Source organism: Rhodococcus sp. NPDC059968, from assembly GCF_042738615.1.
GTDB lineage: Bacteria > Actinomycetota > Actinomycetes > Mycobacteriales > Mycobacteriaceae > Rhodococcus_F.
In genome coordinates this window covers 398,889-511,303 of sequence record NZ_JBHWUE010000001.1, presented here as the reverse complement: position 1 = coordinate 511,303, position 112,415 = coordinate 398,889, and the positions used below count along the sequence as shown (strand labels likewise).

General features: G+C 67.5%; 107 protein-coding genes, 4 tRNA genes, 2 pseudogenes and 1 riboswitch (2 of these 114 cut by a window edge). Of the genes and pseudogenes, 59 read left to right on the top strand and 54 right to left on the bottom strand.

The genetic code is table 11. The features are described from left to right. The 3 genes from ACFWAY_RS02405 to ACFWAY_RS02395 form a co-directional block, all read left to right on the top strand. Window positions 1–1,164, top strand: the 3' portion of a protein-coding gene (locus ACFWAY_RS02405) for an MFS transporter (protein ID WP_378509704.1). 312 nt of this gene lie to the left of the window's left edge; only the last 1,164 of its 1,476 coding nucleotides appear in the window; the start codon falls outside the window, past its left edge; its stop codon occupies window positions 1,162–1,164. Window positions 1,165–1,192: 28 nt separating this feature from the next. Continuing rightward, window positions 1,193–2,458 (top strand): amidohydrolase, encoded by a 1,266-nt coding sequence (locus ACFWAY_RS02400; RefSeq protein ID WP_378509703.1) that lies wholly within the window; start codon window positions 1,193–1,195, stop codon window positions 2,456–2,458. Window positions 2,459–2,534: 76 nt separating this feature from the next. Further along, window positions 2,535–4,556, top strand: a complete 2,022-nt coding sequence (locus tag ACFWAY_RS02395; RefSeq protein WP_378455682.1) for an APC family permease — start codon at window positions 2,535–2,537, stop codon at window positions 4,554–4,556. On the opposite strand, the gene ACFWAY_RS02390 is transcribed toward ACFWAY_RS02395, so the two are convergent. Beyond that, window positions 4,525–6,141, bottom strand: coding sequence for an FAD-dependent monooxygenase (locus ACFWAY_RS02390; protein ID WP_378455683.1), 1,617 nt, complete (start codon window positions 6,139–6,141; stop codon window positions 4,525–4,527). The genes ACFWAY_RS02395 and ACFWAY_RS02390 overlap by 32 nt on opposite strands. 97 nt (window positions 6,142–6,238) lie before the next feature. Continuing rightward, window positions 6,239–6,997 (bottom strand): ABC transporter permease, encoded by a 759-nt coding sequence (locus ACFWAY_RS02385; protein WP_378455684.1) that lies wholly within the window; start codon window positions 6,995–6,997, stop codon window positions 6,239–6,241. A 136-nt stretch (window positions 6,998–7,133) separates the two neighbouring features. Here ACFWAY_RS02385 and ACFWAY_RS02380 point away from each other — a divergent pair, with 136 nt between their 5' ends. Beyond that, window positions 7,134–9,455, top strand: coding sequence for an FHA domain-containing protein (locus ACFWAY_RS02380; RefSeq protein WP_378509702.1), 2,322 nt, complete (start codon window positions 7,134–7,136; stop codon window positions 9,453–9,455). Between the two features lie 18 nt (window positions 9,456–9,473). Here ACFWAY_RS02380 and ACFWAY_RS02375 read toward each other — a convergent pair whose 3' ends face one another. Then, the gene (locus tag ACFWAY_RS02375; RefSeq protein WP_378509701.1) at window positions 9,474–10,061 is read right to left on the bottom strand and encodes a carboxymuconolactone decarboxylase family protein; all 588 of its coding nucleotides are present in this window, start codon (window positions 10,059–10,061) and stop codon (window positions 9,474–9,476) included. 236 nt (window positions 10,062–10,297) lie between these two features. On the opposite strand from ACFWAY_RS02375, the gene ACFWAY_RS02370 reads away from it, so the two are divergent. Both ACFWAY_RS02370 and ACFWAY_RS02365 read left to right on the top strand, forming a co-directional pair. Next, on the top strand, window positions 10,298–11,242 hold the full coding sequence (locus ACFWAY_RS02370) for an alpha/beta hydrolase fold domain-containing protein (protein ID WP_378509700.1): 945 nt from the start codon (window positions 10,298–10,300) through the stop codon (window positions 11,240–11,242). Further along, window positions 11,239–12,738: an FAD-dependent oxidoreductase gene (locus ACFWAY_RS02365; protein WP_378509699.1), complete on the top strand. Its 1,500-nt coding sequence runs from the start codon at window positions 11,239–11,241 to the stop codon at window positions 12,736–12,738. The genes ACFWAY_RS02370 and ACFWAY_RS02365 overlap by 4 nt, the downstream gene beginning before the upstream one ends. A gap of 61 nt (window positions 12,739–12,799) precedes the next feature. Here the strand turns inward: ACFWAY_RS02365 and ACFWAY_RS02360 are convergent, their stop codons facing one another. Continuing rightward, window positions 12,800–13,723, bottom strand: a complete 924-nt coding sequence (locus ACFWAY_RS02360) for a LysR family transcriptional regulator (protein ID WP_378455689.1) — start codon at window positions 13,721–13,723, stop codon at window positions 12,800–12,802. A gap of 93 nt (window positions 13,724–13,816) precedes the next feature. Here ACFWAY_RS02360 and ACFWAY_RS02355 point away from each other — a divergent pair, with 93 nt between their 5' ends. From ACFWAY_RS02355 to ACFWAY_RS02340, 4 genes are all read left to right on the top strand, one after another. Then, window positions 13,817–15,181 (top strand): amidohydrolase family protein, encoded by a 1,365-nt coding sequence (locus ACFWAY_RS02355; RefSeq protein ID WP_378455690.1) that lies wholly within the window; start codon window positions 13,817–13,819, stop codon window positions 15,179–15,181. Between the two features lie 144 nt (window positions 15,182–15,325). Beyond that, entirely contained in the window at window positions 15,326–16,582 is a 1,257-nt protein-coding gene (locus ACFWAY_RS02350; protein ID WP_378455775.1) for a CynX/NimT family MFS transporter, read from the top strand. Between the two features lie 38 nt (window positions 16,583–16,620). Continuing rightward, on the top strand, window positions 16,621–17,502 hold the full coding sequence (locus ACFWAY_RS02345) for a fumarylacetoacetate hydrolase family protein (protein WP_378455691.1): 882 nt from the start codon (window positions 16,621–16,623) through the stop codon (window positions 17,500–17,502). 9 nt (window positions 17,503–17,511) lie between these two features. After that, window positions 17,512–18,438, top strand: a complete 927-nt coding sequence (locus tag ACFWAY_RS02340) for a VOC family protein (RefSeq protein ID WP_378509698.1) — start codon at window positions 17,512–17,514, stop codon at window positions 18,436–18,438. Window positions 18,439–18,461: 23 nt separating this feature from the next. Here the strand turns inward: ACFWAY_RS02340 and ACFWAY_RS02335 are convergent, their stop codons facing one another. Continuing rightward, complete coding sequence (locus ACFWAY_RS02335) at window positions 18,462–18,683, bottom strand: hypothetical protein (RefSeq protein ID WP_378455693.1); 222 nt, start codon at window positions 18,681–18,683, stop codon at window positions 18,462–18,464. Window positions 18,684–18,965: 282 nt separating this feature from the next. Between ACFWAY_RS02335 and ACFWAY_RS02330 the strand changes: the two genes are divergently transcribed. Continuing rightward, window positions 18,966–19,370 (top strand): C40 family peptidase, encoded by a 405-nt coding sequence (locus ACFWAY_RS02330; RefSeq protein WP_378455694.1) that lies wholly within the window; start codon window positions 18,966–18,968, stop codon window positions 19,368–19,370. A 71-nt stretch (window positions 19,371–19,441) separates the two neighbouring features. Here the strand turns inward: ACFWAY_RS02330 and ACFWAY_RS02325 are convergent, their stop codons facing one another. Then, the gene (locus ACFWAY_RS02325; protein WP_378455695.1) at window positions 19,442–19,783 is read right to left on the bottom strand and encodes an Lsr2 family protein; all 342 of its coding nucleotides are present in this window, start codon (window positions 19,781–19,783) and stop codon (window positions 19,442–19,444) included. 140 nt (window positions 19,784–19,923) lie between these two features. Here ACFWAY_RS02325 and ACFWAY_RS02320 point away from each other — a divergent pair, with 140 nt between their 5' ends. Then, window positions 19,924–20,103 (top strand): hypothetical protein, encoded by a 180-nt coding sequence (locus tag ACFWAY_RS02320; protein WP_378455696.1) that lies wholly within the window; start codon window positions 19,924–19,926, stop codon window positions 20,101–20,103. A 1-nt stretch (window position 20,104) separates the two neighbouring features. Here the strand turns inward: ACFWAY_RS02320 and ACFWAY_RS02315 are convergent, their stop codons facing one another. The 3 genes from ACFWAY_RS02315 to ACFWAY_RS02305 form a co-directional block, all read right to left on the bottom strand. Continuing rightward, window positions 20,105–21,514, bottom strand: coding sequence for a CitMHS family transporter (locus ACFWAY_RS02315; RefSeq protein ID WP_378455697.1), 1,410 nt, complete (start codon window positions 21,512–21,514; stop codon window positions 20,105–20,107). 75 nt (window positions 21,515–21,589) lie between these two features. Further along, entirely contained in the window at window positions 21,590–22,930 is a 1,341-nt protein-coding gene (locus ACFWAY_RS02310) for an LLM class flavin-dependent oxidoreductase (RefSeq protein WP_378509697.1), read from the bottom strand. 1 nt (window position 22,931) lies between these two features. Continuing rightward, window positions 22,932–23,696: a 3-oxoacyl-ACP reductase gene (locus tag ACFWAY_RS02305; RefSeq protein WP_378455699.1), complete on the bottom strand. Its 765-nt coding sequence runs from the start codon at window positions 23,694–23,696 to the stop codon at window positions 22,932–22,934. Window positions 23,697–23,744: 48 nt separating this feature from the next. Next, window positions 23,745–23,848: riboswitch (TPP riboswitch) on the bottom strand. Between the two features lie 72 nt (window positions 23,849–23,920). Here ACFWAY_RS02305 and ACFWAY_RS02300 point away from each other — a divergent pair. Continuing rightward, window positions 23,921–24,373, top strand: coding sequence for a MarR family winged helix-turn-helix transcriptional regulator (locus tag ACFWAY_RS02300; protein WP_378455700.1), 453 nt, complete (start codon window positions 23,921–23,923; stop codon window positions 24,371–24,373). Between the two features lie 2 nt (window positions 24,374–24,375). Then, entirely contained in the window at window positions 24,376–24,798 is a 423-nt protein-coding gene (locus ACFWAY_RS02295; RefSeq protein ID WP_378509696.1) for an organic hydroperoxide resistance protein, read from the top strand. A gap of 21 nt (window positions 24,799–24,819) precedes the next feature. On the opposite strand, the gene ACFWAY_RS02290 is transcribed toward ACFWAY_RS02295, so the two are convergent. Continuing rightward, on the bottom strand, window positions 24,820–25,698 hold the full coding sequence (locus ACFWAY_RS02290) for an oxidoreductase (protein WP_378509695.1): 879 nt from the start codon (window positions 25,696–25,698) through the stop codon (window positions 24,820–24,822). A gap of 40 nt (window positions 25,699–25,738) precedes the next feature. Further along, window positions 25,739–27,727: a CocE/NonD family hydrolase gene (locus ACFWAY_RS02285; protein ID WP_378509741.1), complete on the bottom strand. Its 1,989-nt coding sequence runs from the start codon at window positions 27,725–27,727 to the stop codon at window positions 25,739–25,741. 195 nt (window positions 27,728–27,922) lie between these two features. Between ACFWAY_RS02285 and ACFWAY_RS02280 the strand changes: the two genes are divergently transcribed. Genes ACFWAY_RS02280 through ACFWAY_RS02270 form a run of 3 tightly spaced genes read left to right on the top strand, consistent with a single transcriptional unit; the run spans window position 27,923 to window position 31,334 of the window. Further along, window positions 27,923–28,822, top strand: a complete 900-nt coding sequence (locus ACFWAY_RS02280) for a pseudouridine synthase (protein WP_378509694.1) — start codon at window positions 27,923–27,925, stop codon at window positions 28,820–28,822. A gap of 45 nt (window positions 28,823–28,867) precedes the next feature. Beyond that, window positions 28,868–30,403: a CHAD domain-containing protein gene (locus ACFWAY_RS02275; protein WP_378455705.1), complete on the top strand. Its 1,536-nt coding sequence runs from the start codon at window positions 28,868–28,870 to the stop codon at window positions 30,401–30,403. A gap of 46 nt (window positions 30,404–30,449) precedes the next feature. After that, window positions 30,450–31,334, top strand: coding sequence for a universal stress protein (locus ACFWAY_RS02270; RefSeq protein WP_378455706.1), 885 nt, complete (start codon window positions 30,450–30,452; stop codon window positions 31,332–31,334). 11 nt (window positions 31,335–31,345) lie between these two features. Here ACFWAY_RS02270 and ACFWAY_RS02265 read toward each other — a convergent pair whose 3' ends face one another. Next, window positions 31,346–32,083, bottom strand: a complete 738-nt coding sequence (locus ACFWAY_RS02265; RefSeq protein ID WP_378509693.1) for a VIT family protein — start codon at window positions 32,081–32,083, stop codon at window positions 31,346–31,348. Window positions 32,084–32,221: 138 nt separating this feature from the next. On the opposite strand from ACFWAY_RS02265, the gene ACFWAY_RS02260 reads away from it, so the two are divergent. From ACFWAY_RS02260 to ACFWAY_RS02230, 7 genes and pseudogenes are all read left to right on the top strand, one after another. Continuing rightward, entirely contained in the window at window positions 32,222–33,004 is a 783-nt protein-coding gene (locus ACFWAY_RS02260; RefSeq protein WP_378509692.1) for an SDR family NAD(P)-dependent oxidoreductase, read from the top strand. A 26-nt stretch (window positions 33,005–33,030) separates the two neighbouring features. Beyond that, window positions 33,031–34,092: a YbhN family protein gene (locus tag ACFWAY_RS02255; protein ID WP_378509691.1), complete on the top strand. Its 1,062-nt coding sequence runs from the start codon at window positions 33,031–33,033 to the stop codon at window positions 34,090–34,092. Between the two features lie 62 nt (window positions 34,093–34,154). Next, a complete protein-coding gene (locus ACFWAY_RS02250; RefSeq protein WP_378509690.1) occupies window positions 34,155–34,979 on the top strand; it encodes an SDR family oxidoreductase in 825 nt (274 codons plus the stop codon). Between the two features lie 113 nt (window positions 34,980–35,092). Then, window positions 35,093–36,309: pseudogene (locus ACFWAY_RS02245) on the top strand (ABC transporter substrate-binding protein). A gap of 22 nt (window positions 36,310–36,331) precedes the next feature. Then, window positions 36,332–37,189, top strand: coding sequence for a branched-chain amino acid ABC transporter permease (locus tag ACFWAY_RS02240; RefSeq protein ID WP_378509689.1), 858 nt, complete (start codon window positions 36,332–36,334; stop codon window positions 37,187–37,189). Between the two features lie 3 nt (window positions 37,190–37,192). Continuing rightward, complete coding sequence (locus tag ACFWAY_RS02235; RefSeq protein WP_378509688.1) at window positions 37,193–39,016, top strand: ATP-binding cassette domain-containing protein; 1,824 nt, start codon at window positions 37,193–37,195, stop codon at window positions 39,014–39,016. After that, entirely contained in the window at window positions 39,013–39,750 is a 738-nt protein-coding gene (locus tag ACFWAY_RS02230; RefSeq protein WP_378509687.1) for an ABC transporter ATP-binding protein, read from the top strand. The genes ACFWAY_RS02235 and ACFWAY_RS02230 overlap by 4 nt, the downstream gene beginning before the upstream one ends. A 4-nt stretch (window positions 39,751–39,754) precedes the next feature. Here ACFWAY_RS02230 and ACFWAY_RS02225 read toward each other — a convergent pair whose 3' ends face one another. Next, window positions 39,755–40,408, bottom strand: coding sequence for a TetR family transcriptional regulator (locus ACFWAY_RS02225; RefSeq protein ID WP_378455715.1), 654 nt, complete (start codon window positions 40,406–40,408; stop codon window positions 39,755–39,757). 158 nt (window positions 40,409–40,566) lie between these two features. Here ACFWAY_RS02225 and ACFWAY_RS02220 point away from each other — a divergent pair, with 158 nt between their 5' ends. Next, window positions 40,567–41,418, top strand: coding sequence for an alpha/beta fold hydrolase (locus ACFWAY_RS02220; protein ID WP_378509740.1), 852 nt, complete (start codon window positions 40,567–40,569; stop codon window positions 41,416–41,418). On the opposite strand, the gene ACFWAY_RS02215 is transcribed toward ACFWAY_RS02220, so the two are convergent. Next, window positions 41,415–42,131 (bottom strand): TetR/AcrR family transcriptional regulator, encoded by a 717-nt coding sequence (locus tag ACFWAY_RS02215; RefSeq protein WP_378455716.1) that lies wholly within the window; start codon window positions 42,129–42,131, stop codon window positions 41,415–41,417. The genes ACFWAY_RS02220 and ACFWAY_RS02215 overlap by 4 nt on opposite strands. Window positions 42,132–42,200: 69 nt before the next feature. Here ACFWAY_RS02215 and ACFWAY_RS02210 point away from each other — a divergent pair, with 69 nt between their 5' ends. Further along, window positions 42,201–42,536, top strand: coding sequence for a nuclear transport factor 2 family protein (locus tag ACFWAY_RS02210; protein WP_378455717.1), 336 nt, complete (start codon window positions 42,201–42,203; stop codon window positions 42,534–42,536). A 63-nt stretch (window positions 42,537–42,599) separates the two neighbouring features. Here the strand turns inward: ACFWAY_RS02210 and ACFWAY_RS02205 are convergent. The 4 genes from ACFWAY_RS02205 to ACFWAY_RS02190 form a co-directional block, all read right to left on the bottom strand. After that, window positions 42,600–42,676, bottom strand: a tRNA-Phe gene (locus tag ACFWAY_RS02205). Window positions 42,677–42,742: 66 nt separating this feature from the next. Then, a tRNA-Asp gene (locus ACFWAY_RS02200) sits at window positions 42,743–42,816 on the bottom strand. Window positions 42,817–42,912: 96 nt separating this feature from the next. Further along, window positions 42,913–42,985, bottom strand: a tRNA-Glu gene (locus ACFWAY_RS02195). Window positions 42,986–43,083: 98 nt separating this feature from the next. Next, a complete protein-coding gene (locus tag ACFWAY_RS02190; RefSeq protein ID WP_378455718.1) occupies window positions 43,084–43,740 on the bottom strand; it encodes a TetR family transcriptional regulator in 657 nt (218 codons plus the stop codon). Window positions 43,741–44,067: 327 nt separating this feature from the next. On the opposite strand from ACFWAY_RS02190, the gene ACFWAY_RS02185 reads away from it, so the two are divergent. Then, window positions 44,068–44,140 (top strand) — tRNA-Lys (locus ACFWAY_RS02185). Between the two features lie 44 nt (window positions 44,141–44,184). Here the strand turns inward: ACFWAY_RS02185 and ACFWAY_RS02180 are convergent. Continuing rightward, complete coding sequence (locus ACFWAY_RS02180; RefSeq protein WP_378509686.1) at window positions 44,185–44,790, bottom strand: TetR family transcriptional regulator; 606 nt, start codon at window positions 44,788–44,790, stop codon at window positions 44,185–44,187. Window positions 44,791–44,902: 112 nt separating this feature from the next. On the opposite strand from ACFWAY_RS02180, the gene ACFWAY_RS02175 reads away from it, so the two are divergent. Both ACFWAY_RS02175 and ACFWAY_RS02170 read left to right on the top strand, forming a co-directional pair. Next, window positions 44,903–45,376: a DUF4334 domain-containing protein gene (locus tag ACFWAY_RS02175; RefSeq protein WP_378455720.1), complete on the top strand. Its 474-nt coding sequence runs from the start codon at window positions 44,903–44,905 to the stop codon at window positions 45,374–45,376. A gap of 6 nt (window positions 45,377–45,382) precedes the next feature. Next, window positions 45,383–46,471, top strand: coding sequence for an NAD(P)-dependent alcohol dehydrogenase (locus ACFWAY_RS02170; protein WP_378509685.1), 1,089 nt, complete (start codon window positions 45,383–45,385; stop codon window positions 46,469–46,471). Between the two features lie 5 nt (window positions 46,472–46,476). On the opposite strand, the gene ACFWAY_RS02165 is transcribed toward ACFWAY_RS02170, so the two are convergent. Further along, window positions 46,477–47,082: a hypothetical protein gene (locus ACFWAY_RS02165; RefSeq protein ID WP_378455722.1), complete on the bottom strand. Its 606-nt coding sequence runs from the start codon at window positions 47,080–47,082 to the stop codon at window positions 46,477–46,479. Continuing rightward, window positions 47,079–47,468 (bottom strand): MmcQ/YjbR family DNA-binding protein, encoded by a 390-nt coding sequence (locus tag ACFWAY_RS02160; protein ID WP_037179910.1) that lies wholly within the window; start codon window positions 47,466–47,468, stop codon window positions 47,079–47,081. The genes ACFWAY_RS02165 and ACFWAY_RS02160 overlap by 4 nt, the downstream gene beginning before the upstream one ends. A gap of 117 nt (window positions 47,469–47,585) precedes the next feature. Between ACFWAY_RS02160 and ACFWAY_RS02155 the strand changes: the two are divergent. The 5 genes and pseudogenes from ACFWAY_RS02155 to phoU all read left to right on the top strand — a co-directional run bounded on the left by ACFWAY_RS02155 (window position 47,586) and on the right by phoU (window position 53,702). Next, window positions 47,586–48,187 (top strand): annotated as a pseudogene (locus ACFWAY_RS02155) (DUF937 domain-containing protein). 412 nt (window positions 48,188–48,599) lie between these two features. Beyond that, window positions 48,600–49,556, top strand: coding sequence for an acyl-ACP desaturase (locus tag ACFWAY_RS02150; protein WP_378455724.1), 957 nt, complete (start codon window positions 48,600–48,602; stop codon window positions 49,554–49,556). 78 nt (window positions 49,557–49,634) lie between these two features. Continuing rightward, entirely contained in the window at window positions 49,635–50,777 is a 1,143-nt protein-coding gene (dusB, locus tag ACFWAY_RS02145) for a tRNA dihydrouridine synthase DusB (RefSeq protein WP_378455725.1), read from the top strand. A 119-nt stretch (window positions 50,778–50,896) separates the two neighbouring features. Then, window positions 50,897–52,921: an LCP family protein gene (locus tag ACFWAY_RS02140; protein ID WP_378509684.1), complete on the top strand. Its 2,025-nt coding sequence runs from the start codon at window positions 50,897–50,899 to the stop codon at window positions 52,919–52,921. A gap of 82 nt (window positions 52,922–53,003) precedes the next feature. Continuing rightward, window positions 53,004–53,702: a phosphate signaling complex protein PhoU gene (phoU, locus tag ACFWAY_RS02135; protein WP_378455727.1), complete on the top strand. Its 699-nt coding sequence runs from the start codon at window positions 53,004–53,006 to the stop codon at window positions 53,700–53,702. Between the two features lie 145 nt (window positions 53,703–53,847). Here phoU and pstB read toward each other — a convergent pair whose 3' ends face one another. The 6 genes from pstB to ACFWAY_RS02105 form a co-directional block, all read right to left on the bottom strand. Then, on the bottom strand, window positions 53,848–54,624 hold the full coding sequence (pstB, locus tag ACFWAY_RS02130; protein WP_007301060.1) for a phosphate ABC transporter ATP-binding protein PstB: 777 nt from the start codon (window positions 54,622–54,624) through the stop codon (window positions 53,848–53,850). Window positions 54,625–54,667: 43 nt separating this feature from the next. Beyond that, window positions 54,668–55,576 (bottom strand): phosphate ABC transporter permease PstA, encoded by a 909-nt coding sequence (gene pstA, locus ACFWAY_RS02125; RefSeq protein ID WP_378455728.1) that lies wholly within the window; start codon window positions 55,574–55,576, stop codon window positions 54,668–54,670. 3 nt (window positions 55,577–55,579) lie between these two features. Next, window positions 55,580–56,653, bottom strand: a complete 1,074-nt coding sequence (pstC, locus tag ACFWAY_RS02120; RefSeq protein WP_378455729.1) for a phosphate ABC transporter permease subunit PstC — start codon at window positions 56,651–56,653, stop codon at window positions 55,580–55,582. Between the two features lie 67 nt (window positions 56,654–56,720). After that, window positions 56,721–57,839 carry a phosphate ABC transporter substrate-binding protein PstS gene (gene pstS / locus ACFWAY_RS02115; RefSeq protein ID WP_378455730.1) on the bottom strand — a complete coding sequence of 373 codons (1,119 nt, stop codon included), beginning with the start codon at window positions 57,837–57,839 and terminating at the stop codon, window positions 56,721–56,723. 214 nt (window positions 57,840–58,053) lie between these two features. Then, window positions 58,054–58,968, bottom strand: a complete 915-nt coding sequence (gene mshD, locus ACFWAY_RS02110) for a mycothiol synthase (RefSeq protein ID WP_378509683.1) — start codon at window positions 58,966–58,968, stop codon at window positions 58,054–58,056. Beyond that, window positions 58,965–59,723: a winged-helix domain-containing protein gene (locus ACFWAY_RS02105; protein WP_378455732.1), complete on the bottom strand. Its 759-nt coding sequence runs from the start codon at window positions 59,721–59,723 to the stop codon at window positions 58,965–58,967. The genes mshD and ACFWAY_RS02105 overlap by 4 nt, the downstream gene beginning before the upstream one ends. Window positions 59,724–59,929: 206 nt before the next feature. Between ACFWAY_RS02105 and ACFWAY_RS02100 the strand changes: the two genes are divergently transcribed. The 5 genes from ACFWAY_RS02100 to ACFWAY_RS02080 all read left to right on the top strand — a co-directional run bounded on the left by ACFWAY_RS02100 (window position 59,930) and on the right by ACFWAY_RS02080 (window position 63,083). Further along, a complete protein-coding gene (locus tag ACFWAY_RS02100) occupies window positions 59,930–60,709 on the top strand; it encodes an LmeA family phospholipid-binding protein (protein ID WP_378455733.1) in 780 nt (259 codons plus the stop codon). Next, a complete protein-coding gene (locus ACFWAY_RS02095; RefSeq protein ID WP_378455734.1) occupies window positions 60,706–61,182 on the top strand; it encodes a thioredoxin family protein in 477 nt (158 codons plus the stop codon). The genes ACFWAY_RS02100 and ACFWAY_RS02095 overlap by 4 nt, the downstream gene beginning before the upstream one ends. A gap of 235 nt (window positions 61,183–61,417) precedes the next feature. Beyond that, the gene (locus ACFWAY_RS02090; RefSeq protein ID WP_378509682.1) at window positions 61,418–61,870 is read left to right on the top strand and encodes a DUF4395 domain-containing protein; all 453 of its coding nucleotides are present in this window, start codon (window positions 61,418–61,420) and stop codon (window positions 61,868–61,870) included. 67 nt (window positions 61,871–61,937) lie between these two features. After that, window positions 61,938–62,774 carry a sulfurtransferase gene (locus ACFWAY_RS02085; protein WP_378455736.1) on the top strand — a complete coding sequence of 279 codons (837 nt, stop codon included), beginning with the start codon at window positions 61,938–61,940 and terminating at the stop codon, window positions 62,772–62,774. Between the two features lie 3 nt (window positions 62,775–62,777). Beyond that, entirely contained in the window at window positions 62,778–63,083 is a 306-nt protein-coding gene (locus tag ACFWAY_RS02080; protein ID WP_073363076.1) for a DUF1416 domain-containing protein, read from the top strand. A 67-nt stretch (window positions 63,084–63,150) separates the two neighbouring features. Here the strand turns inward: ACFWAY_RS02080 and ACFWAY_RS02075 are convergent, their stop codons facing one another. After that, window positions 63,151–64,446 carry a cutinase family protein gene (locus ACFWAY_RS02075; protein ID WP_378509681.1) on the bottom strand — a complete coding sequence of 432 codons (1,296 nt, stop codon included), beginning with the start codon at window positions 64,444–64,446 and terminating at the stop codon, window positions 63,151–63,153. 243 nt (window positions 64,447–64,689) lie between these two features. On the opposite strand from ACFWAY_RS02075, the gene ACFWAY_RS02070 reads away from it, so the two are divergent. After that, window positions 64,690–65,412: an FABP family protein gene (locus tag ACFWAY_RS02070; RefSeq protein ID WP_378455738.1), complete on the top strand. Its 723-nt coding sequence runs from the start codon at window positions 64,690–64,692 to the stop codon at window positions 65,410–65,412. Window positions 65,413–65,498: 86 nt separating this feature from the next. Continuing rightward, window positions 65,499–66,608, top strand: coding sequence for a type IV toxin-antitoxin system AbiEi family antitoxin domain-containing protein (locus ACFWAY_RS02065; RefSeq protein WP_378509680.1), 1,110 nt, complete (start codon window positions 65,499–65,501; stop codon window positions 66,606–66,608). Window positions 66,609–66,850: 242 nt separating this feature from the next. On the opposite strand, the gene cydC is transcribed toward ACFWAY_RS02065, so the two are convergent. From cydC to ACFWAY_RS02040, 5 genes are all read right to left on the bottom strand, one after another. Beyond that, complete coding sequence (gene cydC / locus ACFWAY_RS02060; protein WP_378509679.1) at window positions 66,851–68,530, bottom strand: thiol reductant ABC exporter subunit CydC; 1,680 nt, start codon at window positions 68,528–68,530, stop codon at window positions 66,851–66,853. Beyond that, window positions 68,520–70,223, bottom strand: a complete 1,704-nt coding sequence (cydD, locus tag ACFWAY_RS02055) for a thiol reductant ABC exporter subunit CydD (protein WP_378509678.1) — start codon at window positions 70,221–70,223, stop codon at window positions 68,520–68,522. Before cydD ends, cydC begins: the two co-directional genes overlap by 11 nt. Continuing rightward, window positions 70,220–71,257, bottom strand: coding sequence for a cytochrome d ubiquinol oxidase subunit II (gene cydB / locus ACFWAY_RS02050; RefSeq protein ID WP_378455742.1), 1,038 nt, complete (start codon window positions 71,255–71,257; stop codon window positions 70,220–70,222). The genes cydD and cydB overlap by 4 nt, the downstream gene beginning before the upstream one ends. A gap of 10 nt (window positions 71,258–71,267) precedes the next feature. Further along, window positions 71,268–72,764, bottom strand: a complete 1,497-nt coding sequence (locus ACFWAY_RS02045; protein ID WP_378455743.1) for a cytochrome ubiquinol oxidase subunit I — start codon at window positions 72,762–72,764, stop codon at window positions 71,268–71,270. Between the two features lie 133 nt (window positions 72,765–72,897). Then, a complete protein-coding gene (locus ACFWAY_RS02040) occupies window positions 72,898–73,770 on the bottom strand; it encodes an aminodeoxychorismate lyase (protein ID WP_378455744.1) in 873 nt (290 codons plus the stop codon). A 62-nt stretch (window positions 73,771–73,832) separates the two neighbouring features. Here ACFWAY_RS02040 and ACFWAY_RS02035 point away from each other — a divergent pair, with 62 nt between their 5' ends. The 4 genes from ACFWAY_RS02035 (at window position 73,833) to ACFWAY_RS02020 (ending at window position 76,951) form a co-directional block, all read left to right on the top strand. After that, window positions 73,833–74,954, top strand: coding sequence for a YgfZ/GcvT domain-containing protein (locus ACFWAY_RS02035; protein ID WP_378455745.1), 1,122 nt, complete (start codon window positions 73,833–73,835; stop codon window positions 74,952–74,954). Then, window positions 74,951–75,619 (top strand): MOSC domain-containing protein, encoded by a 669-nt coding sequence (locus tag ACFWAY_RS02030; protein WP_378509677.1) that lies wholly within the window; start codon window positions 74,951–74,953, stop codon window positions 75,617–75,619. Before ACFWAY_RS02035 ends, ACFWAY_RS02030 begins: the two co-directional genes overlap by 4 nt. Further along, window positions 75,616–76,569, top strand: coding sequence for an asparaginase (locus ACFWAY_RS02025; protein ID WP_005561133.1), 954 nt, complete (start codon window positions 75,616–75,618; stop codon window positions 76,567–76,569). The genes ACFWAY_RS02030 and ACFWAY_RS02025 overlap by 4 nt, the downstream gene beginning before the upstream one ends. Window positions 76,570–76,750: 181 nt before the next feature. Then, window positions 76,751–76,951: a DUF3073 domain-containing protein gene (locus ACFWAY_RS02020; RefSeq protein WP_005244376.1), complete on the top strand. Its 201-nt coding sequence runs from the start codon at window positions 76,751–76,753 to the stop codon at window positions 76,949–76,951. Window positions 76,952–77,062: 111 nt separating this feature from the next. Here ACFWAY_RS02020 and purM read toward each other — a convergent pair whose 3' ends face one another. From purM to ACFWAY_RS01975, 9 genes are all read right to left on the bottom strand, one after another. Continuing rightward, window positions 77,063–78,142, bottom strand: coding sequence for a phosphoribosylformylglycinamidine cyclo-ligase (purM, locus tag ACFWAY_RS02015; RefSeq protein ID WP_005244377.1), 1,080 nt, complete (start codon window positions 78,140–78,142; stop codon window positions 77,063–77,065). A 120-nt stretch (window positions 78,143–78,262) separates the two neighbouring features. Next, the gene (gene purF, locus ACFWAY_RS02010) at window positions 78,263–79,846 is read right to left on the bottom strand and encodes an amidophosphoribosyltransferase (RefSeq protein WP_378455747.1); all 1,584 of its coding nucleotides are present in this window, start codon (window positions 79,844–79,846) and stop codon (window positions 78,263–78,265) included. Window positions 79,847–80,407: 561 nt separating this feature from the next. Next, entirely contained in the window at window positions 80,408–80,794 is a 387-nt protein-coding gene (locus ACFWAY_RS02005; protein ID WP_378455748.1) for a sterol carrier family protein, read from the bottom strand. A 4-nt stretch (window positions 80,795–80,798) separates the two neighbouring features. Then, entirely contained in the window at window positions 80,799–81,443 is a 645-nt protein-coding gene (locus ACFWAY_RS02000; protein ID WP_378509676.1) for a CPBP family intramembrane glutamic endopeptidase, read from the bottom strand. Next, window positions 81,440–83,209 (bottom strand): alpha/beta hydrolase, encoded by a 1,770-nt coding sequence (locus ACFWAY_RS01995; RefSeq protein WP_378509675.1) that lies wholly within the window; start codon window positions 83,207–83,209, stop codon window positions 81,440–81,442. Before ACFWAY_RS01995 ends, ACFWAY_RS02000 begins: the two co-directional genes overlap by 4 nt. Before the next feature lie 3 nt (window positions 83,210–83,212). Then, window positions 83,213–85,498, bottom strand: coding sequence for a phosphoribosylformylglycinamidine synthase subunit PurL (gene purL, locus ACFWAY_RS01990; protein ID WP_378509674.1), 2,286 nt, complete (start codon window positions 85,496–85,498; stop codon window positions 83,213–83,215). A gap of 143 nt (window positions 85,499–85,641) precedes the next feature. Then, window positions 85,642–86,925: a M18 family aminopeptidase gene (locus ACFWAY_RS01985; protein ID WP_378455752.1), complete on the bottom strand. Its 1,284-nt coding sequence runs from the start codon at window positions 86,923–86,925 to the stop codon at window positions 85,642–85,644. Between the two features lie 25 nt (window positions 86,926–86,950). Continuing rightward, on the bottom strand, window positions 86,951–87,304 hold the full coding sequence (locus tag ACFWAY_RS01980; RefSeq protein ID WP_378455753.1) for a VOC family protein: 354 nt from the start codon (window positions 87,302–87,304) through the stop codon (window positions 86,951–86,953). 40 nt (window positions 87,305–87,344) lie between these two features. Continuing rightward, window positions 87,345–88,550 (bottom strand): macrolide family glycosyltransferase, encoded by a 1,206-nt coding sequence (locus tag ACFWAY_RS01975; RefSeq protein WP_378509673.1) that lies wholly within the window; start codon window positions 88,548–88,550, stop codon window positions 87,345–87,347. A gap of 94 nt (window positions 88,551–88,644) precedes the next feature. Between ACFWAY_RS01975 and ACFWAY_RS01970 the strand changes: the two genes are divergently transcribed. After that, complete coding sequence (locus ACFWAY_RS01970; RefSeq protein ID WP_378455754.1) at window positions 88,645–89,262, top strand: TetR/AcrR family transcriptional regulator; 618 nt, start codon at window positions 88,645–88,647, stop codon at window positions 89,260–89,262. 9 nt (window positions 89,263–89,271) lie between these two features. Here the strand turns inward: ACFWAY_RS01970 and malQ are convergent, their stop codons facing one another. Then, window positions 89,272–91,377 carry a 4-alpha-glucanotransferase gene (gene malQ, locus ACFWAY_RS01965; RefSeq protein WP_378509672.1) on the bottom strand — a complete coding sequence of 702 codons (2,106 nt, stop codon included), beginning with the start codon at window positions 91,375–91,377 and terminating at the stop codon, window positions 89,272–89,274. 194 nt (window positions 91,378–91,571) lie between these two features. Between malQ and ACFWAY_RS01960 the strand changes: the two genes are divergently transcribed. Then, complete coding sequence (locus ACFWAY_RS01960; RefSeq protein ID WP_378455756.1) at window positions 91,572–92,219, top strand: HemK2/MTQ2 family protein methyltransferase; 648 nt, start codon at window positions 91,572–91,574, stop codon at window positions 92,217–92,219. A 57-nt stretch (window positions 92,220–92,276) separates the two neighbouring features. After that, window positions 92,277–92,570 carry a WhiB family transcriptional regulator gene (locus tag ACFWAY_RS01955; RefSeq protein WP_378509671.1) on the top strand — a complete coding sequence of 98 codons (294 nt, stop codon included), beginning with the start codon at window positions 92,277–92,279 and terminating at the stop codon, window positions 92,568–92,570. A 44-nt stretch (window positions 92,571–92,614) separates the two neighbouring features. Here ACFWAY_RS01955 and purQ read toward each other — a convergent pair whose 3' ends face one another. Beyond that, window positions 92,615–93,292: a phosphoribosylformylglycinamidine synthase subunit PurQ gene (purQ, locus tag ACFWAY_RS01950; RefSeq protein WP_378455758.1), complete on the bottom strand. Its 678-nt coding sequence runs from the start codon at window positions 93,290–93,292 to the stop codon at window positions 92,615–92,617. After that, window positions 93,289–93,528 (bottom strand): phosphoribosylformylglycinamidine synthase subunit PurS, encoded by a 240-nt coding sequence (gene purS, locus ACFWAY_RS01945; protein WP_378455759.1) that lies wholly within the window; start codon window positions 93,526–93,528, stop codon window positions 93,289–93,291. The genes purQ and purS overlap by 4 nt, the downstream gene beginning before the upstream one ends. 131 nt (window positions 93,529–93,659) lie before the next feature. Here purS and ACFWAY_RS01940 point away from each other — a divergent pair, with 131 nt between their 5' ends. Further along, window positions 93,660–94,307 carry an MBL fold metallo-hydrolase gene (locus tag ACFWAY_RS01940; RefSeq protein ID WP_378455760.1) on the top strand — a complete coding sequence of 216 codons (648 nt, stop codon included), beginning with the start codon at window positions 93,660–93,662 and terminating at the stop codon, window positions 94,305–94,307. A 50-nt stretch (window positions 94,308–94,357) separates the two neighbouring features. Here ACFWAY_RS01940 and ACFWAY_RS01935 read toward each other — a convergent pair whose 3' ends face one another. The 3 genes from ACFWAY_RS01935 to ACFWAY_RS01925 all read right to left on the bottom strand — a co-directional run bounded on the left by ACFWAY_RS01935 (window position 94,358) and on the right by ACFWAY_RS01925 (window position 97,122). Next, entirely contained in the window at window positions 94,358–95,062 is a 705-nt protein-coding gene (locus ACFWAY_RS01935) for a DUF2334 domain-containing protein (RefSeq protein ID WP_378455761.1), read from the bottom strand. 97 nt (window positions 95,063–95,159) lie between these two features. Continuing rightward, window positions 95,160–95,654: a glutathione peroxidase gene (locus ACFWAY_RS01930; RefSeq protein ID WP_378509670.1), complete on the bottom strand. Its 495-nt coding sequence runs from the start codon at window positions 95,652–95,654 to the stop codon at window positions 95,160–95,162. 82 nt (window positions 95,655–95,736) lie between these two features. Beyond that, the gene (locus tag ACFWAY_RS01925) at window positions 95,737–97,122 is read right to left on the bottom strand and encodes a cation:dicarboxylate symporter family transporter (protein ID WP_378455763.1); all 1,386 of its coding nucleotides are present in this window, start codon (window positions 97,120–97,122) and stop codon (window positions 95,737–95,739) included. Window positions 97,123–97,282: 160 nt separating this feature from the next. Between ACFWAY_RS01925 and ACFWAY_RS01920 the strand changes: the two genes are divergently transcribed. The 3 genes from ACFWAY_RS01920 (at window position 97,283) to ACFWAY_RS01910 (ending at window position 99,952) form a co-directional block, all read left to right on the top strand. Then, a complete protein-coding gene (locus tag ACFWAY_RS01920) occupies window positions 97,283–98,848 on the top strand; it encodes an ATP-binding protein (protein ID WP_378509669.1) in 1,566 nt (521 codons plus the stop codon). After that, entirely contained in the window at window positions 98,845–99,534 is a 690-nt protein-coding gene (locus ACFWAY_RS01915) for a response regulator (protein ID WP_378455765.1), read from the top strand. The genes ACFWAY_RS01920 and ACFWAY_RS01915 overlap by 4 nt, the downstream gene beginning before the upstream one ends. A gap of 238 nt (window positions 99,535–99,772) precedes the next feature. Then, window positions 99,773–99,952, top strand: a complete 180-nt coding sequence (locus tag ACFWAY_RS01910; protein ID WP_015888663.1) for a hypothetical protein — start codon at window positions 99,773–99,775, stop codon at window positions 99,950–99,952. Window positions 99,953–100,051: 99 nt separating this feature from the next. Here the strand turns inward: ACFWAY_RS01910 and ACFWAY_RS01905 are convergent, their stop codons facing one another. Genes ACFWAY_RS01905 through ACFWAY_RS01890 form a run of 4 tightly spaced genes read right to left on the bottom strand, consistent with a single transcriptional unit; the run spans window position 100,052 to window position 104,054 of the window. Continuing rightward, window positions 100,052–102,181 carry a S9 family peptidase gene (locus ACFWAY_RS01905; RefSeq protein WP_378509668.1) on the bottom strand — a complete coding sequence of 710 codons (2,130 nt, stop codon included), beginning with the start codon at window positions 102,179–102,181 and terminating at the stop codon, window positions 100,052–100,054. Window positions 102,182–102,184: 3 nt separating this feature from the next. Beyond that, window positions 102,185–103,069 carry a phosphoribosylaminoimidazolesuccinocarboxamide synthase gene (locus ACFWAY_RS01900; protein WP_378455767.1) on the bottom strand — a complete coding sequence of 295 codons (885 nt, stop codon included), beginning with the start codon at window positions 103,067–103,069 and terminating at the stop codon, window positions 102,185–102,187. An 11-nt stretch (window positions 103,070–103,080) separates the two neighbouring features. Next, a complete protein-coding gene (locus ACFWAY_RS01895) occupies window positions 103,081–103,389 on the bottom strand; it encodes a hypothetical protein (RefSeq protein WP_378455768.1) in 309 nt (102 codons plus the stop codon). Window positions 103,390–103,400: 11 nt separating this feature from the next. Then, window positions 103,401–104,054: a DJ-1/PfpI family protein gene (locus tag ACFWAY_RS01890; RefSeq protein ID WP_378455769.1), complete on the bottom strand. Its 654-nt coding sequence runs from the start codon at window positions 104,052–104,054 to the stop codon at window positions 103,401–103,403. A gap of 208 nt (window positions 104,055–104,262) precedes the next feature. Here ACFWAY_RS01890 and ACFWAY_RS01885 point away from each other — a divergent pair, with 208 nt between their 5' ends. From ACFWAY_RS01885 to ACFWAY_RS01865, 5 genes are all read left to right on the top strand, one after another. Further along, on the top strand, window positions 104,263–105,219 hold the full coding sequence (locus ACFWAY_RS01885; RefSeq protein ID WP_378509667.1) for a GlxA family transcriptional regulator: 957 nt from the start codon (window positions 104,263–104,265) through the stop codon (window positions 105,217–105,219). A gap of 96 nt (window positions 105,220–105,315) precedes the next feature. Further along, window positions 105,316–106,770 carry an MDR family MFS transporter gene (locus ACFWAY_RS01880; RefSeq protein ID WP_378509666.1) on the top strand — a complete coding sequence of 485 codons (1,455 nt, stop codon included), beginning with the start codon at window positions 105,316–105,318 and terminating at the stop codon, window positions 106,768–106,770. Beyond that, entirely contained in the window at window positions 106,767–107,807 is a 1,041-nt protein-coding gene (locus tag ACFWAY_RS01875; protein WP_378509665.1) for a D-2-hydroxyacid dehydrogenase, read from the top strand. Before ACFWAY_RS01880 ends, ACFWAY_RS01875 begins: the two co-directional genes overlap by 4 nt. 40 nt (window positions 107,808–107,847) lie before the next feature. After that, on the top strand, window positions 107,848–108,582 hold the full coding sequence (locus ACFWAY_RS01870) for a hypothetical protein (RefSeq protein WP_378509664.1): 735 nt from the start codon (window positions 107,848–107,850) through the stop codon (window positions 108,580–108,582). Window positions 108,583–108,683: 101 nt separating this feature from the next. Beyond that, window positions 108,684–109,169 carry a cupin domain-containing protein gene (locus ACFWAY_RS01865; protein WP_378509663.1) on the top strand — a complete coding sequence of 162 codons (486 nt, stop codon included), beginning with the start codon at window positions 108,684–108,686 and terminating at the stop codon, window positions 109,167–109,169. A gap of 46 nt (window positions 109,170–109,215) precedes the next feature. Here the strand turns inward: ACFWAY_RS01865 and ACFWAY_RS01860 are convergent, their stop codons facing one another. After that, complete coding sequence (locus ACFWAY_RS01860) at window positions 109,216–110,637, bottom strand: DUF2252 domain-containing protein (RefSeq protein WP_378509662.1); 1,422 nt, start codon at window positions 110,635–110,637, stop codon at window positions 109,216–109,218. Window positions 110,638–110,829: 192 nt separating this feature from the next. Between ACFWAY_RS01860 and ACFWAY_RS01855 the strand changes: the two genes are divergently transcribed. Next, window positions 110,830–111,651 carry a class II glutamine amidotransferase gene (locus tag ACFWAY_RS01855; protein WP_378509661.1) on the top strand — a complete coding sequence of 274 codons (822 nt, stop codon included), beginning with the start codon at window positions 110,830–110,832 and terminating at the stop codon, window positions 111,649–111,651. A gap of 11 nt (window positions 111,652–111,662) precedes the next feature. Here the strand turns inward: ACFWAY_RS01855 and ACFWAY_RS01850 are convergent, their stop codons facing one another. Continuing rightward, entirely contained in the window at window positions 111,663–112,007 is a 345-nt protein-coding gene (locus ACFWAY_RS01850) for an amphi-Trp domain-containing protein (RefSeq protein WP_378451088.1), read from the bottom strand. A 151-nt stretch (window positions 112,008–112,158) separates the two neighbouring features. On the opposite strand from ACFWAY_RS01850, the gene ACFWAY_RS01845 reads away from it, so the two are divergent. Continuing rightward, on the top strand, window positions 112,159–112,415 hold the start of the coding sequence (locus tag ACFWAY_RS01845; protein WP_378451087.1) for an MFS transporter. Its footprint extends 1,345 nt past the window's final position; only the first 257 of its 1,602 coding nucleotides appear in the window; the start codon lies at window positions 112,159–112,161; its stop codon lies off the right edge, out of view.

Genomic DNA, 112,415 nt, shown 5'->3' with positions numbered 1-112,415 from the left:
TCGGCGCTCGCCCCGACGTACGGCATCTTCATCCTGGGCCGGGCGATCACCGGCGCACTCGCGGCGTTCCTGCCGTTCGAGTTCGCGATCGTGCGTGAGCGCGCCGGGGAGCAGTCGGGGAAGGCGATCGGTTTGCTGGTCGGCGGGCTCACGCTCGGTGCCAGCGTCGGCGTCGTCCTGTCCGGGGTCCTCGCATCGTTCCTGAGTCTCACTGTGCTGCTTCTCGTTCCGGCGGCACTCATGGCGCTCGCGCTCGTCGTCGTGGTGTTCTTCGTCCCCGAAACGACGGCGCGCACGTCGGGCCGCCTCGACTGGGCCGGGGCGATCCTCCTGGGAGCGGGACTGGCGTTCGCGTTGTTCGCGATCAGCACGGGCAACAGGTTCGGGTGGGCGTCGGGGCCGGTGCTGGGCGGGCTTCTGCTCGGCGGCGCACTTCTCGCCCTGTGGGTGGTGCTCGAGCGGCGGGTGGCCTCGCCGCTGGTCGATTTCGCGATGCTCTCCGGCCGTGCCGGGGTCGGGCTGCCGATCCTGCTCGCGGCCCTGTTCGGGGCCCAGTTGTTCGGCAGCCAGACCCCGATCGCGCTCTTCGTCGGCACCGACCCGGCAGCGGCCGGATTCGGGCTCGGCCTGTCGTCGTCGATGATCGGGCTGGTCCTCGTGTTCGCGTCGATCGCGGCTTTCGTCGGCACGTTCGTCGGACCGCGGCTCGGCGCGCGGGTCGGCGACGTCACGGCCGTCATCGTCGGCGCCGTCACCGCCGCACTGGGGTACGCCCTGCTCACGGCGCTGCACTCGGACACTGTCAGCGTTCTCGCGTGGCTGGTGGTGTCCGGTCTCGGCAACGGCATCATCATCTCCGCGCTTCCCAACGTGGTGGTGGCGCGAGCGCCGCGGGACTCGGTCGGCATCGCGTCGGGCCTCTACAACAGTGCCCGCACCGTCGCCGGTGCCATCGCCGGCGCCAGCTTCACGGCGGTGATGTCCGGGTTCACGGCGACGCTCGACGGCGGTTCCGTGATCACGAGTGAGGCGGGGTACCAAGCCGTGTGGGTGATCTGCGGGCTGCTCTCGCTCGCCGTCGCCGGCCTCGCGGTGGTGACACGCGGACCCGCCGCCGACCACCGTGCGTCCACCGTCACTGCCGTCGCGCCCGCCGAGGCGTGACGACCCTTCCCTCCAGAAAGGAAAGTTCATGACCGACACCGCATTTGCCGGCGACATCGAAGCCTCGGGCGGCCCGAACGCAGTAGCCGAGGAGTTGAAGCGACGTGTGGAGGACACCGTCCTCGAATGGCGCGACCGCCTCGTCGCCACGAGCCACGACCTGCACGCCCATCCGGAACTCGCGTTCGAGGAACATCGTTCGGCGGCGCTCGTCGCAGACCTGCTCCGCGATGCCGGTTTCGCGGTGGAAGTGGGTGTGTGGGGGCAGGACACCGCCCTCGAGGCTGCGTACGGCAGCGGTGAGCTGACGGTCGTGGTGTGCGCCGAGTACGACGCCCTCCCCGGCATCGGGCACGCGTGCGGCCACAACATCATCGCGACCGCCGGGGCGGGGGCGGCGATCGCGTTGTCCCGGGTGGCGGACGAGCTCGGCATCCGGGTCAAGCTTCTCGGGACGCCGGCCGAGGAGAAGGGTGCGGGCAAGGCCCACATGCTCGAGGCCGGCGCCTGGGAGGACGCGACGGTGTCGCTGATGGTTCACCCCGGTCCCGGCGTCGTCGTGCCCACGGCGGGGAGCACGTCGCAGTCCCGCGACCGGTTCCGGGTCGAGTTCGCCGGGCGGGCGTCGCACGCGGCGGCCGCACCGAGCGTGGGGATCAACGCCGGGGACGCGGCGACGGTGATGCAGGTGGCGGTGGGACTGCTGCGGCAGCATCTGCGCGACACCGTGCGCGTCAGCGCCGTCACGCTGTCCGGTGGCGACGTCTCCAACATCATTCCGGCGACCGCGGTCGTGGAGGCCGAGGTGCGATCGTTCGACCTCGCGGAGACCGCCGAACTGAAGAAGAAGGTGCTCGCCTGCGTCGACGGCGCCGCGACGGCCACGGGATGCAGCTATACCGTCACCCCTGTCGACCCGATCTACGAGCCCCTCGTCCAGCACCCGTTCCTCGCCGACCGTTTCGACGCCGCCCTCGGGCATCGGGGCCGGGTGATGACACCACGGGACGGCGGCGCACTGGGCGGCGGATCGACCGACATGGGCAACGTCTCCCAGGCCGTGCCGTCGATCCACCCGTTGATCGGAGTGATGGGTTCGACGGCCGCGCCGCACACCGCGGCGTTCGCGGCCGACGCGATCTCGCCGGGCGCCGACAATGCCATCGTCGACGGGGCATACGCCCTGGCCGCGGCGATCGTCGACCTCGCCACCGACGACGAGGCGCGGGCCGAAGTTCTGGGGCGGCAGCGCACCCGAGCATCCGGCGCCACACGCCGGCCTGCGTACGTGTAGACCCCCGGCGGGGCGGCGGCGCGGCCTGAGGGCGGAAAACCCGCGCCGCACCCCGCCACGGTTCTACGCTGAACTTGTGGCTCTCGTTCGAGCGCTCCGGCGGCTGGCTCTGGGACGCCCGCTGCGCAGCGACGACCTCGGGGAGCAGTTGCTGACCAAGCGTCTGGCGCTGCCGATCTTCGCCTCCGACCCGTTGTCGTCCGTGGCGTACGCGACGCAGGAAATCCTGCTGATTCTGTCCCTGGGCGGTCTCGCGTATTTCTACCTGACGCCGTATCTGGCGGCTGGGGTCGTGGTGCTTCTCGCCGTGGTCGCCCTGTCGTACCGCCAGGTGGTGTACGCCTACCCCAGCGGGGGCGGCTCGTACGAGGTGGCGACGAAGAACCTCGGTCCGTCCGCGGGTCTGACGGTGGCGTCGGCATTGCTGATCGACTACGTCATGACGGTGGCGGTATCGGTGTCCGCCGGCGTCGACAATCTCATCTCCGCCGTACCCGCGCTCAACACGCACCGGGTGGCGCTGGCCGTGGCGTTCGTCGTGCTGCTGACCGTGATGAACCTGCGCGGGATCCGCGAATCGGGGACCACGTTCGCCTTCCCGACGTACGGGTTCATCGCCGGTGTGATGATCCTGATCGTGACGGGGTTCGTTCGCATCGCGGCCGGCTCGACGCCCGTCGCCGAAAGTGCCGGGTACACCATCGAACCGGAACTGTCCGGGCTGACCGGTTTGGCCCTCGTGTTCTTCGCGCTGCGCGCGTTCTCATCCGGATGTACCGCGCTGACGGGTGTCGAGGCGATCTCCAACGGGGTGCCGGCGTTCCGTAAACCCAAGAGCGCCAACGCCGCGAAGACACTCATGGCGATGGCCGCGACGGCCATCGTGATGTTCGCGGGAATCACCGCGCTGGCCATCATCGCCAAGGTGCACGTTGCGGTGAACCCCTGCGATCTGATCGGATTCGCCGGAAACTGCGAAACCGATCCGCAGCGCACCGTCATCGCTCAGATCGCGGCGGCCGTGTTCGGCGGCACCACCAACATCGGCTTCTTCTACGTCCAGGCCGCGACCGTGCTGATCCTCGTGCTCGCCGCGAACACCGCCTACAACGGCTTCCCGCTGCTCGCCTCGGTGCTCGGCCGCGACCGCTACCTCCCCGTCCAGCTCAACACGCGCGGCGACCGGCTGGCGTTCAGCAACGGCATCGTGCTCCTCGCCGTGACGGCCGGCGGATTGATCGTCCTGTTCGACGCGTCCGTCACCCACCTCATCCAGCTGTACATCCTCGGCGTGTTCACGTCCTTCACCCTCAGCCAGGCGGGCATGGTCCGTCACTGGAACCGTGTGCTGGCAACCGAATCCGACTCCCGAGAACGCCGTCGCATCCACGGCCGACGGGCCCTCAACGGCACCGGCGCCGTCCTCACCGGCACCGTCCTGATCATCGTCACGGTCACGAAGTTCACCCAGGGCGCCTACCTGGTGGTCATCGCCATGCCGATCCTGTTCTTCCTGATGCGGGGGGTGCGCCGCCATTACGACCGGATCGCGGCTGTCCTCGTCGTCGACGAGGACAGCTTCACCCTCCCCTCCCAGGTGCACACCATCGTGCTGGTGTCCGTGCTCAACAAACCCACCGCCCGGGCCCTGGCCTACGCCCGCGCCACCCATCCGACGACCCTGGAAGCCGTCACCGTACTGGGCGACAGCACCGCAAAACTGCAGCGGGAGTGGGAGAAGTACGAAATTCCGGTGCCGCTGAAAGTCCTCGAATCGCCCTACCGTGAAGTCACCCGGCCCATCGTGGGTTATGTGAAATCCGTCCGGAAGCGGATCCCGGACGGGATCGTCACCATCTTCATCCCCGAGTACGTGGTCGGTCGCTGGTGGGAACACCTGCTGCACAACCAGAATGCGCTGCGCCTCAAGGGCCGGTTGCTGTTCACGTCCGGGGTGATGGTCACGAGCGTGCCGTGGCTGCTCGATTCGGCCACCCGGGTCGGGGCGCCGCTCGTCAAGCCCGCGCCGGGTGACATCCGGCGCGGCCTGCCCACCACTCCCGAGCTCAGCGGAAAGTCGACTTCAGGTACTCCGTGAGACCGTCGACCGCGACCGGACTCTGCCGGAACCCCAGATAGCCGTCCGGACGGACGACGAACGCGGCGGAACCCTCCGCGCCGTACGCGTGCGCGAACTCGCCGTCGCGGTCCCTGACGACGGGAAGCACGGCTTCCCCGACGTCGGCGGCAGGCGACGCGACGAGGTACGTGTCGACGCGTCCCTGGGTCGCCGCCTCCACCGACGTCGCCGCGGCCTCGAGCAGTTCCAGCCCGCGCGCGTCGACCGATTCGTCGGCGTACAGCAGCAACGTGTGGTTCCGTCCCGCGAGGAGAGTGAACAGCCGGAGGGGAAACGCGACCGCGGCACGGGTCAGCCCGCGGGCGTCCGGTGCCCGGCTGCCGGGCGCGAGCGCCGCATTCGACTCCGGCTGGGCGACGATCGGACTGTCCGCGTAGCTGATGAGGAGTTGCGCTTCACGTCGGATCACGTAGTCGGGATCCGACGATCCCGCCCCGATCCCCTCCCGGGCGCTGCGCACGGTGCGTCCCACCACCTCCTCCCCGATGGGTCGCCGTTCGGCGTCGTAACTGTCCAGCAGATCGGGGGCCGCGGCACCGGACACGGCCAGCGCGACCTTCCACGCCAGGTTGTGGGCGTCCTGGATGCCGGTGTTCATGCCCTGCGCGCCGGTCGGCGGATGGATGTGGGCGGCGTCGCCCGCGACGAACACCCGTCCGCGCCCGTACGAGTCGACGATGCGGTGGCTGATCCGGAAGATGGAGGACCAGCGGAGGTTCGACGCCCGCGTCGGCTCGGGCGACAGGCGGTCGAGCACGGCCTGGATGTGGCTCAGCTCGGGTTTCGGTCCCGCTTCGAAACCGTGCGCGATCTTGTCGGCCGCCGGGGTGCCGGTGCCGGCGAGGTCGCTGGGCACCAGCATCGACATCCGGTAGCGGCGGCGGCCGGGCAGTGGAATGCACACGAGCAGATCGTCGGTCTCGCCGTCCGTCTGATGCATCGACCGGATTCCGTAGCCACGCGGCATCGACCAGTCGACCTCGACGTCGCCGAGCATGTACTGCTCGAGGAACGCACCGCCCTCGAAGCTGAGACCGAGGCCCTTGCGGACCACGCTGTGGGCGCCGTCGCACCCGAAAAGGTACTGGGTTCGGACGGTTTCGTCACCGTCCGCGCCGGTGACCGTGGCGACGACGCCGTCATCGTCCTGTTCGAACGCCGTCAGCCTCGTTCCGCGTTCGATCGTGGTGCCGAACGTGGCCAGGTATTCGGTGAGGATGCGTTCGGTCTCGTACTGGGGCAGTCCGATGAATTCGAACGGGACGTCGGCCGGAAGCGACAACTCCAGACGGGCGACCTCGTCGCCGTTGACGTACACGATCTGCCCGCGCATCTGGATCGCCGCGTCCAGGATGTGCCGCAGCACGCCCATGCTCTCGAACACCTCGAGGGTGCGGGGTTGGATCCCCACCGCCTTCGCGTACTGCGGCGGCTCGAGCAGGGGATCGATGATGCGGCAGGCGACACCTCGCCTTCGCAGTTCGATCGCCGCCGTCAGCCCCACGGGACCAGCTCCGACCACCAATACCTCGGGATGCACCACAGGACACCGCCTCGTCAGGAGGGACCGACCACCGACCAGTATGCGCGACCGATGATGGAATTGACCGGCGTTCGGGCCAGACCCGGATCCTTCACGTTCACACGGTGTGGAGTCTCGGCCGGTGGACGGCTTCCCGGGCCACCAGTTCGATCGTCACGGCCACCGCACACGTCTGCGCGAGCAGGAGTCCTACGAGGACGAGAATCTGGACCGCCCCGGCCTGCACTGCGGAACCGCTTGCCAGCAGCACCCCGACGAACGCCCCCGGCAGGGTGACCAGCCCGACGGTCCGGGTCTGATCGAGGCCCGGGAGCAACGCGTCCGAGGCGGCAGACCGGACCACTTCCATACGGGCATCCCGGACGCCGAGTCCGAGACTGAGCCCCGCCTCCACCTCACCCCACCGTTGTTCGACCGCATCGAGCGCGCGTCGCGCGGCGAGGGAGGTGGCCGTCATCGCACCACCGAGCACGATCCCGCCGACGGGAACGAGAGCGACACCTTCGAGCGGCACCACCCGGCTGACCAGCATCAACGGCAACACGATGCCGACACCCGCGGCGAGGGACAGCGCCAGCCACCCGGCGGACCGCCCGGCTTTCGCGCGGCGAGCGGACGTTCCCACCGCCGCCGCGAACATCACGACGAGCACGAGGATCGACGACCACAGATGCGCGAGAGCCGCGGCCAGGATCAGGGACACCGCGGCGAGCTGGGCAGCACCTCGAATCGCCGCACCTGGCACGACGAGTGGGCTACCGAGGTGGGTGAAGCGGTAGACCACCGCCGCGCACACGATCATCACGGTGCACAGCACAGCCAGTCCGACACCGGGATTCGCCAGGGACGTACTCACCCGGCTCAGTGTTCCTCACTTCCGGGCCACGGCGATACCGAGAGTGAGCGTTATGCCGACGAATCCCGGGGTGTGCGTGCGACCATGGAAGGAGTCGACGCTCTACGCCCGATGACGCTGACCGGAGGCCGAGGCGATGGACGACCGGGCGAACACAGCGCACCCGCGGGTCGTGGTCGAGACCGACCACGGCCGGGCAAGCTACCGCGCGGGCAAAGCCGTCCGCATCGGCCGGGATCCGCAATTGGAGATCACGATCATCGATCCCATGGTGTCGCGCGAGCATGCGCGGCTCACCTGGGACGAGGGATGGCAGCTCGTCGACTCCGACAGCAAGAACGGGATCTTCGTCGACGGCGAGCGCCGAGAAAAGGTCCCCGTCACGAACCCCGTCCTCGTCCGACTGGGCGACGCAGTCGAGGGGCCGGTCGTGCGGATCTCGGTCGAAGATCCCGACGCGACGCGACAGGACGTGGGCGGCCGATGGGACGAGTCGACAATCGAGGTAGGGGTTCCGAGCGCCCCGCCCCCGACACCGCACGCGGCGGTCCCGACGGGATCGCTCACGGTGGGACGGGCACCGGACAGCGACATCGTCGTCCGGGACGTGCTGGCCTCACGCCATCACGCCATCGTCCACAACGTGCCGTCCGGTCTCGAGATCGACGACCTGGGGAGCGTCAACGGAACGTTCGTCGGCGGCGCCCGGGTGTCGCGCGCGCAGCTGACCGACGGCGACGTCGTCACGATCGGCAACACCGATCTCAGTGTGAAGGAAGGCCGACTCCTTCCACGGCAGGCGGTCACCCCGACCGCAGGCGGGCTGCGCGTGGACGGAGTCGGGCTCACCATCGAAGGCGGGCGACGGCTGCTCGAGGACGTCACGTTCGCTGCCCAGCCGGGGAGTCTAACCGCGGTGATCGGCCCCTCCGGCGCGGGAAAGACCACAGTGGCCACCATCATCTCCGGTTCGGAACGCCCCACGGAAGGTGTGGTCGAGTTCGAGGGACGCAGCGTCCACGCCGAATACCAGGTGCTGCGTTCCCGCATCGGGCTGGTCCCCCAGGACGACGTCGTGCACCGGCAGTTGACCATCCGGCAGGCGCTCGGCTACGCCGCCGAGCTGAGGCTGCCGCCGGACACCAGCCGGGCCGACCGTGAGGAGGTGATAGCGACGGTGCTCGACGAACTGCAGCTGACCGAACACGCCGACACACGGGTCGATCGGCTGTCCGGCGGACAACGCAAACGCGCGTCCGTCGCGATGGAGTTGCTCACCGGCCCATCCCTGCTCATCCTCGACGAACCGACCTCGGGTCTCGATCCCGCGCTCGACCGGCAGATCATGGCGACGTTGCGCCGCCTCGCCGATTCGGGCCGCGTCGTCGTCATCGTCACGCATTCGCTGTCGTACCTCGAGATGTGCGATCAGGTCCTGCTCCTCGCACCGGGCGGCAAGACCGCCTACGTGGGCCCGCCGGACCGGGTCGGGGCCGCACTCGGCAGCACCGACTGGGCCGACATCTTCGCCCGTGTCGCAGCCGACCCCGACGGGGTGTTCGCCGAGTACCGCGCCACCCGCCCCGCCGTAGAGGTGCCACCACCGAGCCCGCCCGGACCTCTCGGCAGTCCCGCGCACACGTCGCGGCGCAAGCAGTTGAGCACCGTCGCCCGCCGCCAGGCCCGGCTGATCCGCGCCGACCGGGGCTACCTGATCTTCCTGTCCCTTCTGCCGTTCGTGCTCGGCGGCCTGGCCGTGCTCGTACCCGGCGACACCGGGTTCGGTCCGTCGGGCTTCGACGAATCCGGCGAACTCACCCAGATCCTGGTGGTGCTGATCCTCGGCGCCGCCTTCATGGGGTGCTCGTTGACCATCCGCGATCTGGTCGGAGAGCGCATGATCTATCTCCGCGAACGTGCCGCCGGGCTGCTGCCGTCCGCCTACCTGACGGCGAAGATCGTCGTATTCTGCGCCGCCGCGATCGTGCAGTCGGTGATCATGGTGACGATCGTTTTCGTGGGCAAGGGTTTTCCGGGCCGGGGCAGCGTGATCCCCTCCGGCTCAGTCGAACTGATCGTGGACATCGCCGTCACCACCTGTTCCTGCGTCCTGGTGGGATTGGCGTTGTCGTCGGTCGCTCGCTCGAACGAGCAGGTGATGCCGATGCTGGTGGTCACGATCATGGTGCAGCTGGTGATGTGCGGCGGATTGATCACGATCACCGGACGCAGAGTGCTCGAACAACTGTCGTGGCTCTTCCCGTCCCGCTGGGGGTTCGCGGCCGCCGCCTCGACGGTAGACCTGCGCACGAACGCCACGGGCACCGAGCCCGACACGCTCTGGCAGCACGCCGCATCGTGGTGGCTGCTCAGCATCGCCATGCTGGTGCTCATCAGTTGCGTGCTCGCGGTCGTCACCTACAGCCGGCTCCGGCTGCGCCGTTCCCGCCGACGCTGAAACAGATGCTGCGGTGTTCTACTCGTCGCCGAGACCCTCCGGTGCGCCGACGTCGAAGACATTCATCATCTGAGACAAGGTCCGGTAATAGCCGACCAGGACCACGAGTTCGAGGAGTGCCGGGTGACCCAGGCGGGCTTCGAATCGACGGAATTCCTCGTCTCCGAGGGTGTTGGCGCCCTCGAGTAGGTGACGGCACACGTCGTACGCAGCCCGTTCGGTGGCGTCTTCGGAACGGAACTCGCCGCTCCGAAGTGCCGTCATCTCTTCGTCGCTCAGTCCGACGGCGTGTCCGACCCGTTCGTGGGCATAGCGTTCGAATTCGCTTTCCGTTGCGGCCGCGACCGTGAGGATCGCGATTTCTCTGATCCGGGCGGTCATCGCCGTCCGGTACCGCACCGCACTCCCCAGTTCCTGCAGCGCAGAACCGAGTCCGGGCACATGCAGCATCAGCCCGAACGGCCCGTTGAGCCTGCCCTCGTCATCCTGAAGGGCGAACAGCTGGGGCCCCTGTGCGCGCGGACCCGTCGCGATGCTGTCGTACAACGCTTTCTGCTCGACGTCCAGCTCGGCGGGTACCAGGGAGTCGATCCGTGAATCTGCCATGCAATTACCATCTTTCAAAGTCTCGGCCCGGGAGGCGCGGTGACGAGACAGAGTATGCCGCGCCGGGCCCTGTTGTCTTCCACCGACACCGAATAGCACCGCGAACTGAAGGTATTCGTCCGATGGATTGCCACCATACATAACTGCCGATTCCCGAATACTCCCTGATCCGCCACCCTTGAGCCACGGGCCACATCGGTGAGGGACCCGCGACCAGGCGAAGAGGTGACGTCAACGTGAGAACCCCGGTCGGGCAGTCCGCCCGATACGAGATCCAATCCTGTCCCGACATCGAGTTCGGGCGTCCCGACGGGCAGGTCCTCCGACTCGATCTGTCTCTGCCGATCGGCGTTGCCACCCCCGCCGTCGTCCTCTACCTGCACGGCGGTGGTTGGATGATCGGCTCTCGCAAGAGTCATGCCGCGCGGGCGGAGCGACTCGCGCGGCACGGATTTGCCGTCGCGAGCATCGACTACCGACCCTCTACCGCGGCCCCCTTCCCCGCCCAGATCATCGACATCGTGACCGCGATCGAGTGGCTGAAAGGTCCCGGGCACGCCTTCGGTGTCGACGCGACTCGTGTCGCCCTCTGGGGAGCATCGGCAGGCGCCCATCTCGCGCTTCTGGCCACCGCCACTCCGGCGATTCCGCGTGCACCGCACGAGTTGCCCGGTCCACACGTGCAGGCCGCTGTCGGCTACTTCGGATGCTACGACCTCACCTCCCGGGGCGACCTCGACCGTCCGGACGCCGGCTCGCCGATACCGCGCGAGATCCTCGAGCAGGTCTGGCCGGCAGGGGTCCCCGCACTCCCGTCGTCTCTCTACCTGAGGGCCCGATTGCTGGGCGTCGACGAGTCGACGGTGAGCGATCGCGAACTCGCCGACATCAGCCCGTTTGCGAAAGCGCGCGACATCCACGTGCCGGTCTTCCTGCTCCACGGAACACGTGACTCGGTCACGTCGGTGCAGCACAGCCGGCGGATGGCGCTGGAACTTCGACGCCGCGGGCAGACGGTGCGACTGCGCCTTCTCGAGGGTGCCAATCACGAGGACCCCGCGTTCGACACGGACGCCACGATCGCCGAAGTCGCCGCGTTCCTACACGAACACCTGTGCCGGTCCTGCCACACACCCTCACTTCCCACGATGCCGTACAACAAGGAGATTGATTCGAAATGACCGCTCGAGTAATAGTCGTCGGCGGCGGACCGTCGGGTCTGACGGTCGCGACCGAACTGGCCCGGGCCGGAGTCGAAGTCGTCGTCCTCGAACGTCGAACGCAGCCGGTGCAGTCGCGAGCCGGGACCGTTCTGCCGAGAGTTCTCGAGCTACTCGATTCGCGGGGCCTGGCGCAGAAGTTCATCGACAGGGCCGCGACCATTCGCTCCAACCCACTGATCCCCGTTCACATCTGGGCGGGGATGCAACCCGTGGAATGGCGCCACCTCGAATCGAGGTTCGGGTTTCGGCTGGTTCTTCCCCAGAACCACACCGAGGAACTGTTGCTGGAGGAAGCGCTCCGTCTCGGAGTCGTCGTCAAGCACGGCGTGACTGTCGAATCCGTCGTCCAGCACTCCACCGCGGTGACCGTGACCGCGGCGGCCGAGGACGGACCCGTGAGGCTGTCTGCCGATTATCTGGTCGGCGCCGACGGCGGGCGGAGTATCGTGCGGTCGCAACTCGGTCTCGGTTTCGAGGGACACGGGCCGACTTTCACCGGAATCGTGGCAGATCTGAGGATGGATCGGCCGTGGCCGGAAGCGCGGCGGATGATCGACAACGCCAAGGGCTGGGTCACCTCGTTTCCGTTCGGCGAGAACGAGTCCATCACCCGGTTCAACATTGTGCACGCCGAGCGCAGGCACGCCCCTGCGGCGGAGCCGGTCACGGCCGACGAGGTCCGCCGATGCCTCACCGATGTTCTGGAGAAGGACCTGCCGTTCGACGATCTGGTGTGGGCGTCTCGTTTCACCGATTCGCTCAGAATCGCAACGAAATTCCAGCAGGGCCGAGTGTTCCTCGTCGGCGAATCGGCGCGCATCCACTATCCCGCCAGCGGCGTCGGGATGAACTTTTGCATCCAGGATGCGTTCAACCTCGGTTGGAAACTCGCCGCGGTCATCAACGAACACGCAGGACCGGCACTCCTGGAAACCTACGAGGCCGAACGCCGTCCGGTGGCGGAGGCACTACTGAGAAGTGTCGCAGCACAGTGCTCGGTCCAGTTCGACTTCACACCCGAGGGGGTGGAGTTCAAGCGGATGTTCGAACGCGACCTGTTGCCCATTCCGGAGGTCAATCGCCGAATCGGACTCGAACTGAACGGGCTGTCCTTCCCCTACCCTGCTGAGTCGCACCACCATCCGATGGTCGGATACCGCTGTCCCGATCTGGATCTCGTCACCGGGACCGGTCCGATGAGGATGGGTGAAATGCTGCGCGAAAATGCTCTCGTCCTCATCGACGCCACCGGGGCGGGCACCTACGCGGACCTGGCTCTGCAGGGCGCGCCGGTGCGCGCACACACCGGCCACGTCGTTCTCGCACCCACCGGGCTCGACGACGTCAAGAGCCTTCTGGTCAGGCCCGACGGGTACATCGCCTGGGCCAGCGTCGACGCCCCCGCGCGCGAGGATGCCCAGCTGGCGATCAAGCGGTGCCTCGCCGTCGAATGAGATGTCCGGGAGGGTCGTCTCGTGCGTACCCGAGCCGACCCTCCCACACCTCTTTCGGCACTTATGCGAGTGACTTGACGAGTTGCGCTCTGAGCCAGCGATGTTCGGGATCCGCGTTGTACATCGGGTGCCACCACAGCGCATGGTTCAGTGGGGCGAGATTCAAGGGAAAGTCCACCGACCGAATTCCCATTCCGCCGCTCATCCGGGCCGCCAATCGCTCCGGCAGAAGGGCGACACGATCGGTGTGGGCGACGAAATACGGCAGAGCCAGGTAGTTCTCGCCGACAACCTGCACGTATGGTTCGACCCCCTGCGCCCTGACCTGATGCAGCGGTGTCGTCGCGGCGTGGGGATGCGTCTGAAACACAGCCCACGGGTATTCGGTGAGCTGCTCCAACCGAATTGCGTCCCCGATGTGCTCGTTGTCCTCGGCCACCACACAGACCCATCGGTCGGAGAAGAGGTCGACCGAGGGCAGGTCGCTGACGAAGCCACGGGGTACGACCAGGGCATCGGCGGTACGGAGACTGTCCGATGCACGATCGACGATCTCCGGTCGCAACTGTACGAAGTTGATGCGCAGATGCGGAGCCTGCGCCAGCAGATCACGGGTGATGGTGTCTCCGACGGCGGCGAGCATGTAGTCGGACATGATCAGGGTGAACTCGCGGCTGGACCGTTCGATCTCGATGCCCGGCTCGGCGTCGAGCACTCGATCGACCGCCGAGATCGCCACCGTCGTGCGCTCGACCAGGCTGCGGGCGAGCGGCGTGAGTTGATACGAGTTGCCGACCCGAGCCAGTAGCGGATCCCCGAAGTACCTCCGAAGCCGCGCGAGCGCCGCACTCATCGCCGGCTGGCTCAGACCGACTTCGATCGCCGCGCGGCTCACGCTTCGCTCGCGCAGGAGCGCGTCCAGAGACACGATGAGGTTGAGGTCCAGCTTGGCGCGATGGCCTGAAATCCGCTGTATCGAGCTCATGGATACAAACTATATGCGACCCGGCGTTCCCAAATAACCGCGGGAAAATGAGACTGAAGGCAGTCAATCTGCCTCTCTCCGAACAGGACACTCATGGACCCGAGTCATGCCCGACCACGCCGCACTCTCCTCCGGGGAGCAACGGTCGTCAGCGTCGATCCGGCGATCGGAAACTTCGACCGAGCTGACATCCTGATCAGCGACGATCTGATCGCAGGAATCGACTCGCGGATCGACGTCGAACCAGACGTCGAGATCCTCGACGTCGACGGAATGATCGCGCTCCCCGGATTCGTCGACACTCACCGCCACACCTGGCAGAGCGTCATGCGGCACGGATACGCCGAACTCGATCCCCTCCAATACTTCGACGAAATGCTCCGGGGAATCGGGGCCGCGTACGAACCCGAGGACGTCGAGATCGGAAACCTCCTCGGCGCGGTATCGGCGCTGAGTGCCGGGACGACCACCCTCTTCGACTGGTCCCACATCCAGAACTCGCCCGAGCATTCCGACGCTGCGGTCACCGGTCTGCGCGAGGCGGGTATCCGTGCCGTCTTCGGCCACGGATGGCCACTGCAGGGCGACGGCCGGTGGACCGAGAACAGCATGCTCACCCACCCGGCCGACATCGAACGGCTGCAGAAGCAGCACTTCTCCGACCCGGGCGGACTCGTGACATTGGCCATGGCGGCCAGGGGCCCCGAGATGACGGCGCCCGGGGTGTGGCAGGCCGACCTCGCCCTCGCGCGTGACCTGGGCATCCGCACATCGGTGCATGCCGGTGCGTACGCGCACAACGAACCGGTCCACGCCGTCGCGCAGTACGACAAGGCCGGACTTCTCGCCGACGACCTGACGTTCGTGCACTGTTGCCGCTCCTCCGACGTCGAACTCGCGATGATCGCCGACGCCGGTGCCACCGTGTCGATCGGCGTGCACTGCGAGCTCAACTCACAGGGCATCGGCGACGTCCCCCTCGACCGCATGCTCGCCGCCGGCGTACGACCGAGCCTCAGCGGGGATACCGAAACCAAATGCAGCGGAGACATGTTCACGCAGATGCGAATGCTCTTCGGCTACCACCGTTCGTGGATGGGCGGCGGCCACAGCTCCGTCGCGGCCGATCGTGCGCAGGTGTTCCTGAAAGATGTGCTCGCATTCGCCACCATCGAGGGGGCGAGAGCGGTCGGGCAGGGCGATCGCATCGGCTCGCTCACTCCCGGCAAGCAGGCCGACATCATCCTGGTGCGCGCAACGGACCTGAACCTGGTACCTGTACTCGATCCGGTGGCGTCCGTGGTTCTCGCCGCTCACGGGGGCAATGTCGATTCGGTGCTCATCGGCGGGCGGTTCGTCAAGCGGGGCGGAGTAGTGCTCGGGCGTGATCCGTCCGCTCTCGTGAGCGCGGCGACGGCATCGCAACGACGGATCCTGGGGAGACGCGCCGGCCGCTAGCACTCGTGTGCGCGTGACACCCGTCCGAACAGGGTCTATTCGCCGCACGAATTCCCTCCATCACGAGTTGCCGCTTCCCGGATAACCCGAGAACAGGAACAGTGATGGTCATCACCACCGCAACAAAGGAGTAAGGCATTGACCATGTCACGCGGGGACGAATTCCGGCGCGGGTGGCCGACTCTGTCAGCGGCCGCCGTGGGTGTCGGCACTGGGGTATCCGGGCTCGCCATCTACTCGGCGGGTCTGTTCACCAGCGATCTCGGTAGGGAGATCGGCCTCAGCGCTGCGATGTACGGGCTGTCCATCACCTTGCTGACCTTCGGGATGGCGCTCGCCGCCCCCATCGTCGGTTACGCCGTCGACAGGTTCGGAGTCAAGGCCCCGACGATTGCCGGAGCACTGTGCCTGGCAGCCGGATTCGCCGCACTGGGAACGGTCGTGCACTCCGTGCCGGCCTACATGACAGCGATGGCGTTGATCGGATTCTTCGGTGCGAGTTCCGGACCGATTGCCTTCACCCGGGCGGTCAGCAGCTGGTTCGACCGCGCCAGAGGCCTCGCGCTCGGTATCACGATGATGGGAATGGGGCTCTCCGGCGCCATCATTCCGGTCGCCATCGGCCGCGTCATCGAACTCGAAGGATGGCGACTGGGCTACCTCACGTTGGCCTGCATCGCGCTTGCCGGAACCCTCCCGACCCTCTTCCTCCTGAAGGTTGCACCCCGAAATGGAAGTACGCAGGACACGCCCGGACGGCCGGCCCACGACGGTGACGACTTCGCCACCATCCGCAGGAACCCCCTCTACTGGCGGTTGATTCTCACATTCGGCCTGATGTCGGTCGCCTTCACCGGCCTCGTCCCCTACCTGGTCCCCATGCTTCGGCAGTACGGGATGAGTGTCGGCGGTGCGGCGTCGATCGCATCGATCATGGGACTCGCGGTGATCCTGAGCCGACTGGTGATCGGACTGCTCATCGACATCCTCCGGCCGACCGCGGTCGCAGCCTCGCTCTGCCTGCTGTGCGCCACCGGCGTGGTGCTGTTCGCCGTCGGCGGAGTCGGATTCGCCCCTGTCCTGGCCTTTACTCTGGGATGCATGCTCGGCGCCGAGCTGGATATGGTCGGCTATTTCACGTCCCGATACTTCGGTCTCGCCGCCTTCGGAAAGGCCTATGCCGGCCCCTACATGGCATTCGTCCTCGGCGGCGGGATCGCACCCCTGTGGGTCGGTGCCGTGGTGGACCGAACAGGAAGCTACACCGCAGTCCTCTATGTCGTCGCCGCGCTGACGGTGCTGTGCGCCGTCGCCTTCGTGGCCCTGCCGTCCCCGCGGCGGGTCACCCCCGAACCTTCCGAAACGAGGCCGACACCTGCCTCCGTCAACGCAGATCTCTAGCCACTCACAACAGACAACGCTCCAGGAGAACCACTTTCATGCGTATCGCCAACATCGACGGCCGTGCCGCTCTCGCCATCGCAGACGAGGGTTCCGAGCGGGGCATCGACCTCGCCCACGCCTCCCGCGGCCGGTTCGGCCCCGAACTGCCCGCCGTCTACCAGGCTTGGGACGACGTCACTGCATGGGCAGCCGAACAGGACCTGTCCGCCTTCTCCGACGACAGCTTCTCGATCGACCGCTCCCTCCTCCGAGCACCGTCGCCGGCTCCCCGTCAGGTGTTCGCGGTCGGCCTGAACTATCACGCCCACGCCGCCGAATCCGGTTTCGAATCCCCCACCCACCTTCCGCCGGTGTTCACCAAGTACGCCTCCAGCTTCACCGGCCCCGACACCGACGTGATCATCCCCGCCGGCGGCAACGTCGACTGGGAAATCGAACTCGTCGCCGTCATCGGACGCGAAACCACCAACATCGACGAGGCCGACGCCTGGGCGCACGTCGCCGGTCTCACCGCCGGCCAGGACATCTCCGAACGGATCACCCAGACCCGCGGCCCGGCACCGCAATTCGGCCTCGGGAAGTCGTTCGCTGGGTTCTCCCCGCAAGGCCCCTGGCTGGTCACCCCGGACGAGTTCACCAATCCCGACGACCTCGAACTCGGCTGCACCATCGACGGCGAGGAAATGCAGAAGGGCCGCACCCGGGACCTGATCTTTCCCGTCTCCACGCTGATCGCCACCCTCTCGCGCAATGTGACCCTCTACCCCGGTGACGTCATCTTCACCGGCACCCCCGCCGGGGTCGGCGTCGGCCGCGAACCGCAGCGATTCCTGCAGGCCGGCGAAAAACTCGACAGCTGGATCGACGGCATCGGTCAGCTGCACCAGCATTTCATCGCCGACCCCGACGCGAAGTAGGGACGAACCATGGCTCTGCACGGACTGGGCAAGGTCACCATCGGCGTCCCCAACGTCGACGACACCATCGCCTACTACACCGAATTCGGACTCGAACACCGCGGGAACGGGGTGTTCGCCACCCGCAACGGCGGCGAGCAACTCGAAATCGTCCACGCGCCCACGCGGCGACTGGTCGAGTTGACGGTCGCCGCCGACGATCTCGACGACATCGCCGCCATCACGGCGCGGCTGACCGGGCTCGGCGTGGCACTCGAACAGGACGGCACGTCCGTCAGTGCCGTCGAACCGGTCACCGGCACCCTGGTGCGGGTGCAGGTCCGGCCCCGGATCGTCATCGCCCCCGCGGTGTTGCCGACGCCGTACAACGGTCCGGGCCGGATCGACCGGTGGGGACGGGCCCCGTTCCTCACCCGCCCCGAACCGGTTCGCCCCCGCAAACTCGGACACGCGGTAATCGGGTCCACCGACCTCGAAACCACCATGAAGTTCTTCACCGACGGTCTCGGATTCAAGGTCAGCGACTACATGGGCGACAAGGCGGCATTCCTGCGGTGCTCCGTCGAGCACCACAACGTCCTCGTCATGGCCGCACCGGTGAACTTCATGCACCACACCAGCTGGCAGGTCGATGACATCGACGAAGTCGGCCGCGGCGCCCACGCCATGCTCGAAACCAACCCCGAACGGCACGTCTGGGGCCTCGGACGGCACTACGCGGGCGCGAACTTCTTCTGGTACCTCGAGGACCCGGCGGGAAACTTCTCCGAGTACTACTCCGACATGGACACCGTCCCCGAAGACGAACTCTGGAGCCCGGAAGTGCTACACGGACTCCACGGCCTCTACGCCTGGGGACCACCGCCGCCCCCGTCTTTCCTCGAACCCGACGACCTCGCCGCCCTGATGACCGGAGCTCACTCCAGCACGGGGTGAGGAGCGGACCCGCGGGATTCGTGCTAGATCAGTTCGACGACGGTTCCCAGGTCGTGCACGTGCTCACTGTCCGACGGCCCGGTGGCCGGCGCGATGTCGCCACGTGCCGAGTGTGCCATCGACCTCGCCTCGCCCGCGGCGAACGCGACCGGTACAGCCACGGCAACGGACAGGAGGGCAGCTCCTGCGTCGAACGCCAAGCGTGCGACACCGAAAGCACAGTTCGCCGATTCTCGGATCGTCATCGTCCGCCTTCCTTCACCAGTCCACAGGACGTAGCGGACCACTCCTTTTGGCATAACCTTTACCCGTTCGACGTTACGAGGGGCACGCACTACTAGCGAGTACCAAACCGACCAGATCGAATGGTCTACCGGGCGGCCGTCGCTTCCGGCGCCCGAGCAGAGAGAAGACAGGCACGTACCCGGGTAGTTCAGCCGATGCGCCCAGACCGCACTGGGACCACCCTGTAATCAGACGTCCCCCACGTCGCGACACCACACCGAGTGCACTGGAGCAACGACGGCATGAACCCACACACCGGCAACCACGGACATCACCTGGTTCACACGTTCCGCCGTCCTCCGGTGCGGCCGGGACGCCACGCGCTGCACGCTGCCGCATCCAGGATCGGAATTCCGTGCACCCTCGGCGCCGGTGACCACCGCGCCTTCGACAGTTCCGGTCTCGTTCAATGGGCGTACAAGCAGGCCGGCGTGTCCGTTCCGCGCACCACCTACGAGCAACTCCGACACGGGACCGCCGTGGACGAGAGCGACCTGCAGCCCGGCGACGTCGTTCTCTTCTACGGGGGCGGCCACGCGGGGATCTATGCAGGAAACGACACGGTCGTCCACGCACCCGCTCCGGGACGGCCGGTCACGCGAGTAGCCATGAACTCCATGTCATTTCACGCAGCGCGCCGATACTGACGACCGACCGCAGCCTCCAGCCGACCCAAACAGGGCGGCTGGAGGCGTCGACCACCCGCGACACCGTGGACTCAGTGAGCTGCGTTGTACGCTTCCTCGATCTCGGCAGGAATACGTCCACGCGCGGACAACTCATAGCCCTGCTCGGTCGCCCATTCTCGAATCTCCTTCGCCTGGCTACGTCCCTGCGACGGTGCCACTGCAGGAGTCGACCGACGCTTTCTTCCACCGACCCGAGTTGCATGCTCGATGTAGTAGTCGAGAGTCTTGTGGAATTCCCTGGCGTTCTTGACCTTCAGATCGATCTCGTAGTCGACGCCGTCGACAGAGAACGGAATGGTCTCCCCCTTACCGTTCTTGATCGGAGTTCCGTCGATGTCGTCGATGCGTTCGACAACAACTTTGCGCGCCACAGTTCCACTCCTTCATCGTCGATAACCCGGGGAACACTACGTCGAAGTATTGTTTACCTGCCAATCCCCGACGGAGTTTTCGAATTGCAGACCCGGGTCCGTCTGATTGGAGCACCCCGTTTTCGGGGTATCCGTCGGACATGACACCGAAGGACACATCCGGACCGAAGACCACGACCACCGACAGTGGCGCCCCGGGCGCGGACAAGGACGTGATGTCCGATCCGGCCGAGGACGACAAGAGTTCGGGCGCCGACTGGAGCGGCGAAGGTGGCGCGACCCCTGAAGGGCCCGCCACCGACACCGACACCGAGGACTAGGTCACCAGGGGATCTGCCCGAGGACCACACCGATCACCAGCATCGACAGCGACACCAGCGCCGCGCGCCACAGCACCTTCTTGTGATGGTCCGCCAGCGGGACACCCGCCAGGGTCACGAGCAGGAGGATGGCCGGGACGAGGGGGCTCTGCATGTGGAACGTCTGGCCGGTGATGGATGCGCGGGCCATCTCGACCGGCTCGATGCCGTACGTGGCCGCCGTCTCGGCGAGGACGGGCATGATGCCGAAGTAGAAGGCGTCGTTGCTCATGAAGAACGTGAACGGCAGGCTCAGGATGCCCGTGATGACGGCCAGGTGCGGTCCGAGCGAGGCCGGGATGATCTCGAGCAGCCACTGCGCCATGGCCTCGACCATTCCGGTGCCCTGGAACACGCCGGTGAGCACGGCCGCGGCGAACACCATCGCGACCACGGAGACGATGCTCGACGAGTGGCGGGTGATCGCCTCCTGCTGTTCCTTGACTCGCGGGAAGTTCACCGTCAGCGCGATCGATGCGGCCACCATGAACAGGACCGGAATCGGCAGGACGTCCATCACGAGCACGACGAGGAGCGCGACGGTCACGAGCGCGTTGAACCACAGCAGCTTCGGTCGCAGCGTGGGCCGCTCGGGGTCGAGACCGTCGACGAAGCCCTGGCCGTCGTCCGATCCGGCGTCGCCGGAGCCGCCACCGGTTCGGGGTGTGTCACCGTTGCCCCCGGATCCGGAGCCGGTCGCGGACCGGCGGAGGCCGGAGCCCGCGGAGACGAGGAGGCGCTCGTCGGTGAGTTGGAGCGTTCCGATGCGGCGGCGTTCGCTGTAGCCCAGCTGCACGGCGAACAGCAGCACGACGAGCAGCCCGACCACCAGTGACGGGATCATCGGGACGAACACGTCCGACGGCGAGATATTCAGCGCCGCGGCGGCCCGGACCGTCGGTCCACCCCAGGGGACGATGTTCATCGCGCCGTTCGACAGGCCGGCGACCACCGTGAGAACCACGGGGCTGACCTTCAGCTTCATGTACAGCGGCAACAATGCGGACGTCACGATGATGAATGTCGTGGATCCGTCACCGTCCAGCGACACCACCATCGCGAGCACCGCCGTGCCGACGACGAGCCGCATGGGGTCGTTGCGGACGAGCCGGAGGATGAGTTTCACCAGCGGGTCGAACAGGCCGACGTCGATCATGATCCCGAAGAAGATGATCGCGAAGAACAGCAACGCGGCCGTCGGCGCCAGCGACTTGATCCCGTCGGTGATCATGTCGCCGATGCCGAGGCCCGCTCCGGCCGCGATACCGAATGCGACCGGGACGGCGATCAACCCGACCACGGGAGTGGCCCGTTTGGACATGATCAAGAACATGAACACGGCCACCATCAAAAAGCCGAGTGCTACCAGCATTGCCACTCCTCGTCCGAACTCGCGTCGCGGTGTGATCGCGATAACAGCCAGTGTCGGGGGGAGGGACGCTCACAGTCACTGTTGCGTACTTAGAGAAGGTTGTGTTCTTTGTGGTGGCAACTGCCGGCGCCCCCGGAGATGGTCGCGCAGGGTCTCCGTCTCATACTCCGCGCGGAACAGCCCCCGCTTCTGCAGGACGGGGATCACCTCGTCGACGAAGTCGGCGAGGCCGTTCGGGTAGAGCGGCGGCATCAGGTTGAAGCCGTCGGCCCCGCCGCTGCGGAACCACACCTCGATCTCGTCGGCGATCGATTCCGGGGTTCCGATCATGGTGCAGTGCCCGCCGCCCGCCGCCAACGTGCCCAGCAGCGACCGCACGGTGGGACGGTCCTTCTCGATGATCCGCAGGATCGTGTCGTACCGGCCCTGCGGCCCGGTGAACTCCGACAGCGGCCGCAGCGCGGGAACGGGTGCGTCCAGTTCCCAGGCACTGCAGTCCTGCTGGACGAACATCGACAACTGCGCCAGCGACTGTTCGACGGGCAGAAGCGCGTCGAGTTCCGCCTTCTTCCGACGGGCCTCCTCGGCGGTCGAGCCGACGTAGGTCACGAGACCGGGCATCACGGTCACCGTCTCGGCGTCGCGGCCCGCCGCGCGGATGCGCCGCTTCACGTCGCCGTAGTAGCTCTGCGCGGCCGTGAGGTCGTAGGCGACGGCGTAGATGCCCTCGGCGCACCGGGCGGCCAGGTCGCGGCCCTGATCGGACGCGCCCGCCTGGAACAGCACGGGATGACCCTGCGGCGAGCGCGGCACGTTCAGCGGACCGTCCACGAGGAAATGCTTGCCCCGATGCTCGACCGGCTTCACCTCGGCCGGGTCCGCGAAGATGCCCTCCCGGTCGAGCACGAGCGCGTCGGGCCCCCACGAATCCCACAGAGCGAGTGCCACGTCGACGAATTCCGCGGCGCGCGAATAGCGCTCGTCGTGCGGCGGCATCTCCTCGAGTCCGTGATTGCGCGCCTCGGCGTCGAACATCGACGTCACCACGTTCCAGCCGGCGCGGCCGCCGCTGATGTGGTCGAGGGATGCCAGCATCCGGGCCGCGTGGAACGGTGTGTAGAACGTGGTGGACACCGTAGTCACCAGCCCGACCCGTTCCGTCGCCCGCGCCATCGCGGACAGCGCGGTGAGCGGTTCGAGGAACCACACGCCTCCGGATGCGGGGTCGCGCACCGAATGCCCGTCGGCGAAGAACACCGCGTCGAGGCAGCCCCGCTCCGCGGTCTGCGCCAGCTCCTCGTAGTAGGTGATGTCGCAGAGTCGCTCCACCTGGGACGACGGGTGCCGCCACGCGGCGCCGTGGTGCCCGCAGCTGAAGAGGAACGCGTTGAAGTGCAGTTGCCGGGCGTCGGTCATGTCAGTCCTTGACCAGTCCGCCGTCGACGACGAGGTTCTGGCCGGTCACCGCACGCGACCACGGGGACGCGAAGAACAGCACCGCGTCGGCGAATTCGTCCGGGGTGGTGACCCGCTGCAGCGGGGTGCTCGCCGCGATGAGGTCGAACACCTCGTCGGGAGTGGCGGCGCTCGCGTCGGTGGTGCGGAGCAGCCCGCCCGACACCATGTTGACGGTGATGCCGTCGGGACCGAGGTCGGCGGCGAGGGTGCGGGTCAGCGACAGCGCCGCGGCCTTGGCGGCCGTGTAGTCGTGGTACGGGACGACGGGGTTCTGGAACAGGTTGGTCCCGATGTTCACGATCCGGCCGAACCCGAGCGAACGCATGCCCGGCAGCGCGGCCTGCGTCGTGTGCAGTGTCGCCTTCACGCTGCCGCGCAGCTGCGAGTCGAAGGACTCCCACGTGATGACGTCCGCCTTGTCGCGTGCGTCGCCGTTGAACGAGAAGTCGGCGAGCGCGTTGTTGATCACCGTGGTCACCGGTGAACCGAAGTGCCCCTCCGCCGCGGAGAACAGCGTCGCCACCTGTCCGGCGTCGGTGACGTCGGCCCCCAACGCGACCGCACGGTCCGCGCCCAGGGAGGCCGCGAGTTCCTCCGCCGCGTCCCGGCTGTTCCGGTAGTTCACGATCACCCGCGCGTTCTGCGCCGCGAACGATCGCACGATGGCGGCGCCGAGGCCCCGCCCACCGCCGGTCACCAGGACGATCTGCTTGTCGAGCTGCATGCTGCCACCTTCCGTTCGGTCGGCGACGAGACATCGGATGAGCGCATACGGCCGTCTCCGCGACATCCCTTCGCCGGCATTACCCAGTTCAGGTTCGACGGGTCTGTTCTCAGCCGCCGGCTCGTCGCCGGGTAGCACCCCGTGTCACTGGCCAACAGTGTAAGCGCAATCACCGAGCGTGTTTCTTGGTTGTGCACAACCAAGTTGTGTGCAACTATTCAGTGGTGACCGACAACCTCGCCCTCGACCGCCAGGTGTGCTTCGCGCTGTACTCAGCTTCCCGGGCCATGACGGCGAGATACCGGTCGATGCTCGACTCGTTGGGAGTGACCTACCCGCAGTACCTCGTGCTGCTGGTGCTCTGGGAGCGGGACGGCCGCGGAGTGCGCGAGATCTGCGACGCCCTCGAACTCGACACCGGCACGCTGTCGCCACTGCTCAAGCGGCTCGAAACGCTGGGCCTGGTCGAACGCCGGCGCTCCTCGGCCGACGAGCGCCGGGTCGGGATTCACCTCACCGACAAGGGCGCGGGTCTCCGCGCCGCCGCGGAGGGCATCCCCACGGAACTCGCTCAGTCGACGGGAATGAACGTCGACGAACTCGTCGCCCTGCGGGACACCCTGTCGCGGCTCACCGAATCACTTCACAGTTTCAACACCCCTACAGGAGAGAAGTAACCATGAAGATCGTCTACACCGCCGAAGCCCTCGCGACCGGAGAAGGCCGCAACGGCCACGCCCGCACGTCCGACGGCCGGCTCGACCTGAACCTCGCCATCCCCACCGAGATGGGCGGGTCCGGCGACGGCACCAACCCCGAGCAGCTGTTCGCCGCCGGATACGCGGCATGCTTCCACTCCGCACTCCAGCTGGTCGCCCGTCGGGCGAAGGCGAACGTCGCCGACTCGGCCGTCGGCGCCCGCGTCGGCATCGGCTCGACGGACGGCGGTGGATTCGGTCTCGCCGTCACCCTCGAGGTCTCCCTCCCCCACCTGCCCCGCGCCGAGGCGCTCGAGCTGACCGAGAAGGCGCACCAGGTGTGCCCCTACTCCAACGCCACCCGCGGCAACATCGACGTCACCCTCGAGGTCACCGAAGACTGAGAAACCCCGACGGGCGTCGGGTCACCCGAACTTGAACTCGACGCCCGTCAGGTCCTCCGACAGAGACCACAACGCCCGCGCGGTGTGCTCGTCTCGCGACTTCTTGTTGGAGCCCACCACCTTCGGGTGGCCACGCTGCTCGAACAGGCCGTCCGGCCCGATGTAGCTGCCGCCGATCACGTCGGGTGCGGTGGCCGCGTACAGCATCGGCAGCGCCCCCATCTCCGCCGACTGCGCGAAGATCCGGTTGCCGACGGCCATCAGCTTGTCCTGCACCGACTCGGTGTGGGCCTGCAGATTGGTCGACGCATAACCGGGGTGCGCGGCCACCGCTTTGACGGAAGATCCCGCCGCGGACAGCCTGCGCTGCAATTCGTACGTGAACAGCAGATTCGCGAGTTTCGACTGCCCGTACGCGCTCCAGCGATTGTACTTGCCGCGTTCCCAGTTGAGGTCGTCGAGGTGAATCGTTCCCGCCTGGTGTGCGGCACTCGACATCGTGGCGACCCGATCGGTGATCTTGTCGAGCAGCAGTCCGGTCAACGCGAAGTGTCCGAGATGATTTGTGCCGATCTGCATTTCGAATCCGTCGGCGGTCTTGCGCTGCGGAACCGCCATTACGCCGGCGTTGTTCACGAGTACGTCGACGGAATCGACGCCGGCGGCGAACTCGCGCACCGAGGCGAGGTCGGACAGATCGAGGCGGCGCACCTCGGCGTTGTCACCGATCGAGCGTGCGACGACCTCCCCCTTGTGGGTGTTGCGACAGGCCAGCACGACGTGCGCCCCCGCCTTGCCCAGAGCCCGCGCGGCCACCTCCCCCAGACCACTGTTGGCGCCCGTGACGACGAACGTGCGGCCGCGCTGATCGACGATGTCCGAAGCTGTCCACTTGCTCATGACGTCAACCCTACGGATCTCGGGTCGTGGCGTGAACCCGTCACCACGCCTGCGCTCCGACCAGCGGCAGATTGAGGAAACTCGGCCGCTCCGGGGACAACGCGACGTGCTGCGGCTTCAGTTGACTGTCGGCCAGCATCGGTCCGAGCGGCAGGTACCGGGGAACGCTGCCCGCGTACACGTCGACGCGCAGCCGGTGCCCCGGTTCGAGGACCGCGTCGGTGGGCACGAAGTTGATGTCCACCGGTGTCACTTCACCCGGAACCAGCGGCTGACGGGCGTCCACCGTCAGATAATGGTGCGGTTCGGTGTAGTCGCCGTTCGCCGACGTGGTGCTCTTCGAATCGTCCACGGCCCGCATGGAAGCGGTGAGAGCGCCATTGGTGAGCGGAGTCGACGTGCCGTCCGGTGCGACGTCGTTGAGCGTCACGGCCCAGAATCCGTCCGGGGCGTCCAGCACGGTCTCGAGGTGCAGATTGACCGGACCCGACAGCTCGGTCGGCTGCGTGACGGGGGCACTGGTGAACGTCAGGCCCTCGGCCTCGGCGAACCGGGAGTCCTTGCTGCACACCGATCCGAAGACGACGGCCGCGCCTGCGGTGCCCTGTGCGCCGTCGCGGGAACAGAGCCCGCGAAGGCCGGGTGCGACGGTGAGCTGTGCCGCGTCGCCAGGTTTCGCCGACACCAGGCTGCCGTCGTGGGTGGCGTGCCCGGCGGTGCCGCTGGGGGCACCCGACAGGTACATCCGCTGGTAGTCGACGCCGGCCCGCGGGAACTGATCGGTGGTGGTCCAGCCGTTGCCCTGCTGATACAGCGTGACCGGGCCGTACTCCTCGATGCCGTTGTCGATGCCCTTCAGCCACTTGTCGAACCAGGCGCGTTCGAGGACGTCGAGTCGCGGCGGCGCACCCTGCGCTCCGAAGCCGCCACCGAACGAGATGTGGTAGGCGTCGCTCATGATCAGCTGCTTCTCGCCGGCAGGCAGCGGGATGTCGTTGTAGACCCGCGGCTCGCTGTTCGCGAAGATGTCGTGCCACGCGCCGTAGAGCATCGTCGGCACCTCGATGTTCGCGGCCTGCGCCTTCCGCTCCTCGTAGAACCGGCCGTCCTGCGCCACCCGCAACGTGTCGGGGTCGAGACCGCTGATGTCCGGCGCGGTCATGGCCTCGATCAGTGCGGGGAACAGCGTCAGCGGATCCCGCAACCGATCCTGCAGCCACTGCTGGTCGAAGCGCCCCTGCGCGATGGCCTGAACGTCGGGAACGAACTTGAGACCGTTGACCAGTGACAGCCACAGCGGCATGAATCCCACGCCGAGACCACCGCCCGTTCCGACGATGTCGCGGAGCAGATCGTTGCCCGGTTCGGTCGGGAAGATCGCCTTCAACGCCGGCGGCTGATGGCCCGCGGCCTGCAGCGAGTTGATTCCCGAGTACGACACCCCCGCCATTCCGACCTTTCCGTCGGACCACCCCTGCTTGCTCATCCAGTCGATGATCTCGACGGAGTCCTGCTGCTCGAGCGGACCGAGCGCCTGCCATTCCCCTTGGGAGAAGCCGGTGCCCCGCGCATCGACCACCACCTGGGTGTACCCATTCCGGACGAGGTCGCGGTTGATGCCGAAGACGCGCATGCCGCCGCCGGTGAGCACCTTCGCCGCTTCACCGACTCCGTCGAACGGTGTTCCGGCGAGATCGAAGGAGTTCACCAGGTCGACGACCGTGTCCTCGAGGCCCGGTACCGCGAACACGGAGTCGACGACGTTGCCGACCAGCTTCGTGTATGGCGTGACGCCCAGAACCGACGGCATCTTGGCGTCGATCGGCTTGCCGGAGGCGTCCGCGGGGCGATAGACGTTGGCCTTCAGCACCGTTCCGTCACTCATGGTGATGGGGACGTCCCAGTCGATCGCGATCAGCGGGTACTCGGGCGGCGCGTCGACCGCGGCGTTCCACGCAGCCCCGGCCGCCCCGCCCGTCGGATCCGCCGACGCCGTCACCGCCGGGGCGACAGCGAGACCCACCGCCATCGCAAGAGCAACTACCACTGCACCCGGACCAAACGCCCGTTGACGCACGATCACCACGAACCCCCGTGAAAATCCTCCGATGACGCGCCTCAGCGGCCATCAGGGTGGCCCGCGTCACAAACTTACCGGATAGTAACCACGAGTCCCCCCGCGGTCAACGGCGGATTTCCGCAGCCTGTCGACTACCGTGACGGGGTGCCCGACGCCCCCCTTCCCGTCCGCGACGGCCTCAACCCGACGCGGCTGAGGATGCCGGACGACGGCTCGTGGCCCACCGTGCTCGAGTACCTGGTCGCGCGTTTTCCGCACGACGAGACCCGCCTCCGCGAGAAGGTCGCGACGGCGGAAGTGGTCGACGAGCGCGGACTGCCGATCACCGAGTCCACCCCGTTCGCGCCCCGCAGATTCGTGTACCTGTACCGGGATCCGCCGGTCGAGAAGCGGGTGCCGTTCGAGATCGAGATCCTGCACCGCGACGAGGATCTCGTCGTCGTGGACAAACCCCACTTCCTGGCCAGCACCCCGCGCGGCGCGTACATCGCGGAGTCGGCGCTGGTCCGGTTGCGCAGGGACCTCGACCTGCCGGAACTGACACCGGCGCACCGGCTCGACCGGTTGACCGCCGGGGTGCTGATCTTCACGGTGCGTCGTGAGGTCCGGCGCGACTACCAGTCGCTGTTCGATCAGCGCCGGGTGGTCAAGGAGTACGAGGCGGTCGCCCGTTACGACCCCGATCTCCCGCTGTCCGCCACCGTCCGCAGTCGAATCGTCAAGGAGCGGGGCGTCTTGAAGGCGTACGAGGTGGAGGGTCCAGCCAACAGCGAGAGCCGCATCGAACTCCTCGAGGTTCACGGCGACGCGGCCCGGTACCGGTTGCTGCCGCACACCGGCAAGACGCACCAGTTGCGGTTGCACATGAGTTCGCTCGGCATCCCGATCCACGGCGACAACTTCTATCCCGACTTCTACGACGTTGCCGCCGACGACTATTCGACGCCGCTGCGACTGCTGGCCCGGTCCGTCGACTTCGTCGACCCGATCTCGGGCGACCGTCGCCGCTTCACGAGCCGGCGCACTCTCGACTGGCCGGGCTGACCTCGCGTTCTTTCCCTCACCGCGGTCAGGCGGAAGGATGGTGACATGAGTAGTGCGACGTCCGTCTCCGAAGTGGAACGCAAGTACGAAGCGACATCCGAGCAGCAACTCCCGGCCCTCTCGGGGCTTCCGGGCGTCGACGGTGAACCGCGACGCGACACCGTCCAGCTGTCCGCCCTGTATTACGACACGGGCGAACTGCTGCTGCTCCGCGCCGGAATCACCCTCCGCCGCCGGGAAGGCGGCGACGACGCCGGCTGGCACCTGAAGATCCCGGCAGGAGCGGACGAGCGGACCGAGCTGCAACTGGCGCCCGACGCCGAGTACCCCGAGACGGAGGTGCCCCGGGAATTCACGGAATTGCTCACGGCCGTCACCCGCGGCGCCGCCCTGAACCCGGTCGCGCTCATCAGCACCGACCGCGAGCGGCAGCGGCTCGTGGACGCGGCGGGGACGACGCTCGCCGAGGTCGTTTCGGACGTCGTGATCGCTGCCGTCCCCGAGACGGGAACCGGATCCGACGAGCGGGTGTGGCGCGAGATCGAAGTGGAGCTCGCGGCCGGCGACCGAAACCTGTTCGACGCCATCGACTCCCGGCTGACCGATGCCGGAATCACCCGATCGGACGCGCCGTCGAAGTTGCGGCGGGCGCTCGGCGATGCGGTGACCGGCACCCCGCGCCCCGCGCGCAGGAAGAAGGGCTCCGCTCCGCGGACGCTGCTGCTGGAGTACCTGGCGGCGCAGAAGGATTCTCTCGTGACGGCCGACCTCGGCGTGCGGCGCGACCTCGAGGAGTCCGTCCACGACCTCCGGGTCTCGGCCCGGCGCATCCGGAGTGTCCTGCAGGTGTACGGGTCCAGCCTGCGCGACCAGGAAACCGTCGACGAGTTGATCGTCGAACTCCGCTGGGTCGGTCAGGCCCTCAGCGCGGCGCGGGACACCGAGGTGCAGTGGAGCCGGCTCGTGGATCGGCTGGGTGGCGCCGAGGAAATACCCGACCGCGAGGTCGTGCGGGCGCGCCTCGACGAGTACTTCTCGGGACTCGCCGCGACGGCCCGGCCCGCAGCACTGGCCGCCCTGAACTCCCAGCGCTACCTCGACCTGCTCGCCGGGCTCGACACGTTCCTCGCCGCCGTCGAGTCGTCCGGGGGCGGCGGCCCGTCGAAGAAGGCCGTAGCGAAGTCCTTGCGCACCTTGTCGAAGTCCGTCCGTAAGCGCGTGCGGACGGCGGCGGCCGCGACCACCCGGGGCGAGCGCGATGAACTGACACACCGAGCGCGTAAGCGCGCCAAGCGAATGCGCTATGCAATCGAGTCGACGCGGTCGCTGGCACCGAAGGCCTCCGACCGCGCTCAGACGAAGTTCAAGGGCTTTCAGGACGTGCTCGGCGAGTACCAGGACGCCGTCATCGCGCGGGACCACATCCTCGCGATGGTCGCGGAGGATCAGCACTCCGCCGAGTCGAGCCTCGGCCTCGGCATGCTGCTGCAGCGCGAATTGGATCGCGGCGACACCCTGGCTCCGCAAGTGAAACCCGAGTCGAAGACCGCGCGGAAGGCGGCCCGAAAAGTCTGGAAGTAGGGCACAGTCGGGGAGTACCCACCAGCGTGAGCGAAGGGAGCCAGACGTGAGCACACCCGCCAGTCATTCCGTCGTCGTCGGCCTGGACGGATCCGACGCCTCCACCGCTGCCGCCCTGTGGGGCGCCGCAGTCGCGTCGAAGTGGGGTGCCACGCTGTCGCTCGTGCACGCGCTGCCGCAGGACGGCCCGCTGTACAGCCCCGCCGCGATCATGCTGGAATCACAGTTCCTCAGTCAGCTGCGCGAGGACGGCGAGGCCATCATCGGGACGGCGAAGAGGGTGCTGGGACCGAAGTTCCCCGGTCTCGAAATCGAGACGACCATCAGTCCCGGTCCCGCGGGCACTGCACTGCTCGAGGCCGCCGACTGGGCCCGGCTGATCGTGCTCGGATCCACAGGAACGGGAGCGATCCGTTCGGTGCTGCTCGGCTCGACGGCGCTGCACGTCGCCAACCGCGCACCCTGCCCGGTGATCGTTCTCCGGGGTGAGGTCACCACACCGGACCAGCGTCCGGTGGTGGTCGGGGTCGACGGAAGCGACCTCAGCCGCGAAGCCGTGGGCCACGCATTCGAGTTCGCGTCGTTCTTCGAGGCGCCGCTGAGCGCCGTCCACACGTGGCAGGGCTCCCCCAGGCTCGGCGCAGGCGGCACCGGCATGCTCGTCGACTGGGACGCCGTGAAGCAGGAAGAGGAGGCACTGCTCTCCGAGGGCCTCGCGGGCGAGTCGGAACAATACCCGGACGTGTCGGTGACGAGGGTGGCCGAGCAGGGCGCCGCAGCCGACGTCATCCTGCGGCATGCGGGGGACGCCCAGCTGATCGTCGTCGGCAGCCACGGCCGGGGACCGCTGCTCGGCGCGCTGATGGGCTCGACGAGCCAGAATCTGCTCCACCACGCGACGTGTCCGGTCATGATCTGCCGGAGCGAGTGACGGCCGTCCGGCTAGGCGATGCTCGTCCCCACCAGCTGGCCGATTCCGTAGGTGACGATCATCGCGAGGGCTCCACCCAGCACGACGCGGAGCACTGCCCGGGTCCGCTTTGCGCCGCCGAGAGCCGCGCTGACGGTGCCCGTGAGCGCCAGCGCGACCAGCACGGCGACGAACGCCACCGGAATGCGCAGGTGCACAGGCGGTAGGAGGATCGCCAGCAGCGGGACGAGTGCGCCGAGCGTGAAGGACAGCGCCGAGGATCCCGCGGCCTGCCAGGGGTCGGTCAGATCGTCCGGGTCAATGCCCAGTTCCACGTCCACGTGAGCGGCGAAGGCATCGTGATCGGTGAGTTCGCGTGCCACCGTCCGGGCAGTCTCGGAACTCAGCCCCTTGGCCTCGTACATCGCGGCGAGTTCCTCGAACTCGGCGTCGGGGGTCTCGGTGAGTTCGCGACGTTCCTTCGACAGCAGCGCGCGTTCGGTGTCGCGCTGGGTGCTCACCGAGACGTACTCGCCCAGGGCCATCGACACCGCCCCGGCCGCGAGACCCGCGAATCCGGCGGTGAAGATCGCCGACCGCTCGGTGGTGGCTGCGGCCACCCCGACCACCAGACCGGCGGTCGACACGATGCCGTCATTGGCACCGAGAACACCGGCCCGCAACCAGTTGAGGCGGCTCGCCAGACTAGGTGCGTGCGGCTCGTCCGGATGCCGCGAGGGCTCGGCCCGCTCGGCGTTCTCAGCTGACATGCGTTCAGGCTAAGACGAAAAGGCCTGGTCGGATAGCCAGGCTAGGCTGCGCTCGGCTGGGGTGAGCCGTTCCCCACCACCGAAACCAAGCAGTTGCTAGGTTAGGGGCGCTCTTTCCACACACGCTTGGAGTTCCTCATGGCGACACCCGCCACCAGCACACCCCGACGTCGCTGCGCCGCACTGGTCACGGGCGGCACCGGCGGCATCGGCTCCGCCATCGCACGGCAACTCGCGACCCTCGGCCACGACGTGGCCATCACCTACCGATCCAATGCCGACGTCGCCGCAGACCTCGTCGGCGAACTGGAAGGCCGGGGCGTCGGAGCGCAGGCCTTCTCCGCCGACCTCACCGACCAACCCCGCGTCGCGAGTGTCGTGAAGCAGACCGTCGAGCACTTCGGCGGCCTCGGTGTCCTCGTTCACGCCGCGGGACCGCACATTCCGATGATCCACCTGTCCGAGGTCGCTCCCCGGGACTACGCCGAGCACCTCGAACAGGAGGCCGTCGCCTTCTTCACCGTCGTCAAGGCCGCCCTGCCCGCGCTGCGGGAGGCGTCCGGTTCCGTCGTCGCGGTCACGACCGCGGCCACCAGCCGATTCCCGGTGCGCGACGGACTGTCACCGGGCACCAAGGGCGCGATCGAACAGCTGGTCAAGGGATTCGCCGCCGAGGAGGGCCGCTACGGTGTCCGCTTCAACTCGGTCGGCCCGGGAATGCTCACCGACGGCATGGCCGAGCGGCTGATCAACTCCGAAGAACTCGATCAACGCGCACTCGACGCCGCCATGAGCCGGATACCGTTACGCCGGTTCGGCACCGCCGCCGACGTCGCCGAGGCGGTCTGTTTCCTCGCGAGCGACCGGGCCGGATTCGTCACCGGACAGAAGCTCGACGTCGACGGCGGATACACGGTGTGATCACCGGCCATGTGTAATGGATGCGTATGACTGATGCCGAAGACACTCGCCCGACGCCCCGCAGGCGTCGTGTCGAATGGGTGATCGGCGGACTGCTCGTCGTCGTGCTCGCGGTGGAGATCGTCCTCATCTGGCCGGACCTCGCGGAGAGCGTTGAGAACCTCGGCGACCTCGAATGGGGGTGGGTGGCCGCGGCCGTCGTGGCGTCGCTGGCGTCGATGTCGAGTTTCGCCCGGGTCCAGCGCTGCCTGCTGGGGGTCGCGGACGTGCACGTCAAACAGCGACAGTCCCTCGCGGTGACGTTCGCCTCCAATTCGATGAGCGTGACACTGCCGGGCGGTCCGGTCCTGGCGACGACGTTCACATACCGGCAGACGCGCCTCTGGGGTGCGTCACCGGTGGTCGCGACGTGGCAACTGGTGATGGCCGGCGTCCTCCAGGCGATCGGCCTGGCGCTCGTCGGACTGGCGGGCGCACTGCTCGTCGGGGCCAAGACCAACCCGTTCTCGCTGATCTTCACGTTCGGCGGCCTGTGCGCCTTCCTGGTCGTGGCCCAGTACGCCGCTTCGCGACCCGATGCCCTCGAAGGTGTCGGCATCACCGCGCTGCGCGGATTCAACGCGATTCGAAAGAAGCCTCCGCTGACCGGTGTCCGTCAGTGGAAGCACATCGTGAACCAGATGAGCGCCGTCCGGATGGATCGCCGCGACACGGCCCGCGCGTTCGGGTGGTCGCTGTTCAACTGGATCGCCGACGCCTCGTGCCTCGCCTTCGCGTGCTTCGCGGTCGGCGCCCATCCCGGGTTCGCCGGACTCGCCGTCGCGTACGCGGCAGGGAACGCCGCGGGTTCGGCCATCCCGCTCCTGCCCGCAGGGCTCGGTGTCATGGACGCCGTGCTCGTCCCCGCGCTGACCGCCAGCGGAATGACCGGCGCCGAAGCGGTGTCCGCGATCGTCGTCTACCGGCTGGTCAGCTTCCTGCTCATGGCCGCCATCGGCTGGATCGTCTTCGCGGCACGCTTCCGGGGCGCGCAGCAGCAGGGCGAGGAGGGCCCCGACCTCGAACCGCTGTGGCGTCGCGGCACGTGAAAACCTCCCACTGAGAGAGAAACCCGGGCCGAGGCGGCCGACGACGGTCCTACGGTCGAGCCGTGACGGAACCGGAAACACGTGAAAAGCAGGTTGTCGTCGTCACCGGCGCGGCCTCGGGAATCGGAGCCGGGATAGCCCGGCACGCGCTCGCCCGCGGTATGGCCGTGGTCCTCGCCGATATCGACACGGCCGCACTGGACCGGCTGGCCGCCGACCTGGGCGAAGCCGCCCTCACGTACGCAACGGACGTCGCCGACTCCGGATCCGTCCACGCCCTGGCCGATCTCGCGTTCGACTCGTTCGGCCGGGTCGACCTGCTCTTCAACAACGCCGGAATCATGCGCGCCGGATTCCTGTGGCAACTCGGCGAATCCGATTGGGACGCCGCCCTCGGTGTCAACGTGAAGGGTGTCGTCAACGGGATCCGGGCGTTCGTTCCGCGCATGATCGACCAGGGCGGCGGCCGCGTCGTCAACACGGCGTCGGTCGGCGGATTCGCGCCCGGTCCGATGATGTCGCCGTACAGCGCATCGAAGTTCGCGGTCGTCGCGATCACCGAGTGCCTGCAGATGGAGTTGAGCATGGCCGGCGCCCCGGTGTCCGCGAGCGTGCTCGCGCCGGGGCCCGTCGTCACGTCCGTCTTCGACAACCCGTTCGGGGCGGTCTCCCATCCGGCCGTCGATCGGATGGTAGCGCAGATGCGCGAACTGCTCGACACCGATGGACTCGACGCAGACACGTTCGCCGAGTTGGTCTTCGCCGGCATCGACCGGGGCGACTTCTGGCTCGCACCGCAGGGTGAGCACCTCGACAGCATGGTGCGCCAGCACACCGCCACCATCCTCGAGCGGCGAAAGCCGGTGGTCCGGCAGTCGTTTCGCTGAGTGCGGCCCGCCGAGTTCCTCCCGGCGAGTGGGACATTCGACGGACATCGACCGTTAGTTCTGCTACCTTTTGCCGAACCAAGCACTTGCTTGCTTACGTCAAAGGGGCGCCCATGCGAATTCGATCCTCAGCTCTCACTGCGGCGCTCGCCGTCACCGCACTCGCGCTCGCCGGCTGTTCCGGCGCGGGCGCCGACGACGCCGACGCCGCCGGCGGCCCGTATCGGGTGCTCGTGACCGGCGGAATCAGCGGGCAGGGCGCGCTCGCCGCGAATGCTCAGACGTCCGTGCTCGCAGCGAAAGCAAGCGCCGAGGCGGTGAACAGGGTCGGCGGCGTCGGCGGACGCCAAGTGGAGATCACCGTTGTCGACGACGCGGGCGACGCCACCACGGCCGTGTCCAAGCTGCGGGAGGCCATCGCGTCGGGAAGAAGCCCGACCTCTTTCTCAACTCCGGCCCGTCGACCATCACCACCGCGACACTGCCGATCCTCGCGCAGAACAAGATCCTCTCGTTCAACATCGGGCCCACCGAGGATTCGGCGAATCCGGAGAAATACCCGCTCAACTTCGACCTCGCGTCGGGACCGGCCGAAAACGCCGAGACCATCGCGCGATACATCAAGGGCAAGGGATACCAGTCCGTCGGCGTCGTCCACGGGAGCAGCGCTTACGGTGAAGTGTTCGGACAGGCGATGGAAGACGCGCTGAGCGGCGAAGGAGTGAGCAGCACCGGATCCGAGGAATACGACACCGCAGCACTCGACATGACGGCGCAGCTGCAATCGCTGAAGAACCGCGGCACGCAGGCGCTCGTCGTGGACGCCTACGGGGCACCACTCGGATATCTTCTCGCGAGCCTTCAGCGGCTCGACTGGAACATTCCGCTCGTCGGAAACACCTCGGTCGCGGGAACGTCACTGGTCTCGAAGGCTGCACCGGAAGGTGTGCTCGGCACTCCGGCAACGGCGAATCTGGTCATGCACGCCCTCTCGAGCACGGTCTTCGACGCTGACGACACCGCTGTCAACACCATGGTCGACAACATGAAGGCCATGGGCGACATCCCGTCGACGCTGATCCTCGCGGACAACTACGACGCACTGCCCCTCGTCGTGGCCGCCGCGAACAAGGCCGGATCCTCGTCCGACCCCGAAGCCCTCGCCGATGCGCTCGAGAACCAGGAAGTCCTCGACAGCGCCGAGACCGCGTTTTCGCCGTCCTATCACTTCTCGGCAGACTCGCACGCGTCGAAACCGGGAGACGAAGCGTACAAGTTCGTGCCGCCGAGCCCACTCCTCAACGGCCAGTACGGAAACCCGAGCGCGTGACACTCGACCACAGGAGATTCCGGTGACCATAGTCTGGTCGGGCCTCGCGCTGGGGGCGGTCTACACGCTCGTAGCGATCGGCTACAACATCGTCTTCATCTCGTCCCACACGTTCAACTTCGCTCAGGCCCAGCTGATGATGGTCGGAACCTTCGTCGCCTACACCGGACTGGTCACCCTGAAGTTGCCGATCCTCGTCGTTGCGGTGACAGCGACGGTGGCGGTGACGATCCTGGCCGGCATCGAGGAGATCGTCGCAGTCCGGCCGGTCCGTGATCGCCAGAATCAGCTCGTCACCACGCTCGGCGCCGCGACACTGATCAACGGTGCGACGCAGCTGATCTGGGGAAGCGAACCGCTCACCGTCCCGTTCTTCGGTTCGAACGATCCGATCACGGTCCTCGGTGGCCGCACGTATCCGGTCGAGATCGTGCTGCTGATTCTGGCGATCGTGCTGGTGGTCGTCCTCGGCCGGGTCCTGACCCGGACCGTGACAGGTCTCGCCCTCCTAGGCATCTCCGAGGACCGCGAAGCCGCCCAGCTGCGTGGTGTCAACGTCCGGGCGCTCGCTCTCGGTGCGTTCGCCTTTTCGGGCGCGCTCGCCGGATTCCTCGGGCTCTTCGTGGGTCCCAAGACGTTCGCGGTGGCCACCCTGGGTTCGGCGCTGGCCATCAAGGGCTTCGTCGCATTGGCGATCGGCGGGTTCGGCTCGCTCCCCGGCGCACTGGTCGGTGGTCTGACCGTCGGTCTCGTCGAGTCGTTCGCCGCTCTCGAGCTGGGTAGCCAGTACAGCAACATCGCGGTCTTCGTGGTCCTCATCGCGATCCTCATGGTGCGTCCGGCCGGACTGTTCGGCCGGGTGCGGGAACGGGTGGTGTAAACAATGTCCCTGTGGCGCCTGATTCGATCGGTCCCGAGTTGGCTCTTTCCGCTCGCCGTCGGCCTCCTCGTGCTGTTCCTGCCGGAGTTCGGTCTCGACTTCGCGCTGTCCCGCCAGGTGCAACTCGCCTGCATCCTCGCGCTGGTCGTCAGCGGACTCAACCTCAGTCTCGGCTATGCGGGTGAACTGGCACTCGGCCAGGCCGCAATGTACGCGGCCGGGGCGTACACCGCAGCGCTCATGTCGATCGCCGGTTACACCGACATCGTGCTGCAGTTGATCACCTCGGGTCTGGTCGCGCTCGTAGTCGGTATCGTCACCGGAATCCCGGGATTGCGGCTCGGCAGTTGGTCATTGGCGATGACCTCGTTCTTCCTCGTCCTCCTCGTACCGGACATCATCGCCGTCTTCGGGGACGCCACCGGAGGCCGGAACGGACTCAGCGGGATCGAACCGGCGACCCTGTTCGGTGAAGTAGTGGACGCCGACCGGTTCTACATGGTCGTCGTCATCGTCGCGATCCTCTGGTTCGCGGTCATGCGCAACCTGGTCGTCTCCCGGCACGGTATCGCGTTCCGCACACTGAAACAGAGCCCGGTACTGGCCTCCTCGGTGGGCATCTCGGTGTTCCGGATGAAGCTTCTCGGTTATGCGATCGGCGCATTCCCGGCCGGCCTCGCAGGCGCATTGTTCGCGAACATCGACATGTACGTCTCACCCGAGGCGTTCGGATTCACCTTCGCGACAGCAGTTCTGGCGGCGTGCATCCTCGGCGGCGCGACGAGTGTCTACGGCGCGGCGGTCGGGGCAGCGATCATGCAACTCGGACCGAACCAATCGTCCGAGTTCCAGCAGTACGCCCTGGTCTTCTACGGTGGGTTCCTGATTCTCGGCGGCGTCCTCCTCAGTGGTGGCCTCGCGAAGGTCGCCAAGCAGGCCGCGGCACGGTTGGACCGGGCGGCAGGCCTGACCGGCAGTAGAACAGGAACCCACCCCAGGGACACGAACCGATCCGCGATGGCCCCGATGTCGGGTCAGACGCTCGTGGTCGAGGGCATCTCGAAGGCATTCGGCGGCAACCAGGCACTCGACAACGCGTCGCTGCGCGCCGAACCGGGCGACATCACCGCACTGATCGGACCGAACGGCTCGGGGAAGACCACGATGCTGAACATGATCTGCGGGTTCTACCGTCCCGACAGCGGGCGAATCCTGATCGGTGACAACGAGGTCCAGGGCAGGGCGCCGGAACAGGTCGCCAGATGCGGTGTGGCACGAACCTTCCAGACACCCGACATCCCCGACGGCGTCACGGTTCTCGAGGCCGTGGCCTCGGGTCGATACAGCACCGATCGAGTATCGATGCTCTCGACCGTGTTGCGGCTTCCCCGCCACCACAAGGTCCGCGTCGACGACATCGCCACGGCGGAACGCGCACTCGACATCGTGGGACTGTCGCATCTCCGCGACGAGACCGCTACCGCACTCCCCCTCGGAATGCGGAGGCTTCTCGAGGTCGCCCGGTCGGTCGTCGCCGAGCCACGGCTACTTCTGCTCGACGAGGTGGCGTCCGGCCTCGACGAGGACGAAGTGGCACGGCTCGCCGACCTGATCCGGCAACTCAGCGATGCCGGATGCACGATCGTGCTGGTCGAGCACAACTTCCGCTTGGTACTGGAACTCGCCGACACCATCGTCGTACTCGCCCAGGGACACGTGATCGCGGCGGGTGCGCCGTCCGAGATCGAACACAACCCTCGCGTACTCAGCGAATACCTCGACGTAGTCGCCGAAGACACGGAACTGGCCGGAGAGGCGACCTCATGACCGAACAGACGACGAAGCCCCTCCTGAGTCTGCGGAATGTGCAGTCCGGCTACGGCGACCTCCGGGTGGTGTGGGACGTCTCGCTCGACGTGTGGCCCGGCAAGGTCACCGCACTGCTCGGGCGGAACGGCGCGGGGAAGACCAGCACCCTGCGTGCCATCTCGGGACTGAACAAGGTTTCCGGCGGGACGATCGAGTTCGACGGCCGCAACATCGCGAAGGTGGCGCCGCACCGGCGGGTCCGCCAGGGAATGGCGTACGTGCAGGAGGGAAAGAGGGTCTTCCACCGGCAGACCGTGGAACAGAACCTGATTCTCGGCGGGTACGTCCGCAAGATGAGACGGTCGGGCGTGCGCGAGGAGGTGGCGCGTATCTACGACTTGTTCCCCGTCCTCGGCCGGAAACGTGGACTGCTCGCGGGGGCGATGTCCGGCGGGCAGCAGCAGATGCTGGCAATCGGGCAGGCGCTGATGGCCGAACCCACACTGCTCCTGCTCGACGAACCTTCCGGCGGACTGGCGCCCGTGATCGTCAACGAAGTACTGGAACGCGTGACCGTCCTCAAGGAAGCGGGGCTGGCGGTGCTCCTCGTCGAGCAGGCTGTCGACGCTGCGATGAGCGTGGCCGACCACGTGACCGTCCTCGACGTCGGACGCGTCGTCATGGATGCGGACGCGAGCGAGATCGATGACAGGGCGGTGATTCGCGACGCCTACTTCGGACGCGTCGGCTGAAAAACTAGCCGCCGAGGCGCCGGAACACGAGACGGACCGCGAGCCCGAGATGAGCCATCACCTCGTCCACCGAGATGCGGCCGGCCACCCAGGACACCAGGCTCGACATCCAGACGTCGCCGATCACGCGGATGGCGTTCAACTGGTCGTCGGAGATCTGCTCGACGCCGATGGTCTTGGCGAACATCTCGGTCATCAGGGCGCCGAACGCATCCAGCTCGGCCGAAGCCGACGCGTCCGCGAACATGAACGCGCGCACCAGGGCCTCGTAGCGCGGCCGGTCCTTCTCGAGGACTTCCGTGTTCTTCCGGAGGACGAACAGGATCCGCTCCGACGGCGTGTCCCCCGGGATCGCGACGTTCTCGAACCGGGACCGCATTCCCTCGAACACCATCAGCAGGCCCATCACCAGCATGTGGTTCTTCGACGGGAAGTAGCGGTACACGGTGCCCAGCGCGACGCCCGCCCGATCGGCGATGGCCCGCATCTGCACGGCGTCGTACCCGCCCTCGGAGGCGAGTTCCATCGCCGCGGCGACGATCCGCTGGTAACGCTCCCGCTGCGGGGCCTTGGCCCCACGCGAGGGCAGCTGCCCGTTGCGAAGCAACGACAGTAGCCCGTCGCGGCCCGCCGTCAGCGGCTCTTCAGCACTGCTCATGGACGTCAGCCTAGCGACAGTCACCTCGGGGTCGTCCGGCGACGGCACCGGTTCCGGTCGTCACGATGTCCGGATCGGTTGGGCCTCCCCCGGATAGACTCCACCTCGACCGCCGGAGGTTTCCCGTGCCCAGAGTTCATGTCGGACCCGAGGATCGTGTGATCCGGCTGAGCGACGGACGCCTGATGGGTTTCGCGGAGTACGGCGATCCCGGCGGTTTCACCGTCGTGAACGCCCACGGCGGACTCGCCGGCCGCCTCGACGTCGCGGCCGCCGACCGGAGCGCTCGCGACGCCGGCATCCGCCTCCTGTCCCCCGACCGACCAGGGATCGGACTGTCGGATCCGCAGCCGGGCCGGACGGTCCTCGACTGGGCCCGGGACGTCGAAGACCTCGTGAATCACCTCGGCGTCGGCCGTTTCGGTGTCATGGGGTGGTCGATGGGCGGACAGTACGCGCTCGCGGTCGGTGCCGGGGTCGCGTCGCGCGTGACGAGTGTCGCGGTGATCGCCGGGGCCCTGCCCCTCACCGAACCCGGGGTGTTCGCCCAGCTTCCCGCCGGGGACCGCGCCTTCACCCGGCTGTCCCAGCGCGCTCCGCTGGTGGCGCGGATCTGCTTTCGCGTCATGGGCGCCGTCGCGCTGCGTGCGCCCGTGCTGTTCCGGCGACTCGGCGCCCGCGACCTCGGCGCCGCCGACGCAGCCGTTCTCCGCTCCGAGCCCGTCCGGAACTTCTCGCTGATGTCCGGCGAGGCTCTCCGGACGGCGCCCGGGATGGTGGAGGACTACCGGGCGTGGATGCGGCCGTGGGGGTTCGCGCCCGAGGATCTGACCGTGCCGGTCGATGTCTGGGGTGGAAGCGAGGACGAACTCGTGCCCACGCACTGGCCGCCCGAACTCGCCCGCCGGATTCCCGGCGCCACGCTGAACATCCGCACCGGTGGTCATTTCATGGCTCACCTGCACTACCGCGAGATCTTCGACACCCTGCGGCGGCGCTCGGAGGTCTAGTTCGCCGCCGCCAGCTTGTCGAGCCATTCCCGCATCAGGAGCAGCTCGCCGGCGCTCAACCCGGACCGCCCCGGGTCGGCGTCGAGGGCGTGCGCGAGCGCGCTCGCCTTCTCGACTACCTCCCGCGAGGCTTCCGACCGCACAGCGTCGGGTGCCGGCCGGATCAGCCCGGCGATCACGTTGTCGCGCAGTTCCCGTGACAGGGAGAGGTCGGCTCCGCCCTCCGGCTGAGCGATGAGGTGCAGGGTCATGCCGACGTTCGCCGCCACGAATTGTCCGGCGGCGACGGCCGGCGTCACCCGCAGCCGTCCCTGCCGCGCGATCTCGGTCAGCAACTCGAGGAGCTTCGTCTCGGCGACGGAGGTCACCGCGCACGGCTCGCCCGGGGCGATCCGGCCGTACAGCAGGACGTAGAACGAGGGATTGTCGAGCCCGTAGCGGACGTGATCGTCCCAGCCGTGCCGCAGGTCGTCGACCGGGTCGTCCCCTCGCCGATTCGTGGCCCGGACGTACTGCCCGAACCCGTACTCCACGACCGCGTCGAACAGGCCCTGCTTGCTGCCGAAGTGGTGGTACAGCGTCGGGGCCTGCACGCCGGCGAGATCGCAGACGGCGCGGGTGGACACGGGTTTGCCCTTGGCCTCGTCGAGCAGTTGGGCCGCCGCCTCCAGCAGACGGTCGCGGGCCTTACCAGCCACACTCTTCTCTGTCACACCGCTATGCTACTTCTATAGCGTTGCTATACACGCGGAACTGCTGCAGGCAGGGACAGGGAGAACACAATGAACACCACCACGACACCCGAGGTCGTCACGCGCTACTTTCGGGCAGCCGACGCAGGCGACCTCGACGCGCTCGCAGCGTGCTTCACCGAGCACGGGGCCGTGACCGACGAAGGCCGGACCGTCCGCGGGCGCGACGGCATCCGGCAATGGCGCAGGGACCTCGAATCGAAGTACACCTACACGGTCGAGGTGACCGGAACGGAGACGGTCGCCGAGGACAGCTACGTGATCACCACCACGGTGGAAGGAAATTTCCCGGGAAGCCCGGTGGAATTGAAGTACGAGTTCGTTCTCAGCGACGGCCTCGTCGACACACTGCGGATCGCCCCGTAGCCGCACAGGAGAACGAAAAAACTCCGCTGTCGACGTTCTCGACAACGGAGCTTCGGTGAATCGTGGTGGCCAGGGCCGGGATCGAACCGGCGACCTTCCGCTTTTCAGGCGGACGCTCGTACCAACTGAGCTACCTGGCCGGACGGCACCCGAACCGAATGCCTATCGCATTGTGTTGCCGATACTCGGTATCGGCAACACACTTGCGACCCTGACGGGACTCGAACCCGCGACCTCCGCCGTGACAGGGCGGCGCGCTAACCAACTGCGCCACAGGGCCTTGCTTTGTCCTGCTGTGCTTTACAAGTGTAAAGCGTTACTGCGTGTCACTTTTACTGCCGTCGAACCATACCTCATGCTCGACACCGGTCAAACGTACCCCCTACGGGATTCGAACCCGCGCTACCGCCTTGAAAGGGCGGCGTCCTAGGCCGCTAGACGAAGGGGGCCCGCCGGATTTCTCCGAACCAGTACCTCAACGGCGTTCCGTTGGGAGCTTGGATAGCTTAGGACACGGATCGAGAATTTCCCAAATCGCCAGGTCAGACTACGAATCGGGCAGTTCCGAACCGGAATCCGGCCATCCTTCCCTCGCAAACTTCTCCAACCATTCGGGTGAAGCCATCGCAGCGAGGATCACTTCGAGCGATTCCGCGAATCGCTCGCCGAGGTCACCCTCCAGTGCCGTCATGTCGGACATGTACCGCTGGCCGGCGAGAGACGCCGCCAGGACCCGGGTGAACTTCTCGGGGTCGGCGCCGGCGCGCAGCAGACCGTCGCGCTGAGCGCGGATCGCGAACTCGTGCGCGGTGCGCCCCCACACCTGCGAGCCGCCGGACTGCACGTCCGGATAGAACTCGGGTTCGACGATCAGCCGGAATTCGGCCCGCACGATGACGCTCGAATGGAAGAGCTTCGCCAGGTCGATGACGAAACCGTGGAGGGCTTCGAACGGCCCGATGTCCGTGCGACCGGTCCACCTGTCGGTCAGGGCGGTGAATTGCTCCACTCCAGATTGAAGGACGGCACGGGCGAGCTCTTCCTTCGATTGGAAGTGGAAGTACATCGCCCCTTTGGTGGCGTTCGAGCCCTCGAGGATCGTGTTGACCGACGCCGCCGCATAGCCGCGCTTCGCGAACTCGATGGCGGCCGACTCCACCAGCGCAGCGCGAGTACGTCGCGCACGCTCCTGCTGACGTGCCATGACGGTGAATCCCTCTCCCAGATGTAGTAACCCCACTTTTCGCCCTGCCGGGACGAGCGTGGAGTCATACATAACAGTATCCCCGTTTTGAAAAAACCGACACAGCAGTCCGTAGATCATGGAAACTTCTCAGAAACCAACTTGAAGACCTTTATGGAGTTGAAACCGGACCGCTGCCGAAAACACACCAAGTGGTATAATTTGGGTCGGCTCGGGTGCGCTGCAGGGGGTGCGCACCCGAGCCGACCCTTTTCACCCCCACGCGGCGCGCCGTGCCGGGGGTCCTGCTTTCTCGGTCACTGTCCGCGCACTAGACTCTGGCCCCGCGCCCCTATAGCTCAGTTGGTAGAGCTACGGACTTTTAATCCGCAGGTCGTAGGTTCGAGCCCTACTGGGGGCACTCTCCCCTTACTCGGCACCATGCCGGGTAGGGGGAACGAGCACTCACTCGCGGCCCGGCGCTTCCTCCGCGGCAGGCACCCGGATCAGACGACGAACCGCCTCGACAGCGGTCTGCCGGCGCTGTGCCACCGTCCGCTCACCCGACTTTCCCCCCGCCGCCTTGCGTCCGCTACGGGCGGTCGCCAGCGACAAGGCGATGTCGGTGATCACGAGCAGCAGCTCGCCCGCGTTCCACGACGGATCGACGAAACCCGCCTGCTGCCCTCTCCGAATCTCGTCGATCTTGGGCCGCAGGGCGAGGATCCGCGCGTCGCTGCCGGCGATCTGCTCGCGCATCTCGAGGTCGGCCCACTTCTGAAGCGTCGCGTTCTCGGGGTGCGCCACGTAGTCGTCGAACAACCGGCCCGCGTAGCCCGGCAGATCGTCACCCCGCAGCGCCGTCTGTTCCGTCGTCTCGGCGATCCATTGCTCGATGACGGCGTCGAACAGCGCTTCCTTGCTGTCGAAGTACGCATACAGACGGTCCTTGCTCGCTCGGGCCGTCTCTGCGATGCGGTTGATCCGGGCTCCGGCGACTCCGTGGCGGGCGAACTCTTCCTTGGCCGCGGCGAGGATCCGTTCTCGCGTGGCTTCTCCCGCAGTTCGCATTCCGACATCCTAAATTGCCCGTTGCCGAACCATCTGGTTCGGCGTAGCGTGCGCAGTTGACGAACAGTTTGGTTCGTAAACCTCGCGACTCCTCACCCCAAGGACCGTTTCCATGGACATCGATCAGGCCCGCAGCACGTTCCACGAGCTCCGGGGGCGCGAGAGCGGCGTCTCCCCCGACGAACTCGACGCCGTGTGGGCGGCGCTCGACACCGTCAGGGCCGAAGACATCCTCGGCAGCTGGAAGGGCGACGACTTCGCCACCGGACACCGCCTGCACGAGAAACTGTTCGCGAGCCGCTGGCACGGAAAGACGTTCCACTCCCTCGAGGATGCGAAGCCGTTGATCTGCCGCGACGCGGACGGCAACCTCTATTCCGACGTCAAGGGCGGCAACGGCGAAGCCAGCCTGTGGAACATCGAGTTCCGGGGAGAGGTCACCGCGACCATGGTGTACGACGGCGCACCCATCTTCGATCACTTCAAGAAGGTGAACGACTCCACTCTCATGGGCATCATGAACGGTAAGTCCGCACTGGTCCTCGACGGCGGTCGGCACTACTACTTCCTGCTCGAAAGAGACTGAGTTCCAATGCAGGTCACCGCAGCCGTCTCACGCGGACCCGATTCTCCGTTCACGCTGGAGACGGTCGAACTCGACGAGCCCCGCGCGGACGAGGTACTGGTGCGCATCGTCGCCACCGGCCTGTGCCACACGGACCTCTTCACCAAGGCGGCCCTCCCTCATGCCCTCGGCCCCACCGTCCTCGGGCACGAAGGTGCCGGGATCGTCATGGACGTCGGGTCACGCGTGAGTGGGGTGACGCCCGGTGATCACGTCATTCTCAGCTATCGCCACTGCGGCGACTGCGACCAATGCCGAAGCGCGGGTCCGGCGTACTGCGTCGACGCGCACCGGCTGAACAGTTCGGGCCGACGCGTGGACGGTTCGGCCACCGTCACCCAGAACGGCGAACCCGTGCGCGCCGCCTTCTTCGGCCAGTCCAGCTTCGCCGAGCACGTACTCGCGACGGCCGACAACGTCGTCGTCGTCGACAAGTCCGTCGACCTGGCCGCCGCGGCACCGCTCGGCTGCGGTTTCCAGACGGGTGCCGGCGCGGTACTGAACGTGCTCCGGCCCGGCAGTGATTCGAGTGTGGTCGTCTTCGGCGCGGGCAGCGTCGGGTTCGCCGCACTGCTCGCGGCCCGATCAGTGGGCGTCGCAACGCTTCTCGCAGTCGATCCGGTACCCGCACGACGTGCGCTCGCGGAGGAGTTCGGTGCGGTCGCGATCGATCCCGGGTCGCAGGACGTGGTCGCCGCGATCCGTGCGGCAACGGGCGGCGGCGCCACCCATACCCTGGACACGACGGGGATCCCCGCCGTCATCGGCCAGGCGGTGTCGTCCCTGCGCGCGCGGGGCAGCGCGGTGGTCGTCGGCCTCGGCGCACCCGAAGTGACGGTGAACATTCAGGACCTCATGCTGAGCGGCAAGACCCTCCGCGGCTGCGTCGAGGGCGATTCGTCGGTGCAGCAGTTCATCCCGCAGTTGCTGGCGCTGCACGCGGACGGGAAGTTCCCGTTCGACCGTCTCGTCACCGAGTATCGATTCGACGACATCAACCGCGCCGTCGCCGATCAGGCCGCGGGCACGGTGATCAAACCCGTGCTCGTGTGGTGAATTCCCTAGGGCGTGGCAGGTGACGGTCCGGCCGGCGGCCCGTCGCTGCCCACGTCTCCGTCTTTCGCTTTCGTGTCTCTCCGCATCTCGGCGATATCCTCACCGCGCTTGCGGTACGTGTAGCTGACTCCGGCGACGCCGAGGAACAGCACGACGCCGATGATGGCGCCGGCGAGCGACGCGCCGCGGAATCCGGGCGCGTCGACGTCCATGATCCGTTCGCCCGCGTGCGCTGCGCTGTTGCCGCCGAGCACCACACTGAGCGTCAGCAGGTTGGGCAGCACCACGAGGACCCCGAGGATCAGCAGCACGATCTGCACGGGCTTGAACCGGCGCCGGCGGAACAACCGCCACGCTCCGCGGAACAGCAGCAGGGGCAGGAGGGTGCACAGGGTGCCGAACAACAGTCCCCACAGGATGCCGCCGCCGAAGCCGCCCTCGGCCAGTCCGCCCACGTTCTGAGCCCACGCCCGCGGGAGGTATGCCGCGAGGATGAAGTAGGCGATGACCAGTACCACCAGAAGAACGGCGATGCCGATGGCCCGCTTGGCCCACGCCGGCAGTCCTGATTTCGCCGGTGTGGAGGTGGATGCGCTGTTGTCGGTCGTCATGACTGGTCTCCCTGCGTCGGCAACGGTTCTTCGTCGAGCACCTGCTCGGCCAGTCGCTTCGGGGCGACGAGCGTGTACGACGTCCTGATCCACTCACGTAGCTGTTCCCACCGGGGCTCGTCCGCGTCCGCGACGTCCAGTGCGATCCAGCCGTGTCTACCGAGACCGTATCCCGCGGGCTCGGCCCCTGGTTCCGTTGCGACGACCGCTTCGGCCTCGTCGACGGTGAGCTTCACCGTCAACCGGGTGGCCTCCACGTCACTGAACACGAAGTTCTTCCCCCGCACCCGGAAGGTCGGGTGTCCGTCCCATTGGGCGACGTCCACCCGCACGGCTTCGGGCAACTCGGCGACGATCTGTTCCAGGCGGCTCATGTTGTTGCCCATGTGACGATTGTCGGCAGCGCCCCGACCGACCGCAACCGGCATAACGGACACGCGGGGTTCACTAGTGTCGGGAGTCCGGGGGTGTCGACGACGAACCCCACGACGAGGCAGGCATCAATGGCATCGATTGACGACCTTCTGTCCCAGATACCGATCAACCAGATCGCCCGGCAACTCGGCGTCGACGAGGCCACTGCCGAGACCGCGGTGAAATCGGCGCTGCCGACGCTCGTCGGCGGGCTCGGCGCCAACGCCGAAGATCCGAACGGCGCCGCGTCGCTGCAGAGCGCGCTGCACGACCACAGCGGCACGACGCTGCTCGACGGCGGAATAGACATCGACCAGGTCGACACGGACGACGGCGACAAGATCGTGTCCAACATCTTCGGCGGCGAACGTGATCAGGTGGCGAGCACGCTCGGCGGTGTGGGCGGCGGCAGCGGAGTGGGCAGCGACCTCATGAAGCAGTGCTCCCGATCCTTGCGCCGATCGTGCTGGCGTACATCGCGAAGCAGGTGACGGGCGGCGGAAGTTCGGCTCCGCAGCCGCAGGGCGCGGGCCAGGCAGGCGGCGGACTCGGGGACGTCCTCGGCGGGCTCCTCGGAGGAAGCGGCGGTTCCGGCGGCCTCGGCGGGGTCCTGGGCGGCCTGCTCGGAAAGGGTGCGGGCGGCGGACTGGGCGACGTACTCGGCGGACTGCTCGGCGGCGGAAAGAAGTAGGTCCCGGGGGGCGGCGGGGCCGCCGCTCCCCTACGGGTGGCGATATTCACACCTGGGGTGGATCGAATTCCCAGGAGACCGACAGCCCGGACGAACGGGCCTCCGCGCAACCGCCGACACGGCTCGAGTTACGGCGGGGAATCTGTGGAGACCGACAAATCTGTGATCGTCCACAACTGCCCGCGCGTCGCTGTGATGATCTCTCCCTGCGATGATTACGCTGGTCACCGCATACGCAACCTCATCAGTACACTGTCATGTAACGGTTCGCCGCGTCGCGGCGACACATCCCGGAAGATCCATTACGGATCGGTAACTTGGACGGTTCCCGGGCCGCCGACGGCGTTTACCAACGTACTTACGGTGCCGTAGGCTGAACAAAGTCAAATTGAGCTACATGGAGGCATTACACATGGCGAGGGATCTGACCCAACTCGAACTGCTGCAGGAGTTGTCGCCGGTTGCAGAAGAGAACGTCAACCGCCACCTCTCCATGGCCAAGGAATGGCATCCCCACGACTATGTTCCGTGGGACGAAGGACGCAACTTCGCCGCGATGGGCGGCAGCGACTGGGATCCCGAGCAGTCGCAGCTCGACGAGGTCGCCAAGGCCGCGATGATCACGAACCTCCTCACCGAGGACAACCTGCCGTCGTACCACCGCGAGATCGCCGAGAACTTCTCGCAGGACGGCGCGTGGGGAACGTGGGTCGGTCGCTGGACCGCCGAGGAGAACCGTCACGGCATCGTGATGCGCGATTACCTCGTCGTGACCCGCGCCGTCGACCCCGTCCAGCTCGAGCGTTTCCGCATGGAGCACATGACCAACGGCTTCGCCTCCCCCGCCGACGTCGACGCCGGCTTCCTCCACTCCGTCGCATACGTGACGTTCCAGGAACTCGCCACCCGCGTCAGCCACCGCAACACCGGTAAGGCGTGCAAGGACCCGATCGCCGACAAGATGCTGCAGCGCATCGCCGCCGACGAGAACCTGCACATGATCTTCTACCGCAACATGTGCGGCGCGGCCCTCGACCTCGCGCCCGATCAGGCGCTCGAGGCCATCAACATGATCGTCCAGAACTTCCAGATGCCCGGCGCCGGCATGCCGAACTTCCGACGCAACGGTGTGCTCATGGCCAAGCACGGCATCTACGACCTGCGTCAGCACCTCGAAGAGGTCGTGATGCCCGTCCTGCGCAAGTGGAACATTTTCGAGCGCACCGATTTCACCGCCCGCGGCGAAGAGATCCGCGAGAGCCTCGGCAAGTTCCTCGAGAACCTCGAGGGCCAGGCCACCAAGTTCGAGGAGCAGCGCGACCGCATGCTGGCCCGCGAGGCCAAGAAGCGCGAGCAGAAGGCTTCGTGACGTAAACAGTTATCCTGTGCCCGGTACCGGATTCGGTACCGGGCACATTTTTTTCCAGCACTTTCGCAGAGGTCGTCAATGTCATCCCTTCGTATCGGATCGCTCGAGCTGCGCAGTCCGGTGGTTCTGGCCCCCATGGCCGGGATCACCAACGTCGCGTTCCGCACGCTGTGCCGTGAGCTCGAGACTGAGCGCGCGGGCAGCACGTCCGGCCTGTACGTCTGCGAGATGGTGACCGCGCGTGCGCTGGTGGAACGGCAGCCCGCGACCCTGCACATGACGACGTTCGGCCCGACCGAGACACCGCGGTCGCTGCAGCTGTACACCGTCGACCCCGACACCACGTACGCCGCGGCCAAGATGATCGTGGACGAGAACATGGCCGACCACATCGACATGAACTTCGGCTGCCCGGTTCCCAAGGTGACCCGCAAGGGTGGCGGCGCGGCGCTGCCGTACAAGCGCGCCCTGTTCGGCCGGATCGTCGCGGCGGCCGTGAAGGCGACCGAGGGCACCGACATCCCGGTGACCGTCAAGTTCCGCGTCGGCATCGACGCGGAGCACCACACCCATCTCGACGCCGGCCGGATCGCCGCCGGCGAAGGCGCCGCCGCCGTAGCACTGCACGCGCGTACCGCCTCGCAGCGGTACTCCGGCACGGCCGACTGGAACGAGATCGCCCGGCTCAAGGAACACGTCACGGACGTGCCCGTGCTCGGGAACGGCGACATCTTCGCCGCCGAGGATGCGGCCCGCATGATGGACCAGACCGGTTGCGACGGCGTCGTCGTCGGGCGCGGATGCCTCGGCCGGCCGTGGCTGTTCGCCGAGCTGAGCGCGGCACTGAACGGGAAACCGCAGCCCACTCCCCCCGATCTCGGCGAGGTGACCACGATCATCCGCCGTCACGCGGAACTCCTCGCCGATCACCACGGCGAGGACAAGGGCCTGCGTGAACTGCGCAAGCACGTGTCCTGGTACCTGCGGGGCTTCCCCGCAGGGCCCGAGCTGCGGGTCGCGATGGCCCTCGTGAGCACCCTCACCGAACTCGACGACCTCCTCGTCCAGCTCGATCCGACCATTCCGTTCCCCAAGGACGCCGAGGGACCGCGGGGACGGCAGGGGTCACCCGGCACGGTCGCGCTCCCCGAGGGGTGGCTCGACGACCCCGACGACTGCCTGGTGCCCGCCGGCGCCGACCTCATGCACTCTGGTGGTTAGCAGCACGAGCGCGCGTCACCTCGCTACATGTGTGGAGCCTCGACGTTCGATAAGTACTATGGCTGGAATCCGTCGAGGCCGACGGATGTCCGAGTCGGCGGAGAGGTCAGGTTGCATCGGTGGGTGATGATCACAGCTCGGACTCACCGACCCCCGAATCCCGCGCCCCCTGGGAGCGTCCTCTCGCGGATCCCAGCTACCGGGAAGCCCAGTCGGGACGGCCGCGCCGACTCCCACCACGGCAGCCACCGCCCGAACGGCGCCCTCCCGAACGGACCGCGCCCCCCGAGCACCGTGCGCAGGTAGAACGCACCGAACCGTCCCGCCACGACAGCGGCCGGATCGGCCGCCGAGCCGCGGGTGGACCCACCGAAGCGCTCTCCGTCGCAGACCTCGTGAAGAAGGTCTCCGGAGATGAACCGAACAGACCCGACGATCCGGACAAGACGGAGATCATCCCCCCGATCGACGAGCGGCAGCCGCCGCCCCCCGGGGTTCCGCCGCGCGAGACCCCTGCGGCGCCTCCGCCGGAGCCGCCACAGAGCACGCCCGAGCCCGAGTGGGTCGCGGATTCCGCCGAGACCACCGCCGTACCGCAGGTGGTCGGCACCCCGGGCACCACCCGCCTGGCCCTCAACAAGACCCGTAAACGCAAGCGTCTCCGTGCCGTAGGACGCGCCGTCGTCGCGCTCGTAGCGGTGGTCGCACTCGCCGGAACCGGCATCGTCTGGGGATACCTCCGCTCCACCGAGGGCAAGTTCGACCAGATCGCGGCACTCGACACCGAGTCGACCGACATCGTCGACGCTGTCGGGCAGACCGGTGACGAAACCTATCTCATCGTCGGCAGCGACACCCGCGCCGGCGCGAGCGGCGAGGTGGGTGCCGGAACCATCGACGACGCCGAGGGATCCCGCGCCGACACGGTGATGCTCGTCAACATCCCCGCCGACCGGAGCCGGGTGGTCGCAGTGTCGTTCCCTCGCGACCTCGACGTCGAGCGGCCGGTCTGCCAGGGCTGGGACAACGCCAGCGGCACCTATACCGAGGAGACCTTTCCCGCCGCCGACGGCGACAAACTCAACGCCACCTATGCACTCGGCGGACCGAAGTGCCTGGTGAAGGTGATCCAGAAGATGTCGGGTCTGAAGATCGGCCACTTCGTCGGCATGGACTTCGCCGGCTTCGAATCGATGGTCAACGAGATCGGCGGGGTCAAGGTCTGTACCACCCAGCCGCTCGAGGACGGCGTCCTCGGCACCGTTCTGCCGGAGGCGGGCACCCAGATGCTCGACGGCAAGACCGCACTGAACTTCGTCCGCGCCAGACATGTCGAGGCGGAGGGCAACGGCGACTACGGCCGCATCAACCGTCAGCAGAGATTCCTGTCCGCCCTCCTGCGGGGCGCCCTGTCCAGTCAGGTCCTGCTCAATCCGGGCAAACTCAACGGCTTCATCAACGCCTTCACCCGCGACACGTTCGTCGAGAACATCGACACGAAATCGCTGGTCACGCTCGGGCGCTCACTGCAGAACGTCGACGCGGGCGCGGTCACGTTCCTGACGGTGCCCACCGCGGGCACCACCGAGTGGGGCAACGAGATTCCCCGCACCGACGACATCAAGGCCATCTTCCGCGCCATCATCGACGACGAGGCGCTGCCCGGCGAGAAGCGTGCCGAACCGCTGCCCTCGTCCGACAGCGAACCGCAGGCTGCGCCGGCACCGTTGTCGGTCCAGGCCGTCGACCCGTCCAGCGTGACCGTGCAGGTGTCGAACGCATCGGGTGAGTCGGGATTGGCCGCGACCGCGGCCGACTCGCTGGCCGCCGAGGGGTTCCAGATCTACAACGTCGGCAACTACACCGGCACCAGCAGCGAGACCGTCATCCGGTTCTCGCCGGGCCACGAAGCCGAGGCGGCGACCCTGGCGTCGTCGTTCCCGGGTGCGGTACTCGAATCGACCACCGGACTCGGGACGCTCGTCGAGGTCGCGCTCGGTTCGAGCTTCTCCGGGACCGTCCGGACGCCGAGCCCGATCGACACACCGCTCAGTATGTCGGACGTGCGAGTCGGCCAGCCGGAGGACGTGGAAATCCCCGCGGACCTGGCGGTTGTGAACGCGGGCGACACGTCCTGCGATTGAGCGCCGGCCGAGCCGCGTCGTTCACTCTGCGTTTACCGTGTGATCGTGACTTGGTTTCCAGTGCACCGTAGGCTGTGACCTCATGCGCGTGGCTTACAACGAACAGATGACCGAGCTTGCCGACTTGCTCGGTGAGATGGCGGGGCTTGCGGGGGTCGCCATGGAGCGAGCCACCCAGTCGCTGCTCCAGGCAGATCTCTCCCTCGCCGAGCAGGTGATCGGCGAGCACGACAAGATCACCGAGCTCAGCACCATCTGCGAGGAGCGGGCGTTCGCCCTCCTCGCCCTGCAGGCACCGGTCGCCGGCGACCTCCGCTCGGTCGTCAGCGGAATCCAGATCGTCGCCGACATCGACCGCATGGGTGCGCTGGCTCTCCACGTCGCCAAGATCGCGCGCCGCCGACATCCCAACCACGTGCTTCCCGAAGAGGTCAACGGCTACTTCGCCGAGATGGGACGCATTGCCGTCTCCATCGGCGCCGCTGCCCGCGAGGTGCTCGAGACGCGCGATCCCGACCGGGCCGCGCGCCTGCGTGAAGAGGACGAGGCGATGGACGACCTCCACCGTCACCTGTTCACCGTGCTCATGGACCGCGAGTGGAAGCACGGCGTGGCCGCTGCGGTCGACGTCACCCTGCTCGGCCGCTTCTACGAGCGTTTCGCCGACCACGCCGTCGAGGTGGGCCGTCGGGTGATCTTCCTCGTCACCGGCAAGCTGCCCGACGAGACCCAGACGCCCGCCGTCGATGCCGACACCCTCACCTCGTACCCCGAACTGTAGAACTCCCCCAACACTTTTCGCGCGAACGGGACGCTCGTACGGTCTGACCGTACGAGCGTCCCGTTCGTTCGCCCGAGGTCACCGTCCGCGGACACGGGAACGCCCCGACCGGAGATCCGGCCGGGGCGTTCCCGTGTTCGTCGCTCTATCCGAAGCGGCCCGAGATGTAGTCCTCGGTGGCCTTCTGCGTCGGGTTGGAGAAGATCTTCTCGGTGTCGTCGATCTCGACGAGGCGTCCCGGCTTGCCGGTGGCCTCGAGGTTGAAGAATGCGGTCTGGTCACTCACCCGCGCCGCCTGCTGCATGTTGTGGGTGACGATCACGATGGTGAAGTCCTTCTTCAGCTCCGTGATCAGGTCCTCGATCGCGAGGGTCGAGATCGGGTCGAGCGCCGAGCAGGGCTCGTCCATCAGCAGGACGTCGGGCGACACGGCGATGGCCCGGGCGATGCACAGTCGCTGCTGCTGACCGCCGGACAGTCCGCCACCCGGCTTGTCGAGACGGTCCTTGACCTCGGTCCACAGGTTGGCGCCGCGCAGCGACCGCTCGGCCACCTCGTCGAGACGCTTCTTGCTGCGCTCGCCCTGCAGCTTCAGTCCGGCCACCACGTTGTCCTTGATCGACATCGTCGGGAACGGGTTGGGACGCTGGAACACCATGCCGATCGTCTTGCGGACGCCGACCGGGTCGATGCCGGAACCGTAGATGTCCTCACCGTCGAGCAGGATCGAACCCTCCACACGCGCACCGGGAGTCACCTCGTGCATGCGGTTCAGCGAGCGCAGCACGGTCGACTTGCCGCAACCGGACGGGCCGATGAAAGCGGTCACGTTCCGCGGGGGGACGGACAGCCCGACATCGGCGACGGCGTGGAATTTGCCGTAGTAGATGTTGACGTCCTTGAGATCCAGACGCTTGGCCATTACCGGCTCCCTACTGATTGGTGTTCGAATTCGAGTGTATGTGTCACTTGCTGCGGACCTGTGAGAAGTGACCGACGACCTTGGCCGCGATGTTGAGGATGGCGATGAGGAGGATCAGCGTCAGCGCCGCACCCCAGATGCGGTTGGTGCCGGCGTCGGTCGGGTTGTTCATCTCGGCGACCATGACGCCGGGCAGCGTGCCCATCTCGCCACCGAACAGGTTGAAGTTGATGAAGGGTGCGTAACCCACGAGGATCAGCAGCGGCGCGGTCTCGCCCATCACTCGGGCCAGCGCCAGCATGACGCCCGTGATGATGCCGGGCAGTGCGGTGGGCAGCACGATCTTGGCGATCGTCTTCCACTTCGGAACGCCCAGCGCGTACGACGCCTCCCGCAGGTCCTGCGGAACGATCCGGAGCATCTCCTCCGTGCTGCGGACGACGACGGGGACCATCAGCAGCACCAGGGCGAGCGCCACGGCGAAGCCGGACTTGGGGAAACCGAACGTCGCGATCCACAGGGCGTAGATGAACAGGGCGGCCACGATGGACGGGACACCGCTGAGGATGTCGACCATGAAGGTGGTCAGCTTCGCCAGCCGCGACTTCCGGTCGGCGTACTCGACGAGATAGATCGCGACGAACAGTCCGAGCGGAATGGACAGCACCGCGCAGACGAGTCCTTGCAGGATCGTGCCGATGAGCGCGTGATAGATGCCGCCGCCCTCGGCCGAGGACGTCAATCCGCTGAGCGAGTGGGTGAACCACGTGGCCGACGTCAGGGCAGGAAGGCCCTTGATGACAGCGGTGATCAGGACCCACACCAGAGGGACCAGCGCCACGAGCACTGCCAGCGTCACGAGGACGGTGGCGGCGAGGTCGGTGATGCGCCGGCGGACACCGACCCCCTGGAAGGTGGGGGCCTTGACCGGCTTGTCGAGGGTCGCGGTCATGGGTCAGTCCTTCTTTCCTGCGATCACGGCGCGGGCCGCGGCGTTCACGACGAAGGTGAGCACGAAGAGCACCAGGCCTGCGGCGATGTAGGCGCCGGCCTGAATGTTGTTGTTGAACTCCGCGTAGCCGAGAGCGATCTTGGAGGCGATGGTGGCGCCGCCGTCGAACAGCGACCATCCGAAGGGCTGCGACGTGGTGCGCAGGATCAGGTAGAGCGCCATGGTCTCACCGAGCGCGCGGCCCAGGCCGAGCATCGATCCGCTGATGTAGCCGGACTTGCCGAACGGAATGATCGTGGTTCGCACCACTTCCCACCGGGTGGCGCCCAGTGCGAGCGCCGCCTCGATGTGGGACGTCGGCGTCTGCACGAACACCTCGCGGGTGACCGCGGTGATGACGGGAAGGATCATGACGGCGAGCACGATGCCGGCGGTGAAGATGGTGCCACCGCCGGTGATGGAACCGCTTCCTGTCGCGAACAGCGGGAACCAGCCGAGCTTTTCGTTGAGCCACACGGCAAGTGGTGTGATCGCGGGAGCGAACACCAGCAGACCCCACAGGCCGTAGACGATCGACGGCACGGCCGCCAGCAGGTCGATCACGTACGCCAGCGGACGTTTGAGCCAGTTCGGCGAGTATTCGGTGAGGAAGATCGCGATGCCCAGGGCGACCGGCATCGCGAGGATCAGAGCGAACAGCGAGACGAGCACCGTCACCTGGAACAGGTCGAGCACACCGAACGCCATGGCGTTGATGTTCTGGGTGACCCACTCGCGGCTGGTGAGGAAGTTGACCTGGTTCCTGCTCAGTGCGGGAACTGCGCGCCAGATCAGGAAGATGCCGATCGCGGCGATGAGGATGGAGATGAAGACGGCCGAGGTGGTCGCGAGGGACTTGAAGATCCGATCCCCCGGCCTGGCGACGGACTTGCCGCGGGGTGCACCTGTCGGAGTCGGGGTTTCGGCCTTGGTCGTACTCAACTCGGCCTCCGGGGTGCCGTTCGGACCGCCCACCCCGACTCCGCCAGAAGCGGAGCCGGAGGCGCGAGGTGCTGATTCGATGTGCGCGTCACTCATCTGCGCTCGCAATCTTTCCTGGTCAGAATATCGAGTCATGGGCGGGTCCGAACGACTAACGGTGCGATCAGCCGATGGCGGCGACCGACGCGTTCAGCTTCTCCTTCATGGAGTCGGGCAGCGGCACGTAGCCCTGCTCGGCCAGGTTGGACTGGCCCTCGTTGGCGGCGCTGGTCAGGAACGACTTGACCGCTGCGGAGGTGTCTGCGTCGTAGCCCTTCGAGCACACGATCTCGTAGGTGGCGAGCACCAGCGGGTAGGCGCCCGCTTCCTTGGTACCGAAGATCGAGCCGAGGTCGAGGGTCAGATCACCCACACCCGCACCCTTGAACTTTGCACCCTCGATGGCCTTCGCCGCCGACTCGTCGGACAGCGCGACGGGGCCCGAGCCGGTGTCGATCTGCGCGGCCGACAACTTGTTCTGGTCGGCGTAGGACTTCTCGACGTAGGTGATCGAGCCGGGGGCGGAGGCCACTGCCTGCGCGACACCGGCCGACCCCTTGGCGCCCTCACCGATTCCGCCGGTGAAGTCGGAGCCGGCACCGGTGGTCCAGGCACCGTTGGAGGCGGCCGTGAGGTACTGCTGGAAGTTGTCGGTGGTTCCCGACGAATCCGAGCGGATGATCGCGGTGATGTCCTGGTCCGGCAGGGTGGCGCCCGGGTTGAGGGCGGCGATGGCCGGGTCGTTCCACTTCTTGATGGTGCCGTTGAAGATCTTGGCGGTCACTTCGCCGTTCAGCACCAGGTCCTCGACGCCGTCGAGGTTGTAGGCGACCGCGACGGGTCCGAAGACGAGCGGAAGGTTCCAGGCCTCGCCGCCGACGCAGCGGGCCTTGGCCTGCTCGGCCTGCTCGGCCTTGATCGCCGAGTCGGAGCCGGCGAAGTCGATCTGGCTCGCGATGAACTGTGTACGTCCGTCGCCGGAACCGCTGGGGTTGTACGCCAGGTTGACGGTCTTGCCCTTTTCCTGGCAGACGGAGATGTAGGTGGAGACGAACTGGTCCATGGCGTTCTTCTGAGCCGAGGAACCGGCCGAGGAGAGGTTGGCCTTGCCCTCGCACGTCGAGGTCGACGCGGCTGCGTCGACGCCGCTCGACGCTGCGTTGTTGTCGCTGCCACACGCGGCCAAGGTCATGGCACCCAGGGCCACTGCACCGAGCAGGGCGCCACTGCGCTTGAGATTCACCTAGTCCTCCGGAAATACCGTCTCGCCCGCGATCGGGCGGCGACATGAGGTGCGCTTCGTTGAAATCTGCACCAGGCAACACGGCGCTGCCCATGGAGAAACCTAGGGGTAGCTAATGTCCAGTTGGACCACGATCGGTGAACGGAAGGTGAACAGACCGAGCATTTGTCCATATTTCCCAGACGAACGGCGGGTGCCGCAGTAGAGGAGTGCCTCAGGCTCGCGCGTACGCGACGTCCGTGTGGAACCGCTCGAACCCGAGCCGGTCGTAGGTGTGCAGCGCCGACGCGTTGTCGCCCTCGACGTAGAGCAGCACCGCACCGAGCCTGCGGTCACGCAGGTAGTGCAGCCCGGCGAGCGTCAGCAACCGGCCGAGTCCACGTCCCTGGGCGTCGGGACCGATCGCCACCACGTAGACCTCACCGATGGCGGGCTCGTCGCCTTGCTTCGGATGCACCTTGGTCCAGTGGAATCCCAGCAGCCGCTTCTCGTCCGACGAGGCGAACGCCATGAACAGGCCGGCCGGGTCGAACCAGGCCTCCGCGCGACGTTCGGCCATTTCACGTTCGGTCCACGACCCCTGCTCGGGATGCCAGGCGAAGGCGGCAGCGTTGACACGCAACACCTCGGGATCGTCTTCGACGCCTCGGTACACGCGGAGTGAAATATCTTCCGGCACAACGAGTTCCGGGAGGGCCGTATCGGCGAGCGGACGCCGGAGCTGCAGCAGCTCGCGCGCACCGGTCAGCCCCAGACGCTGCGCCACCGCCTGCGCCGCAGGCAGATTGCCGTGCGCCCACACGCGGACGTCCGGACCACCCTCGGACAGGACCTCGGTGACCAGCCGGCCACCGATTCCCCGGCCACGCGCTTCGGGGTCGACCGCGAGTTCGGCCATCGCGGGATGATCCCCGTGACCCGGCTGCAGCTGCGCATACCCGACGATCCGATCGGCGTCGGTCTCCACGAGGTGACGCACACCGTCGCCTCCGCCGGACACGGCGTGTAAGCCCTGCTCCGACACGGGCGCGGTTCCGTCCGCCGCCGTCGCGCGTTCCAGCAGGGCAGACACGTCCGCGGCCTGCTTGCCGTCGAGTCGATCAGCCCAGGACTGCACCGAAGCACTCACTGGAACGCAGGCCCTTCCGCGGATTCGAAGTCCGCGTCGTCGGCGTCGAGGTCGTCGACGGGTGGCACCGGCGCACCCGACTTGCTGCGGGTGGGACGAACCGCCTTGTAGCCGACGTTGCGAACTGTACCGATCAAGGATTCGTACTCGCTGCCCAGCTTGGCGCGCAGACGACGCACGTGGACGTCGACCGTGCGGGTGCCACCGAAGAAGTCATATCCCCACACCTCCTGAAGCAACTGCGCGCGGGTGAAGACGCGACCCGCGTGCTGCGCCAGGTACTTGAGGAGTTCGAACTCCTTGTAGGTGAGGTCGAGGGGGCGGCCGCGCAGACGGGCCGTGTACGTGCCCTCGTCGATGACCAGTTCGCCCAGCGTGATCTTGCCCGAGGCCTCCGGGCTGGCGACGCCGCCTGCGCGTCCGACCAGCAGTCTGAGGCGGGCGTCCACCTCGGCCGGTCCGGTGCCCGGGAGCAGGATGTCGTCGAGACCCCAGTCGGAATTGACCGCCACCAGGCCGCCCTCCGTGAGCACCGCCACCACGGGAACCGCGGAACCCGTGCTGCCCAGCAGCCTGCAGAGGCCGCGAGCAGCCGCGAGGTCGGTGCGCGCATCCACCAGGGCGACGTCGGCGGAGCTCGCTTCCAGGAGAGAGGACACCTCCGTCGGGGCAGGCCGCACCGAATGCGCCAGCAGGGCGAGGGCAGGCAGCACTGCCTCGGGGTTGGGGTCGGAGGTAAGAAGCAGTAGCTCCACACAGCCTCCCATCTCGTCGCCGTCGTACCCGGCCGGCCGACGGATCGTTCATCCGCCGGTCCAGGTAGATCGACACTGAAGGTATCGACACTTTTGTCGGTGACAGAGTAGCGCGCCGACGTCGGCGTCCGTTGCACCGAACCCCCGGCAACCGGCGCGGAGGTTGCACCGACACTCCCCCGAACGGTGTCCGTCACAATGGGGCCGTGCGGAAACTCATCATCGGAATCGTCTTCCTCGTGGCTCTCGGTCTCGTCGTCGACTTCGGTTCGGCGGCCTACGCGGAGTACCGGGTATCGCGGGAACTGCGGGCCGGCGCGTCCCTCACCGCGGATCCCGAGGTGACGGTTCACGGCTTTCCGTTCCTCACCCAGGCGTGGAACGGAAAGTACGAGAACATCGAGATCCGCGCCCAGGGAGTACAGAGTGACGTCGTGGGTGAGGTGACGATCGAGTCCACCCTCCTGGGCGTCTCTGCGCCGCTGTCCGACCTCGTCGACGGCTCCGTGAAGACCCTTCCGGTCGATCACCTCTCCGGCCGCATGCTCATCGACGCCACCGACCTGGGACGCTTCCTCGACATCCCCGACCTGCAGGTTTCGGCCCCGCCGGCCAGCAAGTCGGACGGCACCGGCGGTTCCGGCGGATCGGGGATGCCGACCGCGGGCGGCGTCGTCCTCACCGGCACCGTCCCCGTCGGGCCCATCGAGACCACCGTCAGCGTGCAGGCCGACCTGGTACTCGACGGCGGTCAGGTGAAGATCGTCGCGAGCGACTTCTACTTCGGGCCCGAGGGCCACGCCGACTTCACCATCCCCGATCCCCTCGCCCCCGCGATCCTCGGCCTCTTCACCCGGACGATCGACCCCCGGGAACTCCCGTTCGGCGTCCAGCCGACGGAGGTCTACGCGGAGGGCTCGCAGATCGTCATCGAGGGCGTCGGCAACAACGTCACGATCGACCTGAACGAACTGCAGAGCCGATGACCGGAATCACACTGTTACTGATCGCACTGTTCGCCGCCGTCGCGTTCGGGCTCGTCTGGCAACGTCGCCAAGGCGCGGTCCGGAGCACCGGTGAGACGACCGCGGTCGTGAGCGACGAACGCCGACTGCTCCTCGAGGCGGCGGGCGTCGGGCCGGGGTCGCCCGAGCACCCTCGACGGGCCACCGTTCTCCACTTCTCCGCCGACTGGTGCGGACCCTGCGCGGCGGTGCGCAGGGTGGTGGGACAGGTCGTCGCAGACCTCGCCGGCGAGCCGGAACCTCCCGTCGAAGTGGAGGTCGACATCGACGAGTATCCCGCTCTCGCCAAGGAACTCGGCGTTCTGTCACTGCCGACGACGTTCATTCTCGACGCCGACCTGCAGCAACGCTTCCGGGTGTCCGGAGTGCCCGCCGCGACCGACCTGCGGGCCGCGCTGGGACCCCTCACCCGGCCCCCGGCTTCAAATTCCTGAAGAACCGGGTAAACTCGTCGTCGTGCAATCCAGCCACGAGCTCATGCTCACCCGTCGCCGCACGGTAGACCTGTGCCGCCTCGGGGCTTGTTGCTGTACCTGTTGCTGATCACCAGGGCTGTCGCTTTCTGCTGACACCGCGGACTCCGCGCACGTGATCGAAACCCGATTCGACGTCTTCCGTCGTCGTTCGGCGCCAGGCAAGCATTCAGGACTCACCGCAGGAGCACTTCTCATGTCCACAACACTCGAGCTCGAGCAGGTCGACGTTCGTGGCCCCCGGTTCGCCGCCTGGGTCACCACCGCTGCTCTCGTCGCCGTGCTCGTCGTGTCGACGTTCTCGCTGGTCGCAGCTGGAATTCTCCTGGCGCTGCAAGCGGTCGTCTTCGCGGCAGGCGCAGCCACCGGGCCGCGACGCAGCCCATACGGCCGGATCTTCGGCACCCTCGTCGCGCCGCGTCTCGCTCCGGCGAGTGAGCGCGAACCCGTCGCACCGCTCCGCTTCGCGCAGCTCGTCGGCTTCGTCTTCGCCGCCGTCGGCACCGTCGGCTTCTTCGCCGGCTCCGGCGTCGTCGGCGCTGTGGCCACCGCATTCGCCCTGTTCGCGGCGTTCCTCAACGCCGCGTTCGGCTTCTGCCTCGGCTGCCAGATCTATCCACTCGTCGCACGCTTCCGCACCACGGCCTGAAAGTTTCACACCGAGAACCACTGCTCGATCCACCCGACACAAGTAAGAACACATCGAAAGGAACACCATGGCTCGCTCCGATGTCCTAGTCTCCGCCGACTGGGCTGAGCAGAACCTCAACGCCCCCAAGACCGTTTTCGTCGAGGTGGATGAGGACACCAGCGCATACGACGGCGGCCACATCGAAGGCGCCATCCGCCTCGACTGGCGGAAGGACCTGCAGGACGGCGTCCGTCGTGACTTCCTGAACCAGCAGCAGTTCTCCGATCTCCTGTCCGCCAAGGGCGTCGCCAACGACGACACCATCGTTCTCTACGGCGGCAACAACAACTGGTTCGCGGCCTACGCGTACTGGTACTTCAAGCTGTACGGCCACCAGGACGTCAAGCTGATCGACGGCGGCCGCAAGAAGTGGGAGCTCGACGGGCGTCCCCTCTCCAAGGAGACCGTCACCCGCGAGGCCACCCAGTACAAGGCCGACGCACCCGACCTGACGATCCGCGCGTTCCGCGACGAGGTCATCGACGCCATCGGCAGCAAGAACCTCGTCGACGTGCGTTCGCCCGACGAGTTCTCCGGCAAGATCCTCGCTCCCGCGCACCTGCCGCAGGAGCAGGCGCAGCAGCGTGGACACGTCCCCACGGCCATCAACATCCCGTGGAGCACCACCGCAAACGAGGACGGCACGTTCAAGTCGGACGACGACCTGGAGAAGCTGTACTCGGAGAAGGGCTACGACGAGTCGAAGCCCACCATCGCGTACTGCCGTATCGGCGAGCGCTCCAGCCACACCTGGTTCGTGCTCAAGGAGATCCTCGGCAAGTCCGACGTCAAGAATTACGACGGCAGCTGGGTCGAATACGGCTCACTCGTCGGCGCACCCATCGAGTTGGAGGTTCACTGAGCCATGTGTGGAGCACCTGTACAGACCCAGACCCTGCCCGCGGGCGTCGACGTCGAGAAGGAAACGGTCATCACCGGCCGCGTTCTCGCCGCTGACGGCCAGCCGATCGGTGGAGCGTTCGTGCGTCTCCTCGACGGCGGCGGAGAGTTCACCGCCGAGGTCGTCGCCTCCGGCACCGGAGACTTCCGCTTCTTCGCCGCCCCCGGCGACTGGACCGTGCGTGCACTGTCCAGCTCCGGCAACGGCACCTCCACGGTGAGCCCGACGAGCGCAGGCGTGCACAACGTCGACGTCACGGTCGGCGAGTAGTCACCAGCTGAGCACCAGAAGGGCCCCGCTCCGGATCCGGAGCGGGGCCCTTCTGTCGTGCAGGGATCTAGTTGCCCGGTGCGGACGGGGCAGCCGGGGCCTTCCGATCGTTCTCCGAATGCGCGAGCGCGGTGATCCAGTCGACGACCTTCTCGCTCTCCCAGTACCAGGGGTCGTTCGGATTGTTGTTCCAGTAGAACAGGTGCTGGATGAAGCCCAGGAAGATGTACGGCTTGATCACCAGTTCGAAGACGTCCCTGTTGTCCTCTACGAACCCCGGGCCCTCGTCGGCGAGCTTCGCCTTCACGACCTCCGAACCGGGGCCCATCGCCCAGTTGAGCGCCTCGACGATCTGCTCCTGGGACAGCTGGATGTTCCGGTCCGGGCCGTCGGGGTCGTAGGTCTGATCGGCGACCTTGCGGAGAACATCCAGGAAGGATTCGTCCGAGGCGAACCAGTCTTCGTGTGTGACGATGTGCACAATCGACCGCGCCGCCATACTCGATACCGCATTCGCGAAGTCGGAGACGGTCTGGCCCGGGTTCAGCAGGGTGAAGTGCATCTGTCCCAGCACCCCGAGCGCCAGCTCGAGGACGGCGATCTCCTGCGGCGCGTCGCACGCGATGTCGTAGGGGCGGCACGCATAGGTGATCTTGCCGTCGAGAGCGCCGTAGTCGGCCGGCTCGGATGACATGAAGCCACCCCCGGGTGGGCCGGGTTCGCCCATCGAGGGGGTGCCCGCGGGACGGTACGGGTCGCCGATCAACGCGACGCCGGCGATGTCGTCGGCGGTAACCAGAGCATTGCTGTCGCGATGGCCGAGTTCGCGCGCCACCCTTTCGACCACCTCGGCGCCGACGCTGTATCCGAGCAGCACGAACTTGGTGTCGTCGCCGCACTTCGCCTTGTTCTCGTCGAGGATCCTGTTCGTCGACGCGACACCCGCGGCCATCGAATCCTGGTATGTCGGAACGGGTTGCAGCAGACCCAGGCCATACGTGGACGGATAGGACACGTACATCCACCCCACCGTTCCCGGCTCGTCCTTGCTGGCCTCACCGGTCGGCACCGTCACGTTGCCCACCCAGTTCGACCACACCTCGCCACTCTCCGCGAGGGGGTTGCGGTCTTCTTCCGAATCCGTCGCGCCCGAGACCGCGACGATGAGGATGTCCGGGCAGTCGACGGCGTAGTTGTTCGGATCGACACGGTCCGTGTCGGCACTCCCCGAACCGGCGCTGCCGGTGTCCGGCGCGGCGACGGCGAGTCCGGGAGCGCCGAACGCGGAGACGGTGAGCAGCAGCACCGTCGCCGTGATCGCGGCCCGCACCAGACCGGTGACGGCAGTACTCGATCGATGCATGGGACCTCCGGGAGGGACGGGAGACAAGACGACCGCATGGGGATGTTCGGAACCCGACCGGGTGGTCGCCTTCGAGAAACCGTAGCCGCAGTCACCGTAAGTCGCCTCCCGTTTCGACCGTTCGACGGGTTCGGTTTAGGATGTCCCCGTGGTTATCTTCTTCGAGGTACTTCTTGTCCTTGCCGCCGTGTTGATCACGTGGTTCTCGCTCTACACGATCTACCGCCTGGTCACCGACGAGTCGTGAGTCAGAACCCGGACGCAGGCGCAGATCCGCCTTCCGAGCACCCGACTACGAGCGCGCCCGCTGGGGACCCCCCTGCTGTGCGTCGTGGTAGCGGTGACGCAGCCGTCGCGGACGCCATCGAGCGTTCCAAGACGACGGCGTCGCGGAACATCCCGCAGCTTCCGGACCTTCCGCTGCCCGAGGACACCGCAAATCTGCGGCTCGGCCCGGATCTGAACAACGAACTCCTCGCAGTACTGCCCCTCGTGGGTGTGTGGCGCGGTGAAGGGGAAGGCCACGACCCCGACACAGGCGACTACCCCTTCGGGCAGCAGATCATCGTCTCCCACAACGGTGGCAACTACCTCAAGTGGGAATCCCAGACCTGGGTTCTCGACGCCGACGGCAACTACGTGCGCCCCGACCTCCACGAGACCGGCTTCTGGCGGATCAGCGGAGACGGCATCCCCGGCAGCACCAACGAGGAAGTCGTCGAATTCCTCCTCGCCCACAGCTCCGGCATCGTCGAACTGTTCTACGGCCAGGCCCTCACGCAGTCGTCGTGGGAGCTCGCGACCGACGTCGTGATCCGCAGCACCTCCGGTGTTCTCGTCGGCGGCGCCAAGCGCCTCTACGGCATCGTCGAGGGTGGCGACCTCGCCTACGTCGAGGAACGCATCATCGCCGACGGTGAGCTGCGCCCCCACCTCTCCGCGCGGCTGTCCCGCTACGTTGGCTAGCGCCCGTGAGTACTTATTAACCACGGGCGGTTGATAAGTACTCACGGCTCGGGTTATCCACAACCTGAGGTTCATCCACAGGCCAGTTGAGATCGGTCCGTTTCGGGCAAATCCTGTCGGTCGGCGTACACACCGTCGCGTCCATGACGACTGCGACGATCGACTTCAGACCCGAATTCCAACGCGTCCTCGACTATCAGCACGGCCTCGTCACGGCCCGGCAACTGCGCGGACTGGGTATCTCTACCCGGCAGATACAGCACATGGTGGAGTCCGGCCAGTGGTCGGCGGTTCTGCACGGCGTCTACGCCGTCACGAACGGTCCGCTCGACCGGCCGATGAGGCTGTGGGCGGCGCTGCTGTTCGGCGGTCCCCGAGCAATTCTCAGTCATCGGACGGCGGCCGAAGAGTGGGGGCTGATGCCCGTCGACCCCGAAGGGCCGATTCACGTCACCGTGCCCTACGGGTTGTCTGCCGAGCCGCAGGGACCGACGTATCGGAAGGTCGGCCGGCGATCCGACCGTCCCGTCCCCCGCGAGGGCGATCTCCTTCACCCCGGGGTCGTGGTGCACCGATCCCGGGCGCACGCCCACATCCTCGTCCCGACGCTTCCGCCCCGAACGTCCCAGGCCGACACCGTCGTCGATCTCGCTGTCGCGGAGCCCTCGGCAGTGGCGGCCGCACGGGTCCTCGTGTCGGCGGTCACCGGCAGCAACATTGCGGTCCACGAGCTGCTTCGACGGATCGAGGAGCGTCCACCGCGCAGATACCGCAAGGCTCTGACCGATGCTCTGACGTTCGTCTCCGACGGAGTCCAGTCGATTCTCGAACACCGGTACGCCGTCGACGTCGAACTCGCGCACGGACTACCGGCCGCCCGACGACAGTCGCCTGTGCTCGTCGACGGAAAGACCCTCTACGAGGACGTGGACTACTCGGACAGCGGCGTTCCGCTCCTCGTGCGGCTGGACGGACTGCGGTACCACTCGTCGCGGTCGGTGGCGCTGCGCGACCGGCGTCGCGGCAACGCGGCGGAACTCGCCGGCAAGGCGGCGCTGGTCTACGGCTGGGAGGAGGTGACGCGGCGCTCATGCGACGTCGCGGCCGAGGTGCGGACGGTGCTCGAGCGGGGCGGCTGGAGTGGGCCGAATCCGTGCCCGCAGTGCCGTGAGTACTTATTAACGTCGGGCGGTTGACAAGTACTCGCGGGCGCGGAGCGCACAACGGCCCCCGAGCCTTCCGGTGCTTGCGCACCGGGCCCGATCTGGACCAGACCGGGGGCTCGGGGGCCGGGTAGCTGCCTGGGATTCGCTCGCCGCTCGCGCGGTCAGTGAATTCCGTCAGCGGTAGCGGCTAGCTGGCAGCCACCTCACGTGTCCGTCTGTCATTCAATTTCAGACCACCTCCTTCCTCGTGTACTGAAGAACGTACGCCGCACTCACGGAGTCGGCAACGCATTTTCGCTCTCAGCTTTCTCGACCCGTATCACCAGGTCAGCGCTGGTATCCTCCGGAAGCTGGTGGGTGACCACCACGACGGTGCGCTGCGGCGACACCAGTCCGCCGTCGCGCGCGAGCAGTCGCCGGAGCAGGTCGGCGCCCGCGTCGGCGTCGAGGTGTTCGGTCGGTTCGTCCAGCAACAGCACCCGGGCGGGCGACAGCAGCGCCCTGGCGAGGAGCAGCCGGCGACGCTGTCCGCCGGACACCGCCCTGGCACCGCCGGCGAGGGTCGTGTGCACGCCCTCCGGCAGCCCCGACACCCATCCCCCGAGCCCGACGGACTCCAGGACGGTCACTGCTTCCGCCTCCTCGAGGTCGCCGCGCGCCACCCGCAGATTCTCGAGCACGGACGTGTCGAAGAGGTGCGCGTCCTCCGCGAAGAATCCGACGTTGCGGCGGAGAACCTCGGACCTGACGTGGTGCAGGTCGAGTCCGTCGACCCGGACCGTCCCCGACACCGGTGGGAGCAACCCGGCCAGGGTCATCAGGGTGGTCGTCTTCCCGGACCCGCTGCCGCCGACGATCGTGACCCGCGCGCCCAGCCGCAGGTCGAGGTCGAGCGGGGCGGTGACCTGCCCTCCGGGCCAGCCGCACCGCAGGTCCTTCGCGACGACTTGTGCGGGTCCGTCCAGTTCCCGGTCTCCGGGGTGCGGATCCGCGACGGCGGCGTCGAGCACCGCGAGTATGCGGCGCGATGCGATCCGGGCGCGGGTCAGTGCGACCGCTGCCGCGGGCAGCGCGGCCGTGGCCTCGAACGCGGACAGCGGCAGGAGCACGAGGATGCCCATCGCCATCGGGCTCATCGTCCCCGACGCGTATAGGTCCGTGCCGATGAGTAGCGACGCGATCACACTCACGCCCACCGCGAGCGGCGTGGCGGCGTCCGCGAACGCGCTGGGTGCGGCGGCGCGGTCGGTGGCCGCGACCGCGGCATGTTCGGAGCGGACCGCCCGCGACACGGTCCGGTCGAGGCGACCCGCGACGCGGAGTTCCGAGGCGTGATCGAGCGCCGTGACGGCGTCCTCGCTGAACCGGGCGCGCGCGTCGGCGCCGGACGTCTCGGCCAGGCGGGCGGCCCGCGCGGACAACCAGGGCGCCGCGACCCCCGACACCGCGAGCGCCACCGCGAGCACGAGCGCCGAAGCGGGCGAGATCACCGCGAGGATGCCGACGGCGGCCACGGCCAGGACGACGGACACGGCGATGGGAATGACCGCGCGCACCACGACGTCACCGAGGGTGTCGACGTCGGCCCCGGTGCGGGCGAGGAGTTCGCCGCGGCGCAGGCCGGCAGCGGCCGCGGGGTCGCCGTCGGCCAGCCGCTGGTACAGCTGGGTGCGGGCGGATGTGGTCCCGCGCAGGGCGGTGTCGTGGGTGGCCAGCCGCTCGAGGTAGCGGAAGACGCCGCGGGAGATGCCCAGTGCCCGCACCGCCACGACGGCGACGCTGAGGTCCAGGACGGGCGGCATCTGCCACGCCCTCGTGATCAACCACGCCGACAGCGCCGCCAGCGCGAGCGCACTGCCCAGTGTGGCCACGCCGGCGGCGACGGCCCGCAGTACCCGTCCCGGTTGCAGGTCGAGGAGCGGCAATGCCTGGATCAGCGGGTCACGCGACATCGGCGCTCACCTCGATCACCCGGTCGGCGGCCGCGAGCACGGTCGGCCGGTGCCCCACCACCACGACCGTCCGGCCGGCGGCGGCCAGGCTCCGCAGCGAATCGAGCACGGTCCGCTCCGAGGCGTCGTCGAGGTGTGCGGTGGGTTCGTCGAGCACCAGGACGGGACGCCGGGTGGCCAGCACGCGGGTCAGGGCGAGCCGCTGCCGCTGGCCGAGCGACAGTCCCGTTCCGCCGGATCCGACGCGCGTGTTCCAGCCGTCGGGGAGTTCCGCGAGGACCTCGTCGAAACCCGTCGCCGCACAGGCCTGTTCGAGGTCGACGACCTCGCCGATGAGCCGAAGGTTCTCGTCCAGGGTGCCGGGAACGAGGACGGGGTGCTGCGGGAGCCACGCCACCTGCGACCACCACGCGGACCGGTCGAGCGAAGCGACGGCGGCGCCTGCCACCCGCGCCTCCCCACCTTCGGGTTCGACGAGGCCGAGGAGTGCCTGCACCGCAGTCGATTTCCCGGACCCGTTGGGCCCGGTCAGCACGGTCACCGCGCCGGGTTCGAGGGTCCCGGTCAGTCCGTGCGGCGCCAGGCCGTGCCGGGACCGGACGTCGACGCCGTCGAATTCGAGACGCGCCCCGGCCGCGTCCACCACGACCGCACCGTCGGCGGCGTCGGGACGATCGGTGTCGATGACGGCGAAGGCCCGGCTCGCCGCGGCCATTCCGTCCTCGGCAGCGTGGAACTGGGTTCCGACCATCCGCAGCGGAAGGTACACCTCGGGCGCGAGAATCAGTGCGACGATTCCCGCTTCGAGTCCCATCTCCCCGTACACCAGCCGCAGTCCGATGCTCACGGCGACGAGTGCGACGCAGAGCGTGGCCAGCAGTTCCAGCACCATCGACGAGAGGAACGCCACCCGCAGCGCCGACATCGTGGTGCGGCGGTGGGCGTCGCCGAGTTCGCGCACCCGAGTCGCCGGTCCCTGTTCGCGGCCCAGCGCGCGGAGCGTGGGCAGTCCGGCGAGGAGGTCGAGCAACTGGGAGGACAGCGTGGTCATCGCCGTCAGTGTCTTGGCGGCCTTGCCCTTGGTGAGCAGGCCGATGAGGATCATGAAGATCGGGATGAGCGGTAGCGTGACGAAGATGATCGCCGCCGACGTCAGATCCTGAAACATGATGACCGCCAACGTCGCAGGAGTGAGCGTCGCCGCGAGGACCAGGGCCGGAAGATACCCGGTGAGGTACGGCACGAGACCGTCGATTCCGCGGGTGAGCACGGTGGCGATCTCGTCCCGCCGCGGATCGAGCTCGCGCGGTCGCAGGCGGGTGGCGACGCCCAGGACCTCCCCCTTCAGCTCCGCCACGACCCGCGTGGCGGAGCGGTGCGCGAACCGGGACTGCAGCCAGGTGGCGAGCACCCGCACTCCCACCGCGGCGGCGAGGACCCCCAGTTCGGTGGACCACCGGCCGAGGTCGGTGGCGTCGTCGACGATGACTCCGCCGAGCACGCGGCCGATCATGAGCGCCGACACGATGACCATCGCGACGTTGACGATCGACAGCGCGACCGTGAGGACGAGATACCCGCGGGCGGCCGCGGAGTAGCGCCAGAGGCGGGGATCGACGGGGCGCCGGGAACCTCGCTCCCCGCCCGGGCGTTCCTCGACCGGGCGGGGTGCGTCGCCTACCGCTGTGCTCATCTGCGCTCGAGCGGGAGACCGATCGACGGCGGGATGTGCTTGGTCGAGATCCGTTGGCGGAAAACCCAGTACGTCCAGCCCTGGTAGATCAGCACCACCGGGGTGAGGAAGGCTGCGGCCCACGTCATCACCTTCAGCGTGTACGGACTCGACGAGGCGTTGTCGATGGTCAGGTTGTACGCGGCGTCCAGCGTGGACGGCATGACGTTGGGGAACAGCGAGCCGAACAGCAGGGCCACGGTGGCGATGACCGCGATCGACGTGAGCAGGAACGCCCAGCCCTCCCGTTCGGCGCGGGTGAACGCGACCACCCCGAGGAGTGCGGCTGCGGCGATCGCGACGAGGATCCACGTCCAGCCCTTGCCGTGCGCCAGCTGTGTCCACAGCACGAACGCGCCTGCCACCGGAACGGCCGGGATGGCGAGCCGGGACGCCAGTTCGACGGCGTCCGTGCGTACTTCGTCGGCCGTCTTGAGTGCGAGGAACACCGCGCCGTGCAGTGCGAACACGAGTGCGGTCGTCAGACCGCCCAGCAGCGCATAGGGATTGAGCAGATCGAAGAGGTTCGAGGTGACCTGCTTGTCGGCGTCGATGTCGACACCCCGCACGATGTTCGCGAACGCGACACCCCACAGCACGGCAGGCACCCAGGACCCGAAGACGATGCCCCAGTCGCATCGCCTGCGCCAGGTGTCGTCGTCGATCTTGCCGCGGTACTCGATGGCGCAGATCCGGACGATGAGCGCGACGAGAATGATCAGCAGCGGCAGATAGAAGCCGGAGAACAGGGTGGCGTACCACTCCGGGAACGCCGCGAACAACGCGCCGCCACCGGTGATGAGCCACACCTCGTTGCCGTCCCACACGGGGCCGATGGTGTTGAGCACCACCCGCCGTCGAGTGTCCCCGTTCGGGTCCTTGCGCCTGCCCAGCACCGGCATCAGCATGCCGACACCGAAATCGAATCCCTCGAGGACGAAGTACCCGATGAAGAGCACCGCGATCAGGATGAACCACACTTCTTGAAGTCCCATGACCGTCTCCCTAGTACGCGAACGAGAGTTGCTCGGGCTTGCCCGGTTCTTCGGGCTCGTCGTGGTCGTCGCCCGGTGGATGCGCGTCGTGTTCGAGCGGTCCCTCGATCGTGTAGCGGCGGATGAGCGTGAACCACACGACGGCCAGCGCCCCGTAGACCACCGTGAACGTGATGAGCGAGACCCAGACGGTCCACGCGGAGTGATTCGAGACGCCTTGGTCGACAGTCAGTCTGATCATGTCGACACCGGTCGGGTTGGGTGCCACGACCCACGGTTGGCGGCCCATCTCGGTGAACACCCAGCCCGCGCTGTTCCCGAGGAACGGCGTCGGGATGACGAGGATGGACAGCCAGCCGAACCACTTCTTGTCCGGGACGCGGCCGCCGCGGGTCATCCACAGACCGACCACGGCGAGTAGCGCCGACCCGGCGGCCCAGCCGATCATCGCGCGGAACGTCCAGTAGGTGACGAACAGGTTGGGCTTGTAGTTGCCGGGCCCGTACATCTCCTCGTAGCGGGCCTGGATCTCGGTGACGCCCTCGACGGTGGAGTCGAAGGTGCCGTCCGCGAGGAACGAGGTGAGCCCGGGGATCCTGATGAGCTGGGTGATGCTCTCGCAATTGTTCTGGGTGCCGACGGTGAGGATGGAGAAGTCGGCACCGGTTTCGGTGTGGCACAGCGATTCGGCCGATGCCATCTTCATGGGTTGCTGTTCGAACATCAGCTTGCCCTGGATGTCGCCGGTGATCGCGAGTCCGATGCCCGCGGCGACCATCACCCACAGCGCGAGGATGGTGACCGGACGGAACATCGTCCGGGCGGTCTCCTCGTGCTTCTTCGCCACTTCGGGTTCGGTGGCTTCCTTCGATTTGCGCATGCTGCGCACCATCCACCAGCCGCCGACGCCGGCCACGAACGTGCCTGCCGTGAGGAACGCTCCGGCCACGACGTGCGGGAAGGCCGCGAGAGCTGTGTTGTTGGTGAGCAGTTCCCAGATGCTGGTGAGTTCCGCGCGTCCGGTCTCGGGGTTGTAAATGGCCCCGACCGGGTGCTGCATGAACGAGTTGGCGGTGATGATGAAGTACGCGGACGCGTTCACACCGATCGCGACGAGCCAGATGGTGGCGAGGTGGACGAGCTTGGGCAGCCGTCCCCAGCCGAAGATCCAGAGGCCCAGGAACGTCGACTCGAGGAAGAACGCCACCAGTCCCTCGAGGGCGAGGGGTGCGCCGAACACGTCACCGACGAAGCGTGAGTACTCGCTCCAGTTCATCCCGAACTGGAATTCCTGCACGATGCCGGTGGCCACGCCGAGCGCGAAGTTGATCAGGAAGAGTTTTCCGAAGAACTTGGTGAGCCGATACCAGTGGTCCTTTCCGGTGACCACCCACATCGTCTGCATGACGGCGATCAGCGGGGCGAGCCCGATCGTCAGCGGAACGAGGATGAAGTGATAGACGGTGGTTATGCCGAACTGCCACCGGGAGACATCCAAGGCATCCATGGCTACTCCGAAACTGGGCCCGTAGGACAGGCTTCAGGGCCGGAGCGTGGGCTTCCGCCCGACCCTTGAAAACAACGTACTGCGGGGTCGTTTCCCCCGCAGGACTTTGCTACTACGAAATGTAGTAGACCTGTCAAGCCTCCGCGGACTCGGTACCCGCCGTCTCGACCGCGAGGTCGACCAGCTCCACGATCTCGTCAGCGAGGGGCGCCACAGGCAGGGCCAGCCCGTCGATCTTGCGCACCTGCGCGGCCATGGTGACACTGGAGATGAGCCAAACACCTTCCGCTGTAATGAGATCCGCCGGACGCAGCGCCGCGTACTCGCAGCGGAACCCCTTGCCGGACGCCACCTCGTACAGCGCCTGCTGCGTGGTGCCGGGCAGGATTCCGTGCTCCGGCGGCGGCGTGAGGAGCGTCTTCTCGCGGGCGATGACCACCGTGGAACGTGGCCCTTCCAACACATTCCCCTCACTACTGACGAAGATCACATCGTCGGCGCCGAGTGTTGCCGCGTACCGCAGCGCCGCCATGTTCGTGGCATACGACAAGGTCTTCGCCCCGAGGAGCTGCCACGGCGCGCTCGCCGACAGATCCACCGAGTAGCCACGGGCCAGTGTGAGTACCGACACTCCGTCGCGCCGTGCCTCCAGGATCCGCTCGGAAACCGGCCCGACGGTGACGAAGGCGGTCGCGTCGCCACCGGACTCCCGGCCGCGGCTGAGCACGAGTCGCATGGCGCCCTCCCGCTCGGACCCCCACTCCTCGACGGCCAGCTCGAGGGCCAGCCGCCAGTCGTCCAGGTCCTGGGTAGGCAATCCGAGGGCGCGCGCCGACGCGACGAGACGAGTGAGGTGTGGCTCGACCTTCAGTGCGCGACCGGCGCGCACCAGCAGCGTCTCGAAGACACCGTCGCCGCGCACCACCGCCAGATCGTCCGCGTGCAGCAGGGGGGCATCCGCGTCCCGCACCTCGTGGTCCAGCGTCACCAGCACTCGATCAGACATGACACCCAGCCTATCGACCCTGCTGACCGCCACCTGTGGTCCATGGTCCCTAGACTGGGTTCGTGGTCGACAAACTGCCCGTCTCACCCAGTCCACTCGTCACGGCCCCGGGCGCGGTTCCTGCGCCCGAAGGCTCTCCCGACGCCGGCGTCGCCTGGCATCACGGCGATCCGCTCGGCGAACAACGCACCGCGGAACGTTCCGCGGTGGTCGTCGACCGTTCCCATCGGTTCGTCATCGCGATCAGCGGACCCGAACGACTCACCTGGCTGCACACCATCTCGAGCCAGCACGTCGCCGCGCTCCCCGACGGCGCGAGCGCCGAGAACCTCAGCCTCGACGTCAACGGCCGCGTCGAGCACCACTTCGTCCAGACCGACCTGGACGGTGTCACCTGGATCGACACCGAGGCCGACCGCGGACCCGACCTCCTGTCCTTCCTCACCAAGATGGTGTTCTGGTCCAAGGCCGAGCCCCGTGAGGGCAACGAGCTCGCGGTCCTCAGCGTGATCGGCCCCGACGCCGTGACGGTCCTCGACGCAGCCGGTGTCGGGGCACCCGCCGAGCCGTACGCCGCCGCCGCGGTGCCCGGGGGCGGGTTCGTCCGCCGTATGCCGTGGCCGACCGCCGACTCCTTCGACCTGCTGATCCCGCGGGAAGGACTCGCGACGTGGTGGGGCCGGCTCACCGCCGCCGGCGCCGCTCCCGCGGGAACGTGGGCGTTCGAGGCACTCCGGGTAGCCGCCGCACGGCCCCGGATCGGACTCGACACCGACGACCGCACCATCCCGCACGAGGTCCGCTGGATCGGCGGTCCCGCCGAGCACGGCGCCGTCCACCTCGAGAAGGGCTGCTACCGCGGCCAGGAGACGGTGGCCCGCGTCCACAATCTCGGTAAACCGCCCCGCCACCTCGTCCTGCTGCACCTCGACGGCAGCGCCGAAGGCCGGCCCGAACCGGGCGACCCGGTGACGGCGGGAGGCCGTGCGGTCGGACGGATCGGCACGGTGATCGACCATCACGAGCTCGGACCCATCGCGCTGGCCCTCGTCAAACGGTCCATCCCCACCGACACCGAACTGGTGGTCGGTTCGTGCGCCGCGTCCATCGACCCGGACTCGGTGCCCGCGGACGACACGGTCCAGGCGGGCCGAGCCGCCGTCGACCGGCTCCGGGGACGATGAGCGAGGCTACCGCGACGGCCGGCGAGGTGCTGGCCGTCTGCGTGCTGCACACCGAGCGGGACAGCGGCACCCGGAGGGTGACCCGCACGGCGATCGACAAGCGCCCCGTCGACGGCCCCGTGCGCGTCACGGCCGCCGGACTGGTCGGCGACCGCGTCTGCGACACCGAATACCACGGCGGCCCGTTCAAGGCCGTCTACGCCTACCAGGAGGACGAGGCGCAGCGCTGGGCGTCGGAGCTCGGCCGCGAACTGCCCCCGGGATGGTTCGGCGAGAACCTCCGCCTCGACGGGATCGCCGCGAGCGACGCCGTGATCGGCGAGCGCTGGCGGATCGGCACCACCGAACTGGAGGTGACCAGCCCGCGGACACCGTGTGGCACGTTCGGCGTCTGGGCCGCCGAGCCCCGGTGGGTCAAGCGGTTCTCCGAACGTGCGGACACGGGCGCGTACCTGCGGGTGGTGACGGAGGGGTCGGTCACCGCCTGGGACACCGTCGAGCGCATCCACGTGCCCGGCCACGGCGTCACCGTGCGCGATCTGTTCACCGGCCGCGACCCGGAACGGTTCGTGGCGCTGCTCGAACAGCAGGAGAACCTCTCTCCGACCGTCGCGGACAAGGCCCGCCGACGGATCGCCGGACTGGAAGTGCAGGTCAGGTATTGAGCATTGAACTGGTCGAGGTCGTCCGTTCCGGATTCCGTGAGTGCGTCCACCGCGGTTCCGCGGTGATTCTCCGCGCGGACGGCGAGATCGCGCTCACCCTCGGTGAGGTGCACACGCCGATCTACCCGCGGTCGTCGAACAAGCCGTGGCAGGCCGTGACGATGCTGCGGAACGGCTTCGAGCCGTCCAGTTCCGAAGAGCTCGCGATCGCGACCGCATCCCACGAGGGCGAGTCGGATCACATCGAACTCGTCGAGCGGCTGCTCGCCCGGTACGGCCTCGACGAGGACCAGCTCCGCTGTCCCGCCGATCTGCCCTCCAACGAACTCGCGCGGGCCGAACTGCTGGCCGCCGGTGAGCTCCCCCGCCCGGTGTACATGAACTGCTCCGGCAAGCATGCGGCGATGCTCGCCACGTGCCTGGCCAACGACTGGCCGTTGGACAGCTACCTCGAGCCGACGCATCCGCTGCAACTCGCGGTCGTCGAGACGCTCGGGTCGATCAGTGGCGACGTCGACGCCGAGCTCGGCATCGACGGATGCGGGCTGCCGATCGTCCCGCTGTCGCTGACGCATCTGGCGCGGGCGTTCGCCCGGCTCGTCACCGCCGAGCCCGACTCCCCCGAGCTCGCCGTCGCCGACGCCGTCCGCGAGCACCCGTACCTCGTCTCGGGCACCGGCAAGGACGACGCGCGGCTGATGCCGGTCGTGCCCGGGCTGATGACGAAGGCCGGAGCCGACGGTGTCTACGCCGGCGCTCTTCCCGACGGCTCGGCGTTCGCGCTGAAGATCGACGACGGCCACGAACGGGCCCGGTTACCCCTCGCCGCAGCACTTCTCCACCGGATGGGCGCCGAGTGGACCGAGGATCTGGCGGCCCTCGCATCGCAGCCGGTGCTCGGCGGCGGCGTCCGAGTGGGGACGGTCCGGGCAATTCCGGGAGTCTTCTGAAGGCGAAATACCGGCATCGGGGCAGCTCGCGAGCCCGGTGAGACTAAACCGACACCGCTTCGGGGTGTGGATGGAAGCGCGAGGGACTTTTCCACGCTAGAGTGTGGGGCAGGAACTTACACACTCAAACGGGGCCGCCAAATTCCCCAGGCCGCCCCGCGAAAGCGCGAGGGGGTCAGCCATGGGCCGCGGCCGGGCTAAGGCAAAGCAGACCAAGGTTGCACGCGAGCTGAAGTACAGCGTACCGACCACGGATTTCGACAGCCTGCAACGAGAGCTCTCAGGTGGGTCGTCCAACTCGCATCGGGACGAGGTCTTCGCTGACCAGCGTGCCGACAGGGAGGGTCACTCCCGGGAGGACGACGACGACTGGCGGCGCTGAGATCTGAAGACAACGAAATGAGGGGGAGCCGGTACCGGCTCCCCCTCATTTCCACATCTTCAGCCGGTCGGGGCCACTAGCTCGCCCCGTTCCGACAGACGGCGTCCGACCCTAGAACCTCGGGTGATCGCCGGCGAGAATTGCGCGCTCGGCCGACACGTCGTGCGACTTCTTGATGCTGCCCAGCGTCCAGCAGTCGATGTGCCGCGCCGTCAGGACGGCCAGCGCACGATCGACGTCCTCGGGCGCCACGATCGCGACCATGCCGACACCCATGTTGAACGTCTGCTCCATCTCGGCCCGCTCCACGCGTCCGCGCTGCGCGATCATCGCGAAGATCGGAGCCGGGCTCCAGGTGCCGCGGTCGAGTTCGGCGACCAGACCCTTCGGCATGACCCGCGCGAGGTTGTTGGCCAATCCACCGCCGGTGACGTGGCAGAACGTGCGCACATCGGTCTCGGCGGCGAGGGCCAGGCAGTCCTTGGCGTAGATCTTCGTGGGCTCGAGCATCTCCTCGCCCAGGGTGCGGCCGAACTCGTCGACATGCGCCGTCAGGCTCATGTGGTCGATCTCGAGCAGAACCTTGCGGGCCAGCGAGTAACCGTTGGAATGCAGTCCGGACGAACCCATGGCGATCACGACGTCGCCGGGACGGACCCGGTCGGGCCCCAGCACCTGGTCGGCTTCGACCACACCGACGCCGGTCGCGGACAGGTCGTAGTCGCCGTCCGCCATCACACCGGGGTGCTCCGCCGTCTCGCCACCGAGCAGCGCGCAACCGGCCTGGATGCAGCCTTCGGCGATGCCGCTGACGAGTTCGGCGACACGCTCCGGGACGACTCGCCCGACGGCGATGTAGTCCTGCAGGAACAGCGGCTCGGCGCCGCAGACGACGAGGTCGTCGACGACCATCGCGACCAGGTCGAGGCCCACGGTGTCGTGCTTGTCGAGTGCCTGAGCGACGGCGAGCTTGGTGCCCACACCGTCCGTGGACGCCGCGAGCAGCGGCTCCTTGTAGTCACCCTTGAGCGAGAACAGACCCGCGAATCCACCGAGACCACCGAGAACCTCGGGGCGGCTGGCGCGCTTGGCCAAGGGAGCGAAGAGTTCCACCGCCCGATCGCCTGCGGCGATGTCCACTCCTGCGGCGGCGTAGGACGCGCCAGGGCGACTTGTCGGATCCTCGGTCATGTGGTTGTTACTCCAGCCTTCTGTTGCTCGTCAAAATCGTGTCGGTCGGGCAATCGAGTGCTGTGATTGCGTCCTTACGGTACCGGAGTACGTTCTCCGGCCGGATCCCGATGGTCCGGCCTACGGCCGACTGAGGGCGTTCGCGTTGTCGTTCTCCCGCGTCGCGGGACCGCCTGCCGCGCTCTCGAGCATTCCCTCGAGAACGTTCTTTCCGATCGACGTCTCCGTGGGGAGCGCGATGGGGTACGTGCCGTCGAAGCAGGCCGCGCACAGTCGCGTCGCAGGCTGCTCGGTGGCGGCGATCATGCCTTCGGTGGAGATGTAGCCGAGGGTGTCGGCGCCGATGGAACGGCGCACCCCTTCGAGCATCTCGTCGAAGCTGCCGGGCTCGCCACCGCCGCCCGCGCCGTTGGCGATCAGCTCGGCCGGTGAGGCGAAGTCGATGCCGTAGAAGCAGGGCCACTTGACCGGCGGCGACGCGATCCGGACATGGATCTCCAGTGCGCCGGCCTCGCGGAGCATCCGGATGAGGGCGCGCTGGGTGTTACCGCGGACGATCGAATCGTCCACCACCACGAGGCGCTTGCCGCGGATGACTTCCTTGAGCGGGTTGAGCTTGAGGCGGATACCGAGCTGGCGGATCGTCTGCGACGGCTGGATGAAGGTGCGGCCGACGTAGGCGTTCTTCATCAGACCCTGGCCGTACGGAATGCCCGACCCCTGCGCGTACCCGACCGCGGCCGGAGTGCCCGATTCGGGGACCGGGATGACGAGGTCACCCTCGGCGGGGTGCTCGGTGGCGAGGCGGCGGCCGATCTCGACGCGGGTGGAGTGCACCGAACGTCCGGCGATGACACTGTCCGGGCGAGCCAGGTACACGTACTCGAACACGCAGCCCTTGGGCTCGGGGTTCGCGAAGCGGGAGGAGCGGACACCGTCGGCGTCGATGGCGAGCAGTTCGCCGGGCTCGATGTCGCGGACGAAGGACGCGCCGACGATGTCGAGTGCGGCCGTCTCGCTGGCCACGACCCAGCCGCGGTCCAGGCGTCCGAGGCACAGCGGGCGGATGCCGTGCGGGTCACGGGCCGCGTAGAGCGTGTGCTCGTCCATGAAGGTGAGGCAGAACGCGCCGCGCAGCGTCGGCAGGAGCTTCATGGCCGCCTGCTCGATGGTGCTGTCCGTGGCGGCGTGCGCGAGGAGGGCGCCGACGACGTCCGAGTCGGACGTGGCGCCGCCGGGGCGCTTGTCGTTGACCAGGCCGGCTTCACGGGCGCGCTGCGCCAGCTCCGCCGTGTTGACGAGGTTGCCGTTGTGCCCGAGGGCGATGCCGCTACCCGCGGCGGTGGTCCGGAAGATCGGCTGCGCGTTCTCCCACGTGGTCGAGCCCGTGGTGGAGTAGCGACAGTGGCCGACGGCGACGTGGCCCGGCATCGCTGCCAGGGTCTGCTCGTCGAACACCTGGCTGACCAACCCGAGGTCCTTGAAGACCAGCACCTGCGAACCGTCGGCGACGGCAATGCCCGCCGCTTCCTGCCCACGGTGCTGCAGAGCATAAAGTCCGTAATAGGTGAGTTTCGCCACATCCTCTCCCGGCGCCCAGACGCCGAAGACTCCGCATTCCTCGCGGGGCTCGTTCTCGTCCTCGTCGGACGGGTTCGAAGAGAGAAGATTAGGACTGTGGACCGACAGATCGGCTCTGGTCACCGGGGTGCTCCCTGGGGATGGGCGTGTGAGGGGCAAGGTCAGTCTACGTGCCCTTCGCCGTCGCTTCGCCCACGGTGCCGATCGAACCGGCCCGACTGGCGGACGGACGGCCGAAAATGGATTGGTTTCGGTGTCGATCAGCATCCTCGAACCACAGCGCGGGGGCTCTTCCGATGAACGTCCGCAGCACGGCACCGACCGGCGCAGAACGCCTGCTGAGCGCCTTCGAAGGTGCGATGGGCATCACCATTCCCGTGCACGTCCGGTGACCTCGAAATCGAGGGCGACGTCTTCCGGCTGCTGACGCTTCCGGATCTCGTCGACCGGCTGGGCACTCTCAGAGTCCGCGGATCCGACCGCGGCACCGTCCTGAAGTCACTGTCGACATTCGTCCGGCTCGGCGGCCTCGGTCTCCGTCCGACGTCGGTGGAGGTGCCCCGACGTCGCGGCCAGCGCCCTGGGGTTCGAGGAGAAGGACCGGCTGACGACCCGTCAGGTGCTCGCCGTGCGTCCGTCCGACGACGGGTCGAGCGGGCCTGCCGCGCGTTGTGGCTGGGCTAGCTATACGCGCAGCAGCGGCAGCCAGTGGGCGATCTCCCCGGCGCGACTCCCCGACACCGAGACTCCGCCGTAGGCGGTCGCGCTGTCGAACTCCAGCAGTCCCGTCACCAGCAGCAGCCACGTCCGGGGGTCGGTCTCCACGACGTTCGGCGGGGTGCCGCGGGTGTGCCGGGGACCCTCGATGCACTGGACCGCGACGAACGGGGGAACCCGCACCTCCACGCTCGAACCGGGCGCGACCTGCTCGAGCGTCCGCGCGCTGAGCCGGACCGCCGCAGCCAGCTGGGTGCGGGACGGTTTCTCCTCGGAATCGCCGCGCAGCCACGGACCGACCTCGAGTACGGCGGCCCTCAGTTCGGCGGGATCTACGGCTCGGCGCGGCGGCATACGCTCAATCTACTGTGCGGGCCCGCACGAATTCGGCGGCCACCGCCCCGCCGACATTGACCGAAAGGTGCAGCAGTGCAGGGGCTACGACGCTGCCGCTGCGTCGACGCAACCACTCGAACAGCCACGCGGAGGAACCGGTGAGCAGCACGCTCGCGGCGACACCGTCACCGGCGATCCGGGCCGCGCGCACGTGCCACAGCCCGAACGCGGCGGCGTGCAGGACGTGGGCAGGCGCGGGCGGCCAGGCCCGGCGCAGCATCGCGGACAGGACGCTGCGGAACATCAGTTCTTCGTGCGCCACGGTCCCCACCGGGATCCGGAACCCCACCCAGCCGACAAAAGCGGTGACGCCGTCGCCCGTCGGCACGCGTCTACGCAGTGCGGGCACGCTCAGTGTGATGGCGTATCCCGCGAGCGGAATCAGCGACGCCAGGGCGCCGTACCGCAGCCCGGACGGCACCTTCGACGCGGACAGGCCGAGTTCGTCGACGCCGTACCCTGCGGCACGCGCGGCTCCCACGACCGACAGTCCGAGCGCGCCTCCCGCGACGGCCCGCCCGTACGGGCCGAGCCCCGAACCGGGCAGCACCACGTTGTTCCACAGCACGGCCGCCGTCGCACCGGCAACGGAGGCGCGCCTGCTCACTTCTCCGGACCCTCTGTTCCGGCGAGGGATTCGAGAGTGGACCGGACGCGTTCGGTGTCGACTGGTGTCCACCCCTCGGGCTGGGCGACCGTGATCCAGCCGTCGAGGACGAGAGTCCCGTAATTGTGGCCGTGCCCGTCCGGCACCCCGGCGGCGTTGGTGAGGTCGGCGGAGACCTGCCAGAAGGTCACGAACGGAAACCATTTCATGGACGGCGAACGATCCTCGCCCGGTGGTTCCTTCAACCAGCCGGGCCGGGTGAACGCGAGGTCGGGCGACCACCACACGACGGGATCGGACGGATGCTGGATGTACAGGATGCGCGGCGACAGCCACTCGCCGGTGTTCTCGACCATGTCGGCGGAGTCGTCGGCGAACCGCACCACCAGACCCGCCGCGTACTCGGGGTCCACCTCGGGAGTGCCGGGGTCTCGGCGCTGGATCAGCTGTCCCCACAGGCGGTTCGAGTTGGGCGGTCCGACCCACAGCACGCCGTCGACGGTCTGCCGGATATCGCTGAGCGTGTCGAAGGCGCCCTCCCCCGCCTGCGTGCCGAGACTTTCGCCGTAGACCAGCAATTTGGGGCGCGTCGCCTCGGGTTCCTGCAGCCACCGCTCGTGCACGCGGTCGATCAGTTCCTTCCCCGCCTCCGCGGCCTTCTCGCGGTCGGCGAGGAACGAGATCCAGCTCGGCAGGAACGAGTACTGGCTGGCCACCAACGCCGTGTCGCCGTTGTGGACCAGCTCGATCGCCTGCGCCGCAGTCGGATTGATCCAGCCGGTGCCGGTGGTGGGGATGACGACGAGGACCTTGCGCGAGAACGCGCCGGTCCGCTCGAGTTCGTCGATGACGATATCCATGCGCGCGTCCGGGTCCTCGGCGGTCTCGAGTCCTGCGTAGACGCGGATGGGGTCCTTGGCCGGTGTGCCGTTGGCTGCCGTGAGTTCGTCGGCGTCGAGCCCTCGGGACACGAAGTTCCGGCCCTCGTACCCCAGGGTGTCCCAGGGGGCGAGCGACTCGGGGCTGCCCGACTTCTCCGGGTCGAGTGGTTGCTCGGTGCCGTCGCGGGTGGTCGAATTCTGCAGGCTGAACGCTGCATTCGTGGCGGCGTAGATGCCGCGCATCAGAACGCCGTCGACGAGCAGGAAGAACAACACCGTCACGATGAGGATGCCGACGGTGGTGGCCGTCGGGATCGCGAGGTGCCACCGCCGGATCAGTCGTGCCGCGATCCACCGCACCAGTTCGCGCAGCAGCCGCCACACCGAGATGATCGTGGCGCCCACGAGCAGGCTCAAACCGCCCGTGCGGATGTAGCCGGTGGTGGTGGTTCCCTCCGCCCCCATCAGCGCGGCGAGCTCGCGCTGCCATGCCGCGGAGTACGCGAGCATCACGAGACTCACGACCACACAGGTCACCGTCACGATGACGCGCAGACCGGTGGACCACGGTTCCGGCAACGGCCACCACGACCGGTGCCGCAGGAAGTAGCGGCGCACCAGCCAGCCGATCGCCGTTCCCACCGTGTAGCCGATCGCGGCGTTGATGCCGCCGATCAGCCCCTGGAACAACCAGTCGCGGGGCAGCAGCGACGGCGTCAGCGACCAGCAGAAGAACAGCGTCGCGAACGCGATGCCGGTGAAGTCGAGCCGAAGGAAACGCCAGGTCCGGTCGAGTCGGGGACCGTGGAGGAGTGCAGGATCAACCAGCCGCGAGAGTTCCCGCGGCCCCCTGTCAACCCTCTCCAATGCCCCCGATTCGACCATTCATCACCCGAACAATGCCGGCAGAGTTCCCTCGAACGTTGTGCGCAGCTCGGCCAGCGAGACCGAGAACTGGTCCTGGACCTCCACGGAATCGGACCCCTCGTCGACGACACCGATGCGCACCCACGGGAGATTACGGGCCGTGCACATGCCGGTAAAGCGAGTTTCCTCGGTGCGCGGGACCGCGACGAGCACGCGGCCCGACGACTCGGAGAACAGGGTGACGAACGGATCGGAGTCGTCGGGAAGCAGGATGCGGCAGCCTGTCTCCCCGGCCAGCGCGGCCTCGACGACGGTCTGCGCGAGACCACCTTCGGACAGGTCGTGCGCCGCGGACACCAGTCCGTCGCGGGACGCCGCGAGGAGGATGTCGGCCAGCAACTGTTCCCGCTCGAGGTCGACCTTCGGCGGAACGCCGCCGAGGTGGCCGTGCTCGACCTGCGACCAGATGGACCCGTCGAACTCGTCGTGGGTGTCGCCGAGCAGGATGAGCGTCTCGCCCGGTTCCAGTCCGAGACCGGTGGGGATCCGACGGTGCACGTCGTCGATGACGCCGAGCACTGCCACCACCGGGGTGGGCAGGATCGGGGTCGACCCGGTCTGGTTGTAGAAGCTGACGTTGCCGCCGGTCACGGGGATGCCGAGCTTCGCGCAGCCGTCCGCCAGGCCGCGGACGGCCTGCTGGAACTGCCACATGACGCCGGGATCCTCGGGGGACCCGAAGTTCAGGCAGTTGCTGACGGCCTTGGGGGTGGCGCCGGTGACGGCGACGTTGCGGAAGGCCTCGGCGAGCGCGAGCTGCGCGCCGGCGTACGGGTCGAGCGCGGTGTAGCGGCCGGACGCGTCGGTGGCGAGCGCGATGCCGCGGCCCGTCTTCTCGTCGACGCGGATCACGCCCGAGTCGGCATTCTCGGCCAGGACGGTGTTGCCGCGCACGTAGCGGTCGTACTGCTCGGTGATCCACTTGCGGCTGCACAGCGCCGGGGACGCGAGCATCTTCAGCAGGGTGGACTTCAGTTCGTCGGCCGACTCGGGACGCTTCAGTCCGGCGGTGGTGTTGGCGACGAGGGCGTCCTGGCTCGCGGGACGCTGCACGGGGCGCTCGTACACCGGGCCCTCGTGGGCGACGGTGCGCGGCGGCACGTCGACGACGGTCTCGCCGTGCCAGGAGATGGTGAGCCGCTCGCCGTCGGTGACCTCACCGATGACGGTGGCGAGGACGTCCCACTTCTTGCAGACCTCCATGAACGCGTCGACGTTGTCGGGGGTGACGACCGCGCACATGCGTTCCTGGGACTCGCTGGACAGCACCTCGGCCGCAGTCATGCCGGTGGCCCGCATCGGGACCTGCTCGAGGTTGATGTGCATGCCACCGTCGCCGGCCGCGGCGAGCTCGGACGTGGCGCAGGACAGGCCGGCGCCGCCGAGGTCCTGGATTCCGACCACGAGCTTCGCGGCGTACAGCTCGAGACAGCACTCGATGAGCACCTTCTCGGTGAACGGGTCACCCACCTGCACAGCCGGGAGCTTCTTCCGCCCGGTTCCGGACTCGTCGCCGTCGAACGTCTCCGACGCGAGGACGGAGACGCCGCCGATGCCGTCGAGGCCGGTGCGCGCACCGAACAGGATGATCTTGTTGCCGGCACCGGACGCGAACGCGAGATGCAGGTCCTCGACGCGCATCGCGCCGGCGCACAGGGCGTTGACCAGGGGGTTACCGGCGTACGACTCGTCGAACACGGTCTCGCCGCCGACGTTGGGGAGGCCGAGCGAGTTGCCGTACCCGCCGACACCGCGCACCACACCGTCGACGACGCGTCGGGTGTCGGGGGCATCCGCCGCACCGAAGCGCAGCTGGTCCATGACGGCGATGGGCCGTGCGCCCATGGCCATGATGTCGCGGACGATGCCGCCGACGCCGGTGGCCGCGCCCTGGTAGGGCTCCACGTAGGAGGGATGGTTGTGGCTCTCGACTTTGAACGTGACGGCCCAGCCGTCGCCGATGTCGACGACGCCGGCGTTCTCGCCGATGCCCGCGAGCATCGAGGAACGCATCTCGTCGGTCGTGGTCTCACCGAAGTACTTCAGGTGCACCTTGGACGACTTGTAGGAGCAGTGCTCGCTCCACATCACCGAGTACATCGCGAGCTCGGCCTCGGTGGGGCGGCGGCCCAGGATCTCCTTGATACGGGCGTACTCGTCGTCCTTCAGACCCAGTTCCTTGAAGGGCTGTGGGACGTCGGGGGTCGCGGTGGCGGCGGTGACGGTATCGACCGGGTGTGCTGACACTGGAGGTGGGGTCCCTTCCCTACGGGAGTCAAGAGAGGCAAGCCGGGAGTCACGGTCGGCGCAAGCCGGGTGGCGACGAGCCGTACGTCAGTCTATCCGGCGGCTCGTTCCGGTACCGACCTGGCGCTGCTCGCCCTGCTTCCTCACGCCGTCGGTGTGAGGAAGGCCGCAAGTGCGTCGGAATAGGCCCGCACGTCACGGGCGCCCATCAGCTCCCGCGACGAGTGCATTCCGAGCTGGGCGGCACCCACGTCGACGGTGCTCAGCCCGGTCCTGGATGCGGTGATCGGGCCGATGGTCGAACCGCACGGCAGATCGGCGCGGTGCACGTACCGCTGCAGCGGCACGCCGGCCTGGTCGCAGGCGAGGGCGAACGCGCCGGCTCCGGCCGCGTCGGTGGCGTAGCGGAGGTTCTGGTTGACCTTGAGCACCGGTCCCCCGTTGACGGCGATGTGGTGCGCGGGCTCGTGCCGGTCCGGGTAGTTGGGGTGCGTCGCGTGCGCCATGTCTCCGGACGCGCAGATCGATCCGGCCATTGTCTGCAGGAATTCTTCGCGACCGCCGCCGCGGCCGAGGACGATGCGCTCGAGCACGGTGCTCAGGAGATCGGAGAACGCGCCCCGATCGGACATGCTCCCCACCTCCTCGTGGTCGAACAGCGCGAGCACCGGCACCCGATCCCCGGGGTTCTCGGCCGCCGCGAGCAGCGCCTGGGTGCCCGCGTAGCAGGTGCCCTGGTTGTCGAGTCGCGGCGCACTGACGAGGTCCTGTTCGGTTCCGACGATCGCGCTGGGCGCGAGATCGTGGGTCATCAGTTCCCACCCGAGCACCGCGCCGGCAGGCACCTCCGCCCGGTCGGCCACGAAGTCGATGAACGAGCGGCGTTCGGACCCCACGCCCCACACCCCGTTGAGGTGGCGCTGCGGATCGAGGTGGACGCCCTTGCGGTCCTCGGACAGGTGGATCGCCAGCTGCGGGACGCGCAGGATCGGTTCGTCGACGCGGACGAGTTTCTCCTCGACCGTGTTGCCGGCCCGCACGCTCAGCCGCCCGGAGATGCCCAGGTCGCGGTCGAGCCACGAGTTGAGCCACGCGCCGCCGTACGGTTCGAGACCCACCAGCTGCCACCCTGCCGACGACAGGTCGGGGTGCTGCTTGACGCGCAGGTTCGGGCTGTCGGTGTGCCCGCCGACGATGCGGAACGGCGCCGTCCGGCCCAGTCCTTCGGTACTCCACGCGATGAGGGATCCGCCGCGCACCAGGAAGTACCGGCCGGGCTCGCCGGGCCACGAGTCGGTCTCGTGCAACTCGGTGAATCCGTTGCCGGTCAGCAACATCGACACCGTTTCGCACACATGGAACGGCGACGGTGATGCATCGACGAACGTGCAGAGTCCCTGGGCGTCGGCCCACGTAGTGGAAGGCATGGGGTCAATCATGCAGGACCCGCTGTCACGTGTGGGGACCCGAGACGCAGAACTGGTTGCCGTCGGGATCGGCGAGCGTGACCCACCGGAAATCGCCCATTTCGTGCTGTGCGACCTCCGTCGCGCCCTCGGCACTCAGCCTGCCCACCTCGCCGTCGAGGTCGTCGGACGCCAGGTCGAGGTGGATGCGGTTCTTCCCCGGAGTGGGGTCGCCGACCTTCTGGAACGCCAGTTTCTGCGCGGACTCCGGGAGTGCGACGACGTAGAACCAGCCGTCGTTCTCCTGCTCGATCGTGCCCGCCGTCTGCTTCGCCCACCACTTCGCGAGCGGCCCCGGATCCGTGGTGTCGAACGTGATCATGCCGAGTGTGAGTGCCATGCCCGCACAGTAGACGTGACCACCGACACGTTTCGCGGCTTCAGAGGAACTTCTCGATCACCCTCACGGCGGCGTCCACTCCACCCGCAGAACGCAACTCGGCGGCGAGCTCCGCGCTGCGGCGCCGGACCGGCTCGGCGTCGACGTGCGCGAGCGCGTCCCGCAACTCGGCTGCCGACACGTCCGAACTGTCGACTCGCACCGCGACTCCCGCAGCGACGAGCGCGTCGGCGTTGTCGAACTGGTCGGTGGCCTGCGGCGCGGCGATCATCGGGGTTCCCGTGAACATTCCCTCACTGGACCCGCCCATGCCGGCGTGGGTGAGGAACGCGTCGGCCTGCCCGAGGATGTCGAACTGGGGCACCCACCGGTGGACCTCGACGTTGGCGGAAACGGTCCCGAGTTCGGCGACGTCGACGTGCTGCCCGATCTGCAGAACGACGTGCCAGCCGTCGAGGTCGCCGAACGCCTCGATGCAACGACGGTAGAAGTCGGCGTGATCGGTGAACGCGGTGCCGAGCGAGATGAGCAGCACTTTGCCCGCGTCTGCCGGGCGCTGCCACCTGCCGTCGGCGGGTCGCCGGGTGGGCAGAGCCGGTCCGACGAACGTGTAGACGTCCTCGTTCACCCGGTCGGCGTTGGGCTGCATCGATTTCGCGATCAGTACGACCGCCCGGGCCGGGCGGCCGTAGAACTCGTCCGGGTCCGTCTGGACACCGTTGTCCCGCAGCAGCTTCCCTTGCCGCGCGTACAGTGCCGCCCCGCGTGGGTCCGCCCGCATCGTGTCCACGAACGACTTCATGTCGTCTTCGTAGCCCTCCCACGCCACGTACGTCGGCGACAACTGCACGATCGGCACGCCCCATTCCTCGGCGAGGACGCGGGCGGGGCCTCCCGCGATGTCGTAGAGGAACAGGTCGGGGCGGTCGTCCTCGTACAGCGCCCGCAGTTGGGGCAGCATCGACTCGTACTCGGCCTGGAACAGAGTGAGCTGATCGATGGTGTCGCCGTCCCAGGACTTCTCGAACTCCTCCGTCGCACCCGCGGTGTTCACCCGCGGCAACGTCGAGGCGTATTCCTTGTACTCCGCCCCGGCGCTCTCGACGACGCCCTTCACTGCGACGTCGTTGGCGTACGTCACGCGGTGTCCGCGCGTAACGAGTTCTCGGAGAATCTCCAGGCTCGGGTTGACATGCCCGGGCGCCGGAATGCTGACCATGGCGATGTGCGAGCGGGTCATCTTCATCCTTTCCGATACGGAACGGTCCGTCTCGTTCAAGACTGGCACATGGCAGAAGTTGAGTCAAGACGATACGTCTCGTCTGGTCTACGATCCGTTCATGCCGTCCGCCGACAATCCCCGCCGTTCCGAACGGTCCCGTGCCGCGATCCTGCAGGCCACGCAGGAACTGATCCGCGAACAGCCCTACGGGACGATCAGCATCGAAGGCATCGCCGCGCGCGCCAAGGTCGGGAAACAGACCATCTACCGGTGGTGGCGGTCCAAGGGCGCGCTCGTCGTGGACGCCCTGCACGAACAGAACGCGGCCGGCGCCCAGGAGGGGGTGCCGACCGTCGAACGCGGGTCGACCATGGCCCTGCCGGACACCGGCGACCTCGCCGCCGACATGCGCCTGGTCCTGCGGGCCACAGTCGACGAGTTCACCTCGCCCGATTTCGAACCGCTGTTCCGGGCGCTGTCCATCGAATCGCTGCAGGACCCCGCACTGCAGGAACAGATCGTCGAGCGGATCTACCGGCCGCAGTTCGAGTTCGTCGCGGCGCGGTTCCGCTCCGCGCAGGACGCCGGGCAGGTGCGGCCCGACGTCGACCTCGCTCTCGCGTTCGAGTTGTTCATGGCGCCGATGTTCTACCGCTGGCAGAGCGGAGCGCATCCCCTCACCCACGACCACGCGGACGCCGTCGTCGACCTGGCGATGCGCGCCCTCGCACCCTGACGGCCGGGATCAGCCGGCGTCGTCGACGAACCCGAAATCGCCGTCCGCCAGGTCCTCGACGTGGACGGCACGCCCCGACGCGTCGGCGAGGGGAATCTTCCAGTTCGAGTACTGGGTCTCGTCGGTGCCCGGCTGATTCTGGACGCGGTACTCCCCCACCAGGTCGGCGAGAGCGACACCCGACAGCAACGACGGACTGCGGTTGATCAGCCGGTACAACGCTTTCACGGTGTCGGGTATCGACGCGTCGTCGGCGAGCAACCCGCGGTCGCGCGCCAATTGCAGCACGGCCTCGCGCTGCTGGGCGTCGTGTTCCTTCTCGAGTTCGAGGTCGCGCTCGAGGAGCCCGAGCCGCGAGCGCAATTCGATGTGTTCGCCGGCCAGGTATCCGGCGGTCGGCGGAAGATCGTGCGTGGTAACGGATGTCAGGCACAGGGTCCGGTACTGCTCCGGCGGTGTCGGCCGCTCGCCGTCGTGCTCGAACCACAGGATCGAGGTCCCCAGGATCCCGCGCTCGGCGAGGTAGTCCTGGACCGCGGGTTCGAAAACCCCGAGATCTTCGCCGATCACCACGGCGCCTGCGCGCTCGGCCTCGAGCGCGAGGATCCCGACGAGAGCCTCGTGGTCGTAGGAAACGTACGTTCCGTCCGCCGGCGACTCCGCGTCGGCGGGGATCCACCACAGCCGGAACAGCCCCAGAATGTGATCGACCCGCAGCCCACCCGCGTGCTTCAGCACGGTGCGCAGCATGTCGCGGTACGGGGCGTACCCCAGTTCGGCCAGCCGATCCGGTCGCCACGGCGGCTGATTCCATTGCTGACCCTGCTGATTGAAATCGTCGGGAGGAGCGCCGACGGTGATACCCTCCGCCAGAGCCGTTCCCAGCGACCACGCGTCCGCACCCCCGCGCTGGACCCCCACCGCCAGATCATGCACGATCCCGATGTCCATGCCCGCCGCGCGCGCCGCGTCCTGTGCGTCGGAAAGCTGTTCGTCGCATACCCATTGCAGCCACGAGTAGAACTCGATTCGCGGCGCGAGCTTGCGCCGCTGCGCCTGCACCCAGTCGCTGTCGGGCGCACCGGCCTTCGTCGTCCATCGCGGGTCGCCGGGCGGCAGTTTCTCGGTGAGCGCACACCAGGTCGCGAAGTCCTGCAGTCCGTCCCCCTCGACGCGGCAGAACTCCTCGAACGCGTGCTGCCTGCTCGGGCTGCGCTCGATCCGGAAGACCCGTTCGAGCACCCGGAGTTTGGCCCGATACGACGGGTTGCGGTCTATCCGGTCGGACCGGTCGTTCGCCCTCTCGAATCGCGCTGCGGCGTCACGCATCCGCGCATGGCGTCGCGTCGAGAGGTACGCCGTCTCCGGGATGTTCTCGACACGGATGTACATCGGGTTGACGTAGCGGCGGGTGGTCGGCAGGTATGGGGACGCCTCGATCGGTGGCCGGGGCTGCGCGGCATGCAGTGGATTGACCAGAACGTAGTCGGCGCCGTGAACGGAACCGAAGATCGACGCGAGATCCGCGAGGTCGCCGAGGTCCCCAACACCCCAGGAACGACGCGACCGGATCGAGTACAACTGTGTGAGCACACCCCAGCGTCGGCGGGCGCTCAGTGCGTCGGACGTCGACAATCGTGCCGGTGTCACCACGAGCGTGCACGACGAGGACGTGAGCGAGGTGGACGCCCGCACCGTGTGCCACCCGCACGGAACGTCGGATGGGACGACGAACGTCGCGCGGCCGACCAGGGCGCCGTCGACTTCCCGTGGATCGACCCACACCTGGAGTTGGCGTGCCGGGACCGTCCCGCCCGACTCCGTGTCGATCGTGACGTCCACTGACTCGCCGTGCGGAACGTGGACCACGAAACGGGTCTCGGATCCGTCCCTACCGACGACAACGGGCGGCAGCATTCGCCGCCACGGTGCCACGTCGCATTCGGACAGGGCGCGCCGCACCTCGTCTTCCGTTCCTGCGGGAACGCCCAAGGCCGAGAGGACAGTGCGGAGCGTGTCGTCACGCACGTCGTGGCGCTGCTGATCCCAACCCCGGTACGACGTCGCCACCCCGTGCCGGGCCGCGAGGTCACGCAACTGCTCGGTGTACGTCACCCGTCGATCGTGCCAGTTCACCTCGGAATCTGCGCGACTTCCGACCCGTGCCACGGCGGTCGGAGCGCATCGGCGTGATTGGCCCTGCGCCCCGCGGGGTAACTGTGGAGTGATGAGACGCACGGCGTCCACGGTGAGCCCCAAAGGCATGCCGTGGACGCATCAGGATGCGACCGGCGACCGAGGAGTTTTCGATGCTGCTACGTCTTCCCGGAGTCTATCGCCCGCAACACGATACGCAGTTGCTGGCCGACGTCCTGGCGGCGGAGCCTCTCGGTCCCCATTCCCGGGTACTCGACCTCTGCGCGGGGACCGGCGCGCTGAGCGTGCGCGCCGCCGCCGCCGGCGCGGGCCGGGTGACCGCGGTGGACGTGTCGAGGCGAGCGGCGATCAGCATCAGACTCAATGCCCTTGTCGGAGGACACCGGATCCGGGTGATTCACGGAGATCTCATCGAGCAGGTTCGCGAGGAACGGTTCGACGTCGTCGTGTCCAACCCGCCGTACGTTCCGGCGCTGGTCGACGCCGTGCCCGACCGCGGTCCGGCGCGGGCCTGGGACGCGGGTAAGAACGGTCGCGCACTGCTCGATCGGATCTGCTGCCAGGCCCCCGACGTTCTGGTCGCCGGTGGCGTCCTGCTGCTGGCACAGTCCAGCCTGAGCGGAGTCGAGAAGACGCTGACGATGCTCGAGGAACAGAACATGCGGGTCGACGTCGCCGCGACCGCCGAGATCCCCTTCGGACCGGTCCTCGTCGAACGCAGAGGCATGCTCGAGCGGCGAGGGCTCATCGAGGCCGGCCAGACCCGCGAAGAGATCGTGGTGATCCGCGCCGTCAAGTAGGGATCGAATGTGTGCCACAACGCTTTTCAGTGCCGACGACACTCCGAGGGAGCCGATATGCCGTCATCCACTCGCCTTCCCAACCCCAACACCGAGGCCTGGGACTGGCAGATACACGCCCTGTGCCGCGGCGTCGAATCGTCCGTGTTCTTTCATCCCGACGGCGAGCGGGGCAATGCCCGCAGCAACCGCGAACGTCGCGCGAAAGCGATCTGCCGACGCTGCCCAGTTCTCGTCGAATGCCGGGACCACGCCCTGAACGTGACCGAACCGTTCGGAATCTGGGGCGGGCTCACCGCGTCCGAACGCCGCGGCATCTCACAGCACGGCGAGGGAACCGTCGCCGTCTGACCCGGCACCGTGCAGGCCCTCGGCCACACACGGTGCCGGTCGGTTCAGGCGGAGATGACGCTGTCGAGGACGGAGTAGAACATGCCGAGCCCGTCGTCGCTGGGGCCGGTGAGGGCCTCGGTGGCATGCTCGGGGTGCGGCATGAGGCCCACGACCCGGCCGTTGGCCGAGGAGATGCCTGCGATGCCGCGCTGCGAACCGTTCGGGTTGTCGCCGACGTAGCGGAACACGACGCGGCCCTCACCCTCGAGTTCGTCGAGGACGTTCTCCGACGCCTGGTAGCGGCCCTCGCCGGACTTGAGCGGGATGAGGATCTCGGCACCCGACTCGTAGCGGGACGTCCACGCCGTCGACGAGGCCTCGACCTTCAGCCACTCGTCGCGGCAGATGAAGTGCAGGCCTTCGTTACGGGTGAGCGCGCCGGGCAGGAGGCCCGCTTCACACAGAACCTGGAAGCCGTTGCAGATACCGAGGACGGGCATGCCACCCTGCGCGGCCTGCACGACCTTGCCCATGACGGGCGCGAACCGGGCGATGGCGCCGCACCGCAGGTAGTCGCCGTAGGAGAAGCCACCGGGGACGATGACGGCGTCGACACCCTTGAGGTCGGCGTCGCCGTGCCACAGGCTCACGGCCTCGCCGCCGGCGAGGGTCACCGCGCGGGCGGCGTCGACGTCGTCGAGGGTGCCGGGGAAAGTGATGACTCCGACGCGGGCGCTCATGCTTCGACGCGCCTCACGGTCCAGTTCTCGATCACCGTGTTGGCCAGCAGGGCCTCGGCGATCTTCTCGAGCTGAGCGTCGTCGACACTGCCGTCGACCTCGAGCTCGAACCGCTTGCCCTGACGGACATCGGAAACTCCAGCGAAGCCGAGCCGCGGCAGCGCTCCGACAATGGCCTGCCCCTGGGGGTCGAGAATCTCGGCCTTGGGCATGACTTCGACGACGACACGGGCCACGTGCTGCTCCTTGTTGTTGTGCGCGAGCCCAGAGTGGAACACCGGGCACCCGGAAGTTTACCGGGCTACCTGCCTGCGGTTCGCATCGGACGAACGGGACGAGCCATGCACGCAGGCGCATACTCGAATTCATGCGATTGACTCACTTCGGCCACAGCTGCGTCCTCGTCGAGTTCAACGGTTCCACCATCCTCTTCGATCCGGGAAACTTCTCCCACGGATTCGAGGGCATCACCGGACTGGACGCAATCCTGATCACCCACCAGCACCCCGACCACGTCGACCAGCAACGACTGCCCGCCCTCGTCGAGGCGAACCCCGGCGCGGCGCTGTACTCCGACCCGCAGACCGCGGCCCAACTCGGCGGCGCGTGGACGGGGGTGCACGCCGGCGACGAATTCGACATCGGCGACGTGCACGTCACCGGCACCGGCGGCAGGCACGCGGTGATCCACCCCGACATCCCCGTGATCGACAACACGGCGTTCCTGCTCGGCGACGCCGGCAACCCCGCCCGGCTGATGCACCCGGGCGACTCGCTGTTCGTCCCGGAACAGAAGGTCGACGTGCTGGCCCTGCCCGCCGCGGCGCCGTGGCTGAAGATCTCCGAGGCCATCGACTACCTGCGCGCCGTCGCACCGCGGGTCGCGGTGCCCATCCACCAGGCGATCATCGCGAACGAGGCAACCGGCATCTTCTACGGCCGCTACTCGGACATGGCACCCGAGGGCACCGAGTTCCGCACGATGCCGAGCGAGTCGAGCATCGAAGTGGCCTGACGGCCCTGTGAGTACTTGTCAACCGCCCGCGGTTAATAAGTACTCACGGGTCAGGCGGCACCGATCTGCGGGATCCGCGGCTCCCAGCGGTACACGTGCGGTTGCGCGTCGTGGTAGAGCGCGAGGTCGACGGCGTCGAGCATCGCCTGCCGCGGTCCCGACGTGCCCAGTTGCTTGGCGGTGACGGCGAGGCGCACCACGCCCCCGCGCCTGGCGGTCCGTCCGGAGCCGAGTACGAGCGCCCGGCACCACCACGGTTCGGCGCGGAATCCCTCACCGATCCCCAGCACCCGCGACCGCACCGACGTCTCGCGTTCGAGGTCGTGGATGGCGGTCATCGTCGCCAGCAGCCGGAACCCGGCGGACGGCAGAGCCGCGACAGCGCCCTGCGACGCCAGCCAGCGGGGAGGAGCGAACAGTCTGGTGCGCAGTCCGGTCTGCTCCATCACCCGGTCCGCCGCGAGCAGTCGCAACCGCGCCTCGTGCTCGGGAAGCGACGCGAACTCGGCCCGGCGACGTTTGGTCGCGGCCTGGTCGTATCCGTGCAGGACGACGGCGTCGCCTCGGGATCGGCGCGCGCGGACCCAGTCCTGCGTCGCGGGGTCGTTGACCAGTCGATACTTGTCTTTCAGGCGCGGGGCGACGAGCAGCGACAGCGGCACGCCGCGCGCATCCATCTCCTCGGCGAACGCGGCCGCGAAGTCGCGTGTCTCGTCCTTGATTCCTGACACCGACACGATCAGCTGTCCGGTCATGGCCCCAGCGTGACAGGTGAACGTGAACGGCGAGCAAAGCTCGTGCGCCTTTCCGGTAGTGGGTGCTACCAGAAAGGCGCACGAGCGGCGGAGCCGCCTACTTGGGCAGGACCGCCTCGATGGCCTCGACGACCTCGGGTGCCTCGGGCTCGGTGCGGGGACGGAACCGGTTCACGACGGTGCCGTCGGGTGCGACGAGGAACTTCTCGAAGTTCCACTGGATGTCGCCCGCGGCGCCCTCGGCATCGGCGGCCTTGGTCAGTTCGTCGTAGAGCGGGTGCCGGTTCTCACCGTTCACCTCGATCTTCTCTAGCAACGGGAACGTGACGCCGTAGGTGGTGGAGCAGAAGGTCTCGATCTCTTCGGCGGTGCCGGGCTCTTGACCCATGAACTGGTTGCACGGGACGCCGATCACGGTCAGCCCGCGGTCGGCGTAGTCGGTGGCGAGCTTTTCGAGGCCCTTGTACTGCGGGGTCAGTCCACACTTCGAGGCGACGTTCACGACGAGGACGGCGCGACCGTCGTATTCGCCGAGTGAGGTCGGCGTGCCGCCGAGTGTGTTGATTCCGATGTTCTGAACAGGTGTCGTCATGCGAACCAACGTAGCCAACAAACCTCTGTGCGCCCAGGCTTCGAATCGCCCGGGCGCACAGAGGTTTACTTCGGAGTGGGTGTCAGCTCTTCACGAGCACCCGCGGCTCGTCGGCGGCAGGGGTCTCGGTGACCTGCTCTTCGACGACCTCGCCGTGGCCGTCGTCGACCATCGTCGACTCGTCGAACGGGAGCTTGCCGTCGAGGACGGTGCGGACGCGCTCGTTGTCGATCGTGTTGGTCCAGGAACCGACGAGCAGGGTGGCGACGGCGTTGCCGGAGAAGTTCGTGACCGCGCGGGCCTCGGACATGAACCGGTCGATACCGACGATGAGGCCGACGCCGTCGAGCAGTTCGGGACGGTGGCTCTGCAGGCCGCCTGCGAGGGTGGCGAGCCCGGCGCCGCTGACTCCGGCAGCACCCTTGGACGCGATGATCATGAACACCAGCAGCGACAGCTGCTCGGGGAAGGACAGCGGCTGGCCCATTGCGTCGGCAATGAAGATCGACGCCATGGTCAGGTAGATCGCCGTGCCGTCGAGGTTGAACGAGTAGCCGGTGGGGACAACGACACCGACGGTGGTGCGCTCGACGCCGACGTGTTCCATCTTCGCGATCAGACGGGGCAGGGCCGACTCGGACGAGGACGTGGCGAAGATCAGCAGGTACTCACGGGCCAGGTACTTGACCAGCTTGAAGATCGAGACGCCTGCGACGACGCGGAGCACGGATCCGAGGACACCGAACACGAAGATCAGGCAGGTGAGGTAGAAGCCGAGCATGAGCGTGGCGAGCTGAACGACGGCGCTGAGACCGGTCTGACCGACAACGTTCGCGATGGCACCGAAGGCCCCGATCGGTGCGAGCCACAGGATCATCGACAGGATCTTGAAGACGAGCTTCTGCACGGAGGCGACACCGCGCAGGATCGGCTCACCCTGCTTGCCGAGGGCCTGCAGTCCGAAGCCGACGAGCAGCGCGACGAACAGGGTCTGCAGCACGCTTCCCTCGGTCAGCGCCGACATCAGCGAGGTGGGGATGATCGACTGGAGGAAGTCCATGGTGCCGCCGGCGCCGTGGGCCTTCTCGGCGAGCGCCGCTCCGGTGCCCGCGGTGTCGGCGCTGATGTTCAGGCCGGAGCCCGGGTTGAGCAGGTTCCCGACCACCAGACCGATGCCGAGCGCGACCGTGGACATGCCGATGAAGTAGGTGAGGGCGAGTCCGCCGACCTTGCCGACCTTGGCGGCGGCCTTCACCGATCCGATGCCGAGCACGATGGTGCAGAAGATGACCGGGCTGATCATCATCTTGATGAGGTCGACGAACATCGTGCCGAGCACGCCGAGCGACTTGCCGACTCCCGGAGCCAGCCATCCGACGAGGATGCCCGCGACGACGGCGACGATGACCCCCATGTACAACCAGTGTGTCCGGTCGCGCTTCTTGGTCTTCCCTGTCGCAGTACTCATGGGATTGTCCTCCAATTCGAGTGGCAAGCTGATCGGTGAGGCCGGTTAGTGACCGCGATCACGTCTTGGAAGAATCTTCTAAGCGATCGCTTGGCTGGAGAAGTTTGTGTTCATTACGTTCAGGAGAAATGCATTGCCGCACCATCCGCCGAGAGGGCCCATGAGCGTCGCGAGGCAGCTCTTCCTCCTGCAGCTCGTCGTGTTGGTGCTGGTCATCGGCGCCGGGACCGCGCTGGCCATCGTCGACCAGCGCCGCGACAGCGACGAGACCACCCGACGTGCCGTCACGGCCGTCGCGACCACGCTCGCGCTGTCGGACGGCACCGTCGAGGCCTTGCGGTCCCCCGACCCGACGGCGGTGCTCCAACCCCAGACCGAGCGGATCCGTGCCGCGACCGGCACCGATTTCATCGTCGTGATGACGCCCGCAGGCATCCGCTTCACCCACACCAACCCGGAGCTGATCGGTGGTGTGTTCTCCGGGAACATCGAGCGCGCTCTCCGCGGGGAGACGTTCACCGAGACGTATGCCGGTTCCTTGGGACCGTCGATCCGGGCCGTGGCCCCGGTGTACGACGGCGACCGGATCGCGGGTCTCGTGTCCGTCGGCGTCACGCGCGAGAAGATCGGCGACCAGTTCGCCGCAAGTCTGCCGACCATCTTCGCGGTCGCCGCGATCGGTCTGGCGGTGTCGGCGGCCGGATCGTTCCTGCTGAGCCGGCGCCTGCGCCGTCAGACGCTGGGAATGGCGCCGGACGAGCTGCGGCAGATGTACGAGCATCACGACGCCGTCCTGCACTCGATCGGCGAGGGCCTGGTGGTGCTCGGCCGCGACAGCGGTGACACCGCGAAGGCCGAAGTGGTGAACGACGAAGCGCGCCGCCTCCTCGATCTCCCGGAGGGACCCGTCCCGCTGGCCGCGCTGCCGGAGTCGCTGCGGCAGTCGCAGGACGACGATTCCCGGGACGAGGTGCACGTGACCCCGGATCGCGTGCTGCTCGTCAGCCGGGAGCCCGTGACGTGGGAGGGACAGCGTCTCGGGACGGTGCTGACCCTGCGCGATCGCACCGAATTACAAAGCGTCATGGGCGAACTCGATTCCGTGCGCGGATTCGCGGAATCGCTGCGGTCGCAGGCCCACGAATCGGCGAACCGTCTGCACACGATCATCACGATGGTCGAACTGGGCCGCTACGACGACGCGATCGCGTTCGCCACCGAGGATCTGCGGTTGTCGCAGGAACTGATCGACCGCCTGATGACGGCGGTGCACGAACCCGCCCTGGCCGCACTGCTACTCGGCAAGGTGGGTGTGGCCGCCGAACGGGGAGTCGACCTGACCGTCACCGAAGACACCGCCCTCGGCCCCGTGGCGCCGCTCAGTGCGCGTGAACTCGTCACGCTGGTGGGTAATCTCGTGGACAACGCGATCGACGCCGCCCGCGGTGCGACGGAATCCCCCGGAGAGGATGCGTGGGTGGAAGTGACCGTCCGTCAGGAGGATTCGATGATGGTGGTTCGGGTGGCCGACAGCGGCCCCGGTATTCCCGCCGACGAACTCGACAAGGCGGTCACGCGCGGCTATTCCACCAAGTCGGGTCAGCGCGGGCTCGGACTGGCGTTGGTGGCCCAGGTGGTGGCGCGGCACGGCGGGACGATCCACACGGAGCCGTCGCTCGGATCGATGATCGTCGTCGAGATCCCGATCGAGGGGGACGCCTCGTGATCCGCGTGATGATCGTCGAGGACGAACCACTCATCGCCGAGGCGCATCGGGCGTATGTGGAACGCATTCCGGGTTTTTCGGTCCACACCGTCGTTCACGACGGCAACGGCGCCATGCGCGCGGTCGCCGCCGCGAACGGCAGCGACGACCCCATCGACCTCGTCCTCCTCGACATCGGCCTGCCGGATGCCAGCGGCCTCGACGTGGCGGCGGCACTGAGCGGCGTGCGACCGAGTCCCGACGTGATCGCCGTGACCTCGGCCCGCGACCTCGAGATGGTCCGCACCGCCGTGGCGCGCGGAATCGCCTTGTATCTGCTGAAGCCGTTCACGTTCGCGGCGTTCCGCGACAAACTCGAGCGGTACCGGGAATTCCGCGACGCCCTGCCCGCCGGAAGCAACGCGCTGAGTCAGCACGACATCGATCGGGCGATGTCCGCACTGCGCACTTCCGACGAGCGCGCGGCGTCCCCGAAAGGCGTTGCACCGCAGACACTCGACCACGTCTCGGCATGCATCCGCGACGCTGCCGGTCCACTGACGGCGGCCGAGGTGGCAGCCAGCATCGGGGTCTCCCGGGTCACGGCCTGGCGGTATCTCGAACGTCTCGCCGACGACGGGGTGCTCACCCGGCACACCGAGTACGGCAGGGCGGGGCGTCCGCAGATCCGGTACGCGCTGCGCTGACCTGCAGAGAGCGAGCCCATGCGGTTCGTCCGCGAAAATGCATATCTCGGCACCGCGACAGCCGAACCGTCGGGCTCCAGAACTGACATCCGACTGCCACTGCGGCACAGCCGTATTGACCCGGTACCCGAACCGCGACGAGAAAGTCCCGAACCGGGGTTGTGACCTGCATCACATCGGTGGACGATTGTAGAGGAGTCACCTCCGGCTCGCAGTAACTCAGTCAAGGACCTTCACAATGTCTAGCAGAATTGCCACCACACTCGCCGCAATCGCATTGACCCTGTCACTCGGTACTCTGGCTGCTCCCGCAGCTGTCGCCGCACCGGCTGCACCCTCACCGACCCCGGCAGTCGGTTCGATCGCCGTCTGCCTCAACCTGCCACTGGGGTCGGCCAGCATCAGTTTCTGCATCTGAGCCGTGCGAGGCGGAAGTCCCCTGACACTCCGATTTCCGCCCGCCCACCGATGCCTTTCACACGCCGAGATCGGATCCTCGGCGGGGGTGCCGCAGTACCTATTCGCCGATCGTGTCGAGCACCCAGGCGAATTCGAACGCTACTTCCTTCCACTTCTCGTAGCGTCCGCTGACACCGCCGTGCCCGGCGCTCATCTCCGTCTTGAGGAGGAGCGGCGAGTCGCCGGTCTTGGTGGCGCGCAGTTTGGCGACCCACTTCGCCGGTTCGACGTAGAGCACCCTGGTGTCGTTGATGCTGGTGATCGCGAGGATCGCCGGGTAGTCCTTGGCCTCGACGTTCTCGTACGGGCTGTACGAGCGCATGTATTCGTAGACCTCGGGGTTCTCGAGCGGGTTGCCCCACTCGTCCCATTCGATGACGGTCAGCGGCAGTGAGGGGTCGAGGATCGACGTCAGCGGGTCCACGAAGGGAACGTTGGCGAGGATGCCGGCGAACAGTTCGGGTGCCAGGTTCGCCACCGCACCCATCAGCAGGCCGCCTGCGCTGCCGCCATCGGCGATCATCTGCTGCGGCGTGGTGCGTCCGGTGTCGATCAAATGCCTTGCGCTCGAGACGAAGTCGGTGAAAGTGTTCATCTTCGTGAGCGTCTTGCCGGTCTCGTACCAGTGCCGGCCCATCTCGCCGCCGCCGCGCACGTGCGCGACCACGAACACCACTCCGCGGTCGAGCAGGGACAGCCGCGCGACGGAGAACGCGGGATCCATGCTGGCTTCGTACGATCCGTACCCGTAGAGGAGGGTGGCGGCGGGGTCGTCGACGCCGTTCGTCTTGCGCCGGACGATCGAGAGCGGGATGCGCGTCCCGTCCTCGGCGACGGCCCAGTCGCGTTGCTGCTCGTAGTTGCCGGCGTCGAATTCGCCGAGCACGGGTTGCGACTTGCGCAGGGCGAGTTCACCCGTCGACAGCACGTAGTCGTAGACCTGGCCGGGCGTGATGAACGACGTGAACGCCATCCGCAGTGTCGGCTGCCGCCACTCCGGGTTGGCCCCGAGCCCGACGCTGAAGAGTTCCTCGTCGAATGCGATCTCCGTGAACTCGCCGTAGCCGCCCTCGCCGAGGGGCCAGATGGCCAGCCGGGTCAACGCTTCCCGGCGGTAGCCGAGCACGAGGTGATCGGCGAATGCGTCGACCTCCTCCAACCGCACGTCGGAGCGGTGCGGAATGAGGATGGTCTGCGACGTGGGGTCGGACACCGGGGCGTCGGCGAGCACGAAGTTCTCGGCCTTCTCCCCGTCGACGACGTCGTTGTGCATGATCAGGAAGCGGTCTTCCCCCGCGACGACCGCGTGCTCGACGCCGTACTCGACGCCCTCGCGTCGCGGCAGCACCACCCGGAACTCGCCCTCGGGATTCTCCGATTCGAGCACCCAGCCTTCGCTGGTGATCTTCGACCCCACCCAGATCATGAGGTACTTCTCGCTCCGAGTGGACCCGACCGACACCCAGAACCGCTCGTCCGGCTCGTGGAACACGGTGACGTCCTGCGCGCGGTCGGTGCCGAGCTTGTGCCGCCACACGGTGTCGGGGCGCCAGGACTCGTCGACGGTGAGGTAGAAGACGTGACTGTGGTCGATGGCCCAGGTAGCGCCGGGCGCGGTGTCGGGGATCTCGTCGGGCAGCAGTACGCCGGTCACGAGGTTCTTGAAGCGCAGCGTGTAGCGCTCGTCGCCGACCACGTCGACCGAGTACGCGAGGAGCGTGCCGTCGTGGCTGAGAGAGAAGGCGCCGATGGAGAAGAAGTCGTGCCCCTCGGCCTCGGCGTTGCCGTCGAGCAGGACCTGCTCATCGGTGAGTTCGACACCTGGAGCCAGCTCCGGCGGGGTCCAGTCGTCGGTGCCGGCGATCGGCGCCCGGCACTGGACGCCGTACTGCTTACCCTCGATGGTGCGGGCGTAGTACCACCAGTCGCCCATGCGGGTGGGAACCGACATGTCGGTTTCCTGCGTGCGGGACTTGATCTCCTGGAAGATCTGGTCGCGCAGCGGCGCGAGATGCGCGGTCTGCTGCTCGGTGTACGCGTTCTCGGCCTCGAGGTACGCGACGACTTCGGCGTCTTCCTTCTCGCGCAGCCACTCGTACTCGTCGACGAACGTGTGACCGTGGTGGACGCGTTCGGTGGGGACCTTCTTCGCGACCGGCGGGGTGAGTTTCGCGCCTTCGGAGGTCATGTCTCAGCCCACCCAGTCCGCGAACGACAGACCCGAGATCCGCTCGTACGCTTCGATGTACCGCTCGCGGGTCGCCTCCACGATCTCCGCGGGCAGCGGCGGCGGCGGAGTGTCGGACGCGCGGTCCCAGCCGGATTCGGGGCCGGTGAGCCAGTTGCGGACGAACTGCTTGTCGAAGCTCGGTTGCACCTTCCCTGCCTCGTACCCGTCGGCGGGCCAGTACCGGGACGAGTCGGGGGTGAGGACCTCGTCGGCGAGAACCAGGTTGCCCTTCGGGTCCAGTCCGAACTCGAGCTTGGTGTCGGCGAGGATGATGCCGCGGTCCGCGGCGAAGTTGGACGCCCGGCCGTAGACGTCGAGGGTGTCGTCGCGCAGCTTCACGGCCAGATCCTGGCCCACCTTCTCGACCACGGCCTCGAAACTGATGTTCTCGTCGTGCTCGCCCAGCTCGGCCTTGCTGGCGGGCGTGAAGATCGGGTCGGGAAGCTGGCTCGCCTCCACCAGACCCTCGGGCAGTGCGACTCCGCACACCGCGCCGGTCTCGTTGTAGTCGATCAGTCCCGACCCCGTGAGGTAGCCGCGGGCCACGCACTCGACGGGGACCATGTCCAGCTTCCGGACCACCAGCGCGCGGCCGAGGACCTCTTCGGGGATCCGGCTGTCGTCGGGTTCCCCCGCCAGATGGTTGTTGCCACCGAGGACGCCGAAGAAGAAGACGCTCATCGCGGTGAGCACCCGACCCTTGTCCGGGATCGGGGTGCTGAGGACGTGGTCGTAGGCGGAGATCCGGTCGCTCGCGACCAACAGGAGGTGCTCGTCGTCGATCGTGTAGAGGTCGCGGACCTTGCCACCGGCCAGATGGGCGTATGAATCGAGTGAGGGGCGCACGGTGACCCAGCCTATCGGTCGGGCACCGACCGGCGGCCGCTGACCTTCGAGCTGGGCAGACGTCCCGCCGTCGACTTCCCCGTCATCTCGTCGCCCTCGACGAGGACATCGAACTGCAAGTGGAGACGCAGCGGCTTGGTGATGGACTGAGCCCAGGTGAGCCGGTTCCCGTCGAGCGTCGGGTCGGTGAGCGGCACTTCCTCGGAGGCTCCGCGAGCGATGCCGCGGAGTTCGCCGTCCTGCGTGACGAAGGTCAATTCGACTCGTTGCTTCCCGATGGGTGTGGCGATCACGACGTTCCAGGTGCCGTCGACAGACATGGTTGTGCTCCTTAGATGGTGGTGGGTTCGAGCCCACGGGCACACCAGACGGTGCCGCGGCGCTCGTAAGCGAACAACGTCTCGACCGCGTGGGCGATGCGCGGTCCCAGCTCCCGTTCGAGCAGATACAGTCCGAGGTCCAGACCCGAGGTGACGCCGGCCGCGGTGACGAGGTCACCGTCGTCGACGACGCGGGCGTCCACGGCGACCACCCCGGTGGCGTCGAGCAGATCCATCCCCAGGTGATGGGTGACGGCGTGGCGCCCTTCGACGAGTCCTGCCATCGCGAGTACGAGCGAGCCGCCGCAGACGGTCGCGACGATCAGGTCCGGGTCCGCACAGGCCTCCCGCAGTATGTCGGGGAGCCGCGTCTCGAGGGTCCGCCCGAGAATTTTCGGGATGGTGTCGTCGCCCTCGGTGCGCTCCTCCACACGCCCCGAGGCACCCGGCACGACGATCACATCGGCCCGGCCCGCGTCGAGCGTCGCGGCGGCCCGCAGACTCAGCGGCGCTGTTCCGCTGGGAACCTCACGCACGCCCTCCGCGGAGGCCAGTTCGACGGTCAGCGCGCCGTCGGCGTACAGGCCACCCGCGTGCAGTACCTCGAACGGGGCGATGACGTCGAGCGGGTCGAAGCCGTCGAACAGCGCGATCTGGACATGCATCCGTGGTGCCTTTCACTGTCTGCCTCGTGCCGAGTACACGGGGCCGTCAGTGACGCTAGCCAGCCGGCCGAGACCGGAGAACTGGCATTTTCGCCATATTCCAACGGATTCTCGCCACTCCATTTCTGCAGATTTTCCCGATGCGCAACGGCATTCACCGCTGTCATGCACTCTTGGCGGAAATCAATCGACTCCGTAAGTTGTAGCCATGCACACGGTGGCAGTCCTGGCGCTCGACGGTGTCATCGCGTTCGATCTCGCCACCCCGGTCGAGGTCTTCGGCCGCACCAGGTTGCCGGACGGACGCGCGGCCTACCGGGTGAAGGTGTGCGCCCCGGACGGTGACGTGGACGCCGGCGCATTCACACTCCGCGCGCCCTGGGATCTGAGCACTCTCGACGCCGCCGACACGATCATCCTGCCGGGGCTGGCCGACCCCACCGCGCCGCTTGCAACCGACGTACTCGAGGCGCTGCGCCGGGCGGCCGACAGTGGAACCCGAATCGCGTCGATCTGCGTGGGAGCGTTCACCTTGGCCGCCACGGGACTACTCGACGGCAGACGGGCGACGACGCATTGGGCGGCCGCCGAACTCCTCGCCTCGCGTCACCCTCTGGTCGACGTGGACCCGGCCGTGCTCTACGTCGACAACGGCCAGTTCCTGACCTCGGCCGGTGCCGCGGCAGGCCTCGACCTGTGTCTGCACATGGTCCGCTCGGATCATGGGTCGGCGGTGGCCGCCGACGCTGCCCGGTTGTCGGTCATGCCGTTGGAACGCGAAGGCGGACAGGCTCAGTTCATCGTTCACGAACGTCCACCGTCCGCGGAGCTGACGAGCCTCGAACCGCTGCTCCTGTGGATGCAGGAGAACAGCCGCGAAGACCTGACGCTCGACGACCTCGCCCGGCGAGCCGGGATGAGCACCCGCACCCTCAATCGGAGATTCCGCGAGCAGACCGGCACCACACCGTTGCAGTGGCTCCACCGCGTCCGGATTCATCAGGCGCAGTACCTCCTGGAGACCACCGCTCACTCCGTCGACCGCATCGCCGTGCAGGTGGGGTTCGGGTCGCCGACCGCGTTCCGCGATCGGTTCAAGCGCGTCGTGGGGACCAGCCCCCACTCCTACCGCGCGGCGTTCCGCGGATCCTCGGCGACCGCGTAGCGCCTTCGCGGGCACAGCCGCGGAACACTTCGTCTCCCGTTGTCGTTACCGTTGGTCAGGAACTCTTGTGAGCGCGGTAACCGGAAAGGGTGGGTAATGGCGACGGACACGGCCCCGGTCGACGTCGGGTTCCGCTCGGAACGCGGACCGATTCTGGTGTCGCTGATGCTCACGACATCACTGGTCGCGCTCGATGCAACCATCATCTCCACCGCCGTATTCACCATCGTCGGCGACCTCGGCGGCTTCTCGCAGTTCCCGTGGCTGTTCTCGATCTACCTGCTCACCCAGGCCGTGTCGGTGCCGATCTACGGCAAACTGGCCGACATCTTCGGCCGCAGGCCGGTGATGCTCCTGGGCATCGCGCTGTTCGGTGTCGGCTCGGTGCTGTGCGGGATCGCGTGGAGCATGCCCGCGCTCATCGCGTTCCGTGCGGTGCAGGGTCTCGGCGCCGGAGCCGTCCAGCCGATGAGCATGACCATCGCCGGAGACATCTACACGCTCGCCGAACGCGCCAAGGCCCAGGGCTATCTGGCCAGCGTGTGGGGCATGTCGGCGGTGGTCGGCCCGACCGTCGGCGGGGTGTTCTCCGAGTACCTGTCGTGGCGGTGGATCTTCTTCGTCAACATCCCCCTTTGCCTGCTCGCGGCCGTGATGCTGATCCGCAGCTTCGACGAGAAGCAGGTGCGCACCCAGCGGTCCATCGACTACGCCGGCGCCGGAATCCTGGCAGTCGGGGCGACACTGCTCATCCTCGGACTCCTCGAAGGCGGGCAGGCCTGGGCGTGGAGTTCACCGATCAGCCTCGGCATCTTCGCGGCGGGCTTCGTGTTCCTGATCGTCTTCGTCCTCGTCGAACGGCGCGCCGCCGAACCGGTGCTGCCGCTGTGGGTGTTCACCCGGCGGGTTCTCGCCGCGAGCAGTGTCGTGTCACTGCTGGTCGGCGCGATCGTCCTGGGGCTGACCACCTACGTGCCGACCTTCACCCAGGGCGTCCTCGGGACGGGCGCACTGGTGGCCGGGTTCGCGCTGGCCACCCTGACCATCGGCTGGCCGATCGCCGCGTCGCAGTCCGGGCGCGTGTACCTGCGTTTCGGCTTCCGGGTCACGGCCACCGCGGGCAGCCTGCTGGTCGTGGCGGGCACCGCTCTCACGTTGAGCCTGTCCATCGAGTCCGCGGTGTGGCAGGTGGCGATCTGCTGCTTCGTCATCGGCGGCGGCATGGGACTCGTCGCGAGTCCCACCCTCATCGCGGCGCAGTCGAGCGTCGACTGGTCGGAGCGCGGCGTCGTCACGTCGACCAACATGTTCGCCCGGTCCATCGGCAGCGCCGTCGGGGTCGCCCTGTTCGGTGCCCTCGTCAACGCGCGACTGGGCGGCGCCGACAACCCTGCCCCGGGCGATCTGGCCGGCGCCCTGCATCTGGTGTTCGTGGCCGCCCTCGGCGCGGCCGTCGTACTCGTCGTCGCCGCGGCGGCGATGCCGAAGTCCGCCTCCGCGCCGGAGGTCGAGCCGAGCGCACCGACGTCCGACCCGGCTGTGAAGGAGTGACCGTGCCCGACGCCTGCGTCGACGTACTCGTCGCGTCGTATCTCGAGCAGGACCTGGTCGACAGGATCGCAGGCTGCGACCCTCGGATCCGGGTGTCGTATGCACCCGAACTGCTCCCCCGACCTCGATGGCAGAGCGATCACGTCGGGGTGCCGCGCGAGCTGACGGCCGGCGAGCACGACCGGTGGACGTCGATGCTGCGGACCGCAGATGTGATGTTCGATTTCGACTGGCGCCACCCCGAACGCACACTCGACCAGTCGCCGAATCTGAAATGGATCCAGGCGACGTCCGCCGGCGCCGGGCAACTGATCGAGAAATTCGGGCTGTCGCAGGCACCGCTGACGGTGACGACCGCCGCGGGAGTCCACGCCGATCCGCTGGCGGAGTTCGCGCTCGCCGGCATTCTGCATTTCGCGCGCGGACTCCCCCGGCTGATCGCCGACCGGCAGACCCGGACCTGGCGCAAACAGGAAACGACCGAGCTCGCAGGACGCCACGCGCTGGTCGTGGGCGCCGGCAAGATCGGCAGGCGCACAGCGGAACTTCTCCGGTGCTTCTCCGTCACCGCCGACGGGGTTGTCCGCAACCCACGACCTGCCGGCGCCCCCTTCGACAGCATGACCACCACCGACCGGATCGCCGAGCACCTGCCCACCGCAGACATTCTCGTGATCTCCTGCGCCCTCACCGACGGCACTCGCGGGCTGATCGGACGCCCGGAACTCGCCGCCCTCCCCGACGGCGCGCTGGTCGTCAATCTCGGACGGGGACCGATCATCGACGAAGACGCTCTCGCAGAAGCACTGTCGACGGGCCGGCTGGGCGGGGCGGTCCTGGACGTCACCTCCACCGAACCGCTGCGGGAGGATTCACCGTTGTGGACGGCCGACAACGTCATCCTCAGCCCGCACAGCGCCGCCAACGTGCCGTCCGAAAACGGGAAGATCGTGGATCTGTTCGTCGAGAACCTCGGACGCTACCTGTCGGGTGACGCCGCGCTGCTCAACGAGTTCGACTTCGACGCGGGATACTGACTGCGCCGAACGGCCGTCGCCGCTACCGTGGGTATCCACCATGACCGACCGTGACCTCGTCGACCGGATCGACCGGCTCGTGCAGGACCAACTCGCGAACCACGACAACCGATCCGAGCACGACTCGAACGTGAACCAGGACTCGTGCCCGCACTGCGGACGCGAATGGCACGGACTCGCGATCACCGAGCGCATACAGCAGATGCGGCACGCTCGGGCTCTCGACCCGAAATACAACTACGCCCGCGATCACACCAGGGTGCTGTGCGCGGGTTCGCCATTCATCGGGCCGATGCCCGAAGAAGTGCTGATGCTCGGGGGATTCGATGTACATGCCGCCTGGCGGGACATGGTGGCGGCGGCACGGCAGGCGCCCGAACCGCTCGGGCAACCGGACCCGTTCGACACGTACCGCACCTCCGGTCCGCCCGGAGACGAATCACCGGCCGTGGGCCTTGCAGGCGGATGCGACCGCGCGTCGTGGCACTGCCCGCAATGCGGCGACCGAGCGCACTTCCTCGACACCGGCCGCGAACCCAACGCCTTCGCAGTCGCGCTGCGCGTCTACGCCGCGCACATCGCATCGGCGCACGACCCATCCGCGGACGACGCGTCCGCCTTCTCGACCCGGTGCGCACTCCCCACCCGCGGGGTGCACTGGGACAGCCGGCACACCGTGATCGGACGATTCGGCCCCGGCGGCAGCACCTTCGAACCCGGTGCCACCGCACGCGACCTCCGCGGCTTCAGCGGCCCACCGCCCGCGCGAGCCTGAGCGCTCCCGGTGCGTCGGATACCGCAGGAAAAACGCGATGACCAGCGCGTCGGCGTATCGTCGCTTGAAGATCCCTTACTCGGTCGGAAGTGTGCGGGCAAATGCCGAATGGTCGGATTCTAGGCCCAGAGGAAGGCGAGCTCTACCAGCCCGCCGGTGCCTGTGGCGACCGCTTCCTGGTGAACAGTCGAGAGTGGGGTAGTGGGTTTTCCATGGTTGAGCATCGCCTGCCCGCCAAAGTCCTTGCGGCTCCACTTCACAAGCACACCCGCGAGGATGAGTTCAGCTTCATCCTGGAAGGCACGGTCGGCGCCAAATTCGGAGACCAGGAGGTCAGCGCTGGTCCGGGGAATCTCATCTTCAAACCCCGCGGGGAGTGGCACACGTTCTGGAATGCCGGAGAGACACCGGCACGGTTACTCGAAATCATCTCTCCCGGAGGTTTGGAAGAATTGTTCCGATGCCTCGACCGACTGACCGAGGACCTGAGCCCCACGGAATGGGAGCAACTGATCGCACCCTACGGTTGCTCGGCGGACATGGAGGCGACCATGGCGCTCGTCGAAACGCACGGGCTGATCTTCTAGTGCGCACTGCTGCCGGAGGGTTCTCCGGAGCGGGCGAACGAGCTGTTCAGAATCCGGTGGCTGCGACGATGCGGCCTCCGGCGACGGCCTCGAGCAGCGCCGCGTGGTCTGCGGTGTTCTGCTCGGCGTAGGTCTCGGCGAATTCTGCTATCGCGTGTTCGAATTCGGTGTCGTCCCCCAGGTAGGCGGCGATCGCGATCCGGTCGCCGGCCCGCGCGTGCGCATAGGCGAGGACACGGGCACACAATCGCCCGTACAGCATCATGGTGGCGGGTGTCTGGGATTCGACCACCGCCGAACCCTTGCCGTCCCGCAATTGGCGCACGTAGAAGTCCCGCTCGACGCCGTCGGGACCCGCACCACGTTCCCAGCCCAGGAAGATGTCGCTCGCGGCCTGCATCAGTCGCTGTCCACTGACCACCCGCTCGCCCTCCGTCGCGAACGACGGCCCGTCGACGTAACGCGACAGCACCGACGGACCCGCTTCCTTGACCTGGAGAAACAGCGGGTCGTCGTCGTCGTCTGCTCCCAGCATCAGGATGATCCAGGTGCGGGTGCCCACACTGCCGACGCCGACCACCTTGCGGGCGATCTGCACCATCCGGAACTGGTCGTAGAGGACACGCTGGTCCCAACGCAGAGACTGCGCATACACGTCCAGGCGGTGCCGTACGTCTCGGTACAACGATTCGCGGTCCTCGCCCGCGTACAGCTCCTCGACCGGGACCAACAGTGGCGGGTTGCTGATGATCCGCCTCTCGCCGTCCACGACGGCGGTCAGCTTGGAGAGCGCTTGGACGCTGTCCCGGCGCCACGCCTTCTCCAGAGCCGTGCGGGCGCGTTTCGTCTGCGACTTGTCCAGCTCGTCTCGAAGCCCCACGAGTTCCGCTGTGGGCTCGATGTGGGAGTACCAGACGGCCAAGTTTCCCAGTTGCGCCTGTCTGGCAATGGTTTCGCGGTATTCGGCGACGCAGGAGTGGGTGATCTTCCTGCGCTTCTTGGCGCTGAATTCGTTCTCCTGCGCGGCGATCGCGAGGCTCGCGACCAGGCGTTTGACATCCCACTCGAAGGGACCGCGATGTGTCTCGTCGAAGTCGTTGATGTCGAATGCCAGCCGGCGTTCCGGGGTGGCGAAGATTCCGAAGTTGCTCAGGTGCGCGTCGCCGCAGAGCTGCGTGCGCAGGCCCGTGGTGGGCGAGTGGGACAAATCGTCGGCCATGATCGCGGCGGCACCACGGTAGAAGGCGAAGGCTGTCGCCGACATGCGCCCGTACCGGATCGGAACGAGTTCCGTGACTCTCTCCGTCGCCTGCTTTTCGAGGAGGCCCACCGGGTCGCGCCGATCGGCAACACCGTGCTCCGCGAGCGCAGCCGGCGGGGTATCTCGGCGGGCTGCCGCCCCGCGTTGTGCGCGCTCGGCCCGGCTCGGATGTGCCACCGGTTCGTCGTGTTCTGCGGAGTTCGTCATCGGGCGGCCGTCAGATCCGCTGTCGATTCCTCGGACATGGCTGTCTGCCTTCCTCGAGCGACGCGATATGGCCGGTTGGTTCCCATTCTCCTCCGCCCGGAAGTCGTTGGCGGCAAATACCAGCAGGTTCGTCGGGAAACGGGGGTGGGCTCGCCGGTCCCGTTCTGCTTGAATTGATGTATGTGCCGGTGGATGGCGTACTCGGGTGAGCCGATCCTCGCCGAGGCCCTGTTGTTCCGCCCTGAACATTCGCTGATCGATCAGAGTCTGCACTCGCGTCTCGGGGCGACGACCACGAATGGTGACGGGTTCGGTGTCGGCTGGTACGGCGAAGGCAGTGAGCCGGCGGTGTACAAGAGCATCGAACCGGCCTGGAACGACGGCAATCTGCGGGAGATCGCCGGTCAGGTGCGAACGCAGATGTTGCTCGCGCACGTGCGGGCTTCGACCGGGACGCCGGTGCAGCGCAGCAATTGTCACCCCTTCCGGCATGGGCGGTGGTTGTGGGTGCACAACGGCGCACTGCGCGGGTTTCACGAGATCAGGCGCGACCTGGTGATGGCCGTCGACCCGACGCTGTTCTCCGACATCGAGGGGTCGACGGACTCCGAGGCCCTGTTCTTCCTCGCACTGACGTTCGGCCTCGTCGACGATCCGTTCGGTGCTGTGGCCCGTGCGGTCGGCTTCGTCGAGGATGTCGGGCGCACGTATGGGGTCGAGCATCCGGTGCAGATGACCGTCGCGACCACCGACGGTGAATCGCTGTGGGTCTTTCGCTATTCGAGTGAGCGGCAGTCGAGGTCGCTGTTCTTCTCCACCGAGGTCGCGAAGGTGCGCGCACTGCACCCGGAGGTCGAGGTGCTGCGCGAATTGAGCGGGGAGACCCGCTTCGTGGTCTCCGAGCCCCTCCGCGACCTCGAAGGCGCGTGGAACGAAGTGCCGGAATCTTCGGCCGGCGTGGTCCGACCCGGGGAAGACGAAATCCGGCCCTTCGAACCGATCTCACCAACCTGACTTGGCGCAGCTCACTTGGCGGTGCTCTTGCGGGGCCGCCCACGACGCGCAGTCTTGGCCGGCGGCGCAGTCTTGACGGGAGGCGGTGTCTCCGATTCCGGTTCCGCGTCGTCCGTGGATTCCTCGGACGGATCGTCGCGCCAACTGATTTCGATCTCGATCTCGGTTTCGTCGCCGTCGACCTCGATTTCCAGCTCCCACTGAACCCGGTCGCCCACGACGACCGAAATCGAGTCGCCACCGGAGCCCAGTTCCACCTCAGAGCCGCTCGCGAGGGCCTGTCCGAGCGCGATGAGCCGGTCGGACACCTCTTTCCGGGAGAGCTCGGACTTCCTCTTGATCTCCAGCTTGGGCACGGCGACTCCTCACCTCGGTGCAGTGTCTCATCACCGTAACCGTCGCGAGACCGGTGTCCGGATCGAACGATGACAAACACCGATGTAGCTTCGCCGTCCCCGCACACATGGGACACTCAGGGCAGCGGAATGGACGGACGGTGGGCCTCCTATGACCGAAGAACCGACTACCGGTGATTCCGAGCGGGCAGCGGGCCCCCGACGCGCGCTCGCGATTCTGCTGGCGATGGCGATGTTCGTGCTCGTCGTCGACACGTCGCTGATGAACGTGTCGATCTCGTCGGTGGTTCGCGACCTCCACACGACCGTCAGCGGCGTCCAGGCGGCGATCGCGCTCGAGGCGCTGGTATCTGCCGCGTTCATCCTGATCGGCGGCAAGGTCGGCGACCTCATCGGACGCAAGCGGGC

Excerpts from the sequence above, each read along its gene's own strand:
- ACFWAY_RS02400 (WP_378509703.1), top strand. The coding sequence starts at position 1,193 with ATGACCGACACCGCATTTGCCGGCGACATCGAAGCCTCGGGCGGCCCG.
- ACFWAY_RS02380 (WP_378509702.1), top strand. The coding sequence starts at position 7,134 with ATGGACGACCGGGCGAACACAGCGCACCCGCGGGTCGTGGTCGAGACC.
- ACFWAY_RS02375 (WP_378509701.1), bottom strand. The coding sequence starts at position 10,061 with ATGGCAGATTCACGGATCGACTCCCTGGTACCCGCCGAGCTGGACGTC.
- ACFWAY_RS02365 (WP_378509699.1), top strand. The coding sequence starts at position 11,239 with ATGACCGCTCGAGTAATAGTCGTCGGCGGCGGACCGTCGGGTCTGACG.
- ACFWAY_RS02360 (WP_378455689.1), bottom strand. The coding sequence starts at position 13,723 with ATGAGCTCGATACAGCGGATTTCAGGCCATCGCGCCAAGCTGGACCTC.
- ACFWAY_RS02355 (WP_378455690.1), top strand. The coding sequence starts at position 13,817 with ATGGACCCGAGTCATGCCCGACCACGCCGCACTCTCCTCCGGGGAGCA.
- ACFWAY_RS02350 (WP_378455775.1), top strand. The coding sequence starts at position 15,326 with ATGTCACGCGGGGACGAATTCCGGCGCGGGTGGCCGACTCTGTCAGCG.
- ACFWAY_RS02345 (WP_378455691.1), top strand. The coding sequence starts at position 16,621 with ATGCGTATCGCCAACATCGACGGCCGTGCCGCTCTCGCCATCGCAGAC.
- ACFWAY_RS02340 (WP_378509698.1), top strand. The coding sequence starts at position 17,512 with ATGGCTCTGCACGGACTGGGCAAGGTCACCATCGGCGTCCCCAACGTC.
- ACFWAY_RS02335 (WP_378455693.1), bottom strand. The coding sequence starts at position 18,683 with ATGACGATCCGAGAATCGGCGAACTGTGCTTTCGGTGTCGCACGCTTG.
- ACFWAY_RS02330 (WP_378455694.1), top strand. The coding sequence starts at position 18,966 with ATGAACCCACACACCGGCAACCACGGACATCACCTGGTTCACACGTTC.
- ACFWAY_RS02320 (WP_378455696.1), top strand. The coding sequence starts at position 19,924 with ATGACACCGAAGGACACATCCGGACCGAAGACCACGACCACCGACAGT.
- ACFWAY_RS02315 (WP_378455697.1), bottom strand. The coding sequence starts at position 21,514 with ATGCTGGTAGCACTCGGCTTTTTGATGGTGGCCGTGTTCATGTTCTTG.
- ACFWAY_RS02310 (WP_378509697.1), bottom strand. The coding sequence starts at position 22,930 with ATGACCGACGCCCGGCAACTGCACTTCAACGCGTTCCTCTTCAGCTGC.
- ACFWAY_RS02305 (WP_378455699.1), bottom strand. The coding sequence starts at position 23,696 with ATGCAGCTCGACAAGCAGATCGTCCTGGTGACCGGCGGTGGGCGGGGC.
- ACFWAY_RS02295 (WP_378509696.1), top strand. The coding sequence starts at position 24,376 with ATGAAGATCGTCTACACCGCCGAAGCCCTCGCGACCGGAGAAGGCCGC.
- ACFWAY_RS02290 (WP_378509695.1), bottom strand. The coding sequence starts at position 25,698 with ATGAGCAAGTGGACAGCTTCGGACATCGTCGATCAGCGCGGCCGCACG.
- ACFWAY_RS02285 (WP_378509741.1), bottom strand. The coding sequence starts at position 27,727 with ATGGCGGTGGGTCTCGCTGTCGCCCCGGCGGTGACGGCGTCGGCGGAT.
- ACFWAY_RS02275 (WP_378455705.1), top strand. The coding sequence starts at position 28,868 with ATGAGTAGTGCGACGTCCGTCTCCGAAGTGGAACGCAAGTACGAAGCG.
- ACFWAY_RS02265 (WP_378509693.1), bottom strand. The coding sequence starts at position 32,083 with ATGTCAGCTGAGAACGCCGAGCGGGCCGAGCCCTCGCGGCATCCGGAC.
- ACFWAY_RS02260 (WP_378509692.1), top strand. The coding sequence starts at position 32,222 with ATGGCGACACCCGCCACCAGCACACCCCGACGTCGCTGCGCCGCACTG.
- ACFWAY_RS02255 (WP_378509691.1), top strand. The coding sequence starts at position 33,031 with ATGACTGATGCCGAAGACACTCGCCCGACGCCCCGCAGGCGTCGTGTC.
- ACFWAY_RS02235 (WP_378509688.1), top strand. The coding sequence starts at position 37,193 with ATGTCCCTGTGGCGCCTGATTCGATCGGTCCCGAGTTGGCTCTTTCCG.
- ACFWAY_RS02230 (WP_378509687.1), top strand. The coding sequence starts at position 39,013 with ATGACCGAACAGACGACGAAGCCCCTCCTGAGTCTGCGGAATGTGCAG.
- ACFWAY_RS02225 (WP_378455715.1), bottom strand. The coding sequence starts at position 40,408 with ATGAGCAGTGCTGAAGAGCCGCTGACGGCGGGCCGCGACGGGCTACTG.
- ACFWAY_RS02210 (WP_378455717.1), top strand. The coding sequence starts at position 42,201 with ATGAACACCACCACGACACCCGAGGTCGTCACGCGCTACTTTCGGGCA.
- ACFWAY_RS02190 (WP_378455718.1), bottom strand. The coding sequence starts at position 43,740 with ATGGCACGTCAGCAGGAGCGTGCGCGACGTACTCGCGCTGCGCTGGTG.
- ACFWAY_RS02180 (WP_378509686.1), bottom strand. The coding sequence starts at position 44,790 with ATGCGAACTGCGGGAGAAGCCACGCGAGAACGGATCCTCGCCGCGGCC.
- ACFWAY_RS02175 (WP_378455720.1), top strand. The coding sequence starts at position 44,903 with ATGGACATCGATCAGGCCCGCAGCACGTTCCACGAGCTCCGGGGGCGC.
- ACFWAY_RS02170 (WP_378509685.1), top strand. The coding sequence starts at position 45,383 with ATGCAGGTCACCGCAGCCGTCTCACGCGGACCCGATTCTCCGTTCACG.
- ACFWAY_RS02165 (WP_378455722.1), bottom strand. The coding sequence starts at position 47,082 with ATGACGACCGACAACAGCGCATCCACCTCCACACCGGCGAAATCAGGA.
- ACFWAY_RS02160 (WP_037179910.1), bottom strand. The coding sequence starts at position 47,468 with ATGGGCAACAACATGAGCCGCCTGGAACAGATCGTCGCCGAGTTGCCC.
- ACFWAY_RS02150 (WP_378455724.1), top strand. The coding sequence starts at position 48,600 with ATGGCGAGGGATCTGACCCAACTCGAACTGCTGCAGGAGTTGTCGCCG.
- dusB (WP_378455725.1), top strand. The coding sequence starts at position 49,635 with ATGTCATCCCTTCGTATCGGATCGCTCGAGCTGCGCAGTCCGGTGGTT.
- phoU (WP_378455727.1), top strand. The coding sequence starts at position 53,004 with ATGCGCGTGGCTTACAACGAACAGATGACCGAGCTTGCCGACTTGCTC.
- pstB (WP_007301060.1), bottom strand. The coding sequence starts at position 54,624 with ATGGCCAAGCGTCTGGATCTCAAGGACGTCAACATCTACTACGGCAAA.
- pstA (WP_378455728.1), bottom strand. The coding sequence starts at position 55,576 with ATGACCGCGACCCTCGACAAGCCGGTCAAGGCCCCCACCTTCCAGGGG.
- pstC (WP_378455729.1), bottom strand. The coding sequence starts at position 56,653 with ATGAGTGACGCGCACATCGAATCAGCACCTCGCGCCTCCGGCTCCGCT.
- ACFWAY_RS02095 (WP_378455734.1), top strand. The coding sequence starts at position 60,706 with ATGACCGGAATCACACTGTTACTGATCGCACTGTTCGCCGCCGTCGCG.
- ACFWAY_RS02090 (WP_378509682.1), top strand. The coding sequence starts at position 61,418 with ATGTCCACAACACTCGAGCTCGAGCAGGTCGACGTTCGTGGCCCCCGG.
- ACFWAY_RS02085 (WP_378455736.1), top strand. The coding sequence starts at position 61,938 with ATGGCTCGCTCCGATGTCCTAGTCTCCGCCGACTGGGCTGAGCAGAAC.
- ACFWAY_RS02080 (WP_073363076.1), top strand. The coding sequence starts at position 62,778 with ATGTGTGGAGCACCTGTACAGACCCAGACCCTGCCCGCGGGCGTCGAC.
- ACFWAY_RS02075 (WP_378509681.1), bottom strand. The coding sequence starts at position 64,446 with ATGCATCGATCGAGTACTGCCGTCACCGGTCTGGTGCGGGCCGCGATC.
- cydC (WP_378509679.1), bottom strand. The coding sequence starts at position 68,530 with ATGTCGCGTGACCCGCTGATCCAGGCATTGCCGCTCCTCGACCTGCAA.
- cydD (WP_378509678.1), bottom strand. The coding sequence starts at position 70,223 with ATGAGCACAGCGGTAGGCGACGCACCCCGCCCGGTCGAGGAACGCCCG.
- cydB (WP_378455742.1), bottom strand. The coding sequence starts at position 71,257 with ATGGGACTTCAAGAAGTGTGGTTCATCCTGATCGCGGTGCTCTTCATC.
- ACFWAY_RS02045 (WP_378455743.1), bottom strand. The coding sequence starts at position 72,764 with ATGGATGCCTTGGATGTCTCCCGGTGGCAGTTCGGCATAACCACCGTC.
- ACFWAY_RS02040 (WP_378455744.1), bottom strand. The coding sequence starts at position 73,770 with ATGTCTGATCGAGTGCTGGTGACGCTGGACCACGAGGTGCGGGACGCG.
- ACFWAY_RS02030 (WP_378509677.1), top strand. The coding sequence starts at position 74,951 with ATGAGCGAGGCTACCGCGACGGCCGGCGAGGTGCTGGCCGTCTGCGTG.
- ACFWAY_RS02020 (WP_005244376.1), top strand. The coding sequence starts at position 76,751 with ATGGGCCGCGGCCGGGCTAAGGCAAAGCAGACCAAGGTTGCACGCGAG.
- purM (WP_005244377.1), bottom strand. The coding sequence starts at position 78,142 with ATGACCGAGGATCCGACAAGTCGCCCTGGCGCGTCCTACGCCGCCGCA.
- ACFWAY_RS02005 (WP_378455748.1), bottom strand. The coding sequence starts at position 80,794 with ATGCCGCCGCGCCGAGCCGTAGATCCCGCCGAACTGAGGGCCGCCGTA.
- ACFWAY_RS01995 (WP_378509675.1), bottom strand. The coding sequence starts at position 83,209 with ATGGTCGAATCGGGGGCATTGGAGAGGGTTGACAGGGGGCCGCGGGAA.
- ACFWAY_RS01985 (WP_378455752.1), bottom strand. The coding sequence starts at position 86,925 with ATGCCTTCCACTACGTGGGCCGACGCCCAGGGACTCTGCACGTTCGTC.
- ACFWAY_RS01980 (WP_378455753.1), bottom strand. The coding sequence starts at position 87,304 with ATGGCACTCACACTCGGCATGATCACGTTCGACACCACGGATCCGGGG.
- ACFWAY_RS01975 (WP_378509673.1), bottom strand. The coding sequence starts at position 88,550 with ATGAAGATGACCCGCTCGCACATCGCCATGGTCAGCATTCCGGCGCCC.
- ACFWAY_RS01970 (WP_378455754.1), top strand. The coding sequence starts at position 88,645 with ATGCCGTCCGCCGACAATCCCCGCCGTTCCGAACGGTCCCGTGCCGCG.
- ACFWAY_RS01960 (WP_378455756.1), top strand. The coding sequence starts at position 91,572 with ATGCTGCTACGTCTTCCCGGAGTCTATCGCCCGCAACACGATACGCAG.
- ACFWAY_RS01955 (WP_378509671.1), top strand. The coding sequence starts at position 92,277 with ATGCCGTCATCCACTCGCCTTCCCAACCCCAACACCGAGGCCTGGGAC.
- purQ (WP_378455758.1), bottom strand. The coding sequence starts at position 93,292 with ATGAGCGCCCGCGTCGGAGTCATCACTTTCCCCGGCACCCTCGACGAC.
- ACFWAY_RS01940 (WP_378455760.1), top strand. The coding sequence starts at position 93,660 with ATGCGATTGACTCACTTCGGCCACAGCTGCGTCCTCGTCGAGTTCAAC.
- ACFWAY_RS01935 (WP_378455761.1), bottom strand. The coding sequence starts at position 95,062 with ATGACCGGACAGCTGATCGTGTCGGTGTCAGGAATCAAGGACGAGACA.
- ACFWAY_RS01930 (WP_378509670.1), bottom strand. The coding sequence starts at position 95,654 with ATGACGACACCTGTTCAGAACATCGGAATCAACACACTCGGCGGCACG.
- ACFWAY_RS01925 (WP_378455763.1), bottom strand. The coding sequence starts at position 97,122 with ATGAGTACTGCGACAGGGAAGACCAAGAAGCGCGACCGGACACACTGG.
- ACFWAY_RS01920 (WP_378509669.1), top strand. The coding sequence starts at position 97,283 with ATGAGCGTCGCGAGGCAGCTCTTCCTCCTGCAGCTCGTCGTGTTGGTG.
- ACFWAY_RS01910 (WP_015888663.1), top strand. The coding sequence starts at position 99,773 with ATGTCTAGCAGAATTGCCACCACACTCGCCGCAATCGCATTGACCCTG.
- ACFWAY_RS01905 (WP_378509668.1), bottom strand. The coding sequence starts at position 102,181 with ATGACCTCCGAAGGCGCGAAACTCACCCCGCCGGTCGCGAAGAAGGTC.
- ACFWAY_RS01895 (WP_378455768.1), bottom strand. The coding sequence starts at position 103,389 with ATGTCTGTCGACGGCACCTGGAACGTCGTGATCGCCACACCCATCGGG.
- ACFWAY_RS01890 (WP_378455769.1), bottom strand. The coding sequence starts at position 104,054 with ATGCATGTCCAGATCGCGCTGTTCGACGGCTTCGACCCGCTCGACGTC.
- ACFWAY_RS01885 (WP_378509667.1), top strand. The coding sequence starts at position 104,263 with ATGCACACGGTGGCAGTCCTGGCGCTCGACGGTGTCATCGCGTTCGAT.
- ACFWAY_RS01880 (WP_378509666.1), top strand. The coding sequence starts at position 105,316 with ATGGCGACGGACACGGCCCCGGTCGACGTCGGGTTCCGCTCGGAACGC.
- ACFWAY_RS01870 (WP_378509664.1), top strand. The coding sequence starts at position 107,848 with ATGACCGACCGTGACCTCGTCGACCGGATCGACCGGCTCGTGCAGGAC.
- ACFWAY_RS01865 (WP_378509663.1), top strand. The coding sequence starts at position 108,684 with ATGCCGAATGGTCGGATTCTAGGCCCAGAGGAAGGCGAGCTCTACCAG.
- ACFWAY_RS01860 (WP_378509662.1), bottom strand. The coding sequence starts at position 110,637 with ATGACGAACTCCGCAGAACACGACGAACCGGTGGCACATCCGAGCCGG.
- ACFWAY_RS01855 (WP_378509661.1), top strand. The coding sequence starts at position 110,830 with ATGGCGTACTCGGGTGAGCCGATCCTCGCCGAGGCCCTGTTGTTCCGC.